The organism is Streptomyces sp. Sge12, assembly GCF_002080455.1.
GTDB lineage: Bacteria > Actinomycetota > Actinomycetes > Streptomycetales > Streptomycetaceae > Streptomyces.
In genome coordinates this window covers 4,297,501-4,408,248 of record NZ_CP020555.1, presented here as the reverse complement: position 1 = coordinate 4,408,248, position 110,748 = coordinate 4,297,501, and the positions used below count along the sequence as shown (strand labels likewise).

Sequence of the window (110,748 nt, the reverse complement as noted above, 5' to 3'; positions counted from 1 at the left end):
CGGGCATACGCAGGAGGGGCCCCCATCCCGTGTCCAGGATGTGGGCCCCTCATGGTGTTCCAGGTCTTCGATGCACACTGTGCGTCGGCGGTCGATCGCGCCAGGACTAGCCGAGTGCGAGCTTGACCATGTCCGCCTGCGGACCCTTCTGGCCCTGCGAGATCTCGAACTCGACCCGCTGACCCTCTTCAAGGGTGCGGTACCCGTCCATCTGGATGGCGCTGTAGTGGACGAACACATCCGCACCACCGTCGACCGCGATGAAGCCGTAGCCCTTCTCCGCGTTGAACCACTTGACGGTGCCCTGAGCCATGCCTAACTCCCCTATTACTGGCCCTTGCGCAGGAACGCACTTCGCGATCCCGGGTCAGAACTTGCGTCGGAACGCGTCGACCGAGGCTGAATGTATCTGCGCGGATGCTGTCTGCAACAGGTCAATCCGATGAGAATTCTGGACACCGAGAAACATTGAAATAGAGTGAAAATTTGCCATACTCCCGGGCAACTCGGGCCGGGCATATCTCGCCAAAGCCCCATACCGCACTCGCATGTTGGCCCGATGTCGACCCTTGCGCGGCCCGTTCATATGCAGGGGGCAAGAACAGCGGAGGGGACTTCCCCAACCCTACCGTGCCCAATCAAGCAGAATTGCCCCCTCCGCTTCTAGCGGAGGGGGCAATTTCGGTTTGCGCGTGTCACCAGTCAGGTGATCCCGGGGATCCGGGCATTCAGCAACCGCCCGCCACGGCCGGGATGATCGAGACGCCGGCGCCGTCCGGCGTCGCCGCCTGCAGCCCGCCCTCGAAGCGCACGTCGTCGTCGTTCACGTAGACGTTCACGAAACGGCGCAGCTTGCCCTGGTCGTCCAGGACGCGCGCGGCGATCCCCGGGTGGCTCTTCTCCAGGGACTCGATGACCTCGGCGAGGGTCGCGCCCTCGGCGGGGACCTCGGCGGCGCCGCCGGTGTAGGTGCGCAGGATGGTGGGGATGCGGACGTTGACGCTCATGGCGCTACTGCCTTTCCGGTAGGGCGGGGAGAGGGGGTGTCCGGCGGGTCAGGGCCGGGTCCCCGGGTCGTCTGGTGCCGTGCATTGCAAGGCGGAGGAGGGAGTCGACGCGGAGCGTCGGCGACCGACGACAACGCGGCAAGGCGCGGTGCCGGGCGGGCCGGGGACCCGGCCCTGACCCGCCGGACACCCCCTAGGCCAGGCCGGCGGCGCGGAACGCGTCCAGGCTCGGGCGGATGGTGGCGGTCTGCCCGCTGTCCGCGGCCACCGCCTCCAGGGTCTTGAGGCCGTCACCGGTGTTGAGGACGACGGTGGTCAGCGTCGGGTCGAGCTGCCCGTTGTCGATGAGCTTCTTCGTCACGCCGACGGTCACGCCGCCCGCGGTCTCGGCGAAGATGCCCTCGGTCTGCGCGAGGATCTTGATGGCCTCGACGACCTGCTCGTCGTTCACGTCCTCGACGAAACCGCCGGTGCGGCGCGCGATGTCCAGGACGTACGGACCGTCCGCCGGGTTGCCGATCGCGAGGGACTTGGCGATGGTGTTCGGCTTCTGCGGGCGGACCACGTCGTGACCGGCCTTGAACGCGGTCGACACCGGGGAGCAGCCCTCGGCCTGCGCACCGAAGATCTTGTACGGCTTGTCCTCGACCAGGCCCAGCTTGATGAGCTCCTGCAGACCCTTGTCGATCTTCGTCAGCTGGGAGCCGGACGCGATCGGGATCACGATCTGGTCGGGCAGCTGCCAGCCGAGCTGCTCGCAGATCTCGTACGCCAGGGTCTTGGAGCCCTCGCCGTAGTACGGACGGAGGTTGACGTTGACGAAGCCCCAGCCCTCGCCCAGCGGGTCGCCGATGAGCTCGGAGCAGAAGCGGTTGACGTCGTCGTAGTTGCCCTCGATGCCGACCAGGTCGCCGCCGTACACACCGGCCATGACGACCTTGCCCTGCTCCAGGTCGTGCGGGATGAACACGCAGGAGCGGAAGCCGGCCCGGGCGGCCGCGGCGCCGACGGCGCCGGCCAGGTTGCCGGTCGAGGAGCAGGACAGGGTGGTGAAGCCGAAGGCACGGGCGGCCTCGACGGCGATGGCCACGACGCGGTCCTTGAAGGAGTGCGTCGGGTTGCCGGAGTCGTCCTTGACGTACAGCTTGCCGGTGACGCCCAGCTCCTTGGCCAGGTTGGCCGCGTCCACGAGCTTGGTGAAGCCGGGGTTCAGGCTGGGCTTGGCGGCCACGTCCGCGGGGACGGGCAGCAGCGGCGCGTAGCGCCAGATGTTGTTGGGGCCGGCCTCGATCGCGGCGCGCAGGGTCTCGGGGTCACCGGTCGGGAGGTCGTAGGCGACTTCCAGCGGTCCGAAGCACTCGGCGCACGCGAAGATGGGGCCGAGCTCGAAACGGGTACCGCACTCGCGACAGGAAAGGCCGGTGGCAGGTCCGAGATCAACAGAGGTGGCGACAGTCTGTGCAGCCATGATGGCGAGGCCCTTTCTCCTCATCTTCCCCATGGCGCACTTCGCCATGAGACGGAATTGGCACCTTCCCTAGCCGGGGACCTCGCTGACGTCGCTGATGTGCGCGATCGCGAGAACCGACTGGAGGGTTGCCGGGGCTTCAACGGGCCGTGTCCCTCTGCCCCTCTGGATGAGCGGTATGGCACCGGGCGACGCGCTCTTCGGCGCGCCCGGGCGTTTGTCACGAGGACCCCCGGCATGCGGTGGCCCTTCGCGTTGTTCAAGACTGTAACCGAAGGGCCGGGCGGTTGAGACAGGCGTCCGAACCTCGAGATGGATCACATACCGGCGGATATCGCCGACACGCAGGGAGTGCTGAGGGTGCTGGAAGAGGTGGAGCGATGGCTGGCCGACCGCTCCTGGTCCGCCGCCGACCGACCGCTCGACCAGCTGCTCGACCGGAAACGGGCGGCCGGGACCACGGTCAGCGTGGTGCTGCCCGCGCTGGACGAGGAGGCGACGGTCGGCGCGATCGTCGAAGTGATCCGGCGTGAGCTGATCGAGGGACTGCCCGTCCCCCTGGTCGACGAACTGGTCGTCCTCGACTCGGGCTCCAGCGACCGCACCGCCGAGGTCGCGGCGAAGGCCGGGGCCCGGGTGGTGCACCGCGACGAGGTGCTGCCCCGCATCCCGGCGCTGCCCGGCAAGGGCGAGGTGCTGTGGCGCTCGCTGCTGGCCACCGACGGGGACATCGTCTGCTTCGTCGACGCCGACCTGCGGGACTTCTCCGCCACCTTCGTCTCCGGGATCGTGGGCCCGCTGCTCACCGATCCGGACGTGCAGTTCGTCAAGGCGATGTACGACCGGCCGCTGGGCCCGGAATTCGACGGGCTCGCCCCCGGCAGGACCCCCGGCCAGGGCGGCCGCGTCACCGAGCTGGTCGCCCGCCCGCTCCTGAACCTGCACTGGCCGCAGCTGGCCGGCTTCGTCCAGCCGCTGGGCGGCGAGTACGCCGTACGCCGCTGCCTGCTGGAACGGCTGCCGTTCCCCGTCGGGTACGGCGTCGAGCTGGGCCTGCTGGTCGACGCGCTGCACACGGTCGGGCTGGACGCGCTGGCCCAGGTGGACGTGGGCGTACGGATCCACCGCCATCAGGACGGGCAGGCGCTGGGCCGGATGGCCGCGGCGATCTACCGCACCGCCCAGGTACGGCTCTCGCGCGGACACCTCGTACGGCCGGAGCTGACGCAGTTCGAGCGCGGACCGGAGGGCTTCGTACCGCGGACGTACCCGGTGGACACCGAGGAGCGGCCGCCGATGGCGGGCATCAAGGAGTACGCGCTGCGTCGCGTGGCGTGAGCGATCGTACGGTTTGAGGGGGCGCGGGCCGGGCTAGGTTGGCCGCATGGCTTCCCAGGTACTCGTTGCAGCGAACCGCGGCCCCCTCTCCTACGCCCTCGCCGAGGACGGGACGCTCAGCGCCCGGCGCGGCGGGGGCGGTCTCGTCTCCGGACTCTCCACCGCTCTCGCCGAGCAACCGGACGCGCTGTGGATCTGCGCGGCACTCTCGGACGCGGACCGCGAGGCGGTCCGGCGGGGCGTCGCCGAACCGGGCGTCCGCATGCTGGATATCGATCCCACCATGTACGACGACGCGTACAACGGCATCGCCAACTCTGTGCTGTGGTTCACCCACCACCACCTCTACGACATCCCGCGCGAGCCGGTCTTCGACGCGGAGTTCCGCCGCCGGTGGGAGTCGTACGAGCGCTACAACCAGGCCTTCGCCGAGGCCCTGGCCGAGGAGGCCGGGCAGGGCGCGTCGGTGCTGGTGCAGGACTACCACCTGGCGCTGGTCCCGGGACTGCTCCGGGTGCTGCGCCCCGACCTGCGGATCGCGCACTTCACGCACACCCCGTGGGCCGCGCCCGCCTACCTCTCGATGCTGCCGGACGTGGTCCGCGAGACCCTGCTGTGGGGGATGCTCGGCGCGGACGTGCTCGGCTTCCACACCGAGGCCTGGGCGGCCGAGTTCCTCGGCTCGGCGCGGCTGGACGACGCGTGGGGGCAGGCCGAGGTCCGCGAGGGCTCGGTCGTGGAGCACCACCGGTACTCGGTGTGGCCCGCCCGCACCACGAGCGTGCGGGCGTACCCGCTGGGCGTGGACGGCGACGAGCTGCGGGCGCTGGCGCACCGGCCGGAGGTGAATGACAAGCTGGCGGAGCTGCGGGCAGAGGTGGACGGCCTGCGGACGATCGTCCGCGTGGACCGCACCGAGCTGTCGAAGAACATCCTGCGCGGCCTGCTGGCGTACCGGGAGCTGCTGACCACGCGCCCGCAGTGGCACGGCCGGGTGGTCCACCTGGCGTCGGCGTACCCGTCGCGGCAGGACCTGCGGGTGTACCGGGAGTACACGGCGGCGGTGGCGGAGCTGGCCGAGGAGATCAACGCGGAGTTCGGTACGGAGGACTGGCAGCCGGTGCTGGTGTCGGTGAAGGACGACTTCGCGCGCTCCCTGGCGGCGTACCGGCTGGCGGACGTGGCGCTGGTGAACCCGGTGCGGGACGGGATGAACCTGGTGGCGAAGGAGATCCCGGTGGTGTCGGAGGCGGGGTGCGTGCTGGTGCTGTCCACCGGGGCGGGGGCGTACGAGGAGCTCCGCCAGGACGCGCTGACGGTGAACCCGTACGACGTGACGGCGACGGCGGATGCGCTGCACGCGGCGCTGTCGATGCCGATGGCCGAGCGCGCGGAACGCACCAAGCGCCTCGCGGCGGCGGCGACGTCCCTCCCCCCGACGGCCTGGTTCACGGCCCAGCTCTCGGCGCTTGCCGACTGACCACCCTGCGGCGCCGTTGCCGGGGCGCTGCCCCGGACCCCGCTCCTCGAACGCCGGAGGGGCTGAACTTTCCGGCGGCACCGGTCAAATCCAGCCTCGCCGGCGTTTGAGGCGCGGGGGTCCGGGGGCAGAGCCCCCGGCGGCGGAGGCTCAGCGGCGGATGGCTTCGGCCAGGGCGGCCAGGAAGCCGGCCACCGAGCCCGGACCCGGGAGGACGAGGTCGGCGCGGGAGGCCAGCTCCGGCACCTCCGCGGAGCCACTGCACACCAGCACCCCCGGCAGCCCGTCCGTACGGCCCTTCTCCACGGCCGCGTAGGCGGCGAGGTCACCCAGGTCGTCGCCCGCGTACAGCACCGCCCCCGCGTCCCGCTCCGCCAGGAACTCCGTCAGGGCGACGCCCTTGTCCATGCCCGGCGGCCGCAGCTCCAGCACCGCGCGCCCCGGTTCGACCATCAGCCCGTGCCGCGCCGCCAGCTCGGCCAGCGGCTCCCGCAGCGCCGCGAACGCCGCCGCCGGGTTCTCCGCCCGGCGGGTGTGGACGGCCAGGGCCCGGCCCTTCTCCTCGATCCAGGTGCCGCGCCAGGCGCCGATCGAGTCCAGGAACCCCGGCAGCTCGGCCCGGACCGCCGCCACCCCGGGGTGCTCGGCGGGGGCGTGGACGATGCCGCTGACGGCGTCCCAGCGTTCGGCCCCGTAGTGGCCGAGGACGACCATGTGTTCCAGTCCGGGTACCCCGGCGAAGCCGCCGTAGCGGACGGCGACGCCGGCCGGGCGGCCGGTGATCACGGCCACCGAGTCGACCTCGGGGGCGAGTGCGGACAGGGCCGGGACGGCTCCCGGGTGGGCCCGGGCCTGGTCCGGGTCCGGGACGATGTCGGCGAGGGTGCCGTCGAAGTCCAGGGCGACCACGGACCGGCGAGGCGCGCGGAGGAGGGCTTCGAGTCCCTCGCGTCCGGCTGCGGTGACGGGCATCGGCAGATCGTGCGGATGGCTCCCCATAAGCACGACCCTAACGGCCCAGCGGTGCGACGGCTACGGCTATCGCCGGGCTCGCTGGGCCTCGCGGATCCTGCGCAGCCGGTTGACGGTGCCCGGGGCGTGGGCCAGCGCCCGCGGATCGTCCATGAGCGCGTTGAGCAGCTGGTAGTAGCGGACGGGGGCCATCCCCAGTCCTTCGCGGATGGCCCGCTCCTTGGCTCCGGGCCCGGGCCAGGTGCGTGACTCGTACGCGAGCACCGCGGCCTCGGTGGCCGTCAGCTGCCCCTCGTCCGTCATACCGCCAGATTAACGCCGCCGTCTGACACCCGGCGCGGCGCCACTGCTCAGCGCGGGTCCGCCGCGCGGGCGGCCGTCGCGATGTCCTCGAGGACCTTCGCCGGCTGTCCGCCCGGCTGGACGGTCTTGCCGATGTTCTGCTTGATGTCCTCGCTGACGCCGGCCCAGGACTTCTTGCCGACCGGGTAGAGCCGCGAGCCGGGCAGGGCCGTCAGGAAGGGCTTCAGCTGCGGGGCGTTGCCGGCGGTCGCGGTCTGCTTGGCCTGGTAGCCGCTGGTGGTGGCGGGCAGCAGGTCGTACTTGTCGGTGAAGGCCGTCACGTTCTTCGGCTGGTACAGGAAGTCCAGGAACTTGCCGGACTGCTCGCGGTGGCCGGTCTTGAAGGCCATGATCCAGTCCGCGACGCCCATGGCGGGCTCCTCGGAGCCGGTGGCGGTCGGCAGCGGCACCATGCCGAACTTCACACCCTTGGCCTCGGCCTGCTTGAGCAGCGTCGGGTGCCCGTTGAGCATGCCGACCTCGCCCTTGGTGAAGCCTTCGAAGGCGGCCTGCCGGTCCAGCTTGCCGGGCTCGACGGGGCCGGTCAGGCCCTGGCCGACCATCTTGTCCCGCAGGAACTCCAGCGCCTTGACGTTGTCGGCGGAGTCGATGGAGTACTGCTCCTCGTTGTCGGTGTAGCCGCCACCGCCCGCGAGCATCCACATCATCGTCTCGGCCTGCGCCTCCTCGCGGCCCAGCGGCAGCGCGAAGGGGGTGGGCACGCCCGCGGCCTTGAGCTTCTTGGCGGCCGCCTCCAGGTCCGCCCAGCTCTTCGGCTGCCAGCCCTTGGCGTCCTTGCCGATCACTCCGGCGTCGGCCAGCAGCTTCTCGTTGTAGAAGAGCAGCCGGGTACTGGCCACGAAGGGCATCCCGTACTGGACCTGCTTGACCTTGCCGGCGTCCGCGAGCGGGCCCAGGAAGTCGGCCTCGGTCTTCACGGAGAGCAGCTCGGCCGTCGAGTACAGCTTGTCGGCGGCCGCGTAGTCGGCGTAGGCGCCGATCTGGGCTATGTCGGGGGCCTTGCCGGCCTTGACCATCTCGGCGACCTTGGCGTCGACCTCGGACCAGGAGTAGACGCTGACCTCGACCTTGGTGCCCGGGTTGGCCTGCTCGAAGCCCGCGGCGAGGTCCTTCCAGTAGGCCTGCGAGGAGTTCTGCGGATTGTCCCCGTAGTCGGCCGCCACGACCCGCAGGGTCACCTCGTTGTCTCCGGTGAGTCCTCCGACGGCTCCGCAGCCCGTCAGCGTCACGGCTGTCAGGCACAGTGCGGCGCCGGACGCGGCCAGGCTCAGGTAACGGCCGTTCACAGTTCTCCATCCACCCCTTGTTGTACGTACGATCCACGTAAGGTCTACACCACTTTGGCGGCTCGTCCACATCGGGCTCCCGACCGGGGTCCCGATTTTGTATGGCCACTCAACAATCCCCCTCAATGGACTAGACCTTTCCCCGCCGAGCACGCGAGACTGTCTCTGTGAAACCCGTGAAACACGTCATCGCCCTCGATGTGGGCGGCACCGGGATGAAGGCCGCCCTCGTCGCCGAGGACGGCACCCTGCTCCACGAAGCGCGCCGCGCCACCGGCCGCGACCGGGGCCCCGACGCCGTCGTCGAGACGATCCAGGACTTCGCCGCCGAGCTGCTCGACACCGGCCGGGACCGCTTCGGGCGGCCCGCGTCGGCCGCCGGCGTCGCCGTCCCCGGCATCGTCGACTCCGAGCACGGGATCGCCGTCTACGCGGCGAACCTCGGCTGGCGGGACGTACCGATGCGGACCCTGCTCAGCAGACGCCTCGGCGGCATCCCGGTGGCCCTCGGCCACGACGTGCGCACGGGCGGACTCGCGGAGGGCCGCATCGGCGCCGGCCGGGGCGCCGACCGCTTCCTCTTCGTCCCGCTGGGCACCGGCATCGCCGGAGCCATCGGCATCGCCGGCCGCATCGAGGCCGGCGCCCACGGCTACGCGGGCGAGATCGGGCACATCGTGGTGCGCCCCGGCGGCCCCGCCTGCGGCTGCGGCCAGCACGGCTGCCTGGAGACCCTCGCCTCCGCCGCGGCCGTCAGCCGCGCCTGGGCGGCCGCCTCCGGCGACCCCGAGGCCGACGCGGCGGACTGCGCCAAGGCCGTCGAGTCCGGCGACGCGCGCGCCCGGGAGGTGTGGCTGGCCGCCGTCGGCGCCCTCGCCGACGGCCTGGTCACCGCGATCACCCTGCTGGACCCGCGCACGCTGATCATCGGTGGCGGGCTGGCGGAGGCGGGGGAAACCTTGTTCACACCACTACGGACGGCCGTGGAGGAGCGCGTGACGTTCCAGCGGCTCCCCCACATCGTGCCGGCGGCCCTCGGGGACACCGCCGGATGCCTGGGCGCAGGGCTGCTCGCCTGGGACCTACTCGCCACGGAGGTACCGGCCTGATGTCCGGAAGCGCACACAGCACTGTTCTTTCGGGCGCCAGGGTGGTGCTGCCCACCGGCACGGTGGCGGGCGGCCGGGTCATCGTCGACGGCGACCGCATCGCGGGCAGCGCCCACGACGCCACCACCACCGTCGACCTGTCCGGGCACTGGATCGTCCCGGGCTTCGTCGACATGCACAACCACGGGGGCGGCGGCGCCTCCTTCACCTCCGGCACCGCCGAGGACGTCCTCAAGGGCGTCCGCACCCACCGCGAGCACGGCACCACCACCCTCGTCGCCTCCACCGTCACCGGGGACCTCGACGAACTGGCCCGCCGCGCCGCCCTGCTCGCCGAACTGACGCAAGCGGGCGAGATCGCCGGCATCCACTTCGAGGGGCCCTTCATCAACCCCTGCCGCAAGGGCGCGCACAAGGAGGACCTGCTCCGCGACCCCGACCCGGCCGAGGTCCGCAAGCTGATCGACGCCGCGCACGGCGCCGCCCGCATGTTCACCCTCGCCACCGAACTGCCGGGCGGCCTGGACTCCGTCCGGCTGCTCGCCGAGCACGGGGTCATCGCCGCGATCGGCCACACGGACGCCACCTACGAGCAGACCCGCGCCGCCATCGACGCGGGCGCGACGGTGGCCACCCACCTCTTCAACGCGATGCCGCCCCTCGCCCACCGCGAGCCCGGCCCGATCGCCGCGCTGCTGGAGGACGAGCGGATCACCGTCGAGCTGATCAACGACGGCACCCACCTGCACCCGGCGGCCCTGGAACTGGCCTTCCACCACGCGGGCGCGCACCGTGTGGCGCTGATCACCGACGCGATGGACGCGGCCGGCTTCGGCGACGGGACCTACCACCTCGGCCCGCTGGAGGTCGAGGTCAAGCACGGCGTGGCCCGGCTCGTGGAGGGCGGCTCGATCGCCGGCTCGACGCTGACCCTGGACACCGCCTTCAAGCGCTCGGTGACCCTCGACAACCTGCCGGTGGAGTCCGTGGTCCAGGCGATCTCCGCCAACCCGGCCAAGCTGATCGGCCTCTACGACGAGATCGGCTCGCTGGAGCCCGGCAAGTACGCGGACCTCGTCGTCCTGGACGCCGCATTCGACGTCAAGGGCGTCATGCGGCGCGGCGAATGGATCGTCAGCCCGCCCGCAGGACCGGCGATCTGACGGCCAAGCGGCTGTACGCAGGGAAAACGGTCGGCCCGAGGACTGGGCCGACCGCCTTGTGTTTGGCATGATCCCGGCAGCAACAGACCCGGGAGTGCCCATGATCCTTACCGTGACGCTCAACACCGCGCTCGACGTCACGTACCAGGTGCCGCGGCTGCTTCCGCACGCCACGCACCGGGTCTCCGCCGTCGCCGAACGCCCCGGCGGCAAGGGGATCAACGTCGCCCACGTCCTGGCCGCCCTCGGCCACGAGGTGACCGCGACGGGCTTCGCCGGCGGCCCGGTCGGCTCCGTCGTCCGCGCACTGCTCGCCCAGTCCCCCGGAGTGGTCGACGCCCTGGTGCCCTGCGCCGGCACCACCCGACGCACCGTGGCCGTGGCCGACGCCGCCTCCGGCGACACCACCCAGTTCAACGAGCCGGGCCCGCTGATCACGGCCGCCGAGTGGTCGCGCTTCCTCGCGCACTACGAGGACCTCGTCCACGGCGCCCGCGCCGTGGCCCTGTGCGGCAGCCTCCCGCCGGGCGTGCCCGTGGGCGCGTACGCGCTGCTCGTGCGCTCGGCCCGCGCCGCCGGGGTACCCGTCCTCCTGGACACCAGCGGCGAGGCCCTGCGCCGCGGGGTCGCCGCCCGCCCCGAGATCATCAAGCCGAACGCCGCCGAACTGGCCGAGCTCACCGGATCCCGCGACCCGCTCCCCGCCACCCGCGACGCCCGCCGCCGCGGCGCCCACGCGGTGGTCACCTCCCTCGGCCCGGACGGCCTGCTGGCCGCCACCGCCGAGGGCACCTGGCAGGCGGCCCCGCCGCGCCCGCTCGCCGGCAACCCCACCGGAGCCGGCGACTCCGCGGTCGCGGGCCTGCTGTCGGCGGTGGCCGAGGGCCTGGACTGGCCCGCCCGCCTCACCCGCGCGGTCGCCCTCTCGGCGGCCACGGTCCTGGCCCCGGTGGCGGGAGCATTCGACCCCCGCACCTACGAGGAGGTACGGGGGTCGGTGAAGATCACGACGGCCTAGCCCGGGCCGGCCGACGGGGGCGCGGGGCGGATCAGCCCTGCTCCAGCCAGAGCTGGTCGAGGACGACATCGCACTGGTTGCCCGCCTCGCACGAGATCTTGATCGTGTTGGCGCCCTGCTTGAGCTCCACCAGCGAGTAGGTGTTGGTCCAGCCCTTGGCCCAGTCGCCCGCGGCGGCCTTCGAGAAGTTCGCCATGTTGACCGGCCGGGTCTGCGCCTCGCCGTTGATGGTCAGCGTGGTGTTGGCGTCCTTGCCCGGCACCCCGTAGGTCATCTTCAGCTTGTACTTGCCCGCCTTGGGGACGTCCAGCGACCAGGTGGCCGCCGCGCCCTGCGCGTTGAGGCCGCCCACGTACTGGCCGCCCTCGCTCTTCGCGCCCGGCACCGTGTTCTGCAGCACCGCACCGCCCGTGAGGGACATGCCGCTGCCGGCGAAGTCGGCCTTCGGCAGCGGGGCCTGCGACGGCTTCTCGCTCGGGGCCGGGCTGGAGGACTTCTGGGGGGCCGCCGACTGCTGGCCGCCCGTCGGGGACGCGTTGTCCTTGCCCTTGTCCTCGTCGCCGAACTGCAACGCCGCGACGATGCCGATCACGACCACGGCGACCACCGCGACCGCTGCGATCAGCAGACCCCGGCGGCTGGAGCCACCGCCACCGCCGTGACCATGACCGTGACCGCCCGGCTGGGGGACCGTCTGGGTCGGGTGCTGCGGGGGCTGCGCCTGCTGCGGGACGCCGTAGCCGCCCGCCTGGAGCGCTTCGGGGGCCTGGTACTGCGGGTACGCGGGGGGCTGCTGCGCGGGCACCTGGCCGCGCTGGCCGCCGTTGCGGCGCTCGCCGACCGTCCGCACCTGGTGGTGCGAGGTGCGGGGAACTCCGGGCTGCGCGCCGGAAGGACCACCCGCCGCGGGTCCCGGGTAGCCGTATGCGCCGCCCTGACCTGGCGGTGTGGCTCCGGCAGCCTGGCCGTCCGCGTAGAGATACCCGAACGGATCGTCGTCCTCGGGCTTGTTCGCCCCACCGTGCGGGCCGTTGTTCGCGGGCGTCGTCATCGCAGGTCACTCCTTTCGACCCCCGGGAGCCTACCCCGAACACGTGCACCCACGAGCGGCAGACCGCCTCAGCCGGCCCTGCGATGGGCCTTCGACCGGGACCTTTTCTCGATATACATCCGTTGGTCGGCGGAGCGCAGCACCTCGTCCGCGGACATCCCGCAGCTCGCCCAGCCGATGCCGAAACTGGCTCCGACCCGCACCGCACGGCCGTCGACCCTGATCGGCGGGATGATCGCGTTGCGCAGCCGGACCGCGAGGTCGGCGGCGTCCGCCGCGCCCAGGCCGTCCGCGAGAACGACGAATTCATCACCACCCAGCCGGGCGACGGTGTCACCGTCCCTGACGCCGGTCGTCAGCCGCCGGGCGACCTCGATCAGGACCGCGTCGCCCGTGTGGTGCCCGAACCGGTCGTTGATCGACTTGAACCCGTCGAGATCGCAGAAGAGGACCGCGAGCCCCTTCGTGCCGTCGTCGATGTCGGTGGCGGGCGCCACCGTGTGCACGTGGTGGTCGTACGGCCCGTCCGACGGGGCGGGCGGCGCCCCGGGGAACTCGAAGGGGTCGGCCCCGGGAAAGCGGTCGGGGCCGTCGGGGTGAAACCCGTGCTCACCGGCACCACCCGCCTCCGCCCCCACCGGGAGCCCGTCGTGCCCCACGTGCCCCGTGTGGCCCTCGTAGGCGTCGCGCCCCTCGAAGGCCGCGTCCAGCGCCTCGACCGCGGTGGCCCGTACGGACTGTGGCCTGCGGCACAGCCGCGCGCCGAGCCGGGCCCGCAGCTCGGCGCTGTTGGGCAGGCCGGTCAGCGAGTCGTGACTGGCGCGGTGGGCGAGCTGGAGCTCGTGCCGCTTGCGCTCCTCGATGTCCTCGACGTGCGTGAGCAGGAACCGCGGCCCGTCGGCGGCGTCGGCGACGACGGAGTTGCGCAGCGAGACCCATACATACGTGCCGTCGCGGCGGCCCAGGCGCAGCTCGGCGCGGCCGCCCTCGGCGGAGGTCCGCAGCAGCGTCCCGATGTCCTCGGGGTGGACCAGGTCGGAGAAGGAGTAGCGGCGCAGCACGGAGGCGGGCCTGCCGAGCAGCCGGCACAGCGCGTCATTGGTCCGCAGCAGCCGACCGTGCTGGTCCCCGCCCATCTCGGCGATCGCCATGCCGCTGGGCGCGTACTCGAAGGCCTGGCGGAACGACTCTTCACTGGCCCGCAGCGCCTGCTGCTCGCGCTCCAGCCGGACGAGGGCGCGCTGCATGTTCGCGCGGAGCCTGGCATTGCTGATCGCAATCGCCGCCTGGAAGGCGTACATCTGGAGCGCTTCACGGCCCCAGGCGCCGGGCCGGCGGCCGTTGCGCGGTCTGTCCACCGAAATGACACCCAGAAGTTCCCCGCCGGACGCATACATGGGGGCGTAGAGCCGGTCCTCGGGGTGCCACTCGTCCTCGAAGCGCGGATCGGGGCCGTCGGTGTGCCACTGGGGGACGTCGTCCTCCATGAGGACCCAGCCCTCGGTGTGCGGGATGAATCTGAGTCCGTCCCAGTTCTCACCCATCGTCAGGCGGCGTTCCCAGGATGCGCGGGAGCCGACCCGGCCGGTGATGAGGGCCTCCGCGGCGGGGTCGCCGGCGAACGCGGCGACGACGAGATCACCGTCCGGGCGAACGAGGTTGACACAGGCGAGTTCGTAGCCGAGGCCCACGACGATGCCGTCCACGACGGTCTGCAGAGTGTCCGCCAGGCTCCTGGCCGTATTGAGCTCGGCCACCACCCGGTGCAGCTGCCGCAGGGTCGCAAGACGGACGTACGGCTCCGACTCGGTCTCCATTGCTCGCTCTCCCCGAGACCTCGACAGCAACTCCAGGTTTGTCATCGGCGTTTCGTTGCGGTGTCCCGTCCACTGAATCACAGTGAGCTGTGCGGCAGGTACACAGGGTCAACAAATCTTGCCCTCTGTGACTCAAGTCACATCAGGTGAATATCGGTGCGCTGTGGGTCCGTCGACGACTGGGAGCGCTCCCTCCCATTCCCGAGAGCAAACGATACGCCGGGGCCTAGGCCGAGGGGCGGGGACGCGACTCGGACCAGGGCCCGATGTGCGGCGCGGAAGGGCGAGATTAGCGTTTCAACGTGCTGAAGACGACCCCCGTACCCACCGCGCCCCACGGAACCCCCCATGCTGAGGGAGTGAGCAATGACGAGTTCCGGGCCGCGATGTCCCGGCTGGCGGCGGGCGTGTGCCTGATCACGGCGCACGAGCCCCCGCTGACGGCGGACGGCCCGCGCGGCGAGGACGTCGGTATGACGGCGACCGCCTTCATGTCCGTGTCCCTGGACCCACCGCTGGTCCTGGTGAGCCTGCGCGAGGGCTCCCGGATGGACGACCTGCTGGCGGAACAGCCCCTGTGGGCGGTCTCGGTGCTCGCCGACCACCAGCTCCAGGTCGCGGGCCGCTTCGCGATGAAGGGCCGCATCAGCGACCGGCTGCTCTTCGCGGACCTGCCCTACGTACGCGGCGGGGCCTCCGGCGCACCCCTGCTGACCGGCGCCCTGGCGACCCTGGAATGCCGGACGGAGAACCGCGTCGAGGCGGGCGACCACACCCTGGTCGTCGGCCGGGTCCTGACGGCCGGCCTGCCCGCCCCGGACTCGGGCCCGCTGACGTACTTCCGCGGGCGCTACCGGCACCTGGGCTCGTAGACCCGGTTGGGCCGGGGGGCCGGGCAGGGCGGGCACGACAGGCAGGGCGGGCACGACAGGCAGGGCCGGTAGGGCAGGCAGGGCCGGGGGGCCGGGCAGGGCTCGTAAGCCGGGCAGGTCGGGCACGGGCGGGGTTACCAGTCCCGGCCGGTGCGGCCGCGCTTGGTCTCGGCCCGCGCCTTCTTCTCGCGCAGCCGGCGCTCGTTGATCCCGCGCGGGATCTTGGTCGCCCGGCGCTGCTTCGGCGGCGGCGCCGTCGCCTCGGCCAGCAGCGAGGCCAGCCGGACCAGCGCCATCTCCCGGTTGCGCAACTGCGAGCGGTGCTCGGAGGCCCGTACGGTCACCACCCCGTCCACCAGCCTCGTGGCGAGCCGCTCCAGCGCCCGCTCCTTCCACACCTCGGGCAGCGCCTTCGTGGCCGCCAGGTCGAACAGGAGCTCCGCACGCGAGTCCGAGGTGTTCACGTGCTGACCGCCCGGTCCGGAGGAACGCGAGAACCGCCAGGCGAGCTCTCCCTCGGGGAGCACGACCGAACCGCGGATGACATAAGGACCAGGCATGCCCCTATGATCCGCCCCCGGCACCGCCGCCGTCACCCTCATTTACCGGCCCCGCTCGTGCGGCCCGCGGAGATTCGCCGTCACGGACAATTCACGACGGGAACCCGACCGGCCTCTCGTCGCGTTATAGGGGGCAGCGGTAGTTTGACCGCCTGTACGTGCATGTTGGATGAGGAAAGGGACATTCCCATGGCTGTCAGCCTGTCCAAGGGCGGCAACGTCTCGCTCACGAAGGAGGCCCCCGGCCTCGCTGCCGTCACGGTCGGCCTCGGCTGGGACGTCCGTACGACGACCGGTGTCGACTTCGACCTCGACGCCTCGGCGATCGCGGTCAACCCGACGGGCAAGGTCGTCTCCGACGGCCACTTCGTCTTCTTCAACAACAAGTCCACCCCGGACCAGACCATCGTCCACACCGGTGACAACCGCACCGGCGAGGGCGCGGGCGACGACGAGGCCATCAACGTCAACCTCGCCGGCCTCCCGGCCGACGTGGACAAGATCGTCTTCCCGGTCTCCATCTACGACGCCGAGGCCCGCAGCCAGAACTTCGGCCAGGTCCGCAACGCGTACATCCGCGTCGTGAACCAGGCCGGCGGCGCCGAGATCGCCCGCTACGACCTCTCCGAGGACGCGGCGACCGAGACCGCCATGGTCTTCGGCGAGCTCTACCGCAGCGGCGCCGAGTGGAAGTTCCGCGCGGTCGGCCAGGGTTACGCCTCCGGCCTCACCGGCATCGCGCAGGACTTCGGCGTCAACGTCTGATCCCTCGCACGGGTCAGTGAGGGGCCCGCGGTCGGTCCGCGGGCCCGGTTCGGCAGGTCCGGCACGCCCGGGACCTGCCGGACACCAACACCGGCGATTCCCCCTCCCGGCCGTCCGGGGAGGGGGCTTCGCTACCGTTCGACAGGTGATCCTGCAACCGCTCGTCCCCGTCGACGGCGCCCTCCCCGGCCCGGTCCTCACCGAGATCGCCGCCCTCTACTCGACGAACCACGCCTTCTTCGAACTCAGCGGCGACTTCCCCGACCCGGACCGCATCACGGTCGAACAGGTCGCCGCCGCGCTCGCCGACGAACTGGCCCACGACAGCGCCGAGGTACTCCTCGCCCGCTCGGCCGGCCGCCTCGTCGGCCTGGCCGCCACGCTCGCGCAGGCACCCGCCGCCGACGACCCGGACCCGTGGATCGGCCTGCTGCTCATCGACGCCACCGCCCACCGCGAGGGGTACGGGCGTGCCGTGGCCGCCCTGGTCGAGGACCGCTTCCGCGCCGCCGGACGCACGGGCGTACGGATCGCCGTACTCGACAACAACCCCAAGGCACTGGCCTTCTGGCAGTCCCAGGGGTACCTCCCGCTGCGCAGGGCCAAGGACCGCGAGATGGGCCGCGACTGCACCGTGCTGCGCAAGCCGCTCGAAGCCCCGTAGCGGGGGCGGGGCACGGCGCGGCGCGACGGGCCGCAGGGCGACGGGGCGATTGCCCCGCCGGGCCGGGCTACTTGGGGCGGTCCTTCCCGTACAGCCACACGTCCCAGACCCTTTTCAGGTCGTGACCCGTCTCCTTCTCGGCGTAGGCCGTGAAATCGGCCGTGCTCGCGTTCCCGTGCCGGTGGTCGGCGACCCAGCCGCGCACCAGGGCGAAGAACTTCTCGTCGCCCACCTCCTGGCGGATCCGGTGCAGCACCATCGCACCCCGGTAGTACACCGGCTCCGCGGAGATGTCCTCGGGCCGGGGCGGAGCAGCCGGCGGGAAGGCGTACCAGTCGCCGTCGGCGTCCCGGTCGACGTCCGTGTCACCGGTCCGGAAGGCCTCGAAGTACTCCTGCGCCGTGGGCCCGTCGTGGTCCTCGGCCCACAGCCACTCGGCGTAGGTCGCGAAGCCCTCGTTGAGCCACATGTCCTTCCAGGACTTCGGTGACACCGAGTTCCCGAACCACTGGTGGGCCAGCTCGTGCACGACGAGCTCGTCCTCGGTCGGCGCACCGGGGAAGACCGGCCGGCCCTGGGTCTCCAGCGCGTAGCCGAGGGTCCCGGCGGGCACCACGATCGCGCCCGCGGACGCGAAGGGGTACGGGCCGAACCGGCCGCTGCCCCACTCCACCATCTCCGGCAGCCGCGCGAGCGGCCCCGAACCGGCGGCCCCCTCCCCCGGTGCCACCGCGCTGTAGAGGCCGACGCCCGAGGGCGTCCGCCCGGTCGTCACCTTGTACGGCCCGATCACCGCGGTCGCCAGATAGCTCGCCATCGGCTCCGGGCTGTGCCACGCGAAGGCGGTCCGCCCGTCCGCGTCCTCGGTACGGGAGCGCAGCTCGCCGTTCGACACGGCCTCGTAGCCGCGCGGAACGGTGAGGGTGATGTCGTAGGCGGCCTTGTCGCTGGGGTGGTGGTTGCCGGGGAACCAGGTCATCGAACCGACCGGCTCGCCGACGGCGACCGCGCCGTCCTCGGTGGTGATCCAGCCCTCCTTGGAGCCGTCCGGATCCACGAGGGGCTTCGGCCTGCCGCTGTACTCGACCTCCGTACGGAAGACCTCGCCCTTCTTCAGGTCCTCGGCGGGGCGCACGGTCAGCTCGTTGCCGGTCCGGTTGTACCGGGCCCCCTCGCCCTGGACGGTCACGCCCTCGACGTTGAGACCGCTGAGGTCGAGGTTGAAGGAGCTGAGCCCCTGCTCGGCGCGGGCCGTGATCACGGCCGTACCGTGCAACTGCCCGTCGGCGGGGTCGTAGTCCAGGTCCAGCGCGTAGTGGTCGACCTGGTAGCCGCCGTTCCCGGCGCGCGGGAAGTACGGATCGCGCAGCCCCGACGCGCCCGGCCGCCCCTGCACCGTGTCGCCCGTACACCCCGCGGTGAGGGCGAGCAGGGCGGCGACGGCAGGGGCGGCGAGGCGGGAGAGAGCACGGTGTTCCACGCACTCGATCCTAGGCCGGGCGGCCGGCCGGGCTACTTGTTCAGCGCGTCCACGCCGGCCTTGGCGAACTTCTCGTCCAGGTCACCGCTCGGCGCGCCGGCCACACCGACGCCCGCGACGGGCGCGCCGTCCGCCTGCACCGGGGTACCGCCACCGAGGAAGAGGGTGCCGGGGATGTCCTTCAGGTTCGGGGTCTGGGCGAGGCGGCCCACGAGCACCGAGGTCGGGGCGTTCCAGGACACGGCGGTGAAGGCCTTGCGCTGGGCCGACTCGTAGGACTGCGGGCCGGCGCCGTCGCCGCGGAGGGTGACGATGGTGTTGCCGTTGCGGTCGACGACGGCGACGGTCACCTTCTGGTTCTCGGACTCCGCGGCCTTCAGTGCGGCCTGGGCGGCGCGGGTCGCGGCGTCGACGGTCAGGTGCGTGGTCGTGGTGAAGTTCTTGCCGCTCGGGCCGTCCTTCTTCCCGGCCACGGAGACCTGGGCGGTCTCGGCGGCGGGGGTCGCGCTGGCGCTCACGGCACCGAAGGCGCCGGCGCCCAGGGCGACGGCGAGGGCGGTACCGGTGAGAACGCGGGTGCGGGTCTTCATCTCTGCTCCTGAGAACGGTGCCGCGGTGACGGCTTCGAGTCGGTCGGGTCCGGGCCGGTCGGACCGGCTCCTTCACTGCTCCAAGCCTCGGCCCGAAACCCCCCGCACCCCGTCCCCGTACCGGCTCGCCCCACCCACCGCACCGGCTGACCCAAGGGTCATCCAATCGGCCGATGCGCCCCGCCTCCGGCGGCGGAAGCATCAGCCCGCCGGCGTTTGAGGCGCGGGGTCCGGGGCGGAGCCCCGGCAGCGGCGCCGCAGCCGACAATGGACCCATGCCCCCGACCGAGGAGCACCCCGTGCACCCCGCACCAACGCCGACGCCGCCACCACCGGCACCGGCACCGGCACCCGCACCGGCACCCGCACCGCCGCGCGCCGACACCCGCACGCTGGCGACCGTCGCCCACACCGCCTTCTTCCTCCTCCTCGGCGCCTCCGTGGTCCGCTTCCTGCTCCGCCACCCCGGCGAACCCCGCACCCCGTGGATCATCGCCCTCAGCATCACCCTGGCCCTCCTCTACGTCCTCGGCCCCGCGCTCGGCGCCGCCCCCACCGCCCGGCGGCTCCTGTGGCTCGGCCTGGTCGTCACCATCTGGGTGGTCCTGGTCGTCCTCGCGCCGAGCTTCGCCTGGTGCGCCGTACCGCTGTTCTTCACCGCCCTGCGCACCCTCCCCCCGCGCGCCGCCGTCGTACTCGTGGCCCTGCTGACCGTCTTCGTGGTGATCGCCCAGCTGAAGCTGTCGAAGTCCTTCGACCCCAACCTCCTGCTGGCCCCGCCCGCCGTCGCCGCCCTCGCCACCGCCGTCTTCGTGCACATGGAACGCCAGGCCCAGGCCCAGCGCACGCTGATCGACGACCTGATCCGCACCCGCCGGGAGCTGGCCGCCACCGAGCGCCGCGAAGGCACCCTCGCCGAGCGGCAGCGGCTGTCCATGGAGATCCACGACACCCTCGCCCAGAACCTCTCCAGCCAGCAGATGCTGCTCCAGGCCGCGGACCGCACCTGGGAGAGCGACCCGGCCACCGCCCGCGCGCACGTCCGTACCGCCACCGGCATCGCCGCACACGGCCTCTCCGAGGCCCGCCGGCTCGTCCACGACCTGGCCCCGCCCGAGCTCGCCGGCGGCGCCGGCCTCGCCGACGCGCTGCGCTCCCTGGACGCCGGCCCGGACATCCAGGTCCGCTTCCACCTCGAAGGCACGCCGGCCCCGCTCCCCGACCGCGTCCAGTCCGCCCTGCTGCGCATAGCCCAGGGCGCGCTGGCCAACGTCCGCGAGCACTCGGGCGCCCGTACGGCCGCACTCACCCTGAGCTTCCTCGGCGACCAGGTCGTCCTGGACATCGCCGACGACGGCCACGGCTTCACCGCACCCCGCACCGACGCCGCCGAACGCGGGCACGGACTCCCGGCCATGCGGGCCCGCGTCCGCCAGCTCGGCGGCACCCTGACGATCGAATCCACGCCGGGCGAGGGCACCGTCCTCTCCGCGGCCATCCCCCTGGAGCCGGCCCCATGACGACGATCCTCCTGTGCGACGACCACGTCGTGGTCCGCGCCGGGCTGCTGGCCCTGCTCGGCAGCGAGCCGGACATCGAGGTCCTCGGCGAGGCGGGCAGCGGTGAGGAGGCGGTCGCCCTCGCCGCGAAACTCGGCCCCGACGTGGTCCTGATGGACCTCCAGCTGGGCGAGGGCATCGACGGGGTCGAGGCCACCCGCCGCATCACCGCGCTCCCCCGGCCCCCGCACGTCCTGGTCCTCACCACGTACGACACGGACGCGGACATCACCCGGGCGATCGGCGCGGGCGCCACCGGCTACCTCCTCAAGGCCGAACGCCCCGAGGAGCTCTTCGCCGCCATTCACTCCGCGGCCCAGGGCCGCACCACCCTGTCCGCACCGGTGGCCAGCCGGGTGATGGCCCACATGCGCGGCACCCGCCCCACCCTGACCGACCGCGAACTGGACATCCTCGGCCAGCTGGCCCGGGGCCTGGGCAACCGCGACATCGCCCGCGCCCTGTTCATCAGCGAGGCCACGGTCAAGACCCACCTGGGCCGCATCTACGACAAGCTCGGCGTCGACACCCGCGCGGGCGCGGTCTCGGTGGCCAAGGAACAGCGCCTGCTGCCCTGACACCGGAGGTGAGCGGCCCCGGGCTCACGTGACACCATCAGCTACGTGCTCGACATCGGCTACTCCCTCTCCCGGCGCTTCCCCGACCCCCCGCAGACCGACTACCGCTCCGCGGACGTCCACACCCTGCGGCACGACCTGTTCTGCGGGGACGTGTACCTCGCCGACACCAACGCCGACCGGGAAGTGTCCACAGCCTGGGGATGGGTGCCCGTGCTCGACTTCGCCTGGGCCCTGTGCGACATCGTCGAACAGCTCGACAAGGACCCCCGCGGGAACCGCTCCGCCAACCGGCAGTACGCCGAGCTCGACTTCACCGAGTCCACGGACCGGATGCTCTTCGAACGCCGCTTCGGCTGGGTCGACGTCGAGGCCGACTGGATGCCGGCCGAGGAGGCCCCGCTGACCTTCAGCCACCGCCTGCTGCGCCGCGAGGCCCGCGACTTCCTGCACGACCTCATCGCGGACCTGATCGACATGCACGACGGCCTGGCCGACAACCCGGCCATCTGGACCCTCCAGGCCCGCTTCCCGCGCGTCCCCGCGTAGCCCGACCGGCGTAGCCCGACCGGGGTCCCACCGGGGTGGTCCGACCGGGGTGGTCCGGTCACCCGGCGGACAGGGACTCCCGGAACACCTGCGTGGAACGCGGGTTCTGCCCGCACTGCCACACGCCGTGCGGGCAGTAGTCGGTGATGCTGTGGTAGAGCGGCCCGTGCTCGGCGAACCAGGCCAGCATGCCCCGTACGTACTCGGGATTGTCGCCGTGCCGGAACAGCCCCCATTCGGGGTACGAGATCCGCTTGCCGTGCGCCTTGGCGAAGTCGACCTGCTGCTGGAGTCCGTAGGGCTGGGTGACCTGCTCGTCGAAGGTACGGCCGGGCTCCTGGTCGTAGGAATCCATCCCGACGACGTCGACCACGTCGTCGCCCGGATAGCAGCTGGTCCAGGCGATCGCGTCACTTCCGCGATTGGGGGCGTAGTCGAACCGGAACCGCTGCCCCTCCACCGTGCGCATGGCGGCCACGATCCGCCGCCAGTACGTCTTCCAGTTCTCGGGGTCGGGCCGGCAACGGTGGGTGTAGTTGAAGCCGTTCATCTCCCAGCCGAGCACGATCACCGTGTCCGGCACCCCGAGGTCGACCAGCCGCCGGGCCAGCCGCCGGAAGTGGTGGTCGTTCGCCCCCTGCGCGCCGGAGCGGATCAGCTCGGCGACCCGGCCGTCGGGGACACCGGCCTCGTTGCGCTCCTGCATGGGCACGTTCAGGACGAACAGCCGATCGGCCCTCTCGTTGCGCCACCGTGCCCAGGTACGCAGGGAATCGGGCGCCCCCTCGATGTTCGCCCAGGTGTCACCGGGCAGGTACGTGTGCCCGGCGCGCAGCTCGGCGCCGCCGAGCCAGCGCGAGAGTTCCTGCATCCGCTCGACGCCGGGCGAGCCGTAGTGGAGGTACGCGCCCACGGCGACCTCGGTGGCCTCGGCGCCCTCGGTCCCCGCACTGCCCCCGGACCCGTCCCGCGGCGGCGGTGTGCCGAGCAGGCTCCCGATGAGGAGCAGGGCGACGGCGAGCGCACCGGCGCAGGCAACCGCCAGCCAGCGGAACCGATGGGACATGGCACCTCCACGGGCCTCGTGCACCGATACGTCTGCCTGCGACGTTAGGCACCCCGCCCGGTGAACTGCCCGTCCTGGGATCCGGATACTCGGCCATTCGCCGCAGCACCCGGCCGGGCTACGCCAGCACCCGCACCCCCAACTGGGCGGCGAACGCCGGAGCCAGCTCGAACAGCTGCCCCGGGCTGATCACGGCACCTCCCAGCGCCTCCACCCCCCGCGCGATCTCCAGCACGGCAACCCCCCGCAGATCCACATCCGCCATCCGGACCCCGCTGAAGTCCACCCCCCGCAGCGCGCAGTCCCGGAACTCCACCCGCTCCAGCACCGCCCCCGCGAAGTCCGGCTCCACCAGCACGCACCCCTCGAAGACCACGTCCTTGAGCCGCGCCTTCCGCAGGTTCAGGTAGTCGATCTTGCCCCCGCGCACCACCACCCGCTCCAGGACCGCCCCGTGCATCTGGACGCCGCCCATCCGCGCGTCCACCAGCTCCACGTCCCGCAACGAGGCACCCGCCAGGTCGGTCCCCACCCCCCTGACCTGCTCCAGCACCGAATCCAGGATCCGCGCCTTCGCCAGCCCCGCCTCGTCCAGCGCACACCGCCGCAGCGCGCAGTCCATGAACCGGGCCCCGATCCCCTCCTGCCCCGCCAGGTCGAGGTCCGCGAACTCCACGCCGTCGTAGTCCCCGTCCGGCTCCAGCCCGCCCCCGTCCCACCCGGTCAGCTCCGGCAGCCGCAGCTCCGGCCGCCGCGCCGCCTTCACCGTCTGCCGCTGCCCCTGCTGCCCCTGCTGCCCTTTGCGCACCATCCCCCCATCGTGAACCACCCCACTGACAACAGCAGCCGACGGCCGCCCTTGACCTCAACCCCACTCGAGGTCGCACCGTGGTCGTCATGCCCACCATGCGAGCCATCCGCCTCCACGCCTTCGGCCCCGCCGAGAACCTCACCCTCGAGCGCACGGACATCCCCGTCCCCGCCCCCGGCCAGGTCCGTATCGCCGTCGCCGCCGCCGGTGTCCACCTCCTCGACACCAGCCTCCGGCGCGGCATCCAGGGCCCGCCCGCCCCACTCCCCGAGCTGCCCACCGTCCCCGGCCGCGAGGTCGCCGGCACCGTCGACGCGCTCGGCCCCGGCACCGACCCCGCCTGGCTCGGCCGCCCCGTCGTCGTCCACCTCGGCTTCGCCCCCGGCGGCTACGCCGAATACGCCGTCGCCGACGCCGACCGCCTGCACCCCGTACCGCCCGGCCTGGAACCCGCCGAGGCCGTCGCCATGATCGGCACCGGCCGCACCACCCTCGGGATCCTCCAGTTCGCCGACCTCGGCCCGGACTCCGTCGCCCTGGTGCCCGCCGCCGCGGGCGGCATCGGCACCCTGCTCGTCCAGTACGCGGTGAACGCCGGCGCCACCGTCATCGCCCTCGCCGGCGGCCCCGCAAAAACCGCCCGGGCCGCCGCCAACGGCGCCCACCTCGCCCTCGACCACACCGACCCCGGCTGGGCCGACGCCGTACGCGCCCACCACCCCGGCGGCGCCACCGTCCTCTTCGACTCCGTCGGCGGCGAAACCGCCCGCACCGCCCTCGGCCTGCTCGCCCCCGGCGCCCGGCACCTCGTCTTCGGCTGGTCCGGCGGCCCCCTCCACCTCACCGACGCCGAACGCGCCGACCTCGCCGCCCGCTCCATCACCACCCGCAGCGTCCTCGGCCCGGCGATGCTCGAGCAGGTCGGCGCCCCCGACCCCCTGCGCGTCCTGGAAACCCGCGCCCTCACCGAAGCCGCCACCGGCCGCCTCCGCCCGGCCCTCACCCGCTACCCCCTCGCGGAAGCCGCCGCCGCCCACCACGCCCTGGAAACCCGCGCCACAACGGGCAAGGTCGTCCTGGAACCCTGAAGCCCCCTACTGCGCCCCGCCCAGTTCCTTCAGCGCGCCGTCCGTCAGGCGGTACACGTCCCACTCCTCCTGCGGGCGGGCGCCCAGGGCCTCGTAGAAGGCGATCGTCGGCGCGTTCCACTTCAGGACCGACCACTCCAGCCGCTCGTAGCCCTGCTCCACGCACGTCCGCGCCAGCTCCCGCAGCAGCGCCTTGCCGTGGCCGCCGCCGCGCACGCCCGGGCGTACGTACAGGTCCTCCAGGTAGATCCCGTGCACCCCGCGCCACGTCGAGAAGGACAGGAACCACAGCGCGAAGCCGACGACCTCCCCCTCCTCCGTCTCCGCGACGTGCGCGAACACCGCCGGGCGCGCCCCGAACAGCGCCTCCCGCAGCTGCTCCTCGGTGGCCCGCGCCTCGTGCGGCACCTTCTCGTACTCCGCGAGCTCGCGGATCATCGCCCGGATGGCAGGGACGTCGGTGACTTCAGCGCTACGGATCATGCCCGCAGCCTAGAACGCGGCGCGCAGCACCTCCGCGACCGCCAACTGGTCCTCGTCCAGGTGCTCTTCCCCGTCCGCCACGTCCCACAGGCAGTTCTGGAGCACCCGGCCCAGCGTCCAGGCCCGCGCCCGTTCCCGGTCCAGACCGACCGCCTCCGTCAGCAGGTCGAACCGCCACCGCACGTCCGCGGCACGGAAGTTGTTGACGATCGCCGGCAGCAGCTCGAAACCCGGATCGCCCGCCAGCGGCTTCGGGTCGATCGCCAGCCACGGCTCCCGGCCGCCCGCCAGCACGTTGCCGTAGTGCAGGTCCCAGTGCAGCAGCCGGTCCCCCGGCTCCCCGGCGACCTCCGCCACCGCCGCCGCGCAGTCCGCCAGCAGCCGCCGGTCCCGCTCCCGCCCCAACCGCCCCAGCGCCTGCGGCACCTCCTCCAGCATCCCCGCGGCCATCTCCCCGAGCCCCCGCAGCCCGGCCGGGGCCGGCACCGCCGTCAGCCGCGCCAGCAACTCCCCGACCACTGCCACCGCCCGCCGCGGGTCGCTCCGCGCGAGCACCGACAGGTCCCGGGCCTCGTCCAGCCGTTCCAGCAGCAGGGTGCCCGTACCCGCGTCGTGCGCGAGCAGCCGTACGCTGCCCCGCCCGGCCCACGCGCGCAGCGCGGCCGGCTCCCCCGCGCTCTCCTCGTCCACCGCCACCAGCTTCAGCACGGCCGCGCTCCCGTCGGCCCGCACCACCGGCAGCACCAGAGCCGTCATCCCGTGCATCGCGGGCCCGGCGCGACGCAGCCCCCACTCCTCCAGAAACCGGGCGGCCCGAGCAGGCAACCCGGCGATGAACTCCCGTCCGGCGTCCCCGTTGTACGGAACCTGCGCCTCGACCAACCCGTCCGGAACCTCGACCATCCCCCAACGCTATTCCCCTACGGGGGTGCTCGGCGGTGTACGGCCCGGGCCTCCGCCCCGCCGTTGCACGGGGCTCCGCCCCGGACCCCGCGCCTCAAACGCCGGCGAGGCTTGATTGGGCGGATCTCGAGAGGGTCGGTGCCCCGCACGAGGGTCTCCTCGGCTCGGCCCCACGCACCGGCACAGGCCGACACCACGCACCACTGAGCCTCGCCGGCGATTGAGGCGCGGGTCCGGGCAGAGCCCGGCACACCACCGCCGAGCCGCCCGCAGGGCACCCGGCAGGGTACGGCCCCGCCGCCCCGCCCGCACCCGTCATCCGGCCCACCGTACGGCCCCGACGCACGACACCCCGTCCCTGGACACCCTTCCAAAACGGGGTGTACCAACTCCCCCATGACGATCAACGGCGGTATTTCCTTCTGGTACGCGTCCGAGCGAAACGGCACGCCGCCCACCCCACCCCGCGCACCCCTCACCGGCGATGCCACCGCCGACGTCGTCATCATCGGCGGCGGCTACACCGGCCTGTGGACGGCCTATTACCTGAAGAGCGCCGCCCCCGACCTCCGGGTCACCGTGCTGGAGCAGAAGTTCTGCGGCTACGGCGCCTCCGGCCGCAACGGCGGCTGGCTCTACAACGGCATCGCCGGCCGCGACCGGTACGCCGCCCTCCACGGCCCCGACGCCGCCCGCCGCCTCCAGCACGCCATGAACGAGACCGTCACGGAGGTCATCGGCATCGCCGCCAAGGAGGGCATCGACGCCGACATCCACCGCGGCGGCGTCCTCGAGGTCGCCCGCACCCCCGCCCAACTCGCCCGGCTGAAGGCCTTCCACGCCCACGAGGTCGACTTCGGCGAGAGCGACCGCGAACTCCTCGACGCCCCCGCCACCCGCGCCCGTATCGACATCGCCGACGCCGTCGGCTCCAGCTGGAGCCCGCACGGCGCCCGCATCCACCCCCTGAAGCTGGTCAAGGGCCTGGCCGCGGCCGTCGAGGCCCTCGGGGTGGTCATCCACGAGTCCACGCCGGTCACCGAGATCGCCCCGCGCCGCGCCGTCACCCCGTACGGCACGGTCCGCGCCGCCCACGTACTGCGCTGCACGGAGGGCTTCACGGCCGCCCTCAAGGGCCAGAAGCGCTCCTGGCTCCCGATGAACTCCTCGATGATCGTGACGGCCCCCCTCCCGCCCGAGACCTGGTCCCGGCTGGGCTGGTCGGACAGCACGCTCCTCGGGGACATGGCCCACGCCTACATGTACGCCCAGCGCACCGCCGACGACCGGATCGCGATCGGCGGGCGCGGGGTCCCGTACCGCTTCGGCTCCCGCACCGACAACGACGGCCGTACCCAGCCGGCCACCGTCTCCTCCCTGACCGACCTGCTGACGTCCTTCTTCCCGCAGCTCGCCGGTACGGAGATCAGCCACGCCTGGTCGGGCGTGCTCGGCGTGCCGCGCGACTGGTGCGCCACCGTCACCCTGGACCGCGCCTCGGGCCTGGGCTGGGCGGGCGGCTACGTCGGCTCGGGCGTCGCCACCGCCAACCTCGCCGCCCGCACCCTGCGCGACCTGGTCCTCGGCGAAGCCACCGAGCTGACCACCCTCCCCTGGGTCAACCACCGCGTCCGCCGCTGGGAGCCGGAGCCCTTCCGCTGGCTCGGCGTCCAGGCCCTCTACGCCGCCTACCGCGAGGCGGACCGCCGCGAGGCCGCCGCCCACACCCCGACGACCACCCCGCTGGCCCGCCTGGCCGACCGCATCTCGGGCCGCCACTGACCCCGGCCCCCACACCGCCCCCACCGCCCCCGGGAACGCGAAAACCCCGGCTCAGAGATCTGAGCCGGGGTTCCGGTGGGGCCCCCTGTCGGATTCGAACCGACGACCTACGCATTACAAGTGCGTTGCTCTGGCCGGACTGAGCTAAGGAGGCACGGCAGGCCCGTGTGTACTGCGCGCGAAGCCGCCATCACTCTACACAGCGCGCGATTGGCCGGGCCATCGCATTGAAGGCGCCCGGGTGAGCACCGCGTGAGCACCGACGCACGTCCCGGGTACTGACAGAAGCCGTTCCGCCAGGTAGCGTCGGGCGGAAGTCCGATTACTGGACTAGACCTTCCACTCGGATCGTCCGGCACGTTCCTGCCGGTAGAAGGGATTCATCACCATGGCTTCTGTCACTTTCGACAAGGCGACCCGGCTGTACCCCGGTGGCGACAAGCCCGCCGTGGACCAGCTGGAGCTGGAGATCCACGACGGCGAGTTCCTCGTCCTCGTCGGCCCGTCCGGCTGCGGCAAGTCCACCTCGCTGCGCATGCTCGCCGGCCTGGAGGACGTCAACGGCGGCGCCATCCGCATCGGTGACCGCGACGTCACGCACCTGCCGCCCAAGGACCGGGACATCGCGATGGTGTTCCAGAACTACGCGCTGTACCCGCACATGACCGTCGCCGACAACATGGGCTTCGCGCTCAAGATCGCCGGCGAGGACAAGGCCACCATCCGCAAGAAGGTGGAGGACGCGGCGAAGATGCTCGACCTCACCCAGTACCTCGACCGGAAGCCGAAGGCGCTCTCGGGCGGTCAGCGCCAGCGCGTCGCCATGGGCCGCGCCATCGTGCGCAAGCCGCAGGTGTTCCTCATGGACGAGCCGCTGTCGAACCTCGACGCCAAGCTCCGCGTCTCCACCCGCACCCAGATCGCCGCGCTCCAGCGCGACCTCGGCATCACCACCGTCTACGTCACCCACGACCAGGTCGAGGCCATGACCATGGGCGACCGCGTGGCCGTGCTCAAGGACGGGCTGCTCCAGCAGGTCGACACCCCGCGCAACATGTACGACCGCCCCGCGAACCTCTTCGTCGCCGGCTTCATCGGCTCCCCGGCCATGAACCTGGTCGAGGTCCCGATCACCGACGGCGGCGTGAAGTTCGGCGACAGCGTCGTCCCGGTGTCGCGCGAGGCGCTGTCCGCCGCTGCCGACGCGGGCGACCGCACCGTCACGGTCGGCGTCCGCCCCGAGCACTTCGACGTCGCCGAGACGGGCGGTCTGACCATGGTCGTGAACGTCGTCGAGGAACTCGGCGCCGACGGCTACGTCTACGGCTCCACCTCGACCGGCGAGGGCTCGCAGGACCTCGTGGTCCGCGTGGGCGGCCGCCAGGTCCCGGAGAAGGGCTCCAGCCTCCACGTGGTGCCGCGCGCGGACGAGATCCACGTCTTCTCGACCTCCTCCGGCGAGCGGCTGTCCAAGTAGCAGCTCCCGCAGGGTCCAGCAGGGTTGGAGGGGCGTCCCGTCAAGGGGCGCCCCTCCGGCGTTCGTTGCGTTCGCTGCCCGGCGCCCACGTCGGCCCGAACCCCGGCAGACCGGGCCATTCGGCCCCGGCCGTCAACCCCCAATTCGAAAAACCACGTCGAACCATCCCCCGACAGAGTGACTAAATGTCGCCAAATCTTCACCGAGCGCTACTCTCGCCCTCGTGACCCACACTGCCCGCCGTATCGGCCGTTCCCTCGCCCTGGTCCTGCCCGTCGTCCTGGTGCTGTCCGGGACCCTCGCGGTCACCATGGTCCCTTGGGCGGACACTTCGTCCTCCCAGGTCCTGACCGCCTCCGCCGAGGACGTCTCCGTCCCCGCGAAGCCGCGCGCCGCGCACGAGGTGCTGCGCGAGCAGCTCGTCGGCGAGCTGCAGCAGGGCGGCCGGCCGGACGACGTCCTCACCCACCTCCAGCAGGAAGTGAACAAGCGGCCCTCGCTCGCCGAGCACTGCGTGGGGATCGCGCGGGCGCTGGGCCGGGCCGCCGTCGACGCGTACGGCCCGACGAAGGCGCAGTCCTTCGCCCGCCCCGTCTGCGACACCTCGTACGCCTCCGGCGTCGCCTCCATGGGCTGAGGCGCGCCACCTCCCTACGCTGGCCGCCATGACCGACGACCACCGATCCGACCCTCCCGTTCCCTCCGCAGCCGCGTTCCCCGCCGCCCCCACCCAGGCCGTCGTCCTGGCGGGCGGCCAGGGGTCGCGGCTGCGCCCGTACACGGACGACCGTCCGAAGCCGATGGTCGAGATCCCCGGTACGGGGGTGCCGATCATCGGGCACCAGCTGGCCTGGCTGGCCGCCGAGGGGGTCACGGACGCCGTGGTCTCCTGCGGGCACCTCGCCGAGGTGCTCCAGGAGTGGCTGGCCGGGGCCCGGTTGCCGCTCCGGGTGACCACGGTGGTCGAGGAGGAGCCGCTGGGCCGCGGCGGCGGCCTCAAGTACGCCGCGCGCCGGCTGCCGCACCCCGACCGGTCCTGGTACGCGACCAACGGCGACGTGTGGACCCGCTTCTCGCTCCGCGAGATGGCCGCCTTCCACGCCGAACGGGACGCGGTGGCCACCCTGGCGCTGGCCCGGCCGCGGATCCCGTGGGGGGTCGTGGAGACCAATGAGTTCGGGCACGTACTGGACTTCATCGAGGCCCCGCCGTCGCCCTACCTCGTCAACGCCGGGGTGTACGTCTTCAGCGCCGAATTCGCCTCGCTGCTCCCGGACTTGGGCGATCACGAGCGCACGACCTTCCCGCGGCTGGCCCGTGAGCGGCGGCTCGCGGGCTTCCCGCTGCCCCAGGGGGCCTACTGGCGGGCGATCGACACGGCGAAGGACCTCACCGAGGCCGCACGGGAGTTGGCGGCCCAGACGGGCCCCTGAGGCTCCTACGCCTCCCCGACCCGCACCACGCACCCCCGCACCCCCGCACCCCCGCACCCCCGCACCGCCCGTACGCGGCTTCGCGCCCCCGGGAGCACCCGGCCCCCGGGAGCCCCCGGCACACGCGAAGGGGCCCGGCACGCTCGTGCGTGCCGGGCCCCGCTTCCTCCGTACCCGGTGTCAGCCGATGAGGCCGCCGATCAGGCCCGGCTGCTTCGCCGCCGGAGCCCCGCCGCCCGTGCTGCTCCCCGAGGAGGAGGACGGCTGCCGCGGCGAGGAGGACTGCCGGGGGGTGCTGCGCGGGGTCTGCTTGCCGGTGGTGCCCCGCGTCGCGGTGGGCGACTCGGAACGCGTCCCCGAGGTCCCCTTGGAGGGGGTGCCGGACGCGGTCTTCCCGGACTTCGCGGCGGGCTCGGTCGCGCTCGCCGAGGGCGACGCCGCCTTGGTGGGCGGCTGCGAGGGCTGCTGCTGACCCGGCTTCTGCCGAGCCGGCTCCTGCGGCAGCGGGCGCCCCGGCAGGTAGTTGCTGGGGGCCTCGCCCGGCCCGGGCACGGTGACCACGGTGGAGGAGCGGACGGCCCCGCCGAGCAGCGAGCCGACGAGCAGGGTGAGCCCGCAGACCACGGTGGCCATGACGGCCCCGCGGCGCAGCACGCGCCGCCGCAGCCGCCAGATCTCGGAGCGCGGCCCGAGGGTCCGCCAGGCCTCGCCGGCGAGGCGGCCGTCGAGGGAGTAGACCGGGGCGCCCGCGATGATCAGCGGGCTCCACGCGGCGAGGTAGATGATGTCGGGCGCGTCGTAGGCCGGGACGGTCTTCCAGCTCACCGTCATCAGCAGCGCGGCGGACAGCAGCGCCCCGAAGCAGGCGGCGAACCGCTGCCACAGGCCGAACACCGTCAGCACGCCCACGATGACCTGGAGGAAGGCCACGCTCAGGCCGGCACCCACCGGGTGCGCGAGCGCGAAGTCGCGCAGCGGCTCGGCCAGCGCCCAGGGGGTCAGCGTGTGCAGCCAGGTGACCATGGAGCCGCGCTCGCCGCCGTCGAAGTAGACGGGGTCGCACAGCTTGCCCATGCCGGCGTAGATGGAGATGAAGCCGAGGAAGACGCGCAGCGGGAGCAGCACGACGCCGAGGTTCATCCGGCGGCCCGGGTAGTACGAGGCCTGCCCGCGCGTGTCGGGGCCGGTCCGGCGGGAGTCCGCGCCGGACCCGGAGCCGGGCGGCTCCTGGTACGGCAGGTCCCGTACGGCGGCCAGCGGGCGCGTCTCGGCCGGGTCCCCGTAGCTGCGCTGGCCGATGACGGTCGGCGTGGCGACGGTGTCCTCGGCGAGGTCGTGGGCCAGGTCGATGCGCGGGATGACCTGGGTGGCGCCGCCGTCGTACTCGTCGTGCCCGCGGCCGGCCTCGCGGACGGCCTGGAGCAGTCCGCCCATGGCCGCGGCGTCGCCGGCGTCGGACTTGCCGCTCCAGACCACGGGGGCCCGGCGGCGGGTGGCCCCGGCGGCTGCCACCGCGGCGCCACCCAGGACGGGTGCGCGGCCGGGGGCCTTCGCGGGCTTGGAACGCGCGCTCGGGCTCGGTGCGAGCCGCACGCGGAAGCTGGCGTGGTTGACGATGACCTGTGCGGGATCGCACGGCACCTTGACCATGCTCAGCGCGGGCTGGTCGTCGAACCCTGACGTTCTGGTGTCCACACTCATCTAACCGAGTGATCAGTGTTTAGGACACTGCCTTGACGTCAGTGATGTGTCCGAGACCCGTCAAGATCAAGCCACCCCGCCCGAATCGGGCGGGGTGACACGCTCACGGGTCACATTCCCTGAGCCAAGTGGATCAAGCGCGGCCGCGTACGGCGCGGCGGCGGGCCGCCTCGTACAGCACGACGCCCGCGGCGACACCGGCGTTGAGCGACTCGGCGCCGCCCGGCATGGGGATGCGCACGAGGTAGTCGCAGTTCTCGCCGACGAGACGGCCGAGGCCCTTGCCCTCGGAGCCGACGACGATGACGACCGGGCCGCCGAGCGCCTCCAGGTCGTTCACCGTGTGCTCGCCCTCGGCGGCGAGGCCGACGATGGCGATGCCGGCCTTCTTGTAGTCCTGGAGGGCGCGGGTCAGGTTGGTGACGCGCGAGACCGGGGTACGGGCGGCGGTGCCGGCCGAGGTCTTCCAGGCTCCGGCGGTCATGCCGGCGGCGCGGCGCTCGGGGATGACCACGCCGTGGCCGCCGAAGGCGGAGACGGAGCGGACGATGGCGCCGAGGTTGCGCGGGTCGGTGACGCCGTCGAGGGCGACGATCAGCGGCTCGTCGCCGTTGTCGTAGGCGGCCGCGGTGAGGTCCTCGGGGTGCGCGTACTCGTACGGCGGGACCTGGAGCACCATGCCCTGGTGGTTGAGCCCGTTGGTCATGCGGTCGAGCTCGGGGCGCGGGGCTTCCATCAGGTTGATGTTGCCGCGCTCGGCGGCGAGCTGGAGGGCCTCGCGGACGCGCTCGTCGTTGTCGATGAACTGCTGGACGTAGAGCGTCGTGGCCGGGACTCCGTCGCGCAGCGCCTCGAAGACCGGGTTGCGGCCGACGACCATCTCGCTGGTGCCCTTGGGGCCGCCGCGGCGCGGGGCGGGGCGGCGCTTGGCGGCCTGGCGGGCCATGGCGTTGCTGATGCGGTTGGCCTTGTGCTTCTTGCGGTCCTCGGCCTTGGGCGTGGGGCCCTTGCCCTCCAGGCCCTTGCGCCGCTGGCCACCGCTGCCGACCGTGGCGCCCTTCTTGTTGGACGTGCGGCGGTTCCTGCGCTGGCTGTTCCCGGCCATGACCTCTACCTGTTTTCGTTGGTACTGCGATATGTACGTATGAAGAGTGTGCCGCCCGGAGCGCCGGGCGGCACACCAAGACCGTCCGGCCGGACTCGGGCCGGGGCCGGGCTCAGCGGGGGCCGAGCGTCCAGCGCGGGCCCGTCGGGCTGTCCTCGATGACCAGCCCGGACTGCTGGAGCTGGTCGCGGATCGCATCGGCGGTCGCCCAGTCCTTGCGGCCCCGGGCGGACTCGCGCTGCTCCAGGACGAGCCGTACGAGGGTGTCCACGGCGCCGTGCAGCTCCTCGCCGCGGTCGGCGCCGTTCCCGCCGTCCCAGTGGGGGTCGAGCGGGTCCAGGCCGAGGACGCCCAGCATGGCCCGTACCTCGGACAGGCGCGCGATGGCCGCGTCCTTGTCGTCGGCGGCGAGCGCGCTGTTGCCCTGTCGGACCGTGGTGTGGACGATGGCGAGCGCCTGCGGGACGCCCAGGTCGTCGTCCATGGCCTCGGCGAAGGCGGGCGGCACCTCGGCCGCCGGCTCGACGCGGCCGCCGGCCTTCTCGATGACGCGCTGGTAGAAGCCCTCGATCCGGGCGAAGGCCGACTCCGCCTCGCGCAGGGCCTCCTCGCTGTACTCGATCATCGACCGGTAGTGCGGGGTGCCCAGGTAGTAGCGCAGCACGATCGGGCGCCACTGCTTGACCATCTCGGAGACGAGCACCGAGTTGCCGAGCGACTTGGACATCTTCTCGCCGGACATGGTGACCCAGGCGTTGTGGACCCAGTACTTGGCGAACTCGTCGCCGAAGGCCTGGGCCTGGGCGATCTCGTTCTCGTGGTGCGGGAAGATCAGGTCGAGCCCGCCGCCGTGGATGTCGAAGGCCTGGCCGAGGTACTTGTGCGCCATGGCGGAGCACTCCAGGTGCCAGCCGGGGCGGCCGCGGCCCCACGGCGTCTCCCAGGAGGGCTCGCCGGGCTTCGCGGACTTCCACATGGCGAAGTCGCGCGGGTCGCGCTTGCCGGTCTCGCCGGTGCTCTCCGGCTGGCGGATGTTGTCGAGCTCCTGGCGGGAGAGCGAGAGGTAGCCGGGGAAGGACTTCACGTCGAAGTAGACGTTGCCCTCGGACTCGTACGCGTGACCGCGCTCGATGAGCCCGCGCATCATCTCGATCATCTCCGGAACGTGCCCGGTGGCGCGGGGCTCGTAGGTCGGCCGCAGGCAGCCGAGCGCGTCGTAGCCGGAGTTGAAGGCCAGTTCGTTCTCGTAGCCGATGGACCACCAGGGGCGGCCCTGTTCGGCCGCCTTGGCGATGATCTTGTCGTCGATGTCGGTGACGTTGCGGATGAAGGTCACGTCGTAGCCGCGGTAGGCGAACCAGCGGCGCATGACGTCGAAGTTCAGGTACGAGCGGATGTGCCCGATGTGCGGGGCGGCCTGCACCGTGGCGCCACACAGGTAGATCGAGACACAGCCCGCGGTGAGCGGGGTGAAGTCGCGGATCTGCCGGGCGCTGGTGTCGTACAGGCGAATAGTCACGGCATCCAGGGTAGTGGGCCTGTAGCAGTGCCCCGCGACCCTTTCGGGACCCGGGGCACCTTTGTTGCCGAAGATGTACGGCCGCTACGGGTATTCAGGCCCGGTTCGTCCGGTACACGAGGGCCGTGGCGATGGCGGCCAGCCCCTCCGCGCGGCCGGTGAGACCCAGCCCGTCGGTGGTGGTGCCCGAGACGGAGACGGGGGCGCCGGCCGCGGCCGCGAGCGTCTTCTGTGCTTCTTCGCGCCGCTTGCCGACCTTCGGGCGGACGCCGATCACCTGGATGGCGATGTTGCCGATCTCGAAGCCCTCGGCGCGGACGATACGGGCCGCCTCCGCCAGAAGGGTGACACCGGCGGCGCCGGACCACTCGGGGCGGGAGGTGCCGAAGTGCGCGCCGAGGTCACCGACACCGGCGGCGGAGAAGAGCGCGTCGCAGGCGGCGTGGGCGGCGACGTCGCCGTCGGAGTGGCCGGCGAGACCGTCCTCGCCCTCCCAGAGCAGGCCCGCGCACCACAGTTCGCGGCCGGTCTCGAAGGCGTGCACGTCGGTGCCGATGCCGACGAGCGGGATCAGCGGGGCCGCCGCAGCGGCCGGAGCGGCGGGAGCGGTCGGAGCGGTGGGCTCAGTAGCCATCGGTGGCCCTCCTGCGGGCGAGTACGGCCTCGGCGAGGACCAGGTCGAGCGGACGGGTGACCTTGAAGGCCTCTTCGTGGCCGGGGATCACCACGACGGTGACACCGAGCCTCTCCACCATGCCGGCGTCGTCGGTGGCGCCCTCGCCGTCGACGGCGATCTCGGCGTGCGCGCGCAGCAGGGTGGCGAGGTCGAAGCCCTGCGGGGTCTGGACGGCGCGCAGCCGGGCCCGCTCGGGCGTGCCGAGGACCGGCTCCGCCTCGCCGGGCTTGCCGGGCTCGACCTCCTTGACCGTGTCGGCCAGCGGCAGGGCGGGCACCACGGCGGGCGCTCCGTCGCGTACGGCCTCGACGACCGCGTCCACGGTGTCCACGGGGACGAGCGGGCGGGCCGCGTCGTGGATGAGTACGGAGGTGACGTCCGCGGGCAGCGCGTCCAGTCCGGCGCGGACGGACTCCTGGCGGGTGTCCCCGCCGGGGACGACCAGCAGCTCGGTGCGCTCGGGCAGCGCGTGCTCGCCGAGCAGCAGGCGCACCTCGGCGGCCTCGGCGGGCGGGGCGACGACCACGACGAGGGAGACCGCGCGGGAGCGGGCCATCGCGCGGACGGCGTGGATGAGCATCGGGGTGCCGCCGAGGGCCCGCAGGGCCTTGGGGGCGCCCGGACCGAGGCGTACCCCCCGGCCGGCGGCCGGGATCACCGCGGCGGTGCGGTGGGGACGCGTTACGTCAGACATCAGTAGCTCCGAGCCAGGTTTGTGACTTCGGCCGACATGGGTATGGCCTGAAGGGTGCCGGGTGCGACGCCCTCGCCCCTTCCGTGACGACCGGTCGAGCAGGCTGCCCGGGCCCGGCACGCCATCGCGATGGCGGCGATGGTGGTAGTGAGGCAGTGAGTACAAGAGGTACGGATACAGACATGCCGCAGCGCCCGGCAACAGGCCTCTCGTGGAGGAGAGACCTTGTCATCGGGCACCGCGGCAAGCTGTGCACCAAACTGCTTACGGGGAGTCGCGTCAGGACGCGAGCACCTCGTCGAGGAGGGCCTCGGCCTTGTCCTCGTTCGTGTTCTCAGCGAGCGCGAGCTCGCTCACCAGGATCTGGCGTGCCTTCGCGAGCATGCGCTTCTCACCCGCGGAGAGTCCGCGCTCGCGCTCACGACGCCACAGGTCACGCACCACTTCGGCGACCTTGATGACATCGCCAGAAGCGAGCTTCTCCAGATTTGCCTTGTAGCGCCGGGACCAGTTCGTCGGCTCTTCTGCATACGGTGCGCGGAGCACCTCGAAGACCCGGTCCAGCCCGTCCTGGCCGACTACGTCGCGAACGCCGACGAACTCCGCATTGTCCGCAGGCACACGAACCGTCAGGTCGCCCTGGGCGACCTTGAGCACCAAGTAGGTCTTGTCCACGCCTTTGATCTGACGAGTCTCAATGGCCTCGATCAGCGCGGCCCCGTGATGGGGATAGACCACGGTGTCGCCAACCTTGAACGTCATGTGACAGGTACCCCTTCCGTGGCTATCCAGGGTAACACGAGAACTGACTGTTATGAATGGCGTTTTCGCAGGTCAGGGCACATCTCGGGGCTTGACAACAGCAACAGGAACGTGCTGCGAAGGGCTTCCGGAAGGGGGTATTCGCAGGTCGGGGGCGCTGCGCGGACCAGGCGAAAGGGCCACGCTACACCTGCCCGGCACCCCCATCCGTGTGACGTACGTCCCGTTTTGCCGGGTTCCGAGTCGGGAAACCGAACTACTCCGTTCGACTGGCGGCCGCCCCTGCCGGGCAGTTCCGGCCCAATCCCGAATTGATCACGGAGAGGCGTTCGAGGGAATCCGGAAATTGATCAACGGGGGCCCGGCGCACGATATGCGAGCACCACAAGATCGGCGCGGTGACGGGATGGCGGACGCGACGGTGAACGGCGAGCGGAATGCAAGATCGCGGGGCGCTGCCAGGGTGGCGGCTCCGCTGCGGAGGGTCGGGTGCGGGGGCGGGGCGGCGGCTCGGTAACCTAAGCGCGCTGACACACCCTTAGAGCGGCTTTACCTCGGCCGTTCCGAGCGACCACCTGCCCCTTCCGTTCGTCCAAGGAGTTGCCGCCGCCGTGAGCCGCAGCCTTCGACGCGGCGCCCTCGCCGCCTCTGCCGTCGTGTTCTCGATCGCCTCGCTGGCCGCGTGCGGTGCGGGCCAGGACGCGCAGACCCTCCAGATCAAGCCGGACAACGCCGCCGCATCGAAGGGCGAGATCGAGGTCCAGAACGCGCTGGTGATCACCCAGGGCGAGAAGGACAAGAAGGGCCCCGCGGTCGTCTCGGCGACGCTCTTCAACAACGGCACCAATGCGCAGACGCTTGACGCCATCACCCTCCCGGGTGGCAAGGGCAAGGTCGTCCTGAAGCCCGCCGAGGGCGCCGGCAAGATCACCGTCCCGGCCCTGGGCTCCGTGGTGATCGGCGGCAAGGGCAACGCCTCCGCCGTGATCGAGAACGGTGCCGAGGCCGCCAGGGACGGCCAGGTGCAGCGCGTCGTCTTCCAGCTGAGCAGCACGGGCGGCATCGAGCTGCAGGCCTTCGTGGTCCCCAACACCGGCATGTGGGCGCCGTTCGGCCCCACCGCGGCCCCGGCCGCGCCGTCGGGCTCCCCGTCCGGCCTTCCCTCGGGCGCGCCGTCGGGCTCCCCCTCCGGCTCCCCGTCGGCCGGCGCCTCCGGTTCCGCCGCCTCGGGCGCGCCGTCGGGTTCCCCCTCGGGCAGCGCGGGCGCCACCCCGTCGGGCTCCGCCTCGCACGCCGCGGGCCACTGACACACGCGAACGGGAAGGGCCCCCACCCGCTGATGCGGGTGGGGGCCCTTCCCGTTGCTCCGACTGCTCCGACGCCCCACAGTCCCGTTCCGGCCTCCGGCCGGCCCCGGACTGCGGCGACGGGTCCGGCCTACGGCTCGAACTTGTAGCCCAGGCCGCGGACCGTGACCAGGTAGCGGGGTGCGCCCGGGTCCGGCTCGAGCCCCTTCCACGTGCGCCTCTCGCGCGGTGAGGCCCCGGGGGGCCTCACCGGCTTCGCGACGCTGCGCCGCCCTCCGGCCGGCCCCGGACTGCGGCGACGGGATCGGCCTACGGCTCGAACTTGTAGCCCAGGCCGCGGACCGTGACCAGGTAGCGGGGTGCGCCCGGGTCCGGCTCGATCTTGGCCCGCAGGCGCTTGACGTGGACGTCCAGCGTCTTGGTGTCGCCGACGTAGTCGGCGCCCCAGACCCGGTCGATGAGCTGCATACGGGTCAGCACGCGGCCCGCGTTGCGCAGCAGCATCTCCAGCAGGTCGAACTCCTTCAGCGGGAGGTCCACCTTGCCCCCGGCGACGGTGACCACGTGGCGGTCGACGTCCATCCGTACGGGGCCGGCCTCCAGTGCCGCCGGGGTGACCTCCTCCGGCTCGCCGCGGCGGCGCAGCACCGCGCGGATGCGGGCGACCAGCTCGCGGGAGGAAAAGGGCTTGGTGACGTAGTCATCTGCTCCTATCTCCAGCCCGACGACCTTGTCGATCTCGCTGTCCTTGGCGGTCACCATGATCACGGGCACGTTGGACCGGCCGCGCAGCTGCCGGCAGACCTCGGTGCCGGGCAGGCCGGGAAGCATCAGGTCGAGGAGGACGAGGTCGGCGCCGTTGCGCTCGAACTCGTCCAGCCCGTCGGGCCCGGTCGCGGCGATGGCGACCTCGAAGCCCTCCTTGCGGAGCATGTAGGACAGGGCGTCGCTGAAGGATTCCTCATCCTCGACGACGAGCACTCGGGTCACGGAAGGACCTCCGGGGCAGGAATGGCTGGAGCGGTTCTGGTTCAGGCAGGGGTCGGGTGGGTGCGGGGGGCCGCCGCCGGGGCCGGCGCGGCTGCTTCGGGGAGTCGCAGGGTGAAAGTGGAACCCTGGCCCTCCGAGCTCCAGACCGACACCTCCCCACCGTGCGAGGCGGCCACGTGCTTCACGATCGCAAGGCCGAGGCCCGTTCCTCCCGTGGCGCGGGAGCGGGCCGGGTCCACGCGGTAGAAGCGCTCGAAGATGCGCTCGCGGTCCTTTTCCGGGATACCGATGCCCTGGTCGGTCACGGCGATCTCGATCAAGTCTCCCCCAGGAGCCGCCACCCTGCGTCCGGCGATGCCGACGCGGGTGCGGGCGGGGCTGTAGTTGACGGCGTTCTCGACCAGATTTCCGAGGGCGGCCGCGAGCTGTCCGCGGTTGCCCCATACCCGCAGGTCGGCGGTGCCGCCCGCGGCCATGGTGATCTGTTTGGAGGATGCCGTGTGGCGGCAGCGGTCGATGGCCTCGGCGACGAGCGTGTCCACGCGCACGGGCTCGGCGTCCTCCAGCGGGTCGTCGTTCTGTACCCGGGAGAGGTCGATGAGCTCCTGTACGAGGTTGATCAGCCGGGTGGACTCGATCTGCATGCGGCCGGCGAAGCGGCTGACCGCCTCGGGGTCGTCCGCGGCGTCCATGACGGCCTCGGACAGCAGGGAGATCGCCCCGACCGGGGTCTTCAGCTCGTGCGACACGTTGGCCACGAAGTCGCGGCGTACGGCTTCGATGCGGCGGGCCTCGGTGAGGTCCTCCACCAGCAGGAGCACCAGGCGGGAGCCGAGCGGGGCGACGCGCGCCGAGACCGCGAGGGCCTCGCCGCGGCCGGTGCCGCGCCGCGGCAGGTCCAGCTCGACCTGGCGTATCTCCCCGTCGCGGCGGGTGTCGCGGGCCATGTGGAGCATGGGCTCCACGGCGAGCTTGCCGCCGCGGACCAGTCCGAGGGCGTACGCCGCCGAGCTGGCCTTGACCACCGCGTCGCCCTCGTCCAGTACGACCGCCGAGGAGCGCAGCACGGAGAGGACGGTGTCCACGCCGGGCGGGAGCACCGCGTTGATGTCGGGGCGCATGGAGCTCCGGGTGGGGCGGGCCTGGTCGCGCTCGCTCCAGCGGAACGCCAGCATCGCGATCACACCGGTGCACAGACCGGCGATCGCTGCAGCTGCGGCGACCGCCGCGTTCACGTCCATGGATCCAGGTTAAGCAGGCCGGACGACACTTCCACAGCCGTTCGGGTGGCACCTCGAACACTCGTCGCCCAGAGTTCACCCTGACGACCGGGTTGATTCACTTGTGATGCCGGAGTCGGACGCGTTTGCGGCTCACCGTGTCAACGTGGGGGCCGATGGCCACCCGGCCCGCTCAGGGCAGTACGTGCAGTAAGCAGTAGTAGTAGGTCGAGAGAGGGACACGAGACATGCGCGACGCGTACCACGAGGAACTGGACTCGATCGGAGAAGGCCTCGTCGAGATGGCCCGGCTCGTCGGTTCCGCGATCGGGCGGGCGACGACGTCCATGCTCGACGCCGACCTGAAGCTCGCCGAGAGCGTCATCGCCGCCGACCAGAAGGTCGACGACCTCCAGCACGACCTGGAGGCGCGCGCGATCGCCCTGCTGGCCCGCCAGCAGCCGGTCGCCACCGACCTGCGCATCGTCGTGACCTCGCTGCGGATGAGCGCCGACCTGGAGCGCAGCGGCGACCTGGCCCAGCACGTGGCGAAGCTCGCCCGGCTGCGCTTCCCGGACACAGCCGTGCCGCGCGACCTGCACGCCACCATCCTGGAGATGGGGCAGCTGGCGCAGCGCCTGATGGCGAAGGCCGCCGAGGTCATCATCACGAAGGACGTCGACCTCGCCCTCCAGCTGGAGCAGGACGACGACGAGATGGACCAGCTGCACCGCACGCTGTTCCAGCACCTGATGGACGACCGCTGGAAGCACGGCATCGAGACGGCGGTGGACGTGACCCTGCTGGGCCGCTACTACGAGCGCTTCGCGGACCACGCGGTGTCGGTGGCCAAGCGCGTGGTCTACCTGGTGACGGGTGAGCACGCGGACGACCTCCAGCAGCCGACCCAGGTCGACGGCATCTGAGACGGGCCACCGAGCCCCAATGCGCCGTTGACGCGCCGGTACCGCTGGGCATGAATGAGGGCGAGAGCGGTCGTCGTACGAAGTCCCGTATGCCGCGGGGCACCGCCTCTGCGAGGAGGAACCATGCCCGATTCCCCCGTCCCCATCACCCCTGAGCAGGCGGAGCCGCCGCGGCCGGAGCCGCTGCGGCTGCCCCTGCTCGCGGCCTGCGGCTGCGGCTCGGGCTGCGGCTGCGGCTGCCAGTCCGGCGCCCCCTGCCAGTGCGGCGGCTGACCGCCGCCGCCACCGGCTTCACGCGCACGCAAAGGGCCCCGGCCGAGTCTCCTCGGCCGGGGCCCTTTCGCGTGCGCGCACACCGACGGATCGCCGCGGACTTCCGGGCCGGGCGGGGTCAGTCCTGGAGGAAGTAGCCGCTCACGTCGGCGATCACGTCCACGGAGCCCTCGTGGTTGTAGATGCTCACCGCGTCGGCCCAGACGTTGGAACCGCAGTAGTTCAGATCGGGGAGCCGGCCGGTCACCGCGTTCGCGACGGTCTGCCCGGCCGTGAAGTTGAGGTTCGAGTACTCGGGCCACATCCCCTGGAAGCGCTCGCAGCCCGTGCTGGGGGCGGCCGACAGGTGGCTGCCGGCGGTGCCGTTGGTCGCGGTGACGTTCATGGTCACGCCGGTGACCCCGAACGGCGGGATGCCGTACTTCCACGAGTTGGGCTGGATGTCCAGCTCCTTGTGCTCGCCGAGCGGCTTGCCCGGCGCCTCTCGGGTGTCCAGGACCCGGGTGGGGCCGGTCGGGACGAACCTCGCGCCGGTGTCGGAGTAGTAGCCGCTGATGTCGGCGATCAGCGCGACGTTCCCGGAGTGGTTGTAGAACTCGACCTTGCCGTCGGCCCCGACCGGGACGGTCACCTGGTTGGGGACGGTCTGCCCCGCCGTGAAGTTGAGGTTCGAGGCGGTCGGCCGCGCCGCTCCGTGCGGGTAGGCGGTGACGAAGCTGCTCGCCGTCGGGTTGGCGGCCGTCACGTTCAGGGTCACCGCCTTGGCACCGGGGTACTTGCCCGCGACGTCCAGGGTGATGGTCCCGCCCGACCCGACCGGTCCGAACGGGCGCTCCGGGGTGCCCGGGTTGAGCCAGGGGTCACGGGTGTCCATCAGCCGCTTCGGGCTGACACCGGTGAACCGCAGCCCACTGTCCCCCTCCAGGTAGTAGCCGCTGATGTCCGCGACCAGATCGACCGTGCCGGTGTGGTTGTAGAGGTCGACGGTGCCGTCGGCCCCGACCGGGACGGTCACCTGGTTGGGGACGGTCTGCCCCGCCGTGAAGTTGAGGTTCGAGGCGGTCGGCCGCGCCGCTCCGTGCGGGTGGGCGGTGACGAAGCTGCCCGCGGTCGGGTTGGTGGCCGTCACGTTCAGGACCACCGCGGTGACACCGGCGGCCGGCACACCGGCCCGGCCCGCGATCCCCACGTTGACCGACCCGCCGGAACCGACCTTGGCCGCCGGCGCCCCCAGGCCGCCGCGGGTGTCGAGCAGCCGGGTGGGCGTCACCGGCACGAAGGTGCCGGGAGTGCCGAAGGTGACCGGCTTGGTGCCCGCGCGGGCGAAGTAGTCGAAGGTCAGCGGCATCGGGTTGGGGTCGTAGCCGGGCCCGGTGGCCCTCAGCTCCGCCTTCAGCTCGGTGCTCCCCTCCCGGGGCGCGCCGGACAGCTGGAGGAACACCCCCATGCAGTTGTTGGTGCAGGCCGGGATCCGCACCGTCATCGCACCGTCCCGGTGGACCGTCCAGCGGCGCGCGGTCCAGTCCTCGCCCCACTCGGTGTTGGAGAAGTTGGTGCGGACCCGCAGCATCTGGGCGAGCTGCTGCGGGGAGTACCCCGCGGCCTTCACCGACTCGGCGGTGAGCGTCAGCTGCAGGTCGGTGCCGATCCAGTTCTTGCCGGAGTCGGGGCTGGTCAAGTTGATCCAGCAGCCCGAGCCGGCGTCCTCGCCGCCCGGCACGAACACCGCCCTCTCGGCCGGATCGAACAGCGGCCCGCCCCAGCCGTTCGTGCAGAAGTTCCAGAGCTTGGGCAGCTCACCGGCGGCCAGGGCGCTCTGGAACGGCAACAGGCCGGAGAGCAGCAGCGCCCCGGCCGTCGCGGCCAGGACGCGGTTGGTCTTGCGCATACAGATTTCCCCCAAGAAAGCCGACCGACTCCCCCTGAGTCGATCTTCGGAAAATCGTACGCGCCGAAACAGACGAAACCCCTGACCCGCGCCGTGCGCGCAGGCCAGGGGTTCGGTCTCTTCTGTTACTTCTTCTTGCCCTGGTTCTTGACCGCCTCGATGGCCGCCGCGGCGGCGTCCGGGTCGAGGTAGGTGCCGCCCGGGGTGAGGGGCTTGAAGTCGGCGTCCAGTTCGTAGAAGAGCGGGATGCCGGTCGGGATGTTCAGGCCCGTGATGTCGGCGTCGGAGATGCCGTCCAGGTGCTTGACCAGACCGCGCAGGGAGTTGCCGTGCGCGGCGACCAGGACCGTGCGGCCGGCCAGCAGGTCCGGGACGATGCCGTCGTACCAGTACGGCAGCATGCGCTCGACGACGTCCTTGAGGCACTCCGTGCGCGGGCGCAGCTCGTTCGGGATCGACGCGTAGCGCGGGTCCGCGGACTGCGAGAACTCCGTACCGTCCTCCAGGACCGGCGGCGGGGTGTCGTACGAGCGGCGCCACAGCATGAACTGCTCCTCGCCGAACTCCGCGAGGGTCTGCGCCTTGTCCTTGCCCTGGAGCGCACCGTAGTGGCGCTCGTTCAGGCGCCAGGAGCGGTGGACCGGGATCCAGTGGCGGTCGGCGGCCTCCAGCGCGAGCTGCGCGGTGCGGATGGCGCGCTTCTGGAGGGAGGTGTGCAGCACGTCGGGCAGCAGGCCGGCGTCCTTGAGCAGCTCACCGCCGCGGACCGCCTCCTTCTCGCCCTTCTCGGTGAGGTTGACGTCCACCCAGCCGGTGAACAGGTTCTTCGCGTTCCAGTCGCTCTCGCCGTGGCGGAGGAGGATCAGCTTGTACGGTGCGTCGGCCATGCGCACGAGCCTAATGGACGCCCCCGCGGGCTCGCGCGCGGTGCCGGGTCCCGTCGGATTGACGGCCCGCGTCAATCCACTGGCGCCCGGAACCCCTGCGCTCGTAATGTGCCCACTGCAAGAGTGACGCTTACATACTGATGCCCCGGGGGGAACCTTCCATGTCCGCTGCCCGTATCGGACAAGCCGCCCGGGAGAGCGTCTCGGGGCTGCCGCCCGCGTTCTGGTGGCTCTGGACGAGCACCCTCGTGAACCGGCTCGGGGCCTTCGTCGCCACCTTCATGACCCTGTACCTCACCGTCGACCGCGGCTACTCGGCCTCCTTCGCGGGACTCGTGGTCGCCCTCCACGGACTCGGCGGGGTGGTCTCCTCCCTCGTCGCCGGTGTGATGACCGACCGGCTGGGGCGCCGGCCCACGCTGCTGGCCGCCCAGGCCTCGACCGCGTTCTCCGTGGCGCTGCTGGGCTTCATGGAGCACCCGGCGGCGATCGCGGCCGTGGCCCTGCTCGTCGGTATGACCTCGAACGCGTCCCGGCCGGCGGTCGCCGCGATGATGGCGGACATCGTCCGCCCCGAGGACCGGGTCCGGGCCTTCGCGCTCAACTACTGGGCCATCAACCTCGGCTTCGCCGTCAGCTCCATGGTGGCGGGCCTGATCGCGCAGCACAGCTACCTGGCGGGCTTCCTGGGCGAGGCGGCCCTGACGCTGACCTGCGCGGTGCTGGTCTTCGTCAAGCTGCCCGAGTCCCGCCCGGAGAAGGGGGCGGCGCAGACGGCCTCCGAGGCGGAGGTCGGCCTGGGCACGGTGCTGCGCGACGGGCGGTACATGGGCGTGGTCGGGCTGTCCTTCCTGATCTCGCTGATCTACATGCAGGGGGCGTTCGGGCTGCCGCTGGCCATGGGGGCGGCGGGCTTCTCCACCACCGACTACGGCCTGGTCGTCGCCGTCAACGGCATCCTGATCGTGCTGCTCCAGATCCCGGTCACCCGGTTCATCGAGCACCGCGACGCGCAGAAGCTGCTGGTGGTCTCGGCGCTGCTCGCGGGGTACGGATTCGGCCTCACGGCCTTCGGCGGCTCGGTCGGCGCCCTCGCCCTGACCGTGTGCGTCTGGACCCTGGCCGAGATCATCAACTCGCCGACCCAGATGAGCCTGGTCGTCCGGCTCTCGCCGCTGCACGGGCGCGGCCGCTACCAGGGCGTGTACAACCTGTCGTGGGCGGTGGCCTCGCTGCTGGCCCCGCTGCTGGCGGGCACGGTCATCGACCGCTTCGGCGCGGGCTGGCTGTGGGGGACCACGGCCGGCCTGGGCACGGTCGCGGCGCTCGGCTACTGGCTGCTGATGCGGGGCCTGCCCAAGGGTGATGCGGGCAGGGGCGCGGCCGGGGCCGTCGCCCTGGCTGCACCAGCGGTCGCGGCCGGTGATGCTCCCGCGCCGGCGGCCAAGCCGCTTCCCGCTGCCGTGGAGGGGTGAGCGCCGGCAGGACCCAAGAGGTCGCCAGGCCGTCTCTTCCGGATCTTGTCGGGCCCGGCCCGCCCGGCAAGATCCGAAAGAGATGTCCTAGGACGGGCGGGTGAGGTGCTTGAAGGCGTCGAGGTTGAAGGTCGGCTCGCCGCGCGAGACGCGCCATTCGTACTCGCGCCGGATCGCGCTCGCGAAGCCCAGCTCCAGCAGGGTGTTGAAGGAGCCGTCCGCCGCCTCCAGGACCGTGCCGAGCAGCCGGTCCAGCTCCTCCGGGTCGACGACCGACAGCGGGAGCCGGGCCGTCAGGTAGATGTCGCCGAGGCGGTCCACCGCGTACGCCATGCCGTACAGCTTGAGGTTGCGCTCCAGCAGCCAGCGGTGGACGCCCGCCTCGTTCTCGTCGGGGTGCCGGATCACGAACGCGTTGACCGACAGCGAGTGCCGGCCGACCCTGAGCGAGCAGGTGGTGCTCAGCTTGCGGGTGCCGGGGAGCTGGACGACGTAGGCGCCCGGTTCGGGGCTCTCCCAGCTCAGCTCCGCGGCGGTGAGCGCGCTCTCGATGATCTCGGCGGTGTCAGCCATGGTGGGAGCGTACGCGACGGCGATGATCATGCATGGCTGCGGTGTAGACGTCGGCCGTGCCGCTCGCCGCGGTGTCCCAGCCGAAGAACTGCGCGTGCCGCGCCGCCTCCGCGCCCATCCGGTCCGCGAGCCCTGGCTCGTCCACGAAGCGCCGCAGCTCGCGCGCGTAGTCCACCGGGTCGTGCCCGGGTACGAGGATCCCCGTGACCCCGTCGTTGACGGCGACGGGCAGTCCGCCGACCTCGGCGGCGAGCACCGGCGTACCGGCGGCCTGGGCCTCTATGGCGACGAGCCCGAAGGACTCGCTGTAGGAGGGCATGACCAGCACGGACGCCGCCCGGAACCAGTCGGCGAGCCCGTCCTGCGCGACCGGCGGGTGGAAGTGCACGAGGTCGGCGATGCCCAGCTTGGCGGCGAGCTTCTGCAGGCCCTCCGGCTTGGCGAGGCCGCTGCCGCTCGGGCCGCCGACGACGGGCACGAAGAGGCGGCGGCGCAGCGAGGGGTCCTGGTCGACCATGACGGCGACGGCGCGCAGCAGGATGTCGGGGGCCTTCAGCGGCTGGATCCGCCCGGCGAACAGCGGGATGACGGCGTCCTGCGGCAGGCCGAGGCGGGCGCGGGCGGCGGCCCGGCCGTCGCCGGCCGTGAAGCGGTCGAGGTTCACGCCGGGGTGGACGACGGCCACCTTGGCGGGGTCGGCCTCGTAGTGCCGGACGAGCTCGTCGGCCTCCTCGGCGGTGTTCGCGATGAGCCGGTCGGCGGCGGCCACGATCTGGGTCTCGCCTATGACGCGGGCGGCGGGCTCGGGCGTGTCCCCCTCGGCCAGCGCCGCGTTCTTGACCTTCGCCATGGTGTGCATGGCGTGGACGAGGGGGACGCCCCAGCGTTCGGCGGCGAGCCAGCCCACGTGGCCGGAGAGCCAGTAGTGGGAGTGGACGAGGTCGTAGTAGCCGGGGCGGTGGCCGGCCCAGGCCTGCATCACGCCGTGGGTGAAGGCGCAGAGCTGGGCGGGGAGCTCCTCCTTGGCGAGGCCCTCGTAGGGTCCCGCGTCCACGTGGCGTACGAGGACCCCGGGGGCCAGGTCGACCACGGGCGGCAGCCCGCCGGTGGTGGCCCGGGTGAAGATCTCGACCTCGATGTTGATCGCGGCGAGCCGCTTGGCCAGCTCCACGATGTAGACGTTCATCCCGCCCGCGTCGCCGGTGCCGGGCTGGTGCAGCGGTGAGGTGTGCACGCTGAGCATGGCCACGCGGCGCGGCTTGCGGTGGTGGCCCACGGCCGGAAGGCGCAGGCGGGGCGGCTCGTACCGGGTGGCACGGGCGGCGGCGAGGCGACCACTGAGGCGGGACACGTACTGGCTCAAGGGACCAGTCCTCTCGGCTCGGACGGCGCGCACGACGCTCGGACGGCATGCCGGACGGCATGACGGCGGGAGCGCGGAAGGCGCCCTGCAAGGAGTGCAACCCGGATGGCCGTCCCCCGCATTCCGGGGTGCCCGGTTTTCCTTCGGGTTTCCTCGTGTCCATGGGCGTGTCGCGGGATTTTCACGGCGCGGGGACCCTCCGCTTACCCTCGGCCCATGGCCTCCCGCAGTACCCCGCCCTCCAGCCGCGCGCCCGGCCGCCCCGTGGGCTCGGTGACGCGCGGGACGACGAATCCGAACCGGTTGCGCCGGATGGACCGCTGGATCGCGGCCACGCACGGCGCCGCGCTGCGTCGCGCGGAGGCTCCGGTCGCGGTGGACCTGGGCTACGGGGCCGCGCCCTGGACGGCGGTCGAGCTGCTGGCGCGGCTGCGGGACGTGGCGCCGCGGGTGCGGGTGGTCGGCATCGAGATCGAGCCGGCGCGGGTGGCGGGGGCGAAGCCGTACGAACGGGAGGGGCTGAGCTTCCGGCACGGCGGGTTCGAGGTGCCGCTGGACGGCGGGGCCCGGCCGGCGCTGATCCGCGCGGCGAACGTATTGCGCCAGTACGACGAGGAGCAGGTCGCTGAGGTGTGGGCACGGCTGTGCGCGCGGCTGGCCCCGGACGGGCTGCTGGTGGAGGGGACCTGCGACGAGATCGGGCGGCGGCACGTGTGGGTGGCGCTGGGTCCGGAGGGGGCGCGCACGGTGACGTTCGCGACCCGGCTGGGCTCCCTGGAACGCCCCTCGGACCTGGCGGAGCGGCTGCCGAAGGCGCTGATCCACCGGAACGTGCCGGGCGAGCCGGTGCACGCCTTCCTGCGGGACTTCGACCGGGCGTGGGCGGCGGCGGCCCCGTACGCCGCCTACGGGGCCCGGCAGCGCTGGATCCGGACGGCGCGGGCGCTCGCCGGGGACTGGCCGCTGGTGGACGGTCCGCGGCGGTGGCGGCAGGGGGAACTGACGCTGCCCTGGGAGGCGTTGCGCCCGGTGGGGTGAAAACGGCGGAGCGGGGAACCAGCGGCCCGGGTGGTCCGTTGGGCCGTGAGGGGCTGGGGACGGGCGTCCGTTGGGGCGGACAAGATCGGGACGCCGTCCACAAGGGTGTTGCAATTCATCGACTCGTGGCACCATCCCGATGGCAGTGACAAGTTACTGATGAATAGTCAGATCTGATGCGGGATCTGGCTCGGGTGCCTGGGGGGACCATGGGAGCCGTAGGGCGACGACGCGGCGCAAGCCCGCTCGTGCTGTTGTGCGCGATGGCGGTGCTGACGGCGCCGGGCCTCGCGACGGGCATGGCGTACGCGGCACCGGCAGCGCCGGCGGCTCCGGCCTCGCCGGCCGCTCCGGCGGCGCCGCTGCCCGAGCCCGGGGGCAAGTCCCTGGAGCAGGTGCGCAAGGAGATCGAGGGGCTGTACCGGCAGGCGGGCACCGCCACCGACGCCTACAACCTCGCCGAGGCCGAGACCAAGGCCCAGTCCGACAAGATCGTCGAGATCGCCAAGCTCGTCGTCGCCGGCAAGGAGCGGATCGCCGCCCTGAAGAACCGGGCGGGCGCCGCCGCTCGCGCCCAGTACCGCTCGGGCGGCATGCCGCCGGGCGCGCAACTGGCGCTGAGCGACGACCCGAACCAGTTCCTCGACGGGGCGGGCCGGCTGCGCCAGGGCGAGAAGGCCACCTCGGGCCTGCTCTCCGAACTGGACCGGACCCAGGCGGACTTGCAGCGCTACGCCACGGAGGCGAGCGAGCGCTGGGCCACCCTGGAGGCCAACCGGGTCAAGTCGGAGGAGTCCAAGAAGCAGATCGAGGAGAAGATCAAGGCTGCGGAGGAGCTGGAGAGCAAGCTGGAGGCCGAGGAGAAGGCCCGGCTGATCCAGCTGGAGCAGGAAGCCCAGTACAAGGCGCAGACGGCGTGGCTGTCGACGGGCGCGATGAAGGACGTCAACGGCAAGGCGACCGAAGCCGGCCGGGTGGCCGTGCAGTTCGCCACCGCCCAGATGGGCAAGCCGTACAAATGGGGCGCCGTGGGTCCGGACTCCTACGACTGCTCCGGGCTGACCTCGCAGGCCTGGCGCGCGGCGGGCAAGGGCATCCCGCGCACCTCGCAGGAGCAGCTGCGGCTGCTGCCGAAGGTCGCGGTGAAGGACATGCGGCCGGGCGACCTGATCATCTACTTCGACGACGCGAGCCACGTCGGCATGTACGTCGGCGACGGAGCGATGGTCCACGCGCCGCGGCCCGGCCGGAACGTGACGATGGCGGGTGCGGGCTCGATGCCGATCAAGGCAGTGGTCCGCCCCGACGCGTAGCCCCTGCGGGGTTGCCCGGCAGTCCCGTAGCGCGCGGGCCCCTGCCGGGCGCGGCCCCGAGCCCTCCCGCCGGGGCTCCGCCCCGGACCCCGCTCCTCGAACGCCGGAGGGGCTGGAAGCGCTGGTAGGGCGGAGGCAACCTTCAGCGGCTCCGGCACGTCTCGATGGACGGGACTGAAAGCGGCCCCGCCGTGACCTTTGTCATCCAGTGAGGCCGATTTTCCCCCGCGATAGCCGCATATGCCGGAGGCGCTCACCAAGAACGGCATTCCGTTTGCCGGGCCGGGACCGCTAGGGTCTGCCGGACGAGCGCACCCTCGGGGGGAGGGAAGGAACCGGAGACGATGCCCGTACCCGTACCGCGGCAGAGGGACACCCCGGCCACGGAGAGCGGTCAGGCCGTTCTGTACACCGCCGCCCCGGCCGCAACCGGCACGGGCGTCGCGCAGGCGACCCCTCAGCCCCCACAGACGAGCCAGCTGACCCTTCTGGTCATCGAGGACGACCCGGCCGGCGGCCTCACCATCCCCGAGATCCTCGACGCCGACGGCCACCGCATCCGGCTCCGCACCGCCCGCAACCTCACCGAGGCCGAGCGGCTGCTCACGCCCGACGTGCACTGCATCCTGCTGGACCTGTCCCTCCCGGACACCAGCGCCCGGATGCCCGGCGCCACGGCCACGGCCACCGCTACGGCCACCGCCACCGGTACCGCCACGGCGACGGCCACCACCACCGCCGTGGACCAGCTGCTCGCCCTCCGCCAGGTGCTGCGCCTCGCCCCGCACCACGCCGTCCTCGTCCTCACCGGCGAGGACGACGCCGAGCGCGCGGCCGAGGCCGTCCGGGTCGGCGCCCAGGACTTCCTCTTCCGGGACGAGCTGGACGGCCGGCTGCTGAGCCGCGCCATCCGGTACGCCGTGGAGAGAAAACGGGCGGACATCGCCCAGTACAAGCTCGCAGAATCGAAACTGCGCGCCCAGGAGAACGCCCGCCTCGAACGCGGTCTGCTCCCCACACCCCTCCTGGAGGGCTCCGACCTCCGCTTCGCCGCCCGCTACCGCCCCGGCCGCAGCCGGGCCCTGCTCGGCGGCGACTTCTACGACACCGTCCGCACCCCCGACGGCACCGTCCACGCCATGATCGGCGACGTCTGCGGCCACGGCCCCGACGAGGCCGCGCTCGGCGTCGAGCTCCGTATCGCCTGGCGCGCCCTGACCCTGGCCGGTCTCTGCGGCGACGACCTGCTGGCCACCCTCCAGGAGGTCCTGGAGGTGGAGCGGCCCTGCGAGGAGATCTTCGCGACGCTGTGCACGGTCGACATAGCCCCCGACGGCCGCCGCGCCGGCCTCTGCCTGGCCGGCCATCCGGCACCGCTGATCTCCCGGCCGGGCCGCCGCGCGCGGCTGCTCCCGTACGAGAACAGCGGCCCGGCCCTCGGCCTGCTGCCCCGGGCCCGCTGGCCGCGCCGCCAGGTCGAACTGGGCGGCAGCTGGAGCCTGATGCTCTACACCGACGGGCTGATCGAGGGCCACATCGGCGAGGGCAAGGAACGCCTGGGGCAGGACGGGATGGTCGACATGATCAACCGGCACCTTGACCGCGGCCTGAGCGGTGAGGCCCTGCTGGAGGCCTCCGTCACCGAGGCCCGCCGGCTCAACGGCGGCGAGCTCACGGACGACGTGGCCGTGGTCCTGCTCTCCCGCGCCGAGGGCTGAGCCGGACGGGACGGCCCGGTCGGGGTCGGGCCCGGGGCGCTACCGTCCGCCGTTGTAGGGCCCGTACGGGCCGTCGCTGCTGCTGCCGCCGCGTCGGCCGCCACCGCCCGAGACCTGCTTGAGGGCCGGGCGCACGTCGACGAAGAAGACGATCGTCGCGACGAGGCCGGCGATCTGCAGGAACAGCATCCCCAGGAAGAAGTCCACGGCCACGGTGACGCCGAGGATGACCAGCCAGAAGGTCTTGCTCTGCTTGTCGGCCGCCCGGTACGCGTCGTCCCGTGCCACGAGCGCGAACACGAAGGCCACGACCGCGAGCACCAGCATGGCGAGCCCCAGGAACGGGATCACGCCTCGATCGAACCCTTCCATCAACATCGCTTCGACCGCCTTCTCAGCTTCTGCTTCGCACTTCGGATGCCGCCCGTGTCCACGCTACCGGCACGGAAGCCCTCATGAACCACAACGGGCCGGGCACCTGAAGGGTGCCCGGCCCGCCGTCGCTCATGCGGCTGCGCTTCAGCTCGCGTCGTCCGCCGTGACCGCGGCCTTCTTGGCCGTGCTCCGGCGCGCGGGGGACTTCTTGGCCGCGGGCTTCTCGTCGGCGGCGGCCTCGGCCGCCGGCTCGGACGCCGGCTCGGCCTCCTGCGCGGTCGCAGCTTCCGGCTCGACGGCCACGGCGATGTCGACGATCTCCGCGGAGACCTCGCCGCGCCAGCTGCGCACGGCCTGCTCGCCGTGCTCGGCGACCTTGTCGTAGGTCTCCTTGGCGCGCACGGCGTACTCGGCGGCCACGCCGACACCGCGCAGCGCCAGGTCCTGGGCGGTCTCCCCGAGCTTCTTCGGGTCGATCGCGCCGAGCACCTCGGCGACCTTGGCGGTGACCGCGTCCTGGACGGCCTTCGGGTCCGTGTTCTTCACGGCCTCGATGCGCGCGGGGGCCTCGGCGCGCAGCTGCTCGATCAGGTCGGGCACCTTCTTGGCCTGCTGCACGGCCAGGTCGGCCGTGCCCGCGGCGAAGTAGAGGGGAGTGGGGTCGGTGAGGGTCTTCTTCAGGTCATCGGCGATGGCCATGTGCTGGTCCTCCCGGATCAACTTCAGTTCGGCTTCGACGGCATCTCGTCGGCGGGCGCTTCGAGCGCGTTCTCCTTGCGGAACGACTCGTAGATCTGGAGCAGCACCTGCTTCTGCCGCTCGTTGATGGACGGGTCGGCGAGTATGACGGCTCGCGTCTCCACCTCGTCCGGGTCCCGCTCATCCAGGATCCCGGCCTGCACGTACAGCGTCTCCGCGGAGATCCGCAGCGCCTTGGCCAGCTGCTGCAGGATGTCCGCGCTCGGCTTGCGCAGCCCACGCTCGATCTGGCTCAGGTACGGATTCGACACCCCCGCCTGCTCGGCCAGCTGGCGCAGCGAAAGCTGGGCCTGCCGCCGTTGCTCACGGAGGTACTCGCCGAGATTTCCGACGTTGAGCGATGCCATGCTGTGATCCTGCCCGACTCTGCTAACTATTGCAAGCGCCCTGCTTGCAACGTCTCCCACCCCGCCCGGGGCTCAGCCGTTGACCGCGAGGACCAGGGTGGCCACCGCCGGGGCCGCGTAGATCAGCGGGAAGGCCACGTGGGCGTAGGACTTCGCCCGGAGCACCGTGATCACCGCTCCCGCGAAGTAGAGGGCGATCCCGATCGCCGCCGCGATGGCGATCGCCGGGACGAAGACCCCCACCACCAGGCCCGCCGCCCCCGCCGCCTTCGCGACAGCGAGCCAGGTCCACCACGCGCGCGGGACCCCGTACTCGGCCAGCGGCTCGACGACCCACTTCGCCCCGAGGAACATCGAGGCCGCCGAGAACCCGACCATGAACGCGCCGACCAGGGCAAGGACAACAGCGGTGGTGGACATCTGACGCTCCCCTCGGGCGGGCCCCGGGACCATGCCGCCCCGGTCGGTTTCCCGCCTGCTTCACTCCACTGACCCGCCCCGCCCCGCGTGTGTGACAGCCCGCGCGAAAAACTTTTCGCGGCCGCGCGTCAGGCCGTTGCCGTTGCGATCACCACCGTCGCGTACAGCTCCTCCGACGTGACCGCCCGGACCGCGAGTCCCGCCGAGGCCAGCGCCGAGGCCGTCGACGGGGACTGGCGGGCGCTCGTCTCGATCAGCAGGCGGCCCCCCGGAGCCAGCCAGGGCAGGGCGCCCGCCGCCACCCGGCGGTGGATGTCCAGGCCGTCCCGCCCGCCGTCCAGGGAGACCAGCGGCTCGTGCTCCCGCGCCTCCGCCGGCATCAGGCCGATCTCCTCCGTCGGCACGTACGGGGCGTTGACCACCAGCACGTCCACCCGGCCGCGCAGCGACGCCGGGAGCGCGGCGTACAGGTCGCCCTCCCACACCCGGCCGCCGTACGGGGCCACGTTGCGCCGCGCGTACACCAGCGCCGCCGGGTCGATGTCCGCCGCGTGCAGCTCCACGCCGCCCGCCAGCTGCGCGGCCACCGCCGCGCCCAGCGCGCCGACCCCGCAGCACAGGTCCAGCACCACCGCGCCGGGCGGGGCCGCCGCCACCGCCTCCTGCACCAGGAACTCGGTGCGCCGGCGCGGTACGAACGCCCCCGCGCCGACCTCCATGCGCAGCCCGCAGAACTCCGCCCAGCCGACGACGTGCTCCAGCGGTTCGCCGCGCACCCGGCGGGCCAGCAGGTCCGCCAGGTGCGCCGCGTCGGAGGCGGCCCCGGTGAGGAGCTCCGCCTCCTCCTCCGCGAAGACGCAGCCGGCGGCGCGCAGGGATTCCACAAGTGACGTCAAATGGCTCAGTCCTCGGTCCTCGGTCATCAGTACTCGCACTCGGCCCTCGGTCGTCGGGCCCCGGTCAGTGATCAAGGATCCGGGATCAGAAGATGTCCGGGCACCACGGGCGGCGCGCGGTACGGAACACCGCGTCCGCGAGCGCCACCGCCCCCGGCCGCTCCTCGCCCACCCGGCCCAGCGCGGCCAGCCGTACCGCGGAGGCATCGCCCAGGTACAGGGAGCCCAGCGTGGCCACGTCCAGCCGCAGGTCCGCCGCCTGCGAGGTCCGCTCGCACGTGCCGGCGCCCGCGTCGAGCCGGTAGCGGCCGGCCGCCGGACCCGTTGCGTCGGCGACCTCCAGGACCAGCACCCCGGGCACCTCGTACGTCCGCGCGCCGAGCGCCCGTACGACGTCCAGCACCCGCACCCACAGGAAGTCCGCCGCGGAGACGACCCGGGCCGACCGCGGGTCGGGCAGCAGCTGCGGGCAGAGGTCGTCGGGGGCCCGGTAGCCGGTGCGGACCTTCTGCACCCAGTCGATGGAGCACAGGAACTGCCACAGGGACCGCTCCGCCTGCGGGGTGAGCGCCAGCAGGTCCAGGACCCGCACGGTGTTCAGCGGGACCTTCGCGTCCGTCCACTGGTCGTCGGCGGTGTAGACGGCGAAGCCCGCCACCTCCCCCTGCGCCGTCCGGTACACGGCGTGGAACTTGTCCTTGTAGGGGCGGTACGACCACTGCTCCAGGCCCGTGGCGAGGTTCCACCAGCGCTCGTCACGGCTCACGGCCCCGGGCGTGAGCGCCCGCAGCCGCTCGTGCAGGGCGGGCCCCACCCGCCGCAGCTCCTCCACGTCCACGAGCTCGATCCGCCCGCCGTCCACGGGCGCCGACAGCCGCCGGTCCAGCCCGGTGCGCGGGACGTCGATCTCCCACTCCACGAGGGAGGTGGCGGGCCCGAAGCCGTAGCGCCCGTAGATCGGGTACTCGGCGGCGATCAGCGTGGCCAGCGCGTCCCCGCGCGCCGCGGCCGCGGCGAACTCGGCGGCCATCATCCGGGTCAGCAGACCCTGCCGGCGGTGGGTGGGCAGCACGCCCACGTTGGAGACGGCGCCGGCCCGGACGGCCGCCCCACCGGGCACGGTCAGTTCCTGCGCGAAGGAGCGCAGGGCCGCCACACAGCGCCCGCTGTCGGAGTCGAACGCTCCCAGCATCCGGGAGAAGTCGCTGTACTTGGCCCGCTGCGCGATGTCGGCGTCGCTCACGCGGTTCGCGGTCAGGAAACCGGTGTGCACCGTGCGCAGCCAGTCGGGGAGTTCGGATTCGGCGATCGGCCGGACGTCAGCACTCATAGCCGCCCACGCTAATCTTCCGACCGCCGCCGGTCGCCCGAATTTCCTACGCGAGCAGGTCGTCCACCTGCGCCTCGCCCTCCCGGTACCGGCGGGTGATCTCGGCGCTGCAGTCGTCCACGGTGCGCTGGAGCTGCTGGCGGCGCCGCGATACCTGCTGCTCGTAGCGCACCAGCCGGCCCATCCCGTCGTGCAGCTCGTCGTCCGTGCGGGCGCCCAGGTCCGAGAGCTCCACGTCGGCCAGCATCTCCGCCGCCAGCAGCCGGTACTCCTCGCTGTGCGGGGTGCCCAGCGTGACGTGCCGGGCGGAGGCGCTGCGGCTGGAGGGAGCGTCGGCGAGGATCACCGAGAGCCGGTCCACCACCGGCGTCTCGGGGTCCGTCCGCCGGGCCAGCTCGGCCCGCAGGATGTCGATGCGGCCCTGGAGCAGTCTGCGCACATAGCTCAGATCGGCCTCGTCCCGCTGCGCGTCGCGGCGCAGCGCGCGCAGCTCCGGCAGTCCGAGCGCGGTGGCCGGGGTCGGCTGCCCCTGCGTCTCGGCCGTGCGCTGCGCGGGCGGTCGTACCGCGGCAGCTGCGACGGAGGCGGGTGATGCAGGTACGGAGGTACCAGAAGTATTCATACGAACGGGTCCGTCCCCTCGACCGGTGCGGCGCACCCGCACCGCCTGCTTGCATCGTGCCACTCTCCGTGGCCCAGGTGCAGTCCCACTCCACCCGATCGGCCCCGGACGGGTGCAAGCCTGGTACACAGGTGGTATGCGAGCAGTGGTGCAGAGGGTGGACGGCGCGAGCGTCGTCGTGGACGGCGCGACCGTGGGCGAGATCGTCGGCGAGGGGTTGTGCGTGCTGGTGGGGGTGACCCACGACGACACCCCGGAGAAGGCGGCGGTGCTGGCGCGCAAGCTGTGGTCCGTGCGGATCCTGGAGGGCGAGAAGTCCTGCAGCGACAACGGCGCACCGCTGCTGGTGATCTCCCAGTTCACGCTCTACGGCGACGCCCGCAAGGGCCGCCGCCCCACCTGGAACGCGGCGGCGCCCGGCCCGGTCGCCGAGCCGCTGGTCGACGAGGTCGTGGCGCAGCTGCGCGCGCTGGGCGCGACGGTGGCGACGGGCCGGTTCGGCGCGGACATGCGGGTCTCGCTGACCAACCACGGCCCGTTCACCATCGTCATCGACGTCTAGACGCCCTACGGGGCTACGACGACCTCCTGCGCGGCGGCCGTCGACCCGGCCAGCAGCGGCGCGTCCACCGGAACGTTCCGCTTGACCAGGGCGAGCGCGATCGGTCCCAGCTCGTGGTGGCGGACGGCGGTGGTCACGAAGCCCAGCTGGCGGCCCTCCTCCCCGTCCGCGGCGAGCCGCAGCGGGGTGCCGTGCGCCGGGAGCAGCACCTCCGAACCGTCCAGGTGCAGGAAGACCAGGCGGCGCGGCGGCTTGCCCAGGTTGTGGACGCGGGCGACCGTCTCCTGGCCCCGGTAGCAGCCCTTCTGGAGGTGCACGGCCGTGCCGATCCACCCCAGCTCGTGCGGGATCGTCCGGTGGTCGGTCTCCAGGCCCAGCCGCGGCCGGTGCGCCTCGACGCGCAGCGCCTCGTGGGCGAGGAGTCCGGCGGCCGGGCCGTGCGCGGCGGCGAAGGACTCCAGCTCGGCGCGGGGCAGGAAGACGTCCCGGCCGTACGCGGTCTCCCGTACGACGTGCTCCTTGGCGACCTCGGCGATGGAGCCGGCCGGCAGGTGGACGACCGCGAACTCCTCGGTGCGGTCGGCGACTTCGACGCGGTAGAAGAACTTCATGGACTCCAGGTAGGCGATCAGCTCGCCCTGGGTGCCCGGTTCCACGTGCGCCCACGTGGTCTCGCCGTCGTCGACGAGGTAGAGCGCGTGCTCGATGTGGCCGTTGGCGGAGAGGATCAGCGCCTCGGTGGCCTGCCCGGCCGGCAGCTCGGTGAGGTGCTGGGTGAGCAGCAGGTGCAGCCAGCTCAGGCGTTCCGGCCCGCTGACGGTGACGACCCCGCGGTGGGAGAGGTCGACGAAACCACGGCCCTCCGCGAGGGAGCGCTGTTCGCCGTACAGCTCGCCGTAGTGGGCGGCGACGCCCTCGTCACGGCCTTCGGCCGGTACGGCGCCGGGGAGATGGAGCAAGGGGCTGCTGGTCATGGGACCAAGCGTACGACCCTGCTACGGCTGAGCGGCACGCTGCTTGGCGGCGCACTCGCGGCACAGGCCGAAGATCGCGAAGTGCTTCATGTCGGTCTCGAAGCCGAAGTCGGTGCGCAGCTTCGCCGTGAACTCGGCGGCCACGTCCACGTCCGCCTCGATGACCTCGGCGCAGTCGCGGCAGACCAGGTGGATGTGGTGGTGCCGGTCGGCGAGGTGGTAGGTGGGGGCCCCGTGCCCGAGGTGGGCGTGCGAGACCAGTTTGAGCTCCTCCAGGAGCTCCAGCGTGCGGTAGACGGTGGAGATGTTGACCCCGGAGGCGGTCTTGCGGACCTCGACGAGGATCTCGTCCGGGGTGGCGTGCTCCAGGGCGTCGACCGCTTCGAGCACGAGCTGGCGCTGCGGTGTCAGCCGGTATCCGCGCTGCCGCAGGTCGCTCTTCCAGTCAGAGCTTTCGGTGTCCACGCTGCTCCCCACCCGGTCAGTGTATGCGCGCGAAGGGGACCGCGGGCGATCCCGCGGTCCCCTTTCGCACAGGCTGTGGACTCAGCGGAAGAAGGCGATGCCGTCGTCCGGCATGTCCGGGAGGTTGCGCGCCATCTCGGCGACCTCCTCCGGCGTGACGACCTTCTTGAGCTGGGCCGACATGTACGGACGCAGCTCGACGTCCGGCGTGGCCTTCTCGCCGACCCACATGAGGTCGCTCTTCACGTAGCCGTAGAGCCGCTTGCCGCCGCTGTACGGGCCGGAGGCCGCGGTACGGGCGACCGCGTCGGTGACCAGGTCGATCTGCGGCTTCTGGTCGGCGAGCTCGCCGTACCAGACCTCGACGACGCCCTGGTCGCGGACCATGACGATCTCGACCTTGCGGTCCTTGTCGATGCGCCAGTAGCCCGACTCGGACTCCAGCGGGCGCACCTTGTTGCCCTCGGCGTCGAGGACCCAGGTGTGGGAGGTGTACTCCAGGAAGTCCCGGCCGTCGTGGCTGAAGACGACCTCCTGGCCGAAGTTGCACTTCTCCTCACCGGGGAAGTCGAAGACTCCCGCACCCTCCCAGTTGCCGAGGAGGAAGGCGAGGGGGACGAGGCCCGGGTTCAGGTCGGACGGGATCTGGATCATGAATGGCTGCTCAGGCGATCTGTTGGGAGGGGTTCCGGGGCGGTCTGCTGGGCGGACGCTCAGCGCTGACCCTGGTACAGCTTCTTGACGGCCAGGCCGGTGAAGGCCATGACGCCGACGCAGACCAGGACCAGCAGGGAGGTGAAGACTGCCTCAAGCACGGGGTGCTCCTCGGAATTCGTTCGGGGGGTACGGGCCGGTTCCCAAGCGTACTGGCCCGGGGCCGGGCGCACTCTGCGAGGTGGCCCGTACCCCCGTCGGCCCGTACCGCCCGCCCGTCGGTCAGCTCAGCAGCTGGCTCTGCAGAATCACGCTCTGGTGGAAGGGAACGGGGGCCACCTCGCCCTTGCGGGTCTGGATGACCATGCCGAGGACGTCACCCGTCCGGAGGCACCCGATCTTGGTCTGCTCGTCGCCGAGGAGGGGCTTCAGCTCTTGGTACACGCTGAGCTCGGTGCCGTCGAAATTGGCCGCCCCCGGGAAGTCCAGCGTGGTGCTGTTCATCTGGGTGCCCTTGGCCTTGCTCCACACGTCGTCCAGGTCGAGGGCCGAGACCCCGTTCAGCTGCATGTTGCTGTCGCAGCCCTTGAACGCGTCCACGAAGCCCGAGGAGTGGAAGCGCAGCAGGTAGACGTGCGTGCGCGTGCCGTCCGGCGTCGTCCAGCCCCGGCCGGCGATCTGTCGCAGCCCGTCCCATTCGAGGGACCGCTTCAGCTTCTCGCGGGTGTCGGGCGTGTACTCCTCCAGGAAGGTGTCGACCGACACCGCCCCGTCCTTGTCCGCCTTGACGGCGTCGTCGGCCTTGGCGCCCACGGGAGCGGGCAGCAGCAGACCGCCGAGGGGCGCGTAGTGCGTCCCGTCCTTGTTGTCCGGGCCCTGGGGCAGGGGGGCACCCGCAGGCAGGGCCGGCTGGGACAGCGCCGGGAACGTCCAGCGCCCGTCGCCCTCGGTGGACAGGCCGGGGATGTCGGTGCGCTCGGGCACCGTGATCCCGTACGCGACCCCCGTGCCGACGGCGGCGAAGACGGCGACGGCGGCGGTCCAGCGCAGGGCGGCGAACAGCTTGCGCCGGTCCTTGGGCGGGGCCGGCACGGCCGCGGGGGCGGGGGCGGGGGCGGGGGCCTCGACGATCCCGTCGCCCGCGTCGGCAACGGTCCCGGCAGCCGTCTCGCCGGCGGTCCCTGATGCCTGCGCAGTGGGCTCGGGCGTCGCCGCGGGCACCGGCTCGGGCTCGGTGGCCGCGGTGGTGGTCTGCTCGCTCACGCGGACTCTCCGGGGGACTTGAGGTGGTCGAGTTGCTGCTTGAAGAGGCCCGCGGCGTCCTTCACCACGAATCCCTCGCTCCCGTACATCCGGAAATTCACCATGACGTCTCCTTCAACGGCCAGGCAGTCGAGGGCGTCGATCTTGTTCTTCTTGTCCTTCTTCTCGATGACGATGGGGTTCACCGAGCACTTGGCCTGCGGGTGACCCTCCACCTTCGGCGCCTCGCCGCCGGAACCGGTGAGCGCGATCAGCTTCCCGGCGAACTCACCGAACTTCGCGAGCTGCGCGGGGTCGGCCTGGACGAGCTGGATCTCGGCGACGACACCGCCGCCGACGCCGTCCTTGCGCGAGTAGCTGCGCCCGGCCAGGCCCTTGAGCTTCAGGTCGGCGAGCACCTTGTCCCGTTCGGTGCGCTCGCTGCTGGACAGGCCCTTGCGGGCGTCCTTGAAGCTCTCCAGCGCCCGCTCGCCCGAGAGGGAGTAGAAGTTGCCCTCCTTGTCGATGTCGGGGCCGGGCCAGTAGTCCTTGGGCATCGGCAGCAGCTTGCCGGTGAGCGCGTTCGGGGGCACGGACGGCACCGGGGCCTGCGTACCACTGGTCGTGTGGTCCGCGGCCAGCCAGTACCGCGTCGGCGAGGTCCGGTCGGCTCCGGCGAGCGCGGCCGCCGCCCCGACGCCGGCGCCCACGAGGACGACGACGCCCACGGCCGCCGCCACCAGGGTGACCACCTTGCGGTTCACCTTGCGCGCGAGCCCGGCAGCGGCCTGCTGCTCCGGCTCGGGAAGGGGCGCGACGTCACCCGCAGCCTCGGCCGGGGCGGGGGCCGGGGCGGGGGCCCCAGTCCCGGTCTCCGTTGCAGCCGCGGCCGCGGCCGCGTCCTCGACCTGGGCCCCGGCCTCCGCGCCGGTCACGTTCTGCTGCTCGCTCACAGCCGCTCCATCTGTCGCTTGGCCAGGTCGGCCAGGACGCTCTCGTCGACCTCACCGCGGTTGTTCGTGTACTGGATGCTCACCACGATGTCGCCGCGGCGGACGACGGCACGGCCTGCGCGGAGGGGGTGGTAGCCGGGCTTCACGCTCGCGTCCGAGTCGACCCACATGTGGCCGAACTCCTCGGGAACACCCGGCACCTCCTTGCCCGCGTTGCCCGCGTACTCCTTGGTGGGCATGTAGTGCTCGATGCCCAGCTGGAAGTCCTCGGCCTCGTTGCGGTCGCTGAACTGGAGCAGGTTGATCTCGACGAAGTTGCGGTCGGACTCGCTCCAGTCCGCGGAGGCGATGCTCCGGATCCGGTCGGTGATGAGTCCGCCGAGACCGCCGGAGGCGTCCTTGTAGTACCCGGCGGCGAACAGGTCCACGGAGAGGGCGCCCGAGAAGTCACTCTTCGCTCCGCCCGGAACGTCCAGCAGCTTCTTGGCCAGTTCCTCGTCCGCCTTGTGCCAGCGGTTGGCGTTGATCGAGCGCCGGGTCGTGGCGTCGCTCATCGCCTGCGGCTTCGGCGCGGCCATCTTCTGCTGGGCCAGCGGCGGCAGCGGGGTGGGCTCGCGGTGGTACTGGACCGCGTAGCCGGTGATCGTTCCGGCGAGGACGCCGAGTGCGGCCGCGCCCGCGATCAGGAGGGTCGTGCGGCCCTTGCGGCGGCGCGGGGCCGAAGTGTCCGGCTCCGGTGCACTCTCATCCCCTTTCCGCTGCTCAGGGATGGTCTGTTCGTGTTCCAAAGGGGTCCCCCACAAGCCTGGAGCGCAGGTTGATTACCCGCGCGTACCCCATGACCCGCACCGGACGGGAGCAGTTGTACGAACGTAGATCACGTTCTCGTCTCGTGAGGTTTCAGTCCTCGTGACGCCGCTTTCCGTCCAGTTCGTCCCACCACTCATCGGACTTCGGGTCGCCCGAAGGGTCGTCCCACCAGCGGTCGTCCGGGCCGCGCCGGTTGGCGATCATCGCGGCGACCGGCGGGATGACCATGGCGACCACGCACATGGCCACCGCGGCCTCGACCGACCACAGGCGCACGACGGCCCAGGCGGAGACGAAGAGGACCAGGCATCCGCCCATCAGCCAGAAATAGGCGCGTCGGCGCCGGGCGTACATGCCTCCAGCGTAGAGCGGGCGAGCACGAACACAAGGCGGACGGCACGAAGGGCCGCACCCCGTTCCAGTGGCGTCCAACCCCCGGGGGTGCGGCCCTTCGGCCGATCGATCAGGCGATCACATGTGCGGTGCTCAGACCGCGATCGCCACGTCCGTCACGCCGCCGGCCTCGGCGACCACGACGGCACGGTCCGCCTGGGCACCCGGGACGAGCGCCCGCAGCGTCCAGGAGCCGGTGGCGGCGTAGAAGCGGAACTGGCCGGTGGCCGAGGTCGGGACCTCGGCGGTGAACTCGCCGGTCGAGTCCAGCAGGCGGACGTAGCCGGACACCGGCTCGCCGTCCTTGGTGATCTGGCCCTGGATGGCGGTCTCACCGGGCTTCAGCGTCGCGAGGTCGGGCCCGCCGATCTGTGCTCCACACATGTTCTCTGTCCTGTCCTGGAGAGGTCGTACTACGAAGGGCGTCGCGTGCCCGGTCGTCGGTCTGGTGCTACTTGTTGGGGCCGAGCTCGATCGGCACGCCGACCAGCGAGCCGTACTCGGTCCACGAACCGTCGTAGTTCTTGACGTTCTCCTGGCCCAGGAGCTCGTGGAGCACGAACCACGTGAGCGCGGAGCGCTCACCGATGCGGCAGTAGGCGATGGTGTCCTTCGCCAGGTCGACCTGCTCCGCCTCGTAGAGGGCGGTCAGCTCGTCGTCCGACTTGAAGGTGCCGTCGTCGTTGGCGTTCTTCGACCACGGGATGTTGCGGGCGCTCGGCACGTGGCCGGGGCGCTGCGACTGCTCCTGCGGAAGGTGCGCCGGGGCGAGCAGCTTGCCGGAGAACTCGTCGGGCGAACGGACGTCGACCAGGTTCAGGGAGCCGATCGCGGCCACGACGTCGTCGCGGAAGGCGCGGATGGAGGTGTCCTGTGCCTTGGCCTTGTACGCGGTGGCCGGGCGGTTCGGGACGTCCTTGCCGTCGACCAGGTCGCGGGAGTCGAGCTCCCACTTCTTGCGGCCGCCGTCGAGGAGCTTCACGTCCTGGTGGCCGTAGAGCTTGAAGTACCAGTAGGCGTAGGACGCGAACCAGTTGTTGTTGCCGCCGTAGAGGACGACGGTGTCGTCGTTGGAGATGCCCTTGGCGGAGAGGAGCTTCTCGAAGCCCTCCTGGTCCACGAAGTCGCGGCGGACCGGGTCCTGGAGGTCGGACTTCCAGTCGATCCGGACGGCGTTGGTGATGTGGTTCTTGTCGTACGCGGACGTGTCCTCGTCCACCTCGACGATCACGACGTTGGCGTCGTTCAGGTGGGCCTCGACCCAGTCGGCGTCTACGAGGACGTCGCTGCGGCTCATGGTGTTCTCCTCCGGGGCAGTGTGCGGCGGGGCTGTGCGGGTGACGCGTGCTGCGTGCCTGCGGGTGCGCTCGAGATCCTGCGCGGGGAGGCGTCAGGGAATCAGGAGGCTGGTGCGGTCACGCGGGAAAGGCCGTGGGGCCGTCGTCCGGTCGATGGAGCGGATGCGCTCACAGTTCACATGGATCGACAGAGCATGGCGGCGACGCGACACAGGTCTACTGCCCGTCGCTTCGTGAGGTCCGCCTGCTGATGCTTCATAGCCATGGATCGTAGGGACGAATCGGCCGCCCTGTCACCGGTGTGTCATATGTCGAGACAGGATCGTCCGGATTCTGGGATGTGAGCGCCCCGGACGGCCGCCGCGCCGCCCCCGGGACCCTTCGTGCGGCCCGTCCTTCTGCGGATCGGACCGCACCGTCTCACGATCCGGCCACCACCACGTTCGAGCCGCCCAGCGTGAGGTGCACACCGGCCTCGTCCGAGGTCAGGGCCGAGAGGTGCAGTCCGGCCGGCATGCCGCTGTCGAGATTGCGGTCGAAGTCGGTCTTCCAGCGGATCACCCTCTCGACCGCGGCGACGCCTCCGCTGGGCACCTCGTCGGCGCGCACGCGGACGATCTTGCCGCCCTTGCCGCCCGGCGCGTCCTGGAGGGTGACGGTCGACACCACGCTGTGCGTCAGCGTCTTTCCGAACGCCTCCACCGTTGCGGTGACCTTCACCTTGCCGGGCGCCCCGCCGTAGGAGAGGGTCGCGCCGGTCTGCGAGGCCGCCGTCAGGTCGGCGTACGTGATGAGCGCGCTGCCCTCGGCCCGGGCCGCGGTGCCGCCGCTGTAGTCACCGTTCAGCTTCACGGTGCGGAAGCTCGCGTCCAGCTCCGAGAGCCGCGTCTTGCGGCCCTCGGCGGCGACCTCCACGCCCCGCAGCTTCAGGTCGACCCGGTCGAGCTCGTGGCCCATCAGCTGGGTGAGGAAGGGGAACCCGTCGATCTCCACCTCGGAGGAACCGGCCAGGCCCTGCCGCGCCTGTATGCGATCGGCCAGCCGGTTCTCGACGTATCCGGACGCCCACCGGTCCACGCCCACGAACAGGGCTCCCAGTACCACTCCGATGATCACAACGACGCGCAGGAAACGCACGTTCCCTCCCCCTACTAGTCAGTACGTGCGTTCTAGTTGACCATGCCCCGTGTCGGGCAGGGATCAGCCCACCACCCGCCCGATCAGGTACACGGCGGGCGCGGCCACCGCGAGCGGCAGCGCCACGCCGGCCGTCATGTGCACGAACTTCGACGGGTAGTCGTACGCGGCCACGCGCAGTCCGACCAGGGCGCACACCCCGGCGGCGAGGCCGATCAGGGCCCCGCCCACCCCGACCGCGGTCAGCCCGCCGACGGCGATGCCGGCACCGGCGGCCGCGGCCAGCGAGACGCCGACCGAGGGGACGGTGGGCAGCGGCAGCGCACGGGCGAAGACGGCGACCGCGACGGCCGCGGCGCCGACCGTGGCGGCGGCGGAGTCGGCCGCGAGGTAGCCCGCGCAGATGATCGCGAGGGCGGCCGAGGCCACCGAGGCCATCAGCCCGTACATCCGCTCGTCGGGGTCGGCGTGGCTGCGCAGCTGGAGGACGAGCGTGAGCAGCACCCAGGCACCGAGGGTGCCGACGATCGCGCCGGGGCCGTACGGGGAGCCCACCGCGAGCACGGCCGCGTCGGCGGCCACGGCTCCGGCGAAGGCAAGGGCGATGCCCTGGCGGGCCGGCCACATGCCGTTGAGGCGGAACCAGCCGGCCGCGGTGAGGCCCTGGAGGGCGATCAGCGGCAGGAGCAGGGCGTACTGCCCGAGGGCGGCGGCCGCGGCGAGCAGCAGCCCGAGGGCGGCGGTCAGTATGGCGGACTGCGGGCCGGGGTCGATGATCGGCGACCGGCCCTCGGCGCGGGCCTGGGCCGGGTCGACGGCGCGCAGGGTGTTGCCGGCGAGGGTGGGCGGGGACCAGGAGGTGATCTCCTGGGGCTCGCCGGCCCCGGCCGGGTCCTCGCCCGGGGCGGCGCCCGTCAGGGGCGGGAGGTAGGCGGTCCGCTCGGCGGCGGACAGCTCCTCCACGACCACCGGCGGCAGGTACGCGGTCTGCTCGACCGGCGGCGACTGCTGCTGCTGCTGCTCGGAAACGGCGTCGGGGCCCGGGTAGGGCGGCAGGTAGGCCGTCTCGGCGCCCTGCGGCCAGTCCTGGACCGGGGCGGGCGCCGGGGCCTGGGGCTGGGCCTGGGCGGCCGGGGCCTCGTCGCGGAACCAGCCCTCGGGAGCCACCGGCTGCTGCGGGTACGCCTCCTGCACCGGCTCCGGCGCATAGTCCTGCCACGGAGCCGGAGCGGGCGCGGGCGTCTGGGCGGCCGGGGCCTCGTCGCGGAACCAGTGCTCCGGAGCCACCGGCTGCTGCGGGTACGCCTCCTGCACCGGCTCCGGCGCATAGTCCTGCCACGGAGCCGGAGCGGGCGCGGGGGCCTGGGCCTGGGCCTGGGCCTGGGGCTGGGGCTGGGGCTGGGCGGCCGGCGCCTCGTCGCGGAACCAGCCCTCCGGAGCCACCGGCTGCCCGGGCACCGCGCCCAGCGGCGGATGCACCGGCTGGTAGCTGGTGTCCCAGGTGTCGGACTGCCAGGTCTGGGTCCCGTACGGATCCTGCTGCTCTTGCTCTTGCTGCTGCTGCTGCTGGGCGTACTGCTGTCGCTGCTGTTCCTCAGGCGTGCTCATCGGCTCCCGCTCACCCGCCCGCGAACGGCGGGAGCACCTCGACGGTGCCCCCCTCGGTCAGCGGGACGGAATCGTGCGGGCGCTTGCCCACAGGTTCGTCGTTCACGAGGAAGGAGCAGCGCAGCAGGACCCGGGTCAGCTCCCCGGGGTGGCGCTCCCGCACGGCGTCGAGCGCCTCGGCGAGTGTCCCCGCCGAGTACGGCTCCTCCGCCGTCTTGGCCGCGGCCTTGGCCGCCGCCCAGTAGCGGATGGTTCCGGTTGCCACTGCAGCTCCTATCGTCGGCTCTCTACCGTCGGCCTCCATGATGGCCCCTCCCACCGCCGGGCCCGGCGTGCCCCGACGCGCCGGGTGTGCGCCCGGGTGACCCCGCGGTACCGCTCGGCGGGCCCCCGATCCGGTGAAACCAGGGCATACGCAGGGCAGGAGCGTGGCATGAACCACAGAAGCGGAAGAGGAAGAAGCCTCGGCCACGCATCGACGGGTGGGCTATTCTGCTTGGCGAGAGGATCCGGGCAACGTTGCCCCCGGGTCCTTTTGTGCTTTCAGCGCGTTGAACGAACCGAGAACAGTGGTATCCATGCGGGCCCCAGGGCGCGGGGACCGCAGGGAGACCGGGCAAGCCGTACGAAGCAGTACCGCGCACGTCCTCGACGGGACCGAGGAGGAACCGACGTGATGGACCAGCGAACCGTGCACCACCGTCCGACCCGGGCAGGTGGTCGGTCGTGAGCTCACTCCTGCTGCTCACCAACGCCCTGCAGCCGTCCACCGAGGTGCTGCCCGCCCTCGGTCTGCTGCTGCACAACGTCCGGGTGGCGCCGGCCGAGGGCCCCGCCCTGGTGGACACCCCGGGAGCCGATGTCATCCTCGTGGACGGCCGCCGCGACCTGCCGCAGGTGCGGTCGCTGTGCCAGCTGCTCCGCTCCACGGGACCCGGCTGTCCGCTGATGCTCGTGGTCACCGAGGGCGGCCTGGCGGCCGTCACCGCCGACTGGGGCATCGACGACGTCCTGCTGGACACCGCCGGCCCCGCCGAGGTCGAGGCGCGGCTGCGGCTGGCCACCGGCCGTCAGCAGCTCGGCTCGGACGACTCCCCGATGGAGATCCGCAACGGCGACCTGTCGGTGGACGAGGCGACGTACTCCGCCAAGCTCAAGGGGCGGGTGCTCGACCTCACCTTCAAGGAGTTCGAGCTGCTCAAATACCTGGCCCAGCACCCGGGCCGGGTCTTCACGCGCGCCCAGCTGCTCCAGGAGGTCTGGGGCTACGACTACTTCGGCGGCACCCGGACGGTCGACGTGCACGTACGGCGGCTGCGCGCCAAGCTCGGCCCCGAGCACGAGTCGCTGATCGGCACGGTCCGCAACGTCGGCTACCGCTTCGTCACGCCGGAGAAGGTCGAGCGGGCAGCAGCGGAGGCCGCGGCCCAGGCGGCCGCCAAGGCCGCCGCGTCGGCCGCCGCGCAGCCTGCCGATCGGACGGCGCCGGCCGTCACCCGATCGGCCGAGGAGCCTGTGAGCATCCACTCGGCCGGACGGCCTGCCCAGAGGTAGGTCACCCCGCGTAGACTGCCGCGCGTGGCCAAGGTGACGCGGGATGACGTGGCACGACTTGCGGGTACGTCTACCGCCGTCGTGAGCTACGTCATCAACAACGGACCCCGGCCGGTCGCCCCGGCCACGCGCGAGCGTGTCCTCGCCGCGATCAAGGATCTGGGCTACCGCCCGGACCGGGTCGCCCAGGCGATGGCCTCGCGGCGCACCGACCTCATAGGCATGATCGTTCCGGATGCCCGGCAGCCGTTCTTCGCGGAGATGGCGCACGCGGTCGAACAGGCCGCCGCCGAGCGCGGGAAAATGGTGCTCGTCGGCAATTCCGACTACCGCACCGAGCGCGAGGTGCACTACCTGCGGGCCTTCCTCGGCATGCGGGTCTCCGGCCTGATCCTGGTCAGCCAGGGCATGAGCGAGCAGGCCGCCAGCGAGATCGAGGCCTGGGACGCGCGGGTCGTGCTGCTGCACGAGCGCCCGGAGGCGATCGACGACGTCGCCGTCGTCACGGACGACATCGGCGGCGCCCAGCTCGCCACCCGCCACCTGCTGGAGCACGGGCACGAGTACGTGGCCTGCATCGGCGGCGTCGAGAACACGCCCTCCGTCGGCGACCCGGTCGCCGACCACGTCGAGGGCTGGCGGCGAGCCATGCAGGAGTCCGGCCGCTCGGTCGAGGGCCGGCTCATCGAGGCCCCGTACAACCGCTACGACGCGTACAAGGTCGCGCTGGAGGTCCTGGCGCGGCCCGACCGCCCGACGGCCATCTTCTGTGCCACGGACGACCAGGCGATCGGTGTGCTGCGGGCCGCGCGCGAGCTGCGCATCGACGTGCCCGGGGAACTGGCCGTCGCGGGCTTCGACGACGTCAAGGAAGCCGCCCTCACGGATCCGCCGCTGACCACGATCGCCTCGGACCGCCCGGCGATGGCCCGGGCGGCGGTGGACCTGGTCCTGGACGACGGCCTGCGCGTGGCCGGCTCCCGACGGGAACGGCTCAAGCAGTTCCCGTCGGCGCTGGTGATCCGCCGCTCCTGCGGCTGCCGCTGACCCCGGACCCGCCGGGGTCGGGCGCGTAGGCAGTCGGGCCGGTCAGGCGGGTCAGGCGGGTCAGGCGTCGAGCGTGCAGGGCATCAGCAGGGAGAAGGCGTCCTCGGTGTCCGGCCGCAGCAGGACGAGCGGGGCCCTGGGGCCGACGTACTCCAGCAGCATCTCCTCCCCGGCGGCGAGCGCTTCGAGGAGGAAGGCGGGATTGACCCCGACCCGGTCGCCCGCGGCGTCGAAGTCCACCGCGTCGGCGGCGGCGACGGTCACGGTGTCCGTCAGGACGAGCGCGCACCGCTCGCCGTCCTGCCCGGCGAGGGCATGCCGGAGGGCCGGTACGTCCAGGGGGATGCGGCGCCCCTCGGGGAGCCTCGTCAGACGGCGGTGGTCGGGGAACTCCTCGCCGAAGCCCTGCCCGGCGACCCGGCGGCCCTGCGTCTCCAGTTCGACCGCGTCCCCGTCGACGGTGATGACGGCCTCGCCGCCGTCGGCCAGCAGGGCCCGCATGGCGTCCACGAGCGGAGCGGGCACGGTCAGCCGGACCCGTTCGCCGCCGTGGCCGCCCGTGGACGCGCACGCCACGGCCATCCGGTAGCGGTCGGTGGCCACGAGGTGCAGGTCCGCCCCGTCCACGTCGAAGTGGATCCCGCCGAGCATCGACAGCTCGGGATCGTTGCCGACGGCGAACCGTACGGAGTCCAGTGCGGCCGCGAACTCCGCGGCGGGCACGGTCAGCCGGGCGGTGGGGGTCGGGGTGGCGGTCGTCGTCATGGTGCTCTCCTTGTGTCCCAGTAGCGCGCGAACCGTGGAGAGCGCCCCGCGCGCATCGGCGAGTTCGCGTTCGAGGCGCCGCAGGTGGCCGTCCAGCAGCCGGGGCACCAGAGCGGTGTCCCCGGTGTCCGCCCCGGCCCAGCCCGCCAGGACGAGCCGGATGTCCGCGAGCGGCATCCCCGCCTGCCGGAGCCGGGCCAGCAGCCGGGCCTCGTCGAGCTGTTCGGGCGCGTACCAGCGGTACCCGGTCACCGGATCCACCCGGGCCGGCATCAGGACGCCGGCGCGGTCGTAGAACCGCAGCGCGCTCACGCCCAGCCCGCTGTCCCGGCCCATCTCGCCAATGCTGTGCATCTCGCTCTCCACACCCGTGACTCTGGGACCTCCACCAGGTCGAGGGTCAAGGCCGGTCCTTATATCGGTCATACGCGGTTCTGTCGGGCTTCTCAGCCCTGACTCAGGAAGCTCTCATGATCGGTGGACAGAGTCATAGTCATGACCGAGAGCTTCCGCCGCGAAGGCGAGTACCCGCAGGAGAACAGCCCGGCCCAGCACGCGCCGTTCGGCGAGGACTGGCAGCGCGGACGGGACCGGCTGGCGCACGAGACCGGGGTCGGGGCAGCGGCCCCGACCCCGGCCGCGGCCTACCCGCCGCCGCCCCCGTACCCGCCCACCGCGCCCACCGCGCCCGGCTGGCACGAGGCGCACCGGCCGCCGGTCATCCGGGGCGAGACCGTGCCGCCTACGGCCGACGGCGGAGCCGACGGCGGAGCGGACGGCGGCGGCGCGGATGACGGCGGCCCGCGCCACGGTGCCCACGCCGCCTCCCCCGCACCCCGGGCCAAGCGGCCCGTCGCCCTGCTGGCCGCCGTCGCGCTCGCCGCGGCCCTGGTCGGCGGGGGCACCGCGGCCGCCGTCCAGCAGCTGATGGAGCGGCAGGCCGGCACCTCCGGCGGGGTCAACGGCACCACCGTCTCGCAGTCCAGCAGCGGCACGGTCGCCGGCGTCGCCGAGCAGGTCAGCCCCTCGGTCGTCCGCATCGACGTCCGCACCGGATCCGGTCAGGGCACCGGGTCCGGCATCGTCATCACCGCCGGCGGCGAGATCGTCACCAACAACCACGTGGTGAGCGGCGCCTCCGAGATCCAGGTGACGATGAGCGACGGCAAGAAGTACGCCGCCAAGATCGTCGGCACCGACCCCGACAAGGACCTCGCCCTGATCAAGCTCCAGGGCGCGTCCGGGCTCAAGCCCGCCTCGCTCGGCAACTCCGGCGGCGTCAAGGTCGGCGACCAGGTCGTCGCCATCGGCTCCCCCGACGGCCTCACCGGCACCGTCACCAGCGGCATCGTCTCCGCCCTGAACCGCGAGGTGAAGGTGCCGAAGTCGGAGCAGCAGTCCCCGCAGAACCGGCAGCAGGGCGAGGACAGCTGGCCGTTCTCCTTCGGCGGCCGCCAGTTCAACGGGGACCCCGGCTCCGACACCACCTCGTACAAGGCCCTCCAGACGGACGCCTCCCTCAACCCCGGCAACTCCGGCGGCGCCCTGGTCAACATGAACGGCGAGATCGTGGGCATGCCCTCCGCGATCTACTCCCCCGCGACCGGCAACTCCGCGGCCGGCAGCGTCGGCCTCGGCTTCGCCATCCCGGTCGACACGATCAAGGCCGACCTGGACTCCCTGCGCAAGGGCGGCCCGGGCGGGGCGGGCTCCTCCGACACAGGAACCGGCACCGGCACCGGGGGCGCCGCGAACGGCTTCGGCACGATCTTCTAGGCCGCCTCTTCGGCCCGTCCGTCCGCCCGTGCGAGGCTGGATGCGCCGTCCCGTGCCGCACCCGCGGCCGACCACCACCCCTGGGAGACCCATCCATGAACCCCGCCGAAGGCGAAGCGCGGATCCTCGTCGTGGACGACGAGCCGGCCGTACGCGAGGCCCTGCGCCGCAGTCTCGCCTTCGAGGGGTACGCCGTACAGACCGCCGTCGACGGGATCGACGCCCTCGACCGGGCGGCCTCGTACGCCCCCGACCTGATCGTCCTGGACATCCAGATGCCCCGGATGGACGGGCTGACGGCCGCCCGCCGGCTGCGGGCCGGCGGCAGCGTCACACCGATCCTGATGCTCACCGCACGGGACACCGTCGGCGACCGCGTCACCGGACTCGACGCGGGCGCCGACGACTACCTCGTCAAGCCGTTCGAACTCGACGAGCTGTTCGCCCGCGTCCGCGCCCTGCTGCGCCGCAGCTCCTACGCGGCCGCGCAGGCCGGCGCCGGCGCCGAGACCCGCGAGGACGCCCTGACCTTCGGCGACCTGCGCATGGACCTCGCGACCCGCGAGGTCACCCGGGCCGGGCGGCCGGTGGAGCTGACGCGCACCGAGTTCACCCTGCTGGAGATGTTCCTGGCGCACCCGCGCCAGGTCCTGACCCGCGAGCAGATCCTCAAGACCGTGTGGGGCTTCGACTTCGAGCCCAGCTCCAACTCCCTGGACGTGTACGTGATGTACCTGCGCCGCAAGACCGAGGCGGGCGGCGAGCCGCGCCTGGTCCACACCGTGCGCGGGGTCGGCTACGCCCTGCGGGCCGGCGAGAGCGGGCCCGAGTGAGCCCGACGGCCAGATTCCGCGCACTGCCGCTGCGCTCCCGCCTCGCCCTGCTGGTGGCGGTGGCGGTGGCGCTGGCCGTGGCCACGGTGTCGGGGGTGTCCTGGGTGATGGTGCGCGCCCAGCTCGGCAACCAGCTGAACCAGTCCCTGATGTCCACCAACCCGACGGCGCAGGTCCTGGACCGGCTGAGCCAGGGCTGTCCGCCGCGTCCCGCGGCGCAGGTCCAGCAGGACATCGCCGAGAAGCTGAACGCGACGGTCCAGATCGTCACCGCGGACGGCAGCCACTGCTGGGTGAGCGGGCAGACCGACCTGCCGGTCACCGACGCGGACAAGGAGGTCGCGGCGGGCAGGAAGCCCAAGGTCCTGCACGACGCGACGACCGACAACGGCGTGGCGATGCGCGTCTACACCTTCGCCGCGCAGACCCGGCCCGGCGGGCCGATCTTCGCGGTGTCGGTGGCCCGGCCGCTGGCCGACGTCGACAAGCCGCTGTCCACCCTGGCCTGGGTGCTGCTGCTGGTCTCCGCCCTCGGCATCGCCGGTGCGGGCGCGGCCGGCCTGTGGGTGGCCCGTACGGGACTGAAGCCGGTCGACGAACTGACCGACGCCGTCGAGCACATCGCCCGGACCGAGGACCTGACCGTGCGGATCCCCGACGAGGGCGACGACGAGATCGCCCGCCTGTCGCGGTCCTTCAACTCGATGACGGCGGCCCTCGCCTCCTCCCAGGACCGGCAGGCCCAGCTGATCGCGGACGCCGGCCACGAGCTGCGCACCCCGCTGACCTCACTGCGCACCAACATCGAGCTGCTCGCGCGCAGCGAGGAGACGGGCCGGGCCATCCCGCCCGACGACCGGCGCGAGCTGCTGGCCTCGGTCAAGGCGCAGATGACGGAACTGGCCTCGCTGATCGGCGACCTCCAGGAGCTGTCCCGGCCGGACGCGGGAGCGGGGAGCCCGCTCCAGGTGGTCGCCCTGCACGAGATCACCGGGTCCGCGCTGTCCCGGGCCCGCCTGCGCGGTCCGGAGCTCCGCTTCGATTCGGACCTGCGGCCCTGGTACGTACGGGGCGAGGCCGCGGCGCTGGAGCGGGCCGTGGTCAACGTCCTGGACAACGCGGTGAAGTTCAGCCCGCCGGGCGGCACGGTCGCGGTGACGCTGCGGGCGGGCGAGCTGACCGTACGGGACCACGGCCCGGGCATTCCGGCCGAGGAGCTGCCGCACGTCTTCGAGCGGTTCTGGCGCTCCCAGTCGGCCCGCGCGCTGCCCGGCAGCGGACTGGGCCTGTCGATCGTGGCCCGTACGGTGGCGCGCGCGGGCGGCAGCGCCGAACTGCGGGCGGCGGGCGACGGCGGGGCGGGCACGGAGGCGGTGCTCCGCATCCCGGGGGCGCCGATGCCGCCGCCCTCCGATCCGTCAGTTGTGCCGGATCAGTGAGGTGACCAGGCCGGAGCGGGTGTTCGGGAAGTCCATCACGGTGATGCCGAGCCCGGTCCGGCCGGCCATCTCCCCGCCGTCGACGAAGCCGTGCACCTGCGGATTGAGCCGGTCGGAGTTCCAGCGCGGCGGCATGTACGCCGCGGTGCTGACGTAGTTCACGAAGAGCTTGCCGGGCTGCTGGACGGCCTTGCGGAAGTGGTTCTCGATCCGGCCCCGCTTGGCGAAGGGCTCGGTGTTGTAGTCGTCCTGGATGTCGAAGACGTTGCCGTCGCCGTAGCGCAGGCCCGGCAGGCCGCCGTTGTCGGCGAGCAGGACCACCTTGCCGCGGGCCTGGCCGAGGGCGGGCAGGGTGTCGGCGATGCGGAACAGGGGACGCCAGCCGCGGTGGTCCAGGTAGTCGTCGAAGACGGCGCGGAAGGTGGCGTCGCTCTCCCCGGAGTACTCCTGCTTGAGGCGCATCAGGACGGTCTCGGAGGGGTGGGCGGCGAGGAAGTTCGCGCAGGCGACGAGGACGTCCCCGAACATCAGGTCCTGGAAGAAGGCCGCGTGGTGGATGGCGAAGGAGCCGCCCGTGACCCGGCAGCGGACGTCGAGGAAGCGGATTCCGGAGTCGAGCTGCTGGGCGATCGAGGTGTTCTGGCAGGCGACGTAGAGGCCGCCCTTGGTGGCGCCGGAGTCGTGGGTGCCGGGGATGGTCATCCGCTGGAGGGCGGTGGTGTCGCCGAGGCCAGCCATCCAGTCCTGGGTGCCGAGCGCCGCGGCGGAGGCGGGTGCGGCTCCCAGTCCGAGGGCCGCGCCCGCGGCCAGTGCTCCGACCAGGAACGCCCGCCGGTCCATGCCCGTGCCGGTTCTGGTGCCCGTGCCGGTCCTCGTGCCCGTGCCCATGCCGATGCCCATGCCCGCCCCTTTGCCGACCCGGTGATGGCCGGATTATGGCGTGCGCACGTCACCTTTGCTACCTGTCGGTAGCGGTCAGCTTTCGAGCAACTCGACCATGGAGCGCAGCCCCCGGAGGAGCTCGCGACCGTCGGGCGCCTGCTCCGGATCGGTCAGGGTCTGCACCATCACCCCGCTGAGCAGCGCGATGTGCATCGAGCCGAGGGCCCGTACGTCCGCCTCGGAGACCTCCTCCTGCGGCACCCCGCGCAGGGCCGCGGCCACCATCCGCCGGTTGCGGCGCTGCCCCTCGGCGAGGATCGCGAGCAGCTCGGGCGAGGACTGCGCGTGGACGAAGGCCTCGACGGAGGCCAGCCAGAGCCAGCGCGTCTCGCCGAAGTCGCGGATCTTGCGGTCCCAGGTGTCGGCGTAGCGCTCCCCCGCGGTCTCGCCCTCACCGGTGAGGCGGCCGGACCCCGCGGCCCACTCCTCCATGGCGGCGAACAGGGCCTGGTTGAGGAGGGCCTCCCGGGACCCGAAGTGGTAGCCGATCGCGGCCATGCTCACCCCCGAGGCCGTGGCGATGTCGCGCACGGTCGTGCGCAGATAGCCCTTCTCCTCCAGGCAGCGCCGGGCTCCGGCCAGCAGGTCCTCGCGATTTCCCATGCGGGGATGGTAGCCGCGCCCTCTTTTGCGCAAATGCGCAAGACAAACGTATTGCGCACTTGCCCAACTGCTGCCAGGCTTCATCCGACGGAAGATCCGCGGGCCAACGGGAGGCAAGAACCATGCGCCACGAGCTGAAGACCGACGACCGGACCCTCTCCTACCTCGACTTCGGCGGCGCCGGCCGCCCGCTCCTCGCCCTGCACGGCGGCATGTCCGAGGGCGCCGCCTTCACCGGCCTCGCCGAGGCCCTGCGCGGCCAGTGGCGGGTCATCGCCCCCGACCAGCGCGGCCACGGCGACTCCGACCGGGCTCCCGACTACCGCCGCGAGGGATACGTACGCGACGCCGTCGCCCTGCTCGACCACCTCGGCCTCGACTCCCCCGTCGCCGTCCTCGGCTACTCCCTCGGCGGACTCAACGCCTACCACCTGGCCGCCGCCCACCCCGGCCGCGTCTCGGCCCTGGTCAACATCGACGCCGGCGTGGAGGTCCACCCCGCCGAGTCGGACTGGTTCGGCTTCCTGCGCGGCCTCCCCTACACCGCGCCGACCCGGGAGGAGCTCATCGACGCCGCCGGCGCGGCCGCCGAACTCGTCGCCCCCGGACTGCGCCCGCTGCCCGGCGGGACCGGCTGGCGGATGCCCTTCCACCCGCAGGACATGCTCGACTCCGTCGAGGAGTGCCGCGGCGACCACTGGGACACCTGGCTCGCGAGCGACTGCCCGGCGCTGGTGATCAACGCCACCCGCAGCCACGCCCTCCCGCGGGCCACCGCCGAGGCGATGGTCGACCGGCGCCCGGGAACGTCGTACGCACTCCTGGACGGGGACCACTTCGTCCCCTTCACCGACCCGGACGGAGTCCACCGGGCGGTCGCGCAGTTCCTCTCGTCCCTCTGACCCCGGCCGGAACGCCGAAGGGGCGGCGGGCCGATGGCCCGCCGCCCCTCCAGGGGTACCGCACGTGCGTGTTACTTGATGACGGTGATCCGGTTCGCCGCCGGCGGGGCGATCGGGGAGGACTCCGAGGAGTTCTTCGTCAGGTAGGCGTTGAAGCAGTCCAGGTCGGACGCGCCCACGAGCTTGTTCTTGTGCTCCTTCAGGACGGTGAAGCCGTCACCGCCGCCCGCGAGGAACTCGTTCATCGCGACCCGGTAGGTCTTGGCGGGGTCGATGGGCGCACCGTTCAGCTTCACCGAGTCGACGACGATGCGGTCGGCGCCCGCCTTCGTCAGGTCCAGGGTGTACGTGAAGCCCTTCGACACCTGGAGGATCTTCGGGTTCACCCCGTTGACCGGTCCGCTGACCTGCTGCTGGAGCGCCGTGACGAGCTGCGCGCCGGTCAGGTCCACGATGTTCATCATGTTGGTGAACGGCTGGACCGTGAAGGACTCGCCGTAGGTCACCACACCGTCGCCCTCGCTGCCCGAGGCCTTGTAGGCGAGGTCCGAACGGATGCCGCCCGGGTTCATGATGGCCAGCTGCGCGCCGCCCTTGTCCGCCGGGGAGAGCGCCTCGAGCTGCGCGTCGGCGATCAGGTCGCCGAGCGGCTTCTCGGGCGCCTCGGAGCCGCGGCCCGGGATGTCGGCCGAGATGAAGCCCTGCGGGCGGTTGGCGATCGGGGCCGCCAGCTCGTTCCAGCGCTGGATCAGCTCGGTCATGTCCGCAGCCTTGGGCTGGTCCCGGGTGACGACCTTGTTGACCGGCTTGGGCGAGGCGACCGGCGTACGGACGATGTCCTTGGTCTGCCGGTCGTAGGTGAGGGTGGTGTCGGTGAACAGGCGGCCGATGGAGGCGGCCGAGGTCACCGTACGCGGGTTGCCCGCGGGGTCGGGGATGTTGCAGGCGTAGGCCTGGTGCGTGTGACCGGTGACCAGCGCGTCGACCTTGGCGTCCACGTTCTTGGCGATGTCCACGATCGCGCCCGAGATGCCGGCGCCGGCGCCCGGGACGTTGCAGTCGTAGTTGTACGCGCCGTTGGCGGGCAGGCCGCCCTCGTGGATCAGCGCCACGATCGACTTCACGCCCTGCTTGTTCAGCTCGGCGGCGTACTTGTTGATCGTCTCGATCTCGTCGCCGAACTTGAGGCCCTTGACGCCCTCGGCGGTCACGACGTCCGGAGTGCCCTCCAGGGTGACGCCGATGAAGCCGATCTTCACGTCCCCCTTCTTCCAGACGTACGTCGGCGACATCATCGGACGCTTGGTCTTCTCGTCCGTGACATTGGCCGCCAGGTACTGGAACTGGGCGCCCGTGAAGTCCTTGCCGAACTCGAAGCAACCCTCGACCGGGTGGCAGCCGCCGTACGCCATGCGGCGCAGCTCGGTCTTGCCCTCGTCGAACTCGTGGTTGCCGACGCTGGACACGTCCAGGCCCAGCTTGTTCAGCGCCTCGATGCTCGGCTCGTCGTGGAAGAGCCCGGACAGCATCGGGCTGCCGCCGATCATGTCGCCGGCCGCGGCCGTGACGGAGTACTCGTGACCCTTGCGGGCCTCGCGCAGGCTGGTCGCCAGGTACTCGACACCGCCCGCGGGTATGGCCTTGGTGGTGCCGTCGGCCTGACGCTCGGTCACGGTGCCGGAGGAGCCCTGCGGGGGCTCCAGCGTGCCGTGGAAGTCGTTGAACGACAGCATCTGCACATCGACGGTCCGGCTCTTGGCCGCACCGCCACCACTCGCGGCACCGGCCGGAAGTGCGGCCGCGACCATCGCGCCGGCCCCGGCCGTGACGGCGAGAGCGGCGAGGGTCAACCGGCGGGTTCGGCGGTGCCGTTGTGGCGTCGCTGACATTTAGTCCCCTTATGTGACAGCGGTAAGACATGGGAGGTCCGCCGAAGCCTATGGTCAACGCGCGTAGCTCTACCAGGGGGTAACGGGTATCGCGTTGGTTACGTGCAGAAGAAGCACCGACCACGCGCCCGCACTCCGCCCCTCCGCCACGGCGGTCGTAGGCTCGTGCCATGACTGACGCAGCAGCGGCCCTGGAGCCGGGACGGCAGATTCAGACTCTCGACGAGCTGACGGAGGAACAGGCGAGCGCCGTACTCGACCTCATCGAGGACGCGGCACGCACGGACGGCACCACCGCCGTGTCCGAACAGGGACGGCTCCAGCTGCGCGGCGGACCGCGCGAGGGGATCCGGCACTTCCTGCTCACCGAGGACGGCCGGCTCTCCGCCTATGGCCAACTGGAGGACACCGACCCGGTGGAGGCCCCGGCCGCCGAGCTCGTCGTCCACCCGGCCCTGCGCGGACGCGGTCACGGGCGGGCGATGGGCACGGCCCTGCTGGCCGCCTCCGGCAAGCGGCTGCGGGTATGGGCCCACGGCGGCAAGTCGGCCGCCCGGCACCTCGCGCAGGTCCTGGGCCTGACCCTCTTCCGCGAGCTCCGCCAGCTGCGCCGGCCGCTGACCGACGGCGCCCCGCTGCCGGAGCCGGTGCTCCCGCCCGGCGTGAGCGTACGGACCTTCGTGCCCGGCGCCGACAACGCCGCCTGGCTCGCGGCGAACGCGGCCGCCTTCGCCCACCACCCCGAGCAGGGCTCGCTGACCCGGCGCGACCTCGAGGACCGGATCGCGCAGCCGTGGTTCGACCCCAAGGGGTTCTTCCTCGCGGAGCGCGACGGGGAGCTCGTCGGCTTCCACTGGACGAAGGTGCACGCGGCGGAGCGGCTGGGCGAGGTCTACGTGGTCGGCGTCCGCCCGGGCGCCCAGGGCGGCGGCCTCGGCAAGGCCCTCACGGCGATCGGCCTGCGCCACCTGGCGGCCCAGGGCCTCCCGACGGCGATGCTCTACGTGGACGCGGACAACCCGGCGGCCCTCTCCGTATACGAGGGCCTCGGCTTCACCACCCACGAGGTCGACCTGATGTACCGCACGGAAAGCTGACGCACTACTCAGCGGGATCCGGGGCGGAGCCCCGATCTTCCAGCCCCGCCGGCCTTTGAGGCGCGGGGTCCGGGCGGAGCCCGGCGGGGGCCCGGGGGCGGCGCTCCCGCCACGGCGCCGCACCCGCGCACGCCGGGGCACACCGCCCCCGCCACCCCCGCCGGGAGGCGGTTCGTGCACCACGCCGGACCCGGGAAGCCACACGCCATTAACCAGGCATTCAGAAGCGCTTGCGACTCTCCCCCAATGCAGCCCCGACTCCGACTGACGGCCGACTCGTCCGACGTGCCTGTCCTCCCGCGTGCGCGGAAGAATGGAGTCATGAGCCACCAGCCCAGCGCAGGCCCCACCGAGGTCCCCGCCCAGCACCCGTCTCACACCCCCGGCACCGCCTCCGGCTCCGCCCCCGGCCGGGCCGTCACCGGAGCCCACGCCCGCATAGGTTCCATTTCCGCGCACCGCCCGCACGTCGACCTCGAACCCGATCTCGACGCCGATCTGGACGCCTACGACGACAAGGACGGCGACGAGCTCCCCCCGGGCCGCTTCCTCGACCGGGAGCGCAGCTGGCTCGCCTTCAACGAGCGGGTGCTGGAGCTCGCCGAGGACCCGACGACCCCGCTGCTGGAGCGCGCCAACTTCCTGGCGATCTTCGCGAGCAACCTCGACGAGTTCTTCATGGTCCGCGTGGCCGGCCTCAAGCGGCGCATCGCGACCGGTGTCGCCACCCGTTCGGCCTCGGGCCTGCAGCCCCGTGAGGTGCTGGACCTGATCTGGACGCGCTCGCGCGAGCTCATGGCCCGGCACGCCGCCTGCTTCCAGCAGGACATCTCCCCGGCGCTCGCCGAGGAGGGCGTCCACCTGATCCGCTGGCCCGATCTCACCGAGAAGGAGCAGGCGCGCCTCTTCACCCTGTTCCGCAACCAGATCTTCCCGGTGCTGACCCCGCTGGCCGTGGACCCCGCGCACCCCTTCCCGTACATCTCCGGCCTCTCCCTGAACCTGGCCGTGGTCGTGCGCAACCCCGTCAGCGGCCACCGCCACTTCGCCCGGGTCAAGGTCCCGCCGCTCCTCTCCCGCTTCCTGGAGGCCTCCCCGCAGCGCTACGTCCCGCTGGAGGACGTCATCGCCGCGCACCTGGAGGAGCTGTTCCCCGGCATGGAGGTGCTCGCGCACCACATGTTCCGCGTGACCCGCAACGAGGACCTGGAGGTGGAGGAGGACGACGCCGAGAACCTGCTCCAGGCCCTGGAGAAGGAACTCATGCGGCGCCGCTTCGGCCCGCCCGTGCGCCTGGAGGTCGAGGAGTCCATCGACCCCGGCGTACTGGACCTGCTGGTGCAGGAGCTGAAGGTCAACGCCTCCGAGGTCTACCCGCTGCCCGGCCCGCTGGACCTGACCGCCCTCTTCGGCATCGCCTCGCTGGACATCCCGGAGCTGAAGTACCCGAAGTTCGTCGCCGGCACCCACCGCGACCTTGCCGAGGTCGAGTCCGCCTCGGCGCCCGACATCTTCGCCGCCCTGCGCGAGCGGGACGTCCTGCTGCACCACCCGTACGACTCCTTCTCCACCTCGGTGCAGGCCTTCCTGGAGCAGGCCGCCGCCGACCCGGACGTCCTCGCCATCAAGCAGACGCTCTACCGCACCTCCGGCGACTCCCCGATCGTCGACGCCCTGATCGACGCCGCCGACTCCGGCAAGCAGGTCCTCGTACTCGTCGAGATCAAGGCCCGCTTCGACGAGCAGGCCAACATCAAGTGGGCGCGCAAGCTGGAGGAGTCCGGCTGCCACGTCGTCTACGGGCTCGTCGGCCTCAAGACCCACTGCAAGCTGTCGCTCGTCGTCCGCCAGGAGGGCGACCAGCTGCGCCGCTACTCGCACGTGGGCACCGGCAACTACCACCCCAAGACCGCCCGGCTCTACGAGGACCTCGGCCTGCTCACCGCCGACCCGCAGGTCGGCGCGGACCTCTCCGACCTCTTCAACCGGCTGTCCGGCTACTCGCGCCGCGAGACCTACCGCCGGCTGATGGTGGCGCCCCGCTCGCTGCGGGACGGGCTGATCGCGCGGATCGACAAGGAGGCCGCCCACCACCGGGCCGGCCGCCCCGCGTACGTCCGGCTCAAGATGAACTCGATCGTCGACGAGGCCCTCATCGACTCGCTCTACCGGGCCGCCCAGGCGGGCGTGCCCGTCGACATCTGGGTGCGCGGGATCTGCGCGGTGCGCCCCGGAGTCCCCGGGCTCTCGGAGAACATCCGGGTCCGCTCGATCCTCGGCCGCTTCCTGGAGCACTCCCGGGTCTTCGCCTTCGGCAACGGCGGCGAACCCGAGGTGTGGATCGGCAGCGCCGACATGATGCACCGCAATCTCGACCGCCGTATCGAGGCACTGGTCAGGGTCGCCGACCCGGCCCACCGCGCGGCACTGGACCGGATGCTGGAAACCGGGATGTCCGACGCCACCTCCTCCTGGCACCTGGGCCCGGACGGCGAGTGGACCCGGCACAGCACGGACGCGGACGGACTGCCGCTGCGGCACGTACAGGAGACGCTCATAGACGCCCGGAGGCGCCGGCGTGGCTCAGCCAAACCATGACCCGATTACGGCGACGGCGGACGCAGGTGCCGTACTCGGCGCGTACCTGCGCGCCCAGGCCACCGCTTTCCTCCGCGCGCTGCGCCTGCACGATGAAGGCGCAGCGAGCGGGGCCGCCGAAGGAAGCGACGCGGCGCGCAGCCTGCGGGGGGCTGCGCGCCGCATCAGCGGATCCCTGGCCACCTTCCGGGTGGTGACCGAATCCTCCTGGGCGGACGGGCTGCGCACCGAGCTGGTGTGGCTGTCCTCGACCCTGGCGGACGAGCACGCGTACGCGGCCCGGCTGACCCGGCTGATGGACGCCCTGCACCGGCTGTCGGGCTCCCCGGAACTGCCGGCTCCGCGCGCCTCGGCCGGCGCCGCCGGCTCGCTGACGGTGGGCTCGGCGCGGGCCGGCGCCCTGCTGGAGCGCCAGCTCACCCTGGCCCGTACGCGCGCCCACTCGGCCACCCTCCAGGCGCTCGGCTCCTCCCGCTTCCACGCGGTGGCGGACGCGGTGGCGGTGCTCGCCTCGGAGGTTCCGCTGGACGCGGTCGCGGCCCGGGGGCGGGTGGCGGACGTACTGGTCCCCCTGGCGGCCGTGGCCGAAACTCGACTGTCGGCGGCGGTCTCGGTCCTGCCGCCGGCCGACGCAGCCCACCCGTACAACGCGGACCACGACGGGCCCTGGCACGAGGTACGCCGCCTGCTGCGGGTCCACCGCTATGCGCGGGAGGCCCTGGGCGAGGACGTGACCCGGTCGGCGGCCGCGGGCGAGGCCCTGGACCGCCACCGCGACGCCGCCGAGGCCGCCACCGCCTCGGCCACGGCGGCCCGCACCCCGAGGATCGCCCCGGCGACGGCGTACGCCCTCGGCGTCCTGCACGCCGACCAGCGCCACGAGGTCGAGGCGGCCAGGCTGGAGTTCCGGCACATCTGGCTCCCGGAGCCCGCGGTCACGCCGCGATAACGTGCGGGTAACGGATGATGACGGCTGTGGGCGACCGGCCGGCGGCGCACCGGGTCGTCCGCCACGGTTCACCGTCCGTTCACTCGGGCCGGTCGGCTGCTTCACCTGTTCTGCCTAATTTCGGTGATGCACGGAGCGAGTCGCTTGCAGACGGAGCAGCTCAGCCGCGCACCACCGACGCAGTCCTCTTCGCACGCCGCCCCGATACAGAAAGCGGCCGGCGGCTTCTGGAAGGAACACCCGAAAAGTGAAGCTTCAGCGCAAGAACATGCTTCGTGCCTCCGCCCTCGGGGCGCTTGTCGTGTCCGGCGCCCTGGTCCTCACGGCGTGCGGCTCGGACGACAACACCAAGGGGACCGACGGCTCGGCGAAGCCCTCCGCGGCCGCCGCGGGCGACATCAAGTGCGACGACGCCAAGGGCAAGCTCCTGGCGTCCGGCTCCTCCGCGCAGAAGAACGCGATCGAGCTGTGGATCAAGAACTACATGGCCGCCTGCTCCGGCGTCGAGGTCAACTACAAGTCCTCCTCCTCCGGTGAGGGCATCGTCGCCTTCAACCAGGGCACCGTCGGTTTCGCCGGCTCCGACTCGGCGCTGAAGCCGGAGCAGGTCGAGGAGTCGAAGAAGATCTGCACCGGTGGCCAGGGCATCGACCTCCCGATGGTCGGCGGCCCCGTCGCCCTCGGCTTCAACGTCGCAGGTGTGGACAAGCTGAACCTCGACGCCGCCACGATCGCCAACATCTTCAACGACAAGATCAAGAAGTGGGACGACGAGGCGATCAAGAAGCTGAACCCCGGCGTCACGCTTCCCTCCACCGCCATCCAGGCCTTCCACCGCTCCGACGACTCGGGCACCACCGAGAACGTCACCAAGTACCTCAAGGCCGCCGCCCCCGACGCCTGGCCGCACGAGGCCGCGAAGAAGTGGGCCGCCCCGGGTGGCCAGGCCGCTTCCGGCTCCGCCGGTGTCGCCGCGCAGGTCAAGCAGGTCGACGGCGCGATCGGCTACTTCGAGCTCTCCTTCGCCAGCGCCCAGGGCATCAAGACCGTCGACCTGAACACGGGCGCCGCCGCCCCGGTCAAGGCCACCGGTGAGAACGCCTCCAAGGCCATCGCCGCCGCCAAGATCGCCGGCACCGGCTCCGACCTGGCCCTGAAGCTCGACTACACCACCAAGGCCGAGGGCGCCTACCCGCTGGTCCTGGTGACCTACGAGGTCGTCTGCGACAAGGGCAACAAGGCCGAGACGCTCCCGACCGTGAAGTCCTTCCTGAACTACGCCGCCTCGGACGCGGGCCAGAAGGTCCTCCTCGAGAACGGCTACGCGCCGATCCCGGCCGAGATCAACGCCAAGGTTCGCGAAGTCATCAACACCCTCGGCTGAATCCTGACCCCCCGAGGTGTCGGCCACCCCCGTCCGGGCAGCCGACACCTCGGGGGACCCTTCCCCTCCACCCAGGGGAAATCCGGTGCACCGCCGCCAGGGGGCCTGCCCCCCACACAGACCGGAAAGACCATGGCTTCCACCACACCCACCCAGATAGACACGGCTCCGCCTGTCGCCAAGAGCGGAAGGTCCACCGGCCGCGCCGGTGACAAGATCTTCGCCGGGCTCTCCAAGGGCTCCGGCATCCTGCTCCTGGTGATCATGGCGTCGATCGCCGCCTTCCTCACCTACCGCGCCACGATCGCCCTGTCGAAGAACGAGGGGAACTTCCTCACCACCTTCGACTGGAACGCGTCGGCCAACCCGCCCGTCTTCGGCATCGCCGTCCTGCTCTTCGGCACCGTCGTCAGCTCGATCATCGCGATGGCCATCGCGGTACCGATCGCTGTCGGCATCGCCCTGTTCATCTCGCACTACGCGCCGCGCAAGCTGGCCGCGCCCCTCGCCTACGTGGTCGACCTGCTGGCCGCCGTGCCGTCGATCATCTACGGCATCTGGGGCGCCCTCTTCCTCGTCCCGCAGCTGAACGGCCTGAACCTCTGGCTGGACGAGTACCTCGGCTGGACGTACGTCTTCGAGAAGACCCAGGTCGGGGTCGCCCGTTCGCTCTTCACCGTCGGCATCCTGCTCGCGATCATGATCCTGCCGATCGTGACCAGCGTCAGCCGTGAGGTCTTCCTCCAGGTCCCGCGCATGAACGAGGAGGCCGCCCTGGCCCTCGGCGCGACCCGCTGGGAGGTCATCCGGATGTCGGTGCTGCCCTTCGGCCGCTCCGGTGTCATCTCCGCGTCGATGCTCGGCCTCGGCCGCGCGCTCGGCGAGACCATGGCCGTCGCGACCGTCCTCTCCCCGAGCTTCCTGATCTCCGGCCACATCCTGAACCCGGGTGGCGGTACCTTCGCGCAGAACATCGCCGCGAAGTTCGACGAGGCCAACGAGTTCGGCCGGGACGCCCTGATCGCCTCCGGTCTCGTCCTCTTCCTGCTCACCCTGCTGGTCAACGGTGCAGCTCGGCTGATCATCGCTCGCCGCAAGGACTTCTCGGGGGCGAACGCCTGATGAGCCACGCAATCCAGGACCAGCGGCCCACCCGGGCCCGCAAGTCCGCCGCCCCCGCCAGCCTCACCCGCGGCGGCCTGCCCCGCTGGGCGCCGGCCGGCATCGCGGTCCTCGCGATCGCCCTCGGCTGCGGCGTCGGCCTCGCCTTCGACCTGCACAGCAAGGTCCAGTGGGGGCTCATCGCGGCCCTGCTGTTCATCGCCATCACCTACACCGCCAGCGCGGTGGTCGAGAACGGCCGCCAGGCCAAGGACCGCGTCGCCACCTCCCTCGTGTGGGTCTGCTTCGTCCTCGCCGTCATCCCGCTGCTCTCGCTGATGTGGACCACGATCAGCCGCGGCCTGGAGCTGCTGAGCGGCAACTTCCTCAGCCACTCCATGAACGGTGTGACCAGCTTCGACGAGGGCGGCGGCGTCTACCACGCCCTGCTCGGCACCATCGAGCAGGTCGCCCTCGCCACCCTGATCGCGGCCCCCATCGGCCTGCTGACCGCCGTCTACCTGGTCGAGTACGGCAAGGGCCGCCTCGCCCGGTCCGTCACCTTCTTCGTCGACGTGATGACCGGCATCCCCTCCATCGTCGCGGGCCTGTTCATCCTGACGACCTGGAACCTGATGCTGGGCTTCGGCCCGTCCGGCTTCGCCGGCGCGATGGCCCTGTCGATCCTGATGATGCCGGTCGTGGTCCGCTCCACCGAGGAGATGCTCAAGCTCGTCCCGAACGAGCTGCGCGAGGCCGCCCTCGCCCTCGGTGTGCCGAAGTGGCGCGTGATCCTCAAGGTCGTGCTCCCCACCGCCATCGGCGGCATCTCCACCGGTGTGATGCTGGCCGTCGCCCGCATCGCCGGCGAGACCGCACCGATCATGCTGCTGGTCTTCGGCACCCAGCTGATCAACGGCAACCCCTTCGAAGGCGCCCAGTCCTCGCTCCCCCTCTACATCTGGGAGCAGTACAAGGTCGGTAGTGAGCCCTCCTACGACCGGGCATGGGCCGCAGCGCTCGTCCTGATCGCCTTCGTCATGATCCTCAATCTGGTGGCCCGCGGCATCGCCCGCTGGAAGGCCCCGAAGACCGGTCGCTGACGCGACTGTATGAAAGCGAAGTGACCCCTCATGGCGAAGCGAATCGACGTCTCCGGACTGTCCGCCTTCTACGGAACCCACAAGGCCATCGATGACATCTCGATGACCGTGGAGCCCCGCTCCGTGACGGCCTTCATCGGCCCCTCCGGCTGCGGCAAGTCCACCTTCCTGCGCACCCTCAACCGCATGCACGAGGTCACCCCCGGCGGCCGCGTCGAGGGCAAGGTCCTGCTGGACGACGAGAACCTGTACGGCGCCGGCGTGGACCCGGTCGCGGTCCGCCGCACCGTCGGCATGGTCTTCCAGCGCCCGAATCCCTTCCCCACCATGTCGATCTTCGACAACGTGGCGGCGGGCCTGCGGCTGAACGGCAGCTTCAAGAAGTCCGAGCTCACGGACATCGTCGAGAAGTCGCTCCAGGGCGCCAACCTCTGGAACGAGGTCAAGGACCGCCTGAACAAGCCCGGCTCCGGCCTCTCCGGCGGTCAGCAGCAGCGCCTGTGCATCGCCCGCGCCATCGCGGTCGAGCCCCAGGTCCTGCTGATGGACGAGCCCTGCTCGGCCCTCGACCCGATCTCCACGCTGGCGATCGAGGACCTGATCGGCGAGCTCAAGGAGCGCTTCACGATCGTCATCGTGACGCACAACATGCAGCAGGCGGCCCGCGTCTCGGACCGCACCGCCTTCTTCAACCTGTCGGCCGTCGGCCAGCCCGGCAAGCTCATCGAGCTCGACGACACGGACCGGATCTTCTCGAACCCGTCCGTCCAGGCGACCGAGGACTACATCTCGGGCCGCTTCGGCTAGACCCCCGCGACGCCATGCGGCTCCGCCGCATGGAAGACGTCCTGCGGTGCTGCATGGCGGTGCCACCGCAAGGCGAAAGAAAAAAGGGCCGGCTCCCCCTGGGTGGGGGGAGCCGGCCCGCTTTCGTTCCCGGGCGGAGCCGCTAGCCGAAGGCCAGGTTCACGACCCAGAAGCTGAGCGCGGCGACCAGGGCCGCGGCCGGCATCGTGATGAACCAGCCCATGACGATGTTCTTGGCGACGCCCCAGCGGACCGCGTTCACACGCTTGGTCGCACCCACACCCATGATCGCCGAGGTGATCACGTGGGTGGTGGAGATCGGCGCGTGGAAGAGGTACGCCGAACCGAACATGATCGAGGCGCCGGTGGTCTCCGCCGCGAAGCCCTGCGGCGGGTCCAGCTCGATGATCTTGCGGCCGAGGGTGCGCATGATGCGCCAGCCACCCGCGTACGTACCCAGCGACAGCATCACGGCGCACACGATCTTGACCCAGACCGGGATCGCCGCGTCGGCGGTCTGCACATCGGCGATGACCAGGGCCATCACGACGATGCCCATCGTCTTCTGCGCGTCCTGGAGACCGTGGCCGAGCGCCATGGCCGCCGCCGACACCGTCTGCGCGATACGGAAGCCGTGCTTGGCCTTGTGCGGGTTGGAGCGGCGGAACATCCACAGGATGACCACCATCACCAGGTAGCCGATGAGCAGACCCACGACCGGCGAGACGAACATCGGGATGACGACCTTGTCGATCACCCCGCTCCAGATGACACCCGTGCCACCGGCCAGCGCCGCACCCACCATGCCGCCGAAGAGGGCGTGCGAGGAGGACGAGGGCAGGCCGAAGTACCAGGTGATCAGGTTCCAGACGATGGCGCCGACCAGCGCCGCGAACAGGATCCACATGCCGGTGCTGCCGTGGGGCGTCTCGATCAGGCCCTCGCTGACCGTCTTGGCCACCCCGCTGCCCAGGAAGGCACCGGCGAGGTTCATCACGGCCGCCATGGCCAGCGCCGCGCGCGGGGTCAGCGCCCGCGTCGAGACGGAGGTCGCGATCGCGTTCGCGGAGTCGTGAAAACCGTTCGTATACGTGAAGCCGAGCGCGACGGCGATGGTCACGACCAGAGCGAAGGTGTCCACGAGGTTCAGGACTCCTTGACCGCGATGGTCTCCACCGTGTTCGCAACGTGCTCGAACGCGTCGGCCGCCTCTTCCAGCACGTCGACGATCTGCTTGAGCTTCAGCACCTCGATGGCGTCGTACTTGCCGTTGAAGAGCTGGGCGAGCAGCTTGCGGTGGATCTGGTCGGCCTGGTTCTCAAGGCGGTTGACCTCGATCCAGTACTCGGTGAGGTTGTCCATCGTCCGCAGGTGCGGCATGGCCTCGGCGGTCAGCTCGGCCGCGCGGGCCAGGACCTCGATCTGCTGCTCCACACCCTTGGGAAGCTCCTCGACGTTGTAGAGGACGACGAGGTCGACGGCCTCCTCCATGAAGTCCATGATGTCGTCGAGCGACGAGGCCAGGTTGTAGATGTCCTCGCGGTCGAACGGCGTGATGAAGGAGGAGTTCAGCTGGTGGAAGATCGCGTGAGTGGCGTCGTCCCCCGCGTGCTCCGCTGCCCGCATCCGCTCCGCGATCTCGGCCCGGGCGGAGGAGTCCGCTCCGAGCAGTTCCATCAGGAGCTTGGAGCCCGTGACGATGTTGTCCGCGGATGCGGCGAACATGTCGTAGAAGCTCGTCTCCCTGGGGGTCAGACGAAATCGCACGTGAGGTCCTCGGGGTGCATTGGATTCGGTCAGGCTGATGCTAGGCGCATCCCCCGGCCACGGCTAACCGGCCGTTCCCCAGTGTCCTCCATCAGGCAGAGTGAGGACCACGGACCCCTGCCCGGTGCGGCGGGGCCCGGTATTCTATACCCATGAGGGGTATGCATCCCTCGTTCCGGACCACGGGAGGACGTATGACGACCATCGAGGCGGAGGGCTCCGCGGAGGGCTCCGGGACCGTCCACGGCTACCACCACCAGAAAGACGAACACCTCAAGCGACTGCGCCGGATCGAGGGCCAGATCCGCGGCCTCCAGCGGCTCGTCGACGAGGACGTCTACTGCATCGACATACTCACCCAGGTCTCCGCGAGCACGAAGGCACTGCAGTCCTTCGCGCTCCAGCTGCTGGAGGAACACCTGCGGCACTGCGTCGCCGACGCCGCGGTCAAGGGCGGTACGGAAATCGACGCCAAGGTCGAGGAGGCCACCAAGGCCATCGCCCGCCTCCTGCGCACCTGACCGCCCCGGCCCCGGCCGGCCGGTCCCGGCCCCGCCGGCGTTCGAGGCGCGGGCTCCGGGGCGGAGCCCGGCGACGGCGCCGGCCCCACTCCAGGCCCCTGGCCACCACGGCGGCCGGCTACTGCCCGAGCAGGACCTCGTCGATCCGGTCCAGGCTCAACCGCTCCTCGACCGCCGCCGACGCAGCGATGATCAGCTCACCACACAGCTCGATCTCGGCGAGAGCAACGTGGTCCTGCACCGTCGTACCGCCTGCGGGAGTCACGCGTGTCACCTCAATCTGCCACCGGCCAGCGGCCGTCTTCGGTCATACCGCACCGCACCACGCGCCGGCGCCCGGCTTCTCAGCGTAGGGAGGCCGCGCCGCTCCCCGCATGACACGGATGGACCATTTCCGGATACCGGGCCATGGCCCGATCGCGCCGCCCCTCCCTCACCATCCCCACTAGTCGGCGATCTTCCCGGCGTAAATGTCCCCAGTTGCGGGCAATACGACGGTCACCGGCGTCCCGAACCCGTACAGCAACGTGGTCGACGACACATCGATCACGCCATTGTTGACGTACGTGAACCGGTGCCTGACCTTCCGCAGGCGGCCCTCCTCGTCCAGGTAGGCGTCGAACGGCACGGCGTCCTTGCTGAACCCTTTCGCCGCCGCCTCCAGCGCTCCCCGCACCCCCGGGGACGCGCTCCCCGCCGCCCGCCCGATGTCCGTGGTTCCCCGGTAGTGCCGCACCTTGGTGCCGGCCACCTCGGTCTCCCCCACGTACGTCACCTGCTGCGCGCCCCGCAGCAGCTCGGCCGCGACCAGCGGATCGGTGGCCCCGCCCGTCACCAGGTTCCCGTCGCCGAGGGTCGTCGTGTCGACCCGGACCCACTTGTCGTCCGGGACGCCCGCGCCGCGGTTCTTCATGTACAGCGCGCCCGGCACGAGCAGCTCGGTGATGGGCCGGTGCTCGGCCTTGCCCTTCACATCGGCCGGGAGCATCACCAGGAGCTGCCCCATCCGGTTCTTGAAGTCCACCCCGCCCTCGCCCCGGATCGTGACCCGGGTCCCGCCCGTGGCCATCTCCATGGCCGTACGGGCGCGGGCGCTGCCGGTCCGCACCAGTGCGTCGGCGGCCCCGCGGACCACCGCCGCCGGGTCCGCCGCCGGGGGCCGGTCGTCGTTCCCGTCGCCCGCGCACCCGCTCATCGCCGTGACCGCCAGGGCGACGCCGACGGCGAGCACCGCCTCACCGGCAGGCCCGCGCCGACGCCTGTGCTGGTGAACCACCATCGCCTGCCAACCCCCAACGCATGACCGCTGCTTGCCCGAGGCCCCCACCCGCTCCGTTTAACGAGGTCCGGGGTTTCCCGTCACGGGGACGCGCCCTCCCCGCCCGGCGCCCGCCCCGGTACCGTGGAGAGGTGGAACCGCACACCGAAGCGACACTGGTCCCTCCGCTTGACTCCCTGCCGCTCCCACGGCCGCACGCGCAGCCGGAGCCGCCGGCCGGCCACACCACATCCACCGCCGATCGCGGATCGTTCTGCCTCGCCGTCTGCACCTGCGGCTGGACCGGTCCGGCCCGCCGCTCCCGCGACCTGGCCCGCAAGGACGCGGCCCGCCACCCGGCGGCGTAGGGGCACGGCCCGCCCCTTCCAGGGCCCCTGCTAGACCGTTCGGACCGCCCGGCTGGCCGGGCTCCGCCGCAGCCGATGCCCTGGATCCATGCCAGGATCCGCAGCCCGCCTCGCGGCCCTCCTCTGGGCCCTGCTCATCGCGCTCACCCCGGCCGCCGCGGCCTGGGCCAGACCCGTGGGCTCGGCGGACAGCCCGGCCGACGTGGCCCTGGCCATCGGACTCACCTCCGCCGCGGCCGTGGCCACGGGCTGGTGGCTGCGCTCCCGGTACCGCCGCCGCGACACCGACGGCGGCGATCCATGAGGCCCCGCCGTCGGCCGACGGCGGTCCGGATGTGCTTCGGGGCGGCGGTGCTGTGCCTGCTGGCGGCCGTGCTGCTCGCCGTCTGGAACTCGTACGCGCAGACCTGAACCGGCCCCGCGGAGGACGTCAGGCGGCGAGGTCGCTCTCGTGCGTACGCTGCCCCGCGGGCGGGGTCTGCGCCTGCGGCAGGTCGACCGGCCGCGGCAGCGCGCCGCCCCTGGCCCGTACGAGCCGGCCGGCGCGCCGGGAGCGGGCCACCGCCCGCACGGCCGGGTTCAGCGCCGCCATCGCGAGCGGCGCGAGCAGCAGCACCACGGCGGTGCCGAGCGCGAAGGCCCCGATGACGTCGGTCGGGTAGTGGACGCCCATGTACACGCGGCAGAGGCCTTCGGCGAAGGCCAGCCCGATCCCCAGGAGGCCGAACCTCCGGTTCGCCACGAACAGGCCCACGCCCAGGGCCATCGCGAGGGTGGTGTGGCCGCTGACGAAGGAGAACTCGGTGTGCCCGAGCCCGGCGCCGAGGCCGGAATCCAGCACCTGGAGGCCCTCGTGCTGCATGAACGGCCGCGGCCGCCCGACGAACTCACGCAGCGGCACATTCACCAGCAGCGCCAACCCGGCGGCCAGCGGGGCCCAGACGAGCGCGGCGCAGGCCTCGACGGCGGTGGCCTCGTCCTGCCGGCGGGCGCCGTGCCAGCACCACAGGACCAGCAGCACCAGGGCGAGCAGGATCCCGTACTCCCCGGCCAGGCTCACGGCCCGGTCCAGCCACGCAGGAGCGTGCCGGGCGGCTCCGTTGATCCCGTACAGCAGGCTGACATCCACGTTCGGCCCACCTGTTGTGAGTCCAGCCATGGTGATGCGGCCCCTTGCCCTTGCCGTGGTCCCCTGCGGACGCACCCCTGTGTGCGCCCCTCCGCCCCCACTTGATCAACCCCCGCGTTCATGGAACGCCCGTTCTGGCTCCTACGTTCCATTCTCCACGCAATGATCACTCCAACGTTATCGAAGAGTGACTCATCGTCGCAGCTCAGGGCCTTCGCCTTACGGTGAGTTACTAAGACGCCCGACCGGCGGCGGAACGCTCCGGAAGGGCCTCCGCACCATCTTTGGTCACGCGCGTCGCACCGAAGTAATCGGGGGTGTCGATCTTGTCGAACCGGATGACGGCGCCGGTGTAAGGGGCGTTGATCATGTAGCCGCCGCCCACGTACAGCCCGACGTGCCGGATCTCCCGCGAGTTCGTCAGATCGTCGGAGAAGAAGACCAGATCACCGGGCAGGAGTTGATCGCGCGAGGGATGCGGCCCGGCGTTGTACTGGTCGTTCGCCACCCGCGGCAACGTGATCCCCACGGTCTCGTACGCGGCCTTGGTCAAGCCGGAACAGTCGAACCGCCCGCCCTGATCGGGCGTCCCGTTCCCACCCCACAAATACGGCGTCCCGAGCTGCTTCTGCGCGAAGTAGATCGCCCCGGCGGCCTGTTGCGAAGGCGCCACCCGCCCGACGGGCCGCTCGAAACTCTTGGCCAGCGTGGTGATGGCCTTCACGTACCCCTGGGTCTCCTTGTACGGCGGAACCCCGCCGTACTTGATGACCGCGTAGGCACCCGCGTTGTAGGCCGCCAGCATGTTGGACGCAGGATCCCCCGGCACGCTCGCCACGTCCTTGGCCAGCTGGCAGTCGTAGGAAGCCGCGGAGGGAATCGCGTCGTTCGGGTCCCAGATGTCCCGGTCCCCATCGCCGTCGCCGTCAATGCCGTGGCCCGCCCAAGTACCCGGAATGAACTGCGCGATACCGCGCGCGTCCGCCGGACTCACGGCGCTCGGGTTCCAGCCGCTCTCGGAGTACAGCTGGGCAGCGAGCAGTGCCGGATTGATGGCCGGGCAGAGGTTGCCCCATTTCTCCACCAGCACCTGGTACTTCGCGGGAACGGCGCCCTTCGCCAGCCCCACCGCACGGCCACCCGCGCCGGCACCCACGAGGCCGGCCGCCGCCGAGTACGTCCCCACGACGAGGAGCGCCACGAACGTCAGACACAGCCCGAACCCGATCCCGCCGACCATCCAGAATCTGCGCACCCGTCAACCCTCCCCCATCCCCGTCACTTCAACGTGTTACGCGGCCGTGTCGCATGTCCTACTACCCCACTCGGAAGCCGGAACAGGCGATGCTCGCGTACTTCGTAGGGTCATCCTCGACGTGGTAGAAGACGACCGTCCAGTCCCCGGGGTCGGCGGACAGGGGCACGGCGGGCCACGTCCTGCCCGCGGCGTGCATCGTGAAGTCGTCCGGATACGTGAGCGTCACGTCGCCACCCGACTTCCAGTGCGTGTAGATGTCGACGGGCTTGCTCGTATAGCCGACGGCCCGGTTGTCCGCGGGGAAGGGCTTTCCCGTGGACGGCTCGATGTCGTGGGGGGACTTGACCGCCACGGAGACGTAGTACGGATCCGGCGCGGACTGGGCCATCTCCGCGTACTTGATCCGCATCTTGACCGACGCCGACCTGCCCGGCTTCCCGTTGACGCCGGTGGTCGACACCGCCGACTGGAAGCCGGCGCCCGGAGACTTCTCCTCGGCGGGCTGGTTGCACTGACCGACCCCCTGGACGGCCAGGTCCGGATCGGGGGCACCGGTCCACACATAGCGCGAGATCTGGTTGTTGTCGATGTATTCGGCCGGTGGTCCGGCAGCACCCTTGGAGCCGGTGGCCGCGGGTGTCCGCCCGCCTTGGGCCGCAGGCGGCGCACTCGTGGCACCGCCCTTGTCGACCCCGTCCCGGACCGCGCCCCCGGTGCCGCCGCTTCCACCGCTTCCCCCGCCGTCGAACGGGAGCAGCTTCCACGCCGCCAGGGAAAGCACCGCCGCCACGGCCACGCCCGCACCGACCCGGGCCCCGCGCCGCGGCCGCGGTCGCGGCTCCCGGGCAGCCTGCGGGCCCCGGTCGGGGTCCGTCGGAACGTACGGGTGGCCGGGCCCCTGCGTCCGCATCTCGTGCACCGGTACGGCCTCACCCAGCACGCCGAGCCCCAGGTACACCGGATCGTCGATCAGCGCGTCCCGGACCCCGCACCGCCGGATGACCTCGGCCGGATCCGGCCGCACCGCCGGATCCTTCGCCACGCACGCCTCGATCAGCGCCGACAGCCCCGGCTCCACCCCGGCCACGTCGATCGGCTCGTGCACCGCCCGGTAGCTCACCGTCGCCGCCACGCCCGTCCCGAACGGCGGCCGCCCCGTCGCCGCGTACGCGAGCGTCGCGCCCAGCGCGAACACGTCCGCCGCGGCCCCGGCCTCCGCTCCCAGCAGCACCTCCGGCGCCGTGTACCCCGGCGTTCCCGGAGCCTGCCCCTCCTGCGTGAGGGCCGTCTCCCCCACGCCCCGCGCGATGCCGAAGTCGATGAGCTGCGGCCCCTGCGCGCCCAGGATGACGTTCTGCGGCTTGAGGTCCCGGTGCGTCACCCCGTACGCGTGCACGCTCGCCAGCCCCTCCGCGAGCGCCGCGAACAGCCTCCGGCAGGTGTCCCCCGGCAAACGACCCCGCTCGCGCACGGCATGACTGAGCGTCGGACCGGCCACGTACTCGGTCGCCAGCCAGTACGGCGCCGCCGCCAGCGAGGCGTCGATCAGGTTCGCCGTGTACGCCGACCGCACCGCACGCACCGTCTCGGCCTCGCGCCTGAACCGGGCCAGCGCCTCCGGATGCCCGGTGATCTCGTCCCGGATCACCTTCACCGCGACCAGCCGCCCACCGGGCGACCGCCCGAGGTACACCTGCCCCATCCCCCCGGCACCGAGCCGGGCCAACAGCGCATGCGCCCCGATCTGCGCGGGGTCGACGTCTCTCAGGGCCTCCACCGGCACGAGCCTGCCACACCGACTCCCGCACTAAGAAGGCGGGTTGAGAAGAGGGAACCGACGGGCCGATTAGGAACGCGGCGCCACGTACAAACTCTGCGCGCTCCGCCCGATGGGCCCCTTCTCGTCGTGCAGCAGCGCGTCCGCGAGTCCGATCCCGGCGGCGTCCACACTCGTACGGGCCTCCACGCACGCCCACTCGCCCACCGGGTGGCGGTGGAGGTGCACGGTCAGGTCACCGTTGATGAAGACGTACCGCCCGAAGTCCATCACCGAGCTGATCCCGTTGCCCGAATCGGCGGCGATCAGCACCCGGTCCAGCGGCCTGGTCTCCTCCCCGGCGACGAGCGGCACCTTCATCCGCGTCCAGCAGGTGCCGGGGCCCAGTTCGACGAAGGCGCCCTCGGTGAACCGGGTCTCCATGGCCGAGTGGTAGCCGGTCTCCCACGGCACGGGGAAGAACGGCGTCACCTCCACCTCCCCCGGCGGCGGCAGCTGCGGCCCCGGGACCACGGCGGGCACGGCCTCCTCGGCGACCCGGATCCGCAGGGCCCGCGCCAGCATCACCGGCGCACCGCCCGCCGGCGCGAGGGCGGCCTCGACCACCTCCGTACTGCGCCCGGCCCGCAGCACACTGGTGGTGACCTCCAGCTCGCCGATCGGGACCGGCCGCAGGATCTCGTACGTGATCCGCGCGATCCGCATGTCCGTCCGCGCACCCGGCCGCTCCTCGACGGCCCGCCCGAGCAGCGCGGCCGGCGGCCCGGCATGCTGCGAGCCCGGGTCCCAGGGCCCCCGCGTGTACTCGGTGGCCAGGAACCGCCCGGCGTCGATCCGCTCGAAGAACCCCTCGTACCCGTCGTACCCCTCGGCAGCACCCATACCACGCACGCTACCGACAGGTAACCAGCTCCACCACCCCTTGCGCCGGCCCCGGCAGCGGCGGCCCCAGCGGACCCAGCGGCCCCTGCGGGCCCCTCCGACCCCCCTCCCTCACTCAGCGGGCGAACCCCAACCCCACCCCCAGCCCCACCAGCACCGAACCGATGGCCCGGTTCAGCGCCTTCTGCGCCTTCAGCATCCGGTCGCGCAGCCGGGAGACGGAGAAGAACAGCGCGACCGCCCCGAACCAGCCCAGGTGCGCCGCCGACATGAACAGCCCGTAGCCCACCTGCTGCCACACCGGGGTCTGCGGATTCACCACCTGCGTGAAGGTCGACACCACGAACAGCGTCGTCTTCGGATTGAGCACATTGGTCAGGAACCCCGACCTCATCGCCCCGAGCCGGGTCAGCTGCGGCTTGGACTCCAGGTCGACGGTCACCTCCGCCCGCGCCCGGAAGGTCCGTATCCCGATCCACACCAGATACGCCGCACCCGCCAGCTTGATCGCGGTGAACAGCGCGGTGGAGGAGGCGATCAGCAGACCGACGCCGAGCATCGTGTACGAGACGTGGACCAGCACACCGGCCGCGACCCCGGCTGCGGCGAACAGCCCGGTGGGACGCCCGTAGAGATAGCTGTTGCGCACCACCATGGCGAAGTCGGCGCCGGGACTGATCACGGCGAGGAGAGTAATAACGGCGACTGCGATCACTTCTGTCATACGCGGATGCTCACCGCCACCGCCCCGCGGATCAAGGGCTTCCGGGCGCCGTGCCCCGAGGAACCTCGCCGACCGGGGACAATGGACAGCGTGCCGAACCACCCCGCCGCCGCCGTCCCCGGCCTCCCCGCGCTCCCCGTCCTGCAGGCCGACTGCGCGAACTGCTTCGCGCTCTGCTGCGTGGCACTGCCCTTCGCCAAGTCCAACGACTTCGCCGTGAACAAGCCCGCCGGGACCCCCTGCAAGAACCTCCAGCAGGACTTCCGCTGCGGCATCCACACCCGGCTGCGCGACAAGGGGTTCCAGGGCTGCACCGTCTTCGACTGCTTCGGGGCGGGCCAGCAGGCCTCCCAGGTCACCTTCGGGGGCCGCGACTGGCGCACGCACCCGGGCACGGCCGGCCGGATGTTCGAGGTCTTCCCGGTCCTGCGGCAGCTGCACGAGCTGCTCTTCTACGTCAGCGAGGCCCTGACCCTCCCGGCCGCCGCCCCGGTCCACGCGGAACTGCGCCGGGCCCTGACGGAGACCGAGGAACTGACCCGCGCCGACGCGCAGGCCCTGGCCGACCTGGACGTCAGCCCCCTGCGCCAGCAGATCAACACCCTGCTCCTGAAGGCCAGCGAACTCGTACGGGCGAAGGTGCCGGGCCGCAAGAAGAACCACCGCGGCGCCGACCTGATGGGCGCGCGCCTGTCCGGAGCCGACCTCCGCGGCGCGAACCTCCGCGGCGCCTACCTGATCGCCGCCGACCTCACCGGCGCCGACCTCCGCACGGCCGACCTGATCGGCGCGGACCTCCGCGACACCAACCTCCGCGGAGCCGACCTCCGCGACGCCGTCTTCCTCACCCAGCCCCAACTGAACGCGGCCCAGGGCGACCCCACCACCCAAATCCCCCCAACCCTCACCCGCCCCACCCACTGGACCTGACCCGAACTCCCCGGCCGCTGCCCGGCGCCGCTTCAGCCCTCCCAGCCCCGCCCGGCGCCTCCTCCAGCCCCGCCCGGGAGCGCCCTCCAGCCCCGCCCGGGAGCGCCCCATCCAGCTTCGCCCGGCGCCCCTTCCAGCCCCGCCCGGGAGCGCCCCATCCAGCTTCGCCCGGCGCCCCTTCCAGCCCCGCCCCGGAGCGCCCTCCAGCCCCCCGCTGGCGCCCCTTCCAGTCCCACCTGGCGCCGCTTCCAGCCCCGCCGGCGTTTGAGGCGCGGGGGTCCGGGGGCGCCCCCGGCAACGGCGCCGCACCCGCCCACCACAGCCACCCCACCCACCCCGGACAAGGCCCGGCCCGGGAACCTCACACCCGCGCCAAAAACCCCCCGCACGGCAGCGAAGTACCCCTCCGGGTCCCCGACCCGCACCGCATGCCCCGCCGGCAACTCGACCAACCGCACCCCCGCCCTCCGCACCGTCATCTCCCGCGCATGCTCCGCGGACAGCACCCCGCTCCGATCCCCCCGCACCAGCAGCGTCGGCTGCCGCACCCCCAGCCAGTCCTCCCAGTGGTCCCCGTTCAGCCCCCGCTGGGACTCCACCATGTCCTCCACCTCGAACGCGGTCCCCCACCCGTCCGGGTACTCCCTCACCGACCCCGCCAGGTGCGGCGCGGCACTCCCCACCCCCGCCAGGAACTCCTCCCGGGTCGCCGCCCGTCTCGGCCACTCCCGGGCGAACGACAGGTCGCCGTCGACCACCGCCCCGATGTCCTCGACCACCACCGCCCGCACCAGATCCGGCCGCCGCGCCGCGAGCTGATACGCATTCACCCCGCCCAGCGAGTGCCCCAGTACCACCGCCGGCCCGAGCCCCAGCTGCTCCAGCAGGGCCGCCGCATCCGCCACGTACCCTTCCCGCGAGTACTCCCCCGCACGGTCCGAGTCCCCGTGCCCCCGCTGGTCCAGGGCGATCACCCGCCACGCCGGACCCACCTCCCGGGCCAGCCGCTCGAAGGCCGTCGCCCCCGCCCCGAAGTGGCCGTGCAGCGCCAGCAGCGGGGCTCCCGGCCCACCGAAGTCCGTATGGGCGAGCCGCCGCCCGTCCTGCGTCACCATCACCCCCGGCAACGGCCCCAGCTTGTCGGTGACCCGCTGCCGCAGCAGCTGGTACTCCTCCCACCGCCTCCGCAGCCGCCCGCCCGGCCGCTTCACGACCTGCCCCGGCGTGATCGTCTCCCCGCGCCGGAACTGCTCCCTCGTCAGATCGATCCGTATGCCGCCGGGCAGCAGGTTCCACCAGTGGTAGCCCTCCTGCCGGCCGCCGTGGAACACCTCGCCCCGCACCAGGTCCCCGCCCACGAGGTCCTGCACCACGAGAGCGGTGATGTCACAGTGCCCCCAGGCCGGATTCTCCGGAGTCCAGGGAATCTTCGTGATGTCGGAGGGCTCACAGGTCTCGGCCGACCATCCCGCCCGGATGGCCGCCTCGAGGTCCGCGAGAGTCCATGGAGTCGTCATGTTCCCCAGCGTGCCGCACCCCACTGACAACGCCGTCGCGCACGCCACCGCGCACCCACAAGACGACAATCATTGCCCGGCGTCACCCCCCGTGATACACAGAGTGACCGGATGTTCTCGCGCATACACACCGCCCCTGCCCAGGTCAGAGCGCGGAAGCGGAGCGCGGGCCGCGAGATCGGGTAAAGAGAGCCGTCAAGTCGACGACGACGGCGGTTTCATCAGCGAAGATAGTGCGTGACCCCTGCCGTCGGGCGAGGGGCTTCCGGAACTACCCATACAGGGGCGGTGAGTTACATGATCCTGGCAGCCGAAAAGGGCGACATCACCACCATCATCGGCGGAATCGCCCCGAACTGGGGGCCTTTCGGCAGTCTCGGCAACGAAGCGAAGGTCATGATCGAGGTGGTCATGGCCGTGGCGATCCTGCTCTGCCTGGGCATCGCCATCTGGGGGGCGGCCAAACAGCGCATCGGCGCGACCGCCCTGCGCGACACGTTCAGCGCCGAACAGGGCAAGGGCCTGATCGTGGCCGGACTCACCGGAGTCTTCATCATCGGCTCCCTCGGGACGCTGTTCACGATCGTCTACGGGATGGCCGTCTAGCCGGTCCGCGCGCCGGATCCCGTAGCTGATGACGCATCACCACACCACATCCACGCGGGAACCAGCGCTACCGTCGTACGACGCGGAGGGGGCGAACAGGGAATGAGCAACGACGACCAGTACGGCGGCGCCGGCGGCTACGGCGAGGTCGGCGGCACCGGCCAGACCCGCACCCGCCTCCCTGACGCCCCGGCCGACCCCTACGGCCCCAACCGCCGGACCCCACGCACCTCCCGCAGCCTGATCACGGTGGTCGGCGTGGTGGTCCTCCTGATCGCGGCCATCGCCTTCGCCAACTCGGGCCCGGACACCCCCTCGGACCCCGCCTCGGACAAACCCCCGGCCGCCTCCTCCACGGCAGCCACGGGCACGGACCCGGTCACGGGCAAATCCGCAGGCATCCCCAAGGGCTTCGCCCACGACGAACAGGGCGCCCAATCGGCGGCCGCCAACTTCGCAGTGGCCCTCGGCTCCGACGGCATGTTCAACACCGGCCGGAGAGGTGCCATCGTCCAGGCGGTGTACGCACCGGATGTCGCCGCCGCGCGGCAGAGCGACCTGGACCGCGTCTACACCGATACACAGTTCTTGGCGCGCATCGGACTCGATACCGCCGGAAAGGCGCCCAAGGATCTGACCTTCATCTCTCGCACGAACCCCGTCGGAACGAAGGTCGAGAAGTACAGCGCGGACACCGCGACCGTATCGGTCTGGTACTCGACCCTCTTCGGCCTCGCCGGTGAAGGCTCGAAGAGCCCGGTCACCGAAAGCTGGTACACGAACACGTTCGAGCTGCGCTGGATCGACAACGACTGGCGCATCGCGGACTTCACGCAGAAGGACGGGCCGGCCCCCGTGGGCCAGGACCAGCGGGCTGCCACCGCCGAGGAGATGGCCGCTGCCGTATCGCAGTTCGGGGGGCTCACCTATGCACGCTAGCCGTCGCGGCCTGTCCTTCGCGGCCGTCCTGGCCGCAGTACAGGCGACCGCGGTCCTGCTCTCCGCGCGCGCGGTGGCCGCGCCCACGCCCGCGCCGACTCCCGAGGCGACCAACAATCCCTGCGACCTCATCCGAGGTCCGGCCAAGGAATACTGCGAGCGCGGCAACGGCGGCGGCACCGGCGGAGCCCCCGGCCTCGCGCCCAGCGACCCGGCCGACGCCCTCAACCCCCTCGCCTCCCTCGCCCGCGGCTGCGCCGACGCCGCAGCCTGGATCGTCACCAAGCTCAGCGAAGCGGTCAAGGGCTCGGCCGAGGTCGACTTCACCAACCCCGCCTTCCTCAAGCAGTACGCCGTCGTCTTCGCCGCCTCCACCATCCTCACGCTCGTCCTGTGGCTCTTCGCCGTCGCCAAGCGAGCCGTCCGCGGCGTCCCCCTCACCACCGCCATGTCCGAAGCCATCGGCTTCCTCTGGCTCACCGTCCTCGCCTCCGCCTTCACCCCCCTCATCCTCTACACCGTCGTCTCCGCCACCGACGGCGTCACCGAGGTCATCGCCTCCGCCGCCGGCGGCCAGACCGACGTCTTCTTCGGCTCCTTCTCCGAAGCCCTCAAGAAGGGCGACGACATCGGCGGCGGCCCGATCATGCTGATCGTCGTCGCGCTCGTCACCGTCCTCGCTGCCGGCGTGCTCTACCTGGAGCTGTTCATCCGGGCCGCCCTCCTCTACGTCGGCGCCCTCCTCGGCGTCGTCGTCTACTCCGGGCTCGTCGACCGCAACCTCTGGGGCCACGTCCGCCGCTGGGCCGGCATCATGATCGCCGTCATCCTCGTGAAGCCGGTCATCGTCATCGTCCTCGGCCTCGCCGGCGCCCTGACCGGCGAGAAGGGCCCCAACGCCTTCTCCGCCGTCGTCACCGGCCTCGCGATCATCCTCCTGGCGATCTTCGCCTCCGCGATGATCTACCGCTTCGTCCCCGGCTTCGGCGACGAGATCGCCTCCGCCCGCTCCAACCGCAGCAAGGCCACCGACGGCGCCCAGGCGGCCGCCGTCATCAGCTCCCCGGCCTCCCTCGTCTCGCAGGGCATCAAGACCCACAGCAGCCGCGGCGCCCACCGCGGCGGCGACGGCGGCGGCAGCAACGCGCCCCGCCCCGCCAACCCCCTCTCCGGAGGCGTGGCCGCCCACAGCAGCCGACCCACCTCCGGCGGCGGGGCCGGCGGCGGATCTGTCCCCTCCGCCGCACCCCCGCCCCGCACGAGCTCGAGCACGAGGAACACAGGAGGTGACGGGCGTTGACGACCCAGTCCCACCAGATGCACCCGGTCGCGCCCCGCCGCACGTATCTCATCGGCCGCGCCCGGCCGAACGCGATCGTCGGCAAGAACCGCGAGACCGGCGAGATCGCCCTGATCATCGCCGGGGCGTTCTTCGGCATGATGAGCGGACTGCTCGTCCCCGACCTCACCCTGCGCATCGTCAGCCTCGCCGGCTTCCCCATGATCGCGCTGGCCGCCGTGTACGTCCCGTACAAGGGCCGCACCTTCTACCGCTGGTTCGAGATCAGCCGCAGCTACAAGAGGACCCTGCGCCGCGGCACGACGTACCGCTCCGGCGCCATGGAGGCCGGCATCCGCGGCTCCGACGGCCGCGAGGTCGAGGTCGGCCCGCCCCCCGGCATCGGCCGCATCAACTGGCTCGCCGCCCCCTTCGGCCCCGACGAGATCGCCGTCCTCCTGCACGCCGACCGCCGCACCGTCACCGCCGCCATCGAGATCGAAGGCCCCGGCGTCGGCCTGCGCGACAGCGAGGACCAGGAAGCCCTCGTCGACCGCTTCGGCACCCTCCTCAAGCACGTGGCCAACGGCGACGGCTTCGTCACCCGCCTCCAGATGCTCGCCCGCACCCTGCCCGCCGACCCCGACGCGCACGCCAAGGACGTGGCCCAGCGCGGCGACACCCAGTCCCCCGGCTGGCTGCGCGACTCCTACGACCAGCTCCAGTCGATGGTGTCCACCTCCTCCGAGCAGCACCGCGCGTACCTCGTCGCCTGCATGCACTACACGCGCGAACTCGCCGCCGAGGCCAATGCCATCGCCCGCGCCGGCACCCCCCACAAGGGCCGCAAGCTCGACCGCGACGCCGGTCTCGCCATCGTCATGGCCCGCGAGCTCACCGACATCTGTGCCCGCCTCGCCGAGGCCGACATCCGCGTCCGCCAACCGCTGGGCCAGGGCCGCCTGTCCTCCCTCGTGCACTCCATGTACGACCCCGACCACCCCATCGACCACATCCAGGCCATGACCAAGCGCAACGCCTGGCCGGCCGAGCTCGACGCGGTGGAGCCCACCTTCCTCCAGGCCAAGACCCGCGAGTCCTCCACCCGCGCCCCCTGGTGCCACGCCACCGCCTGGGTCAAGGAATGGCCGATGACGCCCGTCGGCGTGAACTTCCTCGCCCCGCTGCTCGTCCACACCCCCGACGTGATCCGTACCGTCGCCGTCACCATGGACCTGGAGCCCACCGAGGTGGCCATCGAGCGCATGCTCACCGAGAAGACCAACGACGAGGCCGACGCCTCCCGCGCCGCCAAGATGAACCGCACCGTCGACCCCCGCGACATCGCCGCCCACGGCCGGCTCGACCAAAGAGGTGAAGATCTCGCCAGCGGTGCGGCGGGAGTGAACCTCGTCGGGTACATCACGGTGTCCTCGCGTTCGCCGGAGGCCCTCGCCCGCGACAAGCGGACGATCCGCGCCTCCGCCGGGAAGTCCTACCTGAAGCTGGAATGGTGCGACCGCGAGCACCACCGCGCCTTCGTCAACACCTTGCCGTTCGCCACCGGCATCCGACGCTAGCTGGAGGGAAGTGCCGCCCATGCGAGATCCCATGTCCGCCCTGACGGACGCCTTCACCAGCTTCCTCTTCGGCAAAGTCGAAACCACGCGCCTGCCCGTCCGCACCTCCACCGGGCAGGCGCAAGCCGTCTACCTGCCCACCGCAGCCCCCGGACTCGGCGACTCCGGCGTCATCATCGGCCGCGAGGTCTACAGCGGCAAGGGCTACATCTACGACCCCTTCCAGCTCTACGGACAGCAGCTCCCGGCCCCCCACTGGCTGGTCCTCGGCGAATCCGGAAACGGCAAGTCCGCCCTGGAGAAGACCTACGTACTGCGCCAGCTCCGCTTCAAGGACCGCCAGGTCGTCGTCCTCGACGCGCAGGGCGAGGACGGCGTCGGCGAGTGGAACCTGATCGCCCAGCAGCTGGGGATAACCCCCATCCGCCTGGACCCCATCGCCGCCAACGACGACGGGATCCGCCTCAACCCGCTCGACCCGGCCATCACCGCGACCGGGCAGCTCGCCCTGCTCCGGACCATCATCGAGGTGGCCATGGGCCACGGCCTCGACGAGCGCGCCGGCTTCGCCCTCAAGGTCGCGCACGCCTACGTCGTCGACACCATCCGCGACCGCCAGCCCGTCCTCACCGACATCGTCGAGCAACTGCGCCACCCCGAGGCCGAATCCGCCCTGGCCATGAATGTCGACATAGACGATGTCCGGGCCTGGGGTCTCGACGTCGCGCTCGTCATCGACCGCCTCGTCGACGGCGACCTGCGCGGCATGTTCGACGGCCCGACCACCGTCGGCATCGACCTCGACGCCCCGCTGATCGTCTTCGACCTCTCCCACATCGACCGCAACTCCATCGCGATGCCGATCCTCATGGCGATCGTCGGCGTCTGGCTGGAGCACACCTGGATCCGGCCCGACCGCAAGAAGCGCATCTTCCTCGTCGAAGAGGCCTGGCACATCATCAACAGCCCCTTCGTGGCGCAGCTGTTCCAGCGCCTGCTGAAGTTCGGCCGCCGCCTGGGCCTGTCCTTCGTCGCCGTCGTCCACCACCTCTCCGATGTCGTCGACGGAGCCGCCGCACGCGAGGCCGCGGCCATCCTCAAGATGGCCTCGACCCGAACGATCTACGCCCAGAAGGCGGACGAGGCCAGAGCCACGGGCCGGGTCCTCGGCCTGCCCCGCTGGGCGGTGGAAATCATCCCGACCCTCACCCCGGGCATCGCCGTCTGGGACGTCAACGGCAACGTCCAGGTGGTCAAACACCTGATCACCGAAGCCGAACGCCCCCTGGTCTTCACCGACCGCGCCATGACCGAGTCGTCCGCCCCCACCCGCCTCCCCGCCGACATGCTCGCCGCCGAACTGGAGGCGGAGGAACGGGCCCTGTCCATCGAACGCCGCCGCGGCGGCCCGGGCTCCGCGACCACGGTGGCCTGACCATGCACGACGCACGACGTACGGAACCCCCCGCACGCGGCGGCGGCATCCCGGACGGCCTGCTGGTCGGCCTGCTGGCCTTCCTCCTCGGCCTGGCCGTCCTGGTCTGGTCGGCCACCGGCCTGGCCGCCGTCGCCGCCAAGGGCGCCTGGCCCGACACGGTCACCTTCACCCGGACCCCGGGGGCCGTCCGCGGCCTGATAGCGCAGCCGCACGACATCCCGGGCGCCTGGCCGGACACCGACCCGGGGGCCCTTTCGGGCTGGGGCCTGTTCTGGGGCCTGTTCGTCAGCCAGCTCCTGGTGCTGTTCGTCCTCACCGTCTTCGCCATCGGCGTGATCGCCCGCACCAAATCCCGCCGCGCCCTGACCAAACGCCTCACGGAACCCGCGACAGCGGAAGCGGAGGCGGCGACGGCGACAGCAGTACCGGCGGCTCAGCCCACCCCGTCAGCCCCGCCGGCGTTCGAGGCCCGGGGGTCCGGAAGCAGCGCCCCGGGCGGCCCGCCCGCACCCACTACGACCGCCCCGCCGCCCAGCCCGTACGCGCCCACCGCCACGGCGCCCACCGCACCGGCGGACGAGGCGTACCGCTACGGCTTCGGCTACGCCCCCCAGCCCGCGTCGGCGGCACCCCCCGCGTCCGCAGCCACCACCACGCCGGCGGACGGCATCGCCTTCGCCGCCCCCGACGACCGCCTCCGCGCCGCCGCCCACCGCATCCGGGAGACCGAGGGCGCGGCCCTGATCGTGAGCTCCGCCCCCACCCTCTGGGCCGAGACCAAGGACGCCCGCGCCAAACTCGGCCCGGTCCTCCTCTACGACCCCTCCCACCTGTGCGACACCCCGGCCCGCATGCACTGGAACCCGGCCGAGGGTTGCGCCGACCGCGACACCGCCGCCGCCCGCGCGATCGCCCTGCTGGCTCCCGTAAGGCCGCAGGCCCGCATGGACGCCGCCGTCGCGGACACCGCCGAGACCCTCCTGCGCAGCTGGCTCCAGGCCGCCGCCCTGGACGACCGCCCGTTCAAGCTGCTCCACCGCTGGGCCCAGGGCAACAGCGCCCAGGACCCGGTCCGCATCCTGCGTACGCACCCCCAGGCAGCCCCCGGCGCGGCCGGCGAGCTGGAGAGCGCACTCACCGCCCACCCCGAACGCCGCGAGCTCGCCCAGAGCCTGACGGCCCGGGCCCTTTCCTGCCTGACCTCGATCCACATCCGCGAGGCCTGCAATCCGAACCGAACAGATGCCCTCACCTTGGCATCGTTCGTCACCGAAGGGGGCACCCTCTATCTGGTGGGTGAACCTCTGGAGGATCCCCGCACCCACCCGGGTGCGATGCCCCTGCTCACCGCACTCGCCTCGCACGTGGTCGAGCACGGCCGCCGCATGGCCGCACGGTCATCCCACGGTCGGCTCGACCCACCACTTTCCCTGGTGCTGGACGACGTGGCCGCCGTGGCCCCCATCCCCCAGCTCCCGGAACTCCTGAGCGAGGGGACGCTTCCCCTGCTCGCCCTGTGCCGCAGCCGGGAGCAGGCCCGCTCCCGCTGGCCGCAGGGCGACTTCTAGACCGACGCGGCCGGCCGCTGGAGCACGTACTCCAGCTCCTTGGCGTCCGCGTTCCCGGGCGTCGGCACGACCACCCCGCTCGGCCGGAACCCGTACCGCCGGTAGAAGGCCGCGGCCCGCGGATTGTCCTCGTGGACGAAGAGCCGTACGCGCTCCAGCGCCGGCTCCTCCAGCCCCCAGGCCCACTCCAGTGCGCCGGCGAACAGGGCCTCGGTCAGCCCGGTCCCCCGCTGCCCGGCCCGCACGAACACGCCCACGACGTGCCCTTGCGTCTGCTGGACGCCCTGGTCGAAGAAGTCGGTGCTCCCGCCCTCCTCGACGATCACAGTCACCGACCCGTCCCAGGTCCCGTCGGGGGCCTCGGCGACGAACTGCCGTACCGCCCGCCCCTGTGACGCCCCCTCGGTACGTCCCTGCCAGAACTCATCGGGCTGCGCCTCGGCGTTCTCCACCGTCTCCAGGAAGGCCACGGGTGCCGCCGGGTCCTGCAGTGCGGAGATCCGCAGCTCCTTGACCTTCAACCACTCGTCACTACGTACTGCTCGTATCACGTGCTGGATCTCGCTCATGCGTCATGATCCTAGCCACGACCCCGCGGAGGCTTCACCTGAAAATCCGCCCGCCCGCCAACCGGCCCGTAAACGCAGAAAAGCCCCGCACCGAACCCTGAAAGGGCTGGTGCGGGGCTTTCCCACAATGATTGTTCGGCGGCGTCCTACTCTCCCACAGGGTCCCCCCTGCAGTACCATCGGCGCTGAAAGGCTTAGCTTCCGGGTTCGGAATGTAACCGGGCGTTTCCCTAACGCTATGACCACCGAAACACTATGAAATTTGAACGCTGGCATGAACACAGCTGTTCGTTATTTCAGAACTAACACAGTGGACGCGAGCAACTGAGGACAAGCCCTCGGCCTATTAGTACCAGTCAGCTTCACCCGTTACCGGGCTTCCACATCTGGCCTATCAACCCAGTCGTCTACTGGGAGCCTTACCCTCTCAAGGAGGTGGGAATACTCATCTTGAAGCAGGCTTCCCGCTTAGATGCTTTCAGCGGTTATCCCTCCCGAACGTAGCCAACCAGCCGTGCCCTTGGCAGGACAACTGGCACACCAGAGGTTCGTCCGTCCCGGTCCTCTCGTACTAGGGACAGCCCTTCTCAATATTCCTACGCGCACAGCGGATAGGGACCGAACTGTCTCACGACGTTCTAAACCCAGCTCGCGTACCGCTTTAATGGGCGAACAGCCCAACCCTTGGGACCGACTCCAGCCCCAGGATGCGACGAGCCGACATCGAGGTGCCAAACCATCCCGTCGATATGGACTCTTGGGGAAGATCAGCCTGTTATCCCCGGGGTACCTTTTATCCGTTGAGCGACGGCGCTTCCACAAGCCACCGCCGGATCACTAGTCCCGACTTTCGTCCCTGCTCGACCCGTCGGTCTCACAGTCAAGCTCCCTTGTGCACTTACACTCAACACCTGATTGCCAACCAGGCTGAGGGAACCTTTGGGCGCCTCCGTTACCCTTTGGGAGGCAACCGCCCCAGTTAAACTACCCATCAGACACTGTCCCTGATCCGGATCACGGACCGAGGTTAGACATCCAGCACGACCAGAGTGGTATTTCAACGGCGACTCCACAACCACTGGCGTGGCTGCTTCAAAGTCTCCCACCTATCCTACACAAGCCGAACCGAACACCAATATCAAACTGTAGTAAAGGTCCCGGGGTCTTTCCGTCCTGCTGCGCGAAACGAGCATCTTTACTCGTAGTGCAATTTCACCGGGCCTATGGTTGAGACAGTCGAGAAGTCGTTACGCCATTCGTGCAGGTCGGAACTTACCCGACAAGGAATTTCGCTACCTTAGGATGGTTATAGTTACCACCGCCGTTTACTGGCGCTTAAGTTCTCAGCTTCGCAACCCCGAAAGGTCACTAACCGGTCCCCTTAACGTTCCAGCACCGGGCAGGCGTCAGTCCGTATACATCGCCTTACGGCTTCGCACGGACCTGTGTTTTTAGTAAACAGTCGCTTCTCGCTGGTCTCTGCGGCCACCCCCAGCTCACGGAGTAAATCCGATCACCAGTGATGGCCCCCCTTCTCCCGAAGTTACGGGGGCATTTTGCCGAGTTCCTTAACCATAGTTCACCCGAACGCCTCGGTATTCTCTACCTGACCACCTGAGTCGGTTTAGGGTACGGGCCGCCATGAAACTCGCTAGAGGCTTTTCTCGACAGCATAGGATCATCCACTTCACCACAATCGGCTCGGCATCAGGTCTCAGCCTTAATGAGGGACGGATTTGCCTACCCCTCGGCCTACACCCTTACCCCGGGACTACCACCGCCCGGGCTGGACTACCTTCCTGCGTCACCCCATCGCTTACCTACTACAAGTCTGGTTCGTCGGCTCCACCACTTTCCTTTCCCCGAAGGGTCCGGAACGGCTTCACGGACTTAGCATCGCCTGATTCGATATTGGGCGTTTCAAAGCGGGTACCGGAATATCAACCGGTTGTCCATCGACTACGCCTGTCGGCCTCGCCTTAGGTCCCGACTTACCCTGGGCAGATCAGCTTGACCCAGGAACCCTTAGTCAATCGGCGCACACGTTTCTCACGTGTGTATCGCTACTCATGCCTGCATTCTCACTCGTGAACCGTCCACAACTAGCTTCCGCTGCTGCTTCACCCGGCACACGACGCTCCCCTACCCATCACAGCGGGCGTTGGCCCTATTGCTGCAATGACACGACTTCGGCGGTACGCTTGAGCCCCGCTACATTGTCGGCGCGGAATCACTTGACCAGTGAGCTATTACGCACTCTTTCAAGGGTGGCTGCTTCTAAGCCAACCTCCTGGTTGTCTCTGCGACTCCACATCCTTTCCCACTTAGCGTACGCTTAGGGGCCTTAGTCGATGCTCTGGGCTGTTTCCCTCTCGACCATGGAGCTTATCCCCCACAGTCTCACTGCCGTGCTCTCACTTACCGGCATTCGGAGTTTGGCTAAGGTCAGTAACCCGGTAGGGCCCATCGCCTATCCAGTGCTCTACCTCCGGCAAGAAACACACGACGCTGCACCTAAATGCATTTCGGGGAGAACCAGCTATCACGGAGTTTGATTGGCCTTTCACCCCTAACCACAGGTCATCCCCCAGGTTTTCAACCCTGGTGGGTTCGGTCCTCCACGAAGTCTTACCTCCGCTTCAACCTGCCCATGGCTAGATCACTCCGCTTCGGGTCTAGAGCGTGCAACTCAATCGCCCTATTCGGACTCGCTTTCGCTACGGCTTCCCCACACGGGTTAACCTCGCTACACACCGCTAACTCGCAGGCTCATTCTTCAAAAGGCACGCAGTCACGACCGTTGTTCCGAAGAACAACGGCGACGCTCCCACGGCTTGTAGGCAC

The 110,748-nt window shown here is 71.5% G+C and carries 109 protein-coding genes, 1 tRNA gene, 2 rRNA genes and 1 riboswitch (1 of these 113 only partly in view); of the genes, 47 read left to right on the top strand and 65 right to left on the bottom strand.

Annotation, left to right across the window (positions count from 1 at the left end; translation table 11 throughout):
* Positions 1-106 precede the first annotated feature (106 nt).
* The 3 genes from B6R96_RS19765 to thrC form a co-directional block, all read right to left on the bottom strand.
* On the bottom strand, positions 107-313 hold the full coding sequence (locus B6R96_RS19765; protein ID WP_030009783.1) for a cold-shock protein: 207 nt from the start codon (positions 311-313) through the stop codon (positions 107-109).
* A gap of 415 nt (positions 314-728) precedes the next feature.
* Positions 729-1,007: a MoaD/ThiS family protein gene (locus B6R96_RS19760; RefSeq protein ID WP_030387325.1), complete on the bottom strand. Its 279-nt coding sequence runs from the start codon at positions 1,005-1,007 to the stop codon at positions 729-731.
* A 193-nt stretch (positions 1,008-1,200) separates the two neighbouring features.
* Positions 1,201-2,499 carry a threonine synthase gene (gene thrC / locus B6R96_RS19755; RefSeq protein WP_081525164.1) on the bottom strand — a complete coding sequence of 433 codons (1,299 nt, stop codon included), beginning with the start codon at positions 2,497-2,499 and terminating at the stop codon, positions 1,201-1,203.
* Positions 2,493-2,651, bottom strand: a riboswitch (SAM riboswitch). Its footprint overlaps the gene before it by 7 nt.
* Before the next feature lie 184 nt (positions 2,652-2,835).
* Between thrC and B6R96_RS19750 the strand changes: the two genes are divergently transcribed.
* Positions 2,836-3,813, top strand: a complete 978-nt coding sequence (locus B6R96_RS19750) for a glucosyl-3-phosphoglycerate synthase (RefSeq protein WP_081523087.1) — start codon at positions 2,836-2,838, stop codon at positions 3,811-3,813.
* Positions 3,814-3,859: 46 nt separating this feature from the next.
* Positions 3,860-5,293 (top strand): alpha,alpha-trehalose-phosphate synthase (UDP-forming), encoded by a 1,434-nt coding sequence (locus B6R96_RS19745; RefSeq protein WP_081523086.1) that lies wholly within the window; start codon positions 3,860-3,862, stop codon positions 5,291-5,293.
* 150 nt (positions 5,294-5,443) lie between these two features.
* Here the strand turns inward: B6R96_RS19745 and otsB are convergent, their stop codons facing one another.
* From otsB to B6R96_RS19730, 3 genes are read right to left on the bottom strand one after another with little or no spacing between them, the layout of a single operon-like run.
* Positions 5,444-6,292, bottom strand: a complete 849-nt coding sequence (gene otsB, locus B6R96_RS19740; RefSeq protein WP_081523085.1) for a trehalose-phosphatase — start codon at positions 6,290-6,292, stop codon at positions 5,444-5,446.
* A gap of 39 nt (positions 6,293-6,331) precedes the next feature.
* Positions 6,332-6,568: a DUF3263 domain-containing protein gene (locus B6R96_RS19735; protein ID WP_030387320.1), complete on the bottom strand. Its 237-nt coding sequence runs from the start codon at positions 6,566-6,568 to the stop codon at positions 6,332-6,334.
* A 47-nt stretch (positions 6,569-6,615) separates the two neighbouring features.
* Entirely contained in the window at positions 6,616-7,914 is a 1,299-nt protein-coding gene (locus B6R96_RS19730) for an extracellular solute-binding protein (RefSeq protein WP_030387319.1), read from the bottom strand.
* 176 nt (positions 7,915-8,090) lie between these two features.
* Here B6R96_RS19730 and B6R96_RS19725 point away from each other — a divergent pair, with 176 nt between their 5' ends.
* The 3 genes from B6R96_RS19725 to B6R96_RS19715 all read left to right on the top strand — a co-directional run bounded on the left by B6R96_RS19725 (position 8,091) and on the right by B6R96_RS19715 (position 11,204).
* Positions 8,091-9,023, top strand: a complete 933-nt coding sequence (locus B6R96_RS19725; RefSeq protein WP_052876175.1) for an ROK family protein — start codon at positions 8,091-8,093, stop codon at positions 9,021-9,023.
* Positions 9,023-10,186, top strand: coding sequence for an N-acetylglucosamine-6-phosphate deacetylase (gene nagA, locus B6R96_RS19720; protein ID WP_081523084.1), 1,164 nt, complete (start codon positions 9,023-9,025; stop codon positions 10,184-10,186). The genes B6R96_RS19725 and nagA overlap by 1 nt, the downstream gene beginning before the upstream one ends.
* Before the next feature lie 100 nt (positions 10,187-10,286).
* Positions 10,287-11,204 (top strand): 1-phosphofructokinase family hexose kinase, encoded by a 918-nt coding sequence (locus B6R96_RS19715; RefSeq protein WP_081523083.1) that lies wholly within the window; start codon positions 10,287-10,289, stop codon positions 11,202-11,204.
* Between the two features lie 31 nt (positions 11,205-11,235).
* Here B6R96_RS19715 and B6R96_RS19710 read toward each other — a convergent pair whose 3' ends face one another.
* Positions 11,236-12,255, bottom strand: coding sequence for a CBM35 domain-containing protein (locus B6R96_RS19710; RefSeq protein ID WP_030387315.1), 1,020 nt, complete (start codon positions 12,253-12,255; stop codon positions 11,236-11,238).
* Between the two features lie 68 nt (positions 12,256-12,323).
* The gene (gene cdgB / locus B6R96_RS19705; RefSeq protein ID WP_030387314.1) at positions 12,324-14,072 is read right to left on the bottom strand and encodes a diguanylate cyclase CdgB; all 1,749 of its coding nucleotides are present in this window, start codon (positions 14,070-14,072) and stop codon (positions 12,324-12,326) included.
* Positions 14,073-14,374: 302 nt separating this feature from the next.
* Here cdgB and B6R96_RS19700 point away from each other — a divergent pair, with 302 nt between their 5' ends.
* Positions 14,375-14,944 (top strand): flavin reductase family protein, encoded by a 570-nt coding sequence (locus B6R96_RS19700; RefSeq protein WP_078626406.1) that lies wholly within the window; start codon positions 14,375-14,377, stop codon positions 14,942-14,944.
* Between the two features lie 134 nt (positions 14,945-15,078).
* Here the strand turns inward: B6R96_RS19700 and arfB are convergent, their stop codons facing one another.
* Positions 15,079-15,504: an alternative ribosome rescue aminoacyl-tRNA hydrolase ArfB gene (arfB, locus tag B6R96_RS19695; RefSeq protein ID WP_053704488.1), complete on the bottom strand. Its 426-nt coding sequence runs from the start codon at positions 15,502-15,504 to the stop codon at positions 15,079-15,081.
* Positions 15,505-15,693: 189 nt separating this feature from the next.
* Here arfB and B6R96_RS19690 point away from each other — a divergent pair, with 189 nt between their 5' ends.
* Positions 15,694-16,269 (top strand): TerD family protein, encoded by a 576-nt coding sequence (locus B6R96_RS19690; RefSeq protein WP_030387311.1) that lies wholly within the window; start codon positions 15,694-15,696, stop codon positions 16,267-16,269.
* A gap of 145 nt (positions 16,270-16,414) precedes the next feature.
* Complete coding sequence (locus tag B6R96_RS19685; RefSeq protein WP_081523082.1) at positions 16,415-16,933, top strand: GNAT family N-acetyltransferase; 519 nt, start codon at positions 16,415-16,417, stop codon at positions 16,931-16,933.
* Positions 16,934-17,000: 67 nt separating this feature from the next.
* On the opposite strand, the gene B6R96_RS19680 is transcribed toward B6R96_RS19685, so the two are convergent.
* Positions 17,001-18,413, bottom strand: a complete 1,413-nt coding sequence (locus B6R96_RS19680; protein ID WP_081523081.1) for a M1 family metallopeptidase — start codon at positions 18,411-18,413, stop codon at positions 17,001-17,003.
* Positions 18,414-18,445: 32 nt separating this feature from the next.
* On the bottom strand, positions 18,446-19,003 hold the full coding sequence (locus B6R96_RS19675) for a GlcG/HbpS family heme-binding protein (RefSeq protein ID WP_081523080.1): 558 nt from the start codon (positions 19,001-19,003) through the stop codon (positions 18,446-18,448).
* Positions 19,004-19,278: 275 nt separating this feature from the next.
* Between B6R96_RS19675 and B6R96_RS19670 the strand changes: the two genes are divergently transcribed.
* From B6R96_RS19670 to B6R96_RS19660, 3 genes are read left to right on the top strand one after another with little or no spacing between them, the layout of a single operon-like run.
* A complete protein-coding gene (locus B6R96_RS19670) occupies positions 19,279-20,523 on the top strand; it encodes a sensor histidine kinase (protein WP_081523079.1) in 1,245 nt (414 codons plus the stop codon).
* The gene (locus tag B6R96_RS19665; RefSeq protein ID WP_030387306.1) at positions 20,520-21,140 is read left to right on the top strand and encodes a response regulator; all 621 of its coding nucleotides are present in this window, start codon (positions 20,520-20,522) and stop codon (positions 21,138-21,140) included. Before B6R96_RS19670 ends, B6R96_RS19665 begins: the two co-directional genes overlap by 4 nt.
* A gap of 45 nt (positions 21,141-21,185) precedes the next feature.
* A complete protein-coding gene (locus tag B6R96_RS19660; RefSeq protein ID WP_079405330.1) occupies positions 21,186-21,689 on the top strand; it encodes a hypothetical protein in 504 nt (167 codons plus the stop codon).
* Positions 21,690-21,747: 58 nt separating this feature from the next.
* Here the strand turns inward: B6R96_RS19660 and B6R96_RS19655 are convergent, their stop codons facing one another.
* Positions 21,748-22,755, bottom strand: coding sequence for a glycosyl hydrolase (locus B6R96_RS19655; RefSeq protein ID WP_081523078.1), 1,008 nt, complete (start codon positions 22,753-22,755; stop codon positions 21,748-21,750).
* A 118-nt stretch (positions 22,756-22,873) separates the two neighbouring features.
* Positions 22,874-23,566, bottom strand: coding sequence for a pentapeptide repeat-containing protein (locus B6R96_RS19650; protein ID WP_081523077.1), 693 nt, complete (start codon positions 23,564-23,566; stop codon positions 22,874-22,876).
* 95 nt (positions 23,567-23,661) lie between these two features.
* Between B6R96_RS19650 and B6R96_RS19645 the strand changes: the two genes are divergently transcribed.
* Positions 23,662-24,654, top strand: a complete 993-nt coding sequence (locus B6R96_RS19645; protein ID WP_081525163.1) for a zinc-binding dehydrogenase — start codon at positions 23,662-23,664, stop codon at positions 24,652-24,654.
* Between the two features lie 6 nt (positions 24,655-24,660).
* Here the strand turns inward: B6R96_RS19645 and B6R96_RS19640 are convergent, their stop codons facing one another.
* Entirely contained in the window at positions 24,661-25,137 is a 477-nt protein-coding gene (locus tag B6R96_RS19640) for a GNAT family N-acetyltransferase (RefSeq protein ID WP_081523076.1), read from the bottom strand.
* Between the two features lie 9 nt (positions 25,138-25,146).
* Positions 25,147-26,040 (bottom strand): aminoglycoside phosphotransferase family protein, encoded by an 894-nt coding sequence (locus tag B6R96_RS19635; protein WP_081523075.1) that lies wholly within the window; start codon positions 26,038-26,040, stop codon positions 25,147-25,149.
* Between the two features lie 396 nt (positions 26,041-26,436).
* Here B6R96_RS19635 and B6R96_RS19630 point away from each other — a divergent pair, with 396 nt between their 5' ends.
* A complete protein-coding gene (locus B6R96_RS19630) occupies positions 26,437-27,822 on the top strand; it encodes an NAD(P)/FAD-dependent oxidoreductase (protein WP_081523074.1) in 1,386 nt (461 codons plus the stop codon).
* Positions 27,823-27,898: 76 nt separating this feature from the next.
* On the opposite strand, the gene B6R96_RS19625 is transcribed toward B6R96_RS19630, so the two are convergent.
* Positions 27,899-27,976 (bottom strand) — tRNA-Thr (locus B6R96_RS19625).
* Positions 27,977-28,210: 234 nt separating this feature from the next.
* Between B6R96_RS19625 and B6R96_RS19620 the strand changes: the two genes are divergently transcribed.
* From B6R96_RS19620 to B6R96_RS19610, 3 genes are all read left to right on the top strand, one after another.
* Positions 28,211-29,299, top strand: coding sequence for an ABC transporter ATP-binding protein (locus tag B6R96_RS19620; RefSeq protein ID WP_030387295.1), 1,089 nt, complete (start codon positions 28,211-28,213; stop codon positions 29,297-29,299).
* A gap of 223 nt (positions 29,300-29,522) precedes the next feature.
* A complete protein-coding gene (locus tag B6R96_RS19615) occupies positions 29,523-29,936 on the top strand; it encodes a hypothetical protein (RefSeq protein WP_030387294.1) in 414 nt (137 codons plus the stop codon).
* Positions 29,937-29,964: 28 nt separating this feature from the next.
* The gene (locus B6R96_RS19610; protein WP_081523073.1) at positions 29,965-30,732 is read left to right on the top strand and encodes a nucleotidyltransferase family protein; all 768 of its coding nucleotides are present in this window, start codon (positions 29,965-29,967) and stop codon (positions 30,730-30,732) included.
* 180 nt (positions 30,733-30,912) lie between these two features.
* Here B6R96_RS19610 and B6R96_RS19605 read toward each other — a convergent pair whose 3' ends face one another.
* From B6R96_RS19605 to B6R96_RS19580, 6 genes are all read right to left on the bottom strand, one after another.
* Entirely contained in the window at positions 30,913-32,433 is a 1,521-nt protein-coding gene (locus B6R96_RS19605) for a DoxX family protein (protein WP_081523072.1), read from the bottom strand.
* A 133-nt stretch (positions 32,434-32,566) separates the two neighbouring features.
* Positions 32,567-33,538: a 23S rRNA (guanosine(2251)-2'-O)-methyltransferase RlmB gene (gene rlmB / locus B6R96_RS19600; RefSeq protein WP_030387291.1), complete on the bottom strand. Its 972-nt coding sequence runs from the start codon at positions 33,536-33,538 to the stop codon at positions 32,567-32,569.
* A gap of 112 nt (positions 33,539-33,650) precedes the next feature.
* On the bottom strand, positions 33,651-35,057 hold the full coding sequence (gene cysS, locus B6R96_RS19595; protein WP_081523071.1) for a cysteine--tRNA ligase: 1,407 nt from the start codon (positions 35,055-35,057) through the stop codon (positions 33,651-33,653).
* 94 nt (positions 35,058-35,151) lie between these two features.
* Positions 35,152-35,691, bottom strand: coding sequence for a 2-C-methyl-D-erythritol 2,4-cyclodiphosphate synthase (gene ispF / locus B6R96_RS19590; protein WP_053704479.1), 540 nt, complete (start codon positions 35,689-35,691; stop codon positions 35,152-35,154).
* Positions 35,681-36,427, bottom strand: coding sequence for a 2-C-methyl-D-erythritol 4-phosphate cytidylyltransferase (gene ispD, locus B6R96_RS19585; protein ID WP_030387288.1), 747 nt, complete (start codon positions 36,425-36,427; stop codon positions 35,681-35,683). The genes ispF and ispD overlap by 11 nt, the downstream gene beginning before the upstream one ends.
* 279 nt (positions 36,428-36,706) lie before the next feature.
* Positions 36,707-37,189 (bottom strand): CarD family transcriptional regulator, encoded by a 483-nt coding sequence (locus B6R96_RS19580; RefSeq protein ID WP_003953493.1) that lies wholly within the window; start codon positions 37,187-37,189, stop codon positions 36,707-36,709.
* A 611-nt stretch (positions 37,190-37,800) separates the two neighbouring features.
* Between B6R96_RS19580 and B6R96_RS19570 the strand changes: the two genes are divergently transcribed.
* Entirely contained in the window at positions 37,801-38,496 is a 696-nt protein-coding gene (locus B6R96_RS19570; RefSeq protein WP_053171944.1) for a hypothetical protein, read from the top strand.
* Positions 38,497-38,805: 309 nt separating this feature from the next.
* On the opposite strand, the gene B6R96_RS19565 is transcribed toward B6R96_RS19570, so the two are convergent.
* Both B6R96_RS19565 and B6R96_RS19560 read right to left on the bottom strand, forming a co-directional pair.
* Positions 38,806-39,486 (bottom strand): response regulator transcription factor, encoded by a 681-nt coding sequence (locus tag B6R96_RS19565; RefSeq protein ID WP_030387286.1) that lies wholly within the window; start codon positions 39,484-39,486, stop codon positions 38,806-38,808.
* A 41-nt stretch (positions 39,487-39,527) separates the two neighbouring features.
* A complete protein-coding gene (locus B6R96_RS19560; protein ID WP_051779372.1) occupies positions 39,528-40,727 on the bottom strand; it encodes a sensor histidine kinase in 1,200 nt (399 codons plus the stop codon).
* Between the two features lie 227 nt (positions 40,728-40,954).
* On the opposite strand from B6R96_RS19560, the gene phoU reads away from it, so the two are divergent.
* The gene (gene phoU, locus B6R96_RS19555) at positions 40,955-41,632 is read left to right on the top strand and encodes a phosphate signaling complex protein PhoU (protein WP_081523070.1); all 678 of its coding nucleotides are present in this window, start codon (positions 40,955-40,957) and stop codon (positions 41,630-41,632) included.
* A gap of 123 nt (positions 41,633-41,755) precedes the next feature.
* Positions 41,756-41,905 carry a hypothetical protein gene (locus B6R96_RS37715; RefSeq protein WP_184791560.1) on the top strand — a complete coding sequence of 50 codons (150 nt, stop codon included), beginning with the start codon at positions 41,756-41,758 and terminating at the stop codon, positions 41,903-41,905.
* Between the two features lie 118 nt (positions 41,906-42,023).
* Here the strand turns inward: B6R96_RS37715 and B6R96_RS19550 are convergent, their stop codons facing one another.
* A complete protein-coding gene (locus B6R96_RS19550; RefSeq protein ID WP_081523069.1) occupies positions 42,024-43,793 on the bottom strand; it encodes a hypothetical protein in 1,770 nt (589 codons plus the stop codon).
* 125 nt (positions 43,794-43,918) lie between these two features.
* On the bottom strand, positions 43,919-44,680 hold the full coding sequence (locus tag B6R96_RS19545) for a phosphoglyceromutase (protein ID WP_030387283.1): 762 nt from the start codon (positions 44,678-44,680) through the stop codon (positions 43,919-43,921).
* A gap of 161 nt (positions 44,681-44,841) precedes the next feature.
* Between B6R96_RS19545 and B6R96_RS19540 the strand changes: the two genes are divergently transcribed.
* Positions 44,842-46,155 (top strand): MDR family MFS transporter, encoded by a 1,314-nt coding sequence (locus B6R96_RS19540; RefSeq protein ID WP_081523068.1) that lies wholly within the window; start codon positions 44,842-44,844, stop codon positions 46,153-46,155.
* Positions 46,156-46,242: 87 nt separating this feature from the next.
* Here B6R96_RS19540 and B6R96_RS19535 read toward each other — a convergent pair whose 3' ends face one another.
* Both B6R96_RS19535 and mshA read right to left on the bottom strand, forming a co-directional pair.
* Positions 46,243-46,728, bottom strand: coding sequence for a YbjN domain-containing protein (locus tag B6R96_RS19535; RefSeq protein WP_030387281.1), 486 nt, complete (start codon positions 46,726-46,728; stop codon positions 46,243-46,245).
* On the bottom strand, positions 46,721-48,091 hold the full coding sequence (mshA, locus tag B6R96_RS19530; protein WP_030387280.1) for a D-inositol-3-phosphate glycosyltransferase: 1,371 nt from the start codon (positions 48,089-48,091) through the stop codon (positions 46,721-46,723). The genes B6R96_RS19535 and mshA overlap by 8 nt, the downstream gene beginning before the upstream one ends.
* A gap of 216 nt (positions 48,092-48,307) precedes the next feature.
* Between mshA and B6R96_RS19525 the strand changes: the two genes are divergently transcribed.
* From B6R96_RS19525 to B6R96_RS19515, 3 genes are all read left to right on the top strand, one after another.
* A complete protein-coding gene (locus B6R96_RS19525) occupies positions 48,308-49,129 on the top strand; it encodes an SAM-dependent methyltransferase (RefSeq protein WP_078626403.1) in 822 nt (273 codons plus the stop codon).
* A gap of 263 nt (positions 49,130-49,392) precedes the next feature.
* On the top strand, positions 49,393-50,442 hold the full coding sequence (locus B6R96_RS19520; RefSeq protein ID WP_237291460.1) for a C40 family peptidase: 1,050 nt from the start codon (positions 49,393-49,395) through the stop codon (positions 50,440-50,442).
* Between the two features lie 344 nt (positions 50,443-50,786).
* Positions 50,787-52,160 (top strand): PP2C family protein-serine/threonine phosphatase, encoded by a 1,374-nt coding sequence (locus B6R96_RS19515; protein WP_107475545.1) that lies wholly within the window; start codon positions 50,787-50,789, stop codon positions 52,158-52,160.
* 39 nt (positions 52,161-52,199) lie between these two features.
* Here the strand turns inward: B6R96_RS19515 and B6R96_RS19510 are convergent, their stop codons facing one another.
* From B6R96_RS19510 to B6R96_RS19480, 7 genes are all read right to left on the bottom strand, one after another.
* Complete coding sequence (locus B6R96_RS19510; protein ID WP_030387276.1) at positions 52,200-52,538, bottom strand: DUF2516 family protein; 339 nt, start codon at positions 52,536-52,538, stop codon at positions 52,200-52,202.
* A gap of 141 nt (positions 52,539-52,679) precedes the next feature.
* A complete protein-coding gene (locus B6R96_RS19505; protein WP_081525162.1) occupies positions 52,680-53,234 on the bottom strand; it encodes a hypothetical protein in 555 nt (184 codons plus the stop codon).
* A 23-nt stretch (positions 53,235-53,257) separates the two neighbouring features.
* Positions 53,258-53,641, bottom strand: a complete 384-nt coding sequence (locus B6R96_RS19500) for a helix-turn-helix domain-containing protein (RefSeq protein WP_037860441.1) — start codon at positions 53,639-53,641, stop codon at positions 53,258-53,260.
* A gap of 72 nt (positions 53,642-53,713) precedes the next feature.
* Complete coding sequence (locus B6R96_RS19495; RefSeq protein WP_081523065.1) at positions 53,714-54,061, bottom strand: DoxX family protein; 348 nt, start codon at positions 54,059-54,061, stop codon at positions 53,714-53,716.
* Between the two features lie 128 nt (positions 54,062-54,189).
* Positions 54,190-54,984 carry a putative protein N(5)-glutamine methyltransferase gene (locus B6R96_RS19490; protein ID WP_030387272.1) on the bottom strand — a complete coding sequence of 265 codons (795 nt, stop codon included), beginning with the start codon at positions 54,982-54,984 and terminating at the stop codon, positions 54,190-54,192.
* Positions 54,985-55,042: 58 nt separating this feature from the next.
* On the bottom strand, positions 55,043-56,287 hold the full coding sequence (locus tag B6R96_RS19485) for a GNAT family N-acetyltransferase (RefSeq protein ID WP_081523064.1): 1,245 nt from the start codon (positions 56,285-56,287) through the stop codon (positions 55,043-55,045).
* A 46-nt stretch (positions 56,288-56,333) separates the two neighbouring features.
* Positions 56,334-56,909: an RsiG family protein gene (locus tag B6R96_RS19480; RefSeq protein WP_030387270.1), complete on the bottom strand. Its 576-nt coding sequence runs from the start codon at positions 56,907-56,909 to the stop codon at positions 56,334-56,336.
* A gap of 136 nt (positions 56,910-57,045) precedes the next feature.
* Here B6R96_RS19480 and dtd point away from each other — a divergent pair, with 136 nt between their 5' ends.
* Positions 57,046-57,471 carry a D-aminoacyl-tRNA deacylase gene (dtd, locus tag B6R96_RS19475; protein WP_030387269.1) on the top strand — a complete coding sequence of 142 codons (426 nt, stop codon included), beginning with the start codon at positions 57,046-57,048 and terminating at the stop codon, positions 57,469-57,471.
* A 5-nt stretch (positions 57,472-57,476) separates the two neighbouring features.
* Here dtd and ygfZ read toward each other — a convergent pair whose 3' ends face one another.
* The 13 genes from ygfZ to B6R96_RS19410 form a co-directional block, all read right to left on the bottom strand.
* Complete coding sequence (ygfZ, locus tag B6R96_RS19470) at positions 57,477-58,445, bottom strand: CAF17-like 4Fe-4S cluster assembly/insertion protein YgfZ (protein WP_030387268.1); 969 nt, start codon at positions 58,443-58,445, stop codon at positions 57,477-57,479.
* A gap of 21 nt (positions 58,446-58,466) precedes the next feature.
* On the bottom strand, positions 58,467-58,922 hold the full coding sequence (locus B6R96_RS19465) for a Fur family transcriptional regulator (protein ID WP_234431810.1): 456 nt from the start codon (positions 58,920-58,922) through the stop codon (positions 58,467-58,469).
* A gap of 69 nt (positions 58,923-58,991) precedes the next feature.
* Positions 58,992-59,564 carry an FABP family protein gene (locus tag B6R96_RS19460; protein WP_030659031.1) on the bottom strand — a complete coding sequence of 191 codons (573 nt, stop codon included), beginning with the start codon at positions 59,562-59,564 and terminating at the stop codon, positions 58,992-58,994.
* Between the two features lie 282 nt (positions 59,565-59,846).
* Positions 59,847-60,827: a hypothetical protein gene (locus B6R96_RS19455; RefSeq protein WP_081523063.1), complete on the bottom strand. Its 981-nt coding sequence runs from the start codon at positions 60,825-60,827 to the stop codon at positions 59,847-59,849.
* On the bottom strand, positions 60,824-61,759 hold the full coding sequence (locus B6R96_RS19450) for a hypothetical protein (protein ID WP_237291459.1): 936 nt from the start codon (positions 61,757-61,759) through the stop codon (positions 60,824-60,826). The genes B6R96_RS19455 and B6R96_RS19450 overlap by 4 nt, the downstream gene beginning before the upstream one ends.
* Positions 61,756-62,547 (bottom strand): hypothetical protein, encoded by a 792-nt coding sequence (locus B6R96_RS19445; protein WP_237291458.1) that lies wholly within the window; start codon positions 62,545-62,547, stop codon positions 61,756-61,758. The genes B6R96_RS19450 and B6R96_RS19445 overlap by 4 nt, the downstream gene beginning before the upstream one ends.
* A 112-nt stretch (positions 62,548-62,659) precedes the next feature.
* Positions 62,660-62,923 (bottom strand): DUF3099 domain-containing protein, encoded by a 264-nt coding sequence (locus B6R96_RS19440; protein WP_030387262.1) that lies wholly within the window; start codon positions 62,921-62,923, stop codon positions 62,660-62,662.
* A gap of 132 nt (positions 62,924-63,055) precedes the next feature.
* Positions 63,056-63,346: a DUF1416 domain-containing protein gene (locus B6R96_RS19435; protein ID WP_030011783.1), complete on the bottom strand. Its 291-nt coding sequence runs from the start codon at positions 63,344-63,346 to the stop codon at positions 63,056-63,058.
* Between the two features lie 67 nt (positions 63,347-63,413).
* Positions 63,414-64,259, bottom strand: a complete 846-nt coding sequence (locus tag B6R96_RS19430; protein ID WP_081523061.1) for a sulfurtransferase — start codon at positions 64,257-64,259, stop codon at positions 63,414-63,416.
* Between the two features lie 176 nt (positions 64,260-64,435).
* Complete coding sequence (locus B6R96_RS39005) at positions 64,436-64,519, bottom strand: putative leader peptide (protein WP_350206375.1); 84 nt, start codon at positions 64,517-64,519, stop codon at positions 64,436-64,438.
* Between the two features lie 161 nt (positions 64,520-64,680).
* A complete protein-coding gene (locus tag B6R96_RS19420; protein ID WP_030387260.1) occupies positions 64,681-65,397 on the bottom strand; it encodes an LmeA family phospholipid-binding protein in 717 nt (238 codons plus the stop codon).
* 63 nt (positions 65,398-65,460) lie between these two features.
* Positions 65,461-67,005: a hypothetical protein gene (locus B6R96_RS19415; RefSeq protein ID WP_081523060.1), complete on the bottom strand. Its 1,545-nt coding sequence runs from the start codon at positions 67,003-67,005 to the stop codon at positions 65,461-65,463.
* Between the two features lie 10 nt (positions 67,006-67,015).
* On the bottom strand, positions 67,016-67,270 hold the full coding sequence (locus B6R96_RS19410) for a MoaD/ThiS family protein (protein ID WP_030387258.1): 255 nt from the start codon (positions 67,268-67,270) through the stop codon (positions 67,016-67,018).
* A gap of 461 nt (positions 67,271-67,731) precedes the next feature.
* On the opposite strand from B6R96_RS19410, the gene B6R96_RS19405 reads away from it, so the two are divergent.
* Complete coding sequence (locus tag B6R96_RS19405) at positions 67,732-68,559, top strand: winged helix-turn-helix transcriptional regulator (RefSeq protein WP_081523059.1); 828 nt, start codon at positions 67,732-67,734, stop codon at positions 68,557-68,559.
* A gap of 24 nt (positions 68,560-68,583) precedes the next feature.
* Entirely contained in the window at positions 68,584-69,606 is a 1,023-nt protein-coding gene (locus B6R96_RS19400; RefSeq protein WP_030387256.1) for a LacI family DNA-binding transcriptional regulator, read from the top strand.
* Between the two features lie 60 nt (positions 69,607-69,666).
* Here the strand turns inward: B6R96_RS19400 and B6R96_RS19395 are convergent, their stop codons facing one another.
* Positions 69,667-70,725 carry a DNA polymerase III subunit beta family protein gene (locus tag B6R96_RS19395; protein WP_081525160.1) on the bottom strand — a complete coding sequence of 353 codons (1,059 nt, stop codon included), beginning with the start codon at positions 70,723-70,725 and terminating at the stop codon, positions 69,667-69,669.
* A 141-nt stretch (positions 70,726-70,866) separates the two neighbouring features.
* On the opposite strand from B6R96_RS19395, the gene B6R96_RS19390 reads away from it, so the two are divergent.
* The 3 genes from B6R96_RS19390 to B6R96_RS19380 all read left to right on the top strand — a co-directional run bounded on the left by B6R96_RS19390 (position 70,867) and on the right by B6R96_RS19380 (position 74,419).
* Positions 70,867-72,147 (top strand): S1C family serine protease, encoded by a 1,281-nt coding sequence (locus B6R96_RS19390; RefSeq protein ID WP_081523058.1) that lies wholly within the window; start codon positions 70,867-70,869, stop codon positions 72,145-72,147.
* A gap of 95 nt (positions 72,148-72,242) precedes the next feature.
* Positions 72,243-72,980: a response regulator transcription factor gene (locus tag B6R96_RS19385; RefSeq protein ID WP_030387253.1), complete on the top strand. Its 738-nt coding sequence runs from the start codon at positions 72,243-72,245 to the stop codon at positions 72,978-72,980.
* Positions 72,977-74,419 carry a HAMP domain-containing sensor histidine kinase gene (locus tag B6R96_RS19380; RefSeq protein ID WP_030387252.1) on the top strand — a complete coding sequence of 481 codons (1,443 nt, stop codon included), beginning with the start codon at positions 72,977-72,979 and terminating at the stop codon, positions 74,417-74,419. Before B6R96_RS19385 ends, B6R96_RS19380 begins: the two co-directional genes overlap by 4 nt.
* Here B6R96_RS19380 and B6R96_RS19375 read toward each other — a convergent pair.
* Together B6R96_RS19375 and B6R96_RS19370 are read right to left on the bottom strand one after the other, a co-directional pair.
* Positions 74,399-75,307, bottom strand: coding sequence for a phosphatidylinositol-specific phospholipase C (locus B6R96_RS19375; protein WP_443070017.1), 909 nt, complete (start codon positions 75,305-75,307; stop codon positions 74,399-74,401). The two genes, B6R96_RS19380 and B6R96_RS19375, sit on opposite strands and share 21 nt — an antisense overlap.
* Before the next feature lie 87 nt (positions 75,308-75,394).
* The gene (locus B6R96_RS19370) at positions 75,395-75,964 is read right to left on the bottom strand and encodes a TetR/AcrR family transcriptional regulator (protein WP_081523057.1); all 570 of its coding nucleotides are present in this window, start codon (positions 75,962-75,964) and stop codon (positions 75,395-75,397) included.
* Between the two features lie 122 nt (positions 75,965-76,086).
* Here B6R96_RS19370 and B6R96_RS19365 point away from each other — a divergent pair, with 122 nt between their 5' ends.
* On the top strand, positions 76,087-76,866 hold the full coding sequence (locus B6R96_RS19365; protein ID WP_081523056.1) for an alpha/beta fold hydrolase: 780 nt from the start codon (positions 76,087-76,089) through the stop codon (positions 76,864-76,866).
* Between the two features lie 71 nt (positions 76,867-76,937).
* Here the strand turns inward: B6R96_RS19365 and B6R96_RS19360 are convergent, their stop codons facing one another.
* Positions 76,938-78,755, bottom strand: a complete 1,818-nt coding sequence (locus tag B6R96_RS19360; RefSeq protein WP_081523055.1) for a bifunctional metallophosphatase/5'-nucleotidase — start codon at positions 78,753-78,755, stop codon at positions 76,938-76,940.
* 170 nt (positions 78,756-78,925) lie between these two features.
* Between B6R96_RS19360 and mshD the strand changes: the two genes are divergently transcribed.
* From mshD to pstB, 7 genes are all read left to right on the top strand, one after another.
* Complete coding sequence (gene mshD / locus B6R96_RS19355) at positions 78,926-79,852, top strand: mycothiol synthase (protein WP_081523054.1); 927 nt, start codon at positions 78,926-78,928, stop codon at positions 79,850-79,852.
* 321 nt (positions 79,853-80,173) lie between these two features.
* A complete protein-coding gene (locus B6R96_RS19350; protein ID WP_203351637.1) occupies positions 80,174-82,450 on the top strand; it encodes an RNA degradosome polyphosphate kinase in 2,277 nt (758 codons plus the stop codon).
* A complete protein-coding gene (locus tag B6R96_RS19345; protein ID WP_081523053.1) occupies positions 82,431-83,399 on the top strand; it encodes a CHAD domain-containing protein in 969 nt (322 codons plus the stop codon). Before B6R96_RS19350 ends, B6R96_RS19345 begins: the two co-directional genes overlap by 20 nt.
* A gap of 247 nt (positions 83,400-83,646) precedes the next feature.
* On the top strand, positions 83,647-84,783 hold the full coding sequence (gene pstS / locus B6R96_RS19340; RefSeq protein WP_030387244.1) for a phosphate ABC transporter substrate-binding protein PstS: 1,137 nt from the start codon (positions 83,647-83,649) through the stop codon (positions 84,781-84,783).
* Positions 84,784-84,915: 132 nt separating this feature from the next.
* Positions 84,916-85,905, top strand: a complete 990-nt coding sequence (gene pstC, locus B6R96_RS19335; protein ID WP_030387243.1) for a phosphate ABC transporter permease subunit PstC — start codon at positions 84,916-84,918, stop codon at positions 85,903-85,905.
* Positions 85,905-86,987, top strand: coding sequence for a phosphate ABC transporter permease PstA (gene pstA, locus B6R96_RS19330; RefSeq protein WP_081523052.1), 1,083 nt, complete (start codon positions 85,905-85,907; stop codon positions 86,985-86,987). Before pstC ends, pstA begins: the two co-directional genes overlap by 1 nt.
* 30 nt (positions 86,988-87,017) lie before the next feature.
* Positions 87,018-87,794 carry a phosphate ABC transporter ATP-binding protein PstB gene (gene pstB / locus B6R96_RS19325; protein ID WP_030387241.1) on the top strand — a complete coding sequence of 259 codons (777 nt, stop codon included), beginning with the start codon at positions 87,018-87,020 and terminating at the stop codon, positions 87,792-87,794.
* A gap of 142 nt (positions 87,795-87,936) precedes the next feature.
* Here the strand turns inward: pstB and B6R96_RS19320 are convergent, their stop codons facing one another.
* Entirely contained in the window at positions 87,937-88,935 is a 999-nt protein-coding gene (locus B6R96_RS19320) for an inorganic phosphate transporter (protein WP_030387240.1), read from the bottom strand.
* A gap of 5 nt (positions 88,936-88,940) precedes the next feature.
* A complete protein-coding gene (locus B6R96_RS19315; protein ID WP_008742369.1) occupies positions 88,941-89,561 on the bottom strand; it encodes a DUF47 domain-containing protein in 621 nt (206 codons plus the stop codon).
* A gap of 194 nt (positions 89,562-89,755) precedes the next feature.
* On the opposite strand from B6R96_RS19315, the gene B6R96_RS19310 reads away from it, so the two are divergent.
* The gene (locus B6R96_RS19310; RefSeq protein ID WP_030387239.1) at positions 89,756-90,082 is read left to right on the top strand and encodes a metal-sensitive transcriptional regulator; all 327 of its coding nucleotides are present in this window, start codon (positions 89,756-89,758) and stop codon (positions 90,080-90,082) included.
* 118 nt (positions 90,083-90,200) lie between these two features.
* On the opposite strand, the gene B6R96_RS37560 is transcribed toward B6R96_RS19310, so the two are convergent.
* Complete coding sequence (locus tag B6R96_RS37560; protein WP_162498481.1) at positions 90,201-90,347, bottom strand: hypothetical protein; 147 nt, start codon at positions 90,345-90,347, stop codon at positions 90,201-90,203.
* A gap of 180 nt (positions 90,348-90,527) precedes the next feature.
* A complete protein-coding gene (locus B6R96_RS19305) occupies positions 90,528-91,361 on the bottom strand; it encodes a hypothetical protein (RefSeq protein WP_081523051.1) in 834 nt (277 codons plus the stop codon).
* Positions 91,362-91,492: 131 nt separating this feature from the next.
* Here B6R96_RS19305 and B6R96_RS19300 point away from each other — a divergent pair, with 131 nt between their 5' ends.
* Both B6R96_RS19300 and B6R96_RS19295 read left to right on the top strand, forming a co-directional pair.
* Positions 91,493-91,708, top strand: a complete 216-nt coding sequence (locus B6R96_RS19300) for a hypothetical protein (RefSeq protein ID WP_037860435.1) — start codon at positions 91,493-91,495, stop codon at positions 91,706-91,708.
* Positions 91,709-91,796: 88 nt separating this feature from the next.
* Positions 91,797-92,012, top strand: coding sequence for a hypothetical protein (locus tag B6R96_RS19295; RefSeq protein WP_030387237.1), 216 nt, complete (start codon positions 91,797-91,799; stop codon positions 92,010-92,012).
* Positions 92,013-92,138: 126 nt separating this feature from the next.
* Here B6R96_RS19295 and B6R96_RS19290 read toward each other — a convergent pair whose 3' ends face one another.
* The 5 genes from B6R96_RS19290 to B6R96_RS19270 all read right to left on the bottom strand — a co-directional run bounded on the left by B6R96_RS19290 (position 92,139) and on the right by B6R96_RS19270 (position 97,478).
* Positions 92,139-92,867 (bottom strand): phosphatase PAP2 family protein, encoded by a 729-nt coding sequence (locus tag B6R96_RS19290; RefSeq protein WP_081523050.1) that lies wholly within the window; start codon positions 92,865-92,867, stop codon positions 92,139-92,141.
* Positions 92,868-93,069: 202 nt separating this feature from the next.
* Entirely contained in the window at positions 93,070-94,077 is a 1,008-nt protein-coding gene (locus B6R96_RS19285) for a C40 family peptidase (protein ID WP_030387235.1), read from the bottom strand.
* Positions 94,078-94,153: 76 nt separating this feature from the next.
* On the bottom strand, positions 94,154-95,872 hold the full coding sequence (locus tag B6R96_RS19280) for a serine/threonine-protein kinase (protein WP_203351636.1): 1,719 nt from the start codon (positions 95,870-95,872) through the stop codon (positions 94,154-94,156).
* A 69-nt stretch (positions 95,873-95,941) separates the two neighbouring features.
* A complete protein-coding gene (locus B6R96_RS19275) occupies positions 95,942-96,754 on the bottom strand; it encodes a thioesterase family protein (RefSeq protein WP_081523048.1) in 813 nt (270 codons plus the stop codon).
* A 115-nt stretch (positions 96,755-96,869) separates the two neighbouring features.
* Entirely contained in the window at positions 96,870-97,478 is a 609-nt protein-coding gene (locus B6R96_RS19270) for a LysE family translocator (protein ID WP_030013149.1), read from the bottom strand.
* Positions 97,479-97,559: 81 nt separating this feature from the next.
* Between B6R96_RS19270 and B6R96_RS19265 the strand changes: the two genes are divergently transcribed.
* Positions 97,560-98,408, top strand: a complete 849-nt coding sequence (locus tag B6R96_RS19265) for a pentapeptide repeat-containing protein (RefSeq protein WP_081523047.1) — start codon at positions 97,560-97,562, stop codon at positions 98,406-98,408.
* A gap of 32 nt (positions 98,409-98,440) precedes the next feature.
* Here B6R96_RS19265 and B6R96_RS38805 read toward each other — a convergent pair whose 3' ends face one another.
* Complete coding sequence (locus tag B6R96_RS38805; protein ID WP_081525158.1) at positions 98,441-99,925, bottom strand: alpha/beta fold hydrolase; 1,485 nt, start codon at positions 99,923-99,925, stop codon at positions 98,441-98,443.
* Positions 99,926-100,222: 297 nt separating this feature from the next.
* Here B6R96_RS38805 and B6R96_RS19255 point away from each other — a divergent pair, with 297 nt between their 5' ends.
* The 6 genes from B6R96_RS19255 (at position 100,223) to B6R96_RS19230 (ending at position 107,335) form a co-directional block, all read left to right on the top strand.
* On the top strand, positions 100,223-100,531 hold the full coding sequence (locus B6R96_RS19255) for a hypothetical protein (RefSeq protein ID WP_008742356.1): 309 nt from the start codon (positions 100,223-100,225) through the stop codon (positions 100,529-100,531).
* Between the two features lie 102 nt (positions 100,532-100,633).
* Positions 100,634-101,470, top strand: a complete 837-nt coding sequence (locus B6R96_RS19250; RefSeq protein ID WP_081523046.1) for a hypothetical protein — start codon at positions 100,634-100,636, stop codon at positions 101,468-101,470.
* The gene (locus B6R96_RS19245; protein WP_053701525.1) at positions 101,460-102,770 is read left to right on the top strand and encodes a hypothetical protein; all 1,311 of its coding nucleotides are present in this window, start codon (positions 101,460-101,462) and stop codon (positions 102,768-102,770) included. Before B6R96_RS19250 ends, B6R96_RS19245 begins: the two co-directional genes overlap by 11 nt.
* Positions 102,767-104,329: an SCO6880 family protein gene (locus tag B6R96_RS19240; RefSeq protein WP_030390874.1), complete on the top strand. Its 1,563-nt coding sequence runs from the start codon at positions 102,767-102,769 to the stop codon at positions 104,327-104,329. Before B6R96_RS19245 ends, B6R96_RS19240 begins: the two co-directional genes overlap by 4 nt.
* A 19-nt stretch (positions 104,330-104,348) precedes the next feature.
* Entirely contained in the window at positions 104,349-105,764 is a 1,416-nt protein-coding gene (locus B6R96_RS19235) for an ATP-binding protein (RefSeq protein ID WP_030390875.1), read from the top strand.
* 2 nt (positions 105,765-105,766) lie between these two features.
* Complete coding sequence (locus B6R96_RS19230) at positions 105,767-107,335, top strand: type VI secretion protein (protein ID WP_081523045.1); 1,569 nt, start codon at positions 105,767-105,769, stop codon at positions 107,333-107,335.
* On the opposite strand, the gene B6R96_RS19225 is transcribed toward B6R96_RS19230, so the two are convergent.
* The 3 genes from B6R96_RS19225 to B6R96_RS19215 all read right to left on the bottom strand — a co-directional run.
* On the bottom strand, positions 107,332-107,895 hold the full coding sequence (locus B6R96_RS19225; protein WP_081525157.1) for a GNAT family N-acetyltransferase: 564 nt from the start codon (positions 107,893-107,895) through the stop codon (positions 107,332-107,334). The two genes, B6R96_RS19230 and B6R96_RS19225, sit on opposite strands and share 4 nt — an antisense overlap.
* A 142-nt stretch (positions 107,896-108,037) precedes the next feature.
* A 5S ribosomal RNA gene (rrf, locus tag B6R96_RS19220) occupies positions 108,038-108,154 on the bottom strand.
* Between the two features lie 76 nt (positions 108,155-108,230).
* Positions 108,231-110,748, bottom strand: a 23S ribosomal RNA gene (locus B6R96_RS19215) (it continues 605 nt past the right edge of the window).

Excerpts from the sequence above, each read along its gene's own strand:
- B6R96_RS19430 (WP_081523061.1), bottom strand. The coding sequence starts at position 64,259 with ATGAGCCGCAGCGACGTCCTCGTAGACGCCGACTGGGTCGAGGCCCAC.
- B6R96_RS19395 (WP_081525160.1), bottom strand. The coding sequence starts at position 70,725 with ATGCACAGCATTGGCGAGATGGGCCGGGACAGCGGGCTGGGCGTGAGC.
- B6R96_RS19305 (WP_081523051.1), bottom strand. The coding sequence starts at position 91,361 with ATGGTGGTTCACCAGCACAGGCGTCGGCGCGGGCCTGCCGGTGAGGCG.
- pstB (WP_030387241.1), top strand. The coding sequence starts at position 87,018 with ATGGCGAAGCGAATCGACGTCTCCGGACTGTCCGCCTTCTACGGAACC.
- B6R96_RS19635 (WP_081523075.1), bottom strand. The coding sequence starts at position 26,040 with ATGGTCGAGGTTCCGGACGGGTTGGTCGAGGCGCAGGTTCCGTACAAC.
- B6R96_RS19360 (WP_081523055.1), bottom strand. The coding sequence starts at position 78,755 with ATGTCAGCGACGCCACAACGGCACCGCCGAACCCGCCGGTTGACCCTC.
- B6R96_RS19415 (WP_081523060.1), bottom strand. The coding sequence starts at position 67,005 with ATGAGCACGCCTGAGGAACAGCAGCGACAGCAGTACGCCCAGCAGCAG.
- B6R96_RS19715 (WP_081523083.1), top strand. The coding sequence starts at position 10,287 with ATGATCCTTACCGTGACGCTCAACACCGCGCTCGACGTCACGTACCAG.
- B6R96_RS19270 (WP_030013149.1), bottom strand. The coding sequence starts at position 97,478 with ATGACAGAAGTGATCGCAGTCGCCGTTATTACTCTCCTCGCCGTGATC.
- B6R96_RS19485 (WP_081523064.1), bottom strand. The coding sequence starts at position 56,287 with ATGAGTGCTGACGTCCGGCCGATCGCCGAATCCGAACTCCCCGACTGG.
- B6R96_RS19640 (WP_081523076.1), bottom strand. The coding sequence starts at position 25,137 with ATGATCCGTAGCGCTGAAGTCACCGACGTCCCTGCCATCCGGGCGATG.
- B6R96_RS19765 (WP_030009783.1), bottom strand. The coding sequence starts at position 313 with ATGGCTCAGGGCACCGTCAAGTGGTTCAACGCGGAGAAGGGCTACGGC.
- nagA (WP_081523084.1), top strand. The coding sequence starts at position 9,023 with ATGTCCGGAAGCGCACACAGCACTGTTCTTTCGGGCGCCAGGGTGGTG.
- B6R96_RS19375 (WP_443070017.1), bottom strand. The coding sequence starts at position 75,307 with ATGGGCACGGGCACGAGGACCGGCACGGGCACCAGAACCGGCACGGGC.
- ygfZ (WP_030387268.1), bottom strand. The coding sequence starts at position 58,445 with ATGACCAGCAGCCCCTTGCTCCATCTCCCCGGCGCCGTACCGGCCGAA.
- B6R96_RS19500 (WP_037860441.1), bottom strand. The coding sequence starts at position 53,641 with ATGGCATCGCTCAACGTCGGAAATCTCGGCGAGTACCTCCGTGAGCAA.
- B6R96_RS19265 (WP_081523047.1), top strand. The coding sequence starts at position 97,560 with ATGGACAGCGTGCCGAACCACCCCGCCGCCGCCGTCCCCGGCCTCCCC.
- B6R96_RS19580 (WP_003953493.1), bottom strand. The coding sequence starts at position 37,189 with ATGACGTTCAAGGTTGGCGACACCGTGGTCTATCCCCATCACGGGGCC.
- ispF (WP_053704479.1), bottom strand. The coding sequence starts at position 35,691 with ATGGCTACTGAGCCCACCGCTCCGACCGCTCCCGCCGCTCCGGCCGCT.
- B6R96_RS39005 (WP_350206375.1), bottom strand. The coding sequence starts at position 64,519 with ATGAAGCATCAGCAGGCGGACCTCACGAAGCGACGGGCAGTAGACCTG.
- cdgB (WP_030387314.1), bottom strand. The coding sequence starts at position 14,072 with ATGGAGACCGAGTCGGAGCCGTACGTCCGTCTTGCGACCCTGCGGCAG.
- B6R96_RS19550 (WP_081523069.1), bottom strand. The coding sequence starts at position 43,793 with ATGCGCAAGACCAACCGCGTCCTGGCCGCGACGGCCGGGGCGCTGCTG.
- B6R96_RS19545 (WP_030387283.1), bottom strand. The coding sequence starts at position 44,680 with ATGGCCGACGCACCGTACAAGCTGATCCTCCTCCGCCACGGCGAGAGC.
- B6R96_RS19710 (WP_030387315.1), bottom strand. The coding sequence starts at position 12,255 with ATGACGACGCCCGCGAACAACGGCCCGCACGGTGGGGCGAACAAGCCC.
- dtd (WP_030387269.1), top strand. The coding sequence starts at position 57,046 with ATGCGAGCAGTGGTGCAGAGGGTGGACGGCGCGAGCGTCGTCGTGGAC.
- B6R96_RS19490 (WP_030387272.1), bottom strand. The coding sequence starts at position 54,984 with ATGACCGAGGACCGAGGACTGAGCCATTTGACGTCACTTGTGGAATCC.
- B6R96_RS19440 (WP_030387262.1), bottom strand. The coding sequence starts at position 62,923 with ATGTACGCCCGGCGCCGACGCGCCTATTTCTGGCTGATGGGCGGATGC.
- B6R96_RS19675 (WP_081523080.1), bottom strand. The coding sequence starts at position 19,003 with ATGAAGACCCGCACCCGCGTTCTCACCGGTACCGCCCTCGCCGTCGCC.
- thrC (WP_081525164.1), bottom strand. The coding sequence starts at position 2,499 with ATGAGGAGAAAGGGCCTCGCCATCATGGCTGCACAGACTGTCGCCACC.
- B6R96_RS19665 (WP_030387306.1), top strand. The coding sequence starts at position 20,520 with ATGACGACGATCCTCCTGTGCGACGACCACGTCGTGGTCCGCGCCGGG.
- B6R96_RS19495 (WP_081523065.1), bottom strand. The coding sequence starts at position 54,061 with ATGTCCACCACCGCTGTTGTCCTTGCCCTGGTCGGCGCGTTCATGGTC.
- B6R96_RS19690 (WP_030387311.1), top strand. The coding sequence starts at position 15,694 with ATGGCTGTCAGCCTGTCCAAGGGCGGCAACGTCTCGCTCACGAAGGAG.
- B6R96_RS19310 (WP_030387239.1), top strand. The coding sequence starts at position 89,756 with ATGACGACCATCGAGGCGGAGGGCTCCGCGGAGGGCTCCGGGACCGTC.
- B6R96_RS19290 (WP_081523050.1), bottom strand. The coding sequence starts at position 92,867 with ATGGCTGGACTCACAACAGGTGGGCCGAACGTGGATGTCAGCCTGCTG.
- B6R96_RS19295 (WP_030387237.1), top strand. The coding sequence starts at position 91,797 with ATGCCAGGATCCGCAGCCCGCCTCGCGGCCCTCCTCTGGGCCCTGCTC.
- B6R96_RS19255 (WP_008742356.1), top strand. The coding sequence starts at position 100,223 with ATGATCCTGGCAGCCGAAAAGGGCGACATCACCACCATCATCGGCGGA.
- B6R96_RS19370 (WP_081523057.1), bottom strand. The coding sequence starts at position 75,964 with ATGGGAAATCGCGAGGACCTGCTGGCCGGAGCCCGGCGCTGCCTGGAG.
- B6R96_RS19670 (WP_081523079.1), top strand. The coding sequence starts at position 19,279 with ATGCCCCCGACCGAGGAGCACCCCGTGCACCCCGCACCAACGCCGACG.
- mshD (WP_081523054.1), top strand. The coding sequence starts at position 78,926 with ATGACTGACGCAGCAGCGGCCCTGGAGCCGGGACGGCAGATTCAGACT.
- B6R96_RS19235 (WP_030390875.1), top strand. The coding sequence starts at position 104,349 with ATGCGAGATCCCATGTCCGCCCTGACGGACGCCTTCACCAGCTTCCTC.
- B6R96_RS19390 (WP_081523058.1), top strand. The coding sequence starts at position 70,867 with ATGACCGAGAGCTTCCGCCGCGAAGGCGAGTACCCGCAGGAGAACAGC.
- B6R96_RS19645 (WP_081525163.1), top strand. The coding sequence starts at position 23,662 with ATGCGAGCCATCCGCCTCCACGCCTTCGGCCCCGCCGAGAACCTCACC.
- B6R96_RS37715 (WP_184791560.1), top strand. The coding sequence starts at position 41,756 with ATGCCCGATTCCCCCGTCCCCATCACCCCTGAGCAGGCGGAGCCGCCG.
- B6R96_RS19245 (WP_053701525.1), top strand. The coding sequence starts at position 101,460 with ATGCACGCTAGCCGTCGCGGCCTGTCCTTCGCGGCCGTCCTGGCCGCA.
- B6R96_RS19460 (WP_030659031.1), bottom strand. The coding sequence starts at position 59,564 with ATGATCCAGATCCCGTCCGACCTGAACCCGGGCCTCGTCCCCCTCGCC.
- B6R96_RS19285 (WP_030387235.1), bottom strand. The coding sequence starts at position 94,077 with ATGGTCGGCGGGATCGGGTTCGGGCTGTGTCTGACGTTCGTGGCGCTC.
- B6R96_RS19250 (WP_081523046.1), top strand. The coding sequence starts at position 100,634 with ATGAGCAACGACGACCAGTACGGCGGCGCCGGCGGCTACGGCGAGGTC.
- B6R96_RS19505 (WP_081525162.1), bottom strand. The coding sequence starts at position 53,234 with ATGGCCATCGCCGATGACCTGAAGAAGACCCTCACCGACCCCACTCCC.
- rlmB (WP_030387291.1), bottom strand. The coding sequence starts at position 33,538 with ATGGCCGGGAACAGCCAGCGCAGGAACCGCCGCACGTCCAACAAGAAG.
- B6R96_RS19385 (WP_030387253.1), top strand. The coding sequence starts at position 72,243 with ATGAACCCCGCCGAAGGCGAAGCGCGGATCCTCGTCGTGGACGACGAG.
- B6R96_RS19745 (WP_081523086.1), top strand. The coding sequence starts at position 3,860 with ATGGCTTCCCAGGTACTCGTTGCAGCGAACCGCGGCCCCCTCTCCTAC.
- B6R96_RS19365 (WP_081523056.1), top strand. The coding sequence starts at position 76,087 with ATGCGCCACGAGCTGAAGACCGACGACCGGACCCTCTCCTACCTCGAC.
- B6R96_RS19605 (WP_081523072.1), bottom strand. The coding sequence starts at position 32,433 with ATGAGTGTGGACACCAGAACGTCAGGGTTCGACGACCAGCCCGCGCTG.
- arfB (WP_053704488.1), bottom strand. The coding sequence starts at position 15,504 with ATGCCTGGTCCTTATGTCATCCGCGGTTCGGTCGTGCTCCCCGAGGGA.
- B6R96_RS19540 (WP_081523068.1), top strand. The coding sequence starts at position 44,842 with ATGTCCGCTGCCCGTATCGGACAAGCCGCCCGGGAGAGCGTCTCGGGG.
- phoU (WP_081523070.1), top strand. The coding sequence starts at position 40,955 with ATGCGCGACGCGTACCACGAGGAACTGGACTCGATCGGAGAAGGCCTC.
- B6R96_RS19515 (WP_107475545.1), top strand. The coding sequence starts at position 50,787 with ATGCCCGTACCCGTACCGCGGCAGAGGGACACCCCGGCCACGGAGAGC.
- B6R96_RS19760 (WP_030387325.1), bottom strand. The coding sequence starts at position 1,007 with ATGAGCGTCAACGTCCGCATCCCCACCATCCTGCGCACCTACACCGGC.
- B6R96_RS19275 (WP_081523048.1), bottom strand. The coding sequence starts at position 96,754 with ATGGGTGCTGCCGAGGGGTACGACGGGTACGAGGGGTTCTTCGAGCGG.
- ispD (WP_030387288.1), bottom strand. The coding sequence starts at position 36,427 with ATGTCTGACGTAACGCGTCCCCACCGCACCGCCGCGGTGATCCCGGCC.
- B6R96_RS19650 (WP_081523077.1), bottom strand. The coding sequence starts at position 23,566 with ATGGTGCGCAAAGGGCAGCAGGGGCAGCAGGGGCAGCGGCAGACGGTG.
- B6R96_RS19735 (WP_030387320.1), bottom strand. The coding sequence starts at position 6,568 with ATGACGGACGAGGGGCAGCTGACGGCCACCGAGGCCGCGGTGCTCGCG.
- B6R96_RS19230 (WP_081523045.1), top strand. The coding sequence starts at position 105,767 with ATGCACGACGCACGACGTACGGAACCCCCCGCACGCGGCGGCGGCATC.
- B6R96_RS19535 (WP_030387281.1), bottom strand. The coding sequence starts at position 46,728 with ATGGCTGACACCGCCGAGATCATCGAGAGCGCGCTCACCGCCGCGGAG.
- B6R96_RS38805 (WP_081525158.1), bottom strand. The coding sequence starts at position 99,925 with ATGACGACTCCATGGACTCTCGCGGACCTCGAGGCGGCCATCCGGGCG.
- B6R96_RS19655 (WP_081523078.1), bottom strand. The coding sequence starts at position 22,755 with ATGTCCCATCGGTTCCGCTGGCTGGCGGTTGCCTGCGCCGGTGCGCTC.
- B6R96_RS19610 (WP_081523073.1), top strand. The coding sequence starts at position 29,965 with ATGACCGACGACCACCGATCCGACCCTCCCGTTCCCTCCGCAGCCGCG.
- B6R96_RS19510 (WP_030387276.1), bottom strand. The coding sequence starts at position 52,538 with ATGTTGATGGAAGGGTTCGATCGAGGCGTGATCCCGTTCCTGGGGCTC.
- otsB (WP_081523085.1), bottom strand. The coding sequence starts at position 6,292 with ATGGGGAGCCATCCGCACGATCTGCCGATGCCCGTCACCGCAGCCGGA.
- B6R96_RS19520 (WP_237291460.1), top strand. The coding sequence starts at position 49,393 with ATGGCGGTGCTGACGGCGCCGGGCCTCGCGACGGGCATGGCGTACGCG.
- B6R96_RS19435 (WP_030011783.1), bottom strand. The coding sequence starts at position 63,346 with ATGTGTGGAGCACAGATCGGCGGGCCCGACCTCGCGACGCTGAAGCCC.
- pstC (WP_030387243.1), top strand. The coding sequence starts at position 84,916 with ATGGCTTCCACCACACCCACCCAGATAGACACGGCTCCGCCTGTCGCC.
- pstA (WP_081523052.1), top strand. The coding sequence starts at position 85,905 with ATGAGCCACGCAATCCAGGACCAGCGGCCCACCCGGGCCCGCAAGTCC.
- B6R96_RS19620 (WP_030387295.1), top strand. The coding sequence starts at position 28,211 with ATGGCTTCTGTCACTTTCGACAAGGCGACCCGGCTGTACCCCGGTGGC.
- B6R96_RS19525 (WP_078626403.1), top strand. The coding sequence starts at position 48,308 with ATGGCCTCCCGCAGTACCCCGCCCTCCAGCCGCGCGCCCGGCCGCCCC.
- B6R96_RS19630 (WP_081523074.1), top strand. The coding sequence starts at position 26,437 with ATGACGATCAACGGCGGTATTTCCTTCTGGTACGCGTCCGAGCGAAAC.
- B6R96_RS19350 (WP_203351637.1), top strand. The coding sequence starts at position 80,174 with ATGAGCCACCAGCCCAGCGCAGGCCCCACCGAGGTCCCCGCCCAGCAC.
- B6R96_RS19560 (WP_051779372.1), bottom strand. The coding sequence starts at position 40,727 with ATGGACGTGAACGCGGCGGTCGCCGCAGCTGCAGCGATCGCCGGTCTG.
- B6R96_RS19480 (WP_030387270.1), bottom strand. The coding sequence starts at position 56,909 with ATGAATACTTCTGGTACCTCCGTACCTGCATCACCCGCCTCCGTCGCA.